Origin of the sequence: Sporomusa malonica, assembly GCF_900176355.1 — a bacterium.
Classification (GTDB): domain Bacteria; phylum Bacillota; class Negativicutes; order Sporomusales; family Sporomusaceae; genus Sporomusa; species Sporomusa malonica.
This window is the reverse complement of record NZ_FWXI01000006.1, coordinates 58811-170115: the sequence shown is the minus strand read 5'-3', so window position 1 is coordinate 170115 and position 111305 is coordinate 58811. Positions and strand designations below refer to the sequence as shown.

General features: G+C 42.4%; 150 protein-coding genes and 1 riboswitch (2 of these 151 running past the window's edge). Of the genes, 139 read left to right on the top strand and 11 right to left on the bottom strand.

The window, feature by feature from the left end:
• The 53 genes from B9A22_RS09105 to B9A22_RS08845 form a co-directional block, all read left to right on the top strand.
• On the top strand, nt 1-1399 hold the 3' portion of the coding sequence (locus B9A22_RS09105) for a chemotaxis protein CheA (protein WP_084575408.1). The gene continues 671 nt to the left of window position 1, outside the view; 1399 of the gene's 2070 nt are visible here — the last part of the coding sequence; the start codon falls outside the window, past its left edge; its stop codon occupies nt 1397-1399.
• 15 nt (nt 1400-1414) lie between these two features.
• Nucleotides 1415-1879, top strand: a complete 465-nt coding sequence (locus B9A22_RS09100; protein ID WP_084575407.1) for a chemotaxis protein CheW — start codon at nt 1415-1417, stop codon at nt 1877-1879.
• 34 nt (nt 1880-1913) lie between these two features.
• Nucleotides 1914-2534, top strand: coding sequence for a chemotaxis protein CheC (locus B9A22_RS09095; RefSeq protein ID WP_084575406.1), 621 nt, complete (start codon nt 1914-1916; stop codon nt 2532-2534).
• Entirely contained in the window at nt 2534-3019 is a 486-nt protein-coding gene (locus B9A22_RS09090; protein WP_084575405.1) for a chemotaxis protein CheD, read from the top strand. Before B9A22_RS09095 ends, B9A22_RS09090 begins: the two co-directional genes overlap by 1 nt.
• Before the next feature lie 16 nt (nt 3020-3035).
• Complete coding sequence (locus tag B9A22_RS09085) at nt 3036-3356, top strand: hypothetical protein (RefSeq protein WP_084575404.1); 321 nt, start codon at nt 3036-3038, stop codon at nt 3354-3356.
• 17 nt (nt 3357-3373) lie between these two features.
• Nucleotides 3374-4135: a FliA/WhiG family RNA polymerase sigma factor gene (locus tag B9A22_RS09080; protein WP_084575403.1), complete on the top strand. Its 762-nt coding sequence runs from the start codon at nt 3374-3376 to the stop codon at nt 4133-4135.
• Between the two features lie 38 nt (nt 4136-4173).
• Entirely contained in the window at nt 4174-5796 is a 1623-nt protein-coding gene (locus B9A22_RS09075; protein WP_084575402.1) for a flagellar assembly protein A, read from the top strand.
• Between the two features lie 48 nt (nt 5797-5844).
• Entirely contained in the window at nt 5845-6195 is a 351-nt protein-coding gene (locus tag B9A22_RS09070; RefSeq protein ID WP_084575401.1) for a hypothetical protein, read from the top strand.
• Nucleotides 6196-6211: 16 nt separating this feature from the next.
• Entirely contained in the window at nt 6212-6772 is a 561-nt protein-coding gene (locus B9A22_RS09065; protein ID WP_084575400.1) for a DUF6115 domain-containing protein, read from the top strand.
• A gap of 189 nt (nt 6773-6961) precedes the next feature.
• Nucleotides 6962-7660, top strand: a complete 699-nt coding sequence (rpsB, locus tag B9A22_RS09060; protein WP_084575399.1) for a 30S ribosomal protein S2 — start codon at nt 6962-6964, stop codon at nt 7658-7660.
• A 74-nt stretch (nt 7661-7734) separates the two neighbouring features.
• A complete protein-coding gene (gene tsf, locus B9A22_RS09055) occupies nt 7735-8382 on the top strand; it encodes a translation elongation factor Ts (protein WP_084575398.1) in 648 nt (215 codons plus the stop codon).
• A 186-nt stretch (nt 8383-8568) separates the two neighbouring features.
• Entirely contained in the window at nt 8569-9297 is a 729-nt protein-coding gene (pyrH, locus tag B9A22_RS09050; protein WP_084575397.1) for a UMP kinase, read from the top strand.
• A complete protein-coding gene (gene frr, locus B9A22_RS09045; protein WP_084575396.1) occupies nt 9294-9854 on the top strand; it encodes a ribosome recycling factor in 561 nt (186 codons plus the stop codon). The genes pyrH and frr overlap by 4 nt, the downstream gene beginning before the upstream one ends.
• Before the next feature lie 4 nt (nt 9855-9858).
• On the top strand, nt 9859-10059 hold the full coding sequence (locus B9A22_RS09040; protein ID WP_084575395.1) for a hypothetical protein: 201 nt from the start codon (nt 9859-9861) through the stop codon (nt 10057-10059).
• A 3-nt stretch (nt 10060-10062) separates the two neighbouring features.
• On the top strand, nt 10063-10233 hold the full coding sequence (locus B9A22_RS09035) for a DUF362 domain-containing protein (protein ID WP_084575394.1): 171 nt from the start codon (nt 10063-10065) through the stop codon (nt 10231-10233).
• A gap of 114 nt (nt 10234-10347) precedes the next feature.
• Nucleotides 10348-11130: an undecaprenyl pyrophosphate synthase gene (locus B9A22_RS09030; RefSeq protein WP_084575393.1), complete on the top strand. Its 783-nt coding sequence runs from the start codon at nt 10348-10350 to the stop codon at nt 11128-11130.
• Nucleotides 11131-11967: a phosphatidate cytidylyltransferase gene (locus tag B9A22_RS09025; protein ID WP_245823910.1), complete on the top strand. Its 837-nt coding sequence runs from the start codon at nt 11131-11133 to the stop codon at nt 11965-11967.
• A gap of 24 nt (nt 11968-11991) precedes the next feature.
• Complete coding sequence (locus tag B9A22_RS09020) at nt 11992-13152, top strand: 1-deoxy-D-xylulose-5-phosphate reductoisomerase (protein ID WP_084575392.1); 1161 nt, start codon at nt 11992-11994, stop codon at nt 13150-13152.
• 26 nt (nt 13153-13178) lie between these two features.
• Complete coding sequence (gene rseP / locus B9A22_RS09015) at nt 13179-14210, top strand: RIP metalloprotease RseP (RefSeq protein WP_084575391.1); 1032 nt, start codon at nt 13179-13181, stop codon at nt 14208-14210.
• Nucleotides 14211-14225: 15 nt separating this feature from the next.
• The gene (gene ispG, locus B9A22_RS09010; protein ID WP_084575390.1) at nt 14226-15293 is read left to right on the top strand and encodes a flavodoxin-dependent (E)-4-hydroxy-3-methylbut-2-enyl-diphosphate synthase; all 1068 of its coding nucleotides are present in this window, start codon (nt 14226-14228) and stop codon (nt 15291-15293) included.
• A 3-nt stretch (nt 15294-15296) separates the two neighbouring features.
• On the top strand, nt 15297-17012 hold the full coding sequence (locus tag B9A22_RS09005; RefSeq protein WP_084575389.1) for a proline--tRNA ligase: 1716 nt from the start codon (nt 15297-15299) through the stop codon (nt 17010-17012).
• Nucleotides 17013-17102: 90 nt separating this feature from the next.
• Nucleotides 17103-17774 (top strand): MgtC/SapB family protein, encoded by a 672-nt coding sequence (locus tag B9A22_RS09000; RefSeq protein WP_084575388.1) that lies wholly within the window; start codon nt 17103-17105, stop codon nt 17772-17774.
• Between the two features lie 35 nt (nt 17775-17809).
• Nucleotides 17810-21490 (top strand): PolC-type DNA polymerase III, encoded by a 3681-nt coding sequence (locus B9A22_RS08995; RefSeq protein ID WP_084575387.1) that lies wholly within the window; start codon nt 17810-17812, stop codon nt 21488-21490.
• 233 nt (nt 21491-21723) lie between these two features.
• The gene (locus tag B9A22_RS08990; RefSeq protein WP_084575386.1) at nt 21724-22182 is read left to right on the top strand and encodes a ribosome maturation factor RimP; all 459 of its coding nucleotides are present in this window, start codon (nt 21724-21726) and stop codon (nt 22180-22182) included.
• A gap of 29 nt (nt 22183-22211) precedes the next feature.
• Nucleotides 22212-23291, top strand: coding sequence for a transcription termination factor NusA (gene nusA / locus B9A22_RS08985; RefSeq protein ID WP_084575385.1), 1080 nt, complete (start codon nt 22212-22214; stop codon nt 23289-23291).
• On the top strand, nt 23288-23551 hold the full coding sequence (rnpM, locus tag B9A22_RS08980) for an RNase P modulator RnpM (protein WP_371360999.1): 264 nt from the start codon (nt 23288-23290) through the stop codon (nt 23549-23551). Before nusA ends, rnpM begins: the two co-directional genes overlap by 4 nt.
• Nucleotides 23548-23853: a L7Ae/L30e/S12e/Gadd45 family ribosomal protein gene (locus B9A22_RS08975; RefSeq protein ID WP_084575384.1), complete on the top strand. Its 306-nt coding sequence runs from the start codon at nt 23548-23550 to the stop codon at nt 23851-23853. The genes rnpM and B9A22_RS08975 overlap by 4 nt, the downstream gene beginning before the upstream one ends.
• 38 nt (nt 23854-23891) lie before the next feature.
• Nucleotides 23892-26471, top strand: coding sequence for a translation initiation factor IF-2 (infB, locus tag B9A22_RS08970; protein WP_084575383.1), 2580 nt, complete (start codon nt 23892-23894; stop codon nt 26469-26471).
• 30 nt (nt 26472-26501) lie between these two features.
• Nucleotides 26502-26858, top strand: a complete 357-nt coding sequence (gene rbfA, locus B9A22_RS08965) for a 30S ribosome-binding factor RbfA (RefSeq protein WP_084575382.1) — start codon at nt 26502-26504, stop codon at nt 26856-26858.
• A gap of 2 nt (nt 26859-26860) precedes the next feature.
• Nucleotides 26861-27829 (top strand): DHH family phosphoesterase, encoded by a 969-nt coding sequence (locus B9A22_RS08960; protein ID WP_084575381.1) that lies wholly within the window; start codon nt 26861-26863, stop codon nt 27827-27829.
• Nucleotides 27826-28710 carry a tRNA pseudouridine(55) synthase TruB gene (gene truB / locus B9A22_RS08955; RefSeq protein ID WP_245823908.1) on the top strand — a complete coding sequence of 295 codons (885 nt, stop codon included), beginning with the start codon at nt 27826-27828 and terminating at the stop codon, nt 28708-28710. The genes B9A22_RS08960 and truB overlap by 4 nt, the downstream gene beginning before the upstream one ends.
• 47 nt (nt 28711-28757) lie before the next feature.
• The gene (locus B9A22_RS08950; RefSeq protein WP_084575380.1) at nt 28758-29684 is read left to right on the top strand and encodes a bifunctional riboflavin kinase/FAD synthetase; all 927 of its coding nucleotides are present in this window, start codon (nt 28758-28760) and stop codon (nt 29682-29684) included.
• A 138-nt stretch (nt 29685-29822) separates the two neighbouring features.
• Nucleotides 29823-30089: a 30S ribosomal protein S15 gene (gene rpsO, locus B9A22_RS08945; RefSeq protein WP_084575379.1), complete on the top strand. Its 267-nt coding sequence runs from the start codon at nt 29823-29825 to the stop codon at nt 30087-30089.
• Between the two features lie 137 nt (nt 30090-30226).
• Nucleotides 30227-32338 (top strand): polyribonucleotide nucleotidyltransferase, encoded by a 2112-nt coding sequence (locus B9A22_RS08940; protein ID WP_084575378.1) that lies wholly within the window; start codon nt 30227-30229, stop codon nt 32336-32338.
• Nucleotides 32339-32448: 110 nt separating this feature from the next.
• Nucleotides 32449-33171 (top strand): polysaccharide deacetylase family protein, encoded by a 723-nt coding sequence (locus tag B9A22_RS08935; protein ID WP_245823906.1) that lies wholly within the window; start codon nt 32449-32451, stop codon nt 33169-33171.
• Nucleotides 33172-33297: 126 nt separating this feature from the next.
• Nucleotides 33298-34533, top strand: a complete 1236-nt coding sequence (locus tag B9A22_RS08930; protein WP_084575377.1) for a glycosyl hydrolase family 18 protein — start codon at nt 33298-33300, stop codon at nt 34531-34533.
• A gap of 25 nt (nt 34534-34558) precedes the next feature.
• The gene (locus B9A22_RS08925; protein ID WP_084575376.1) at nt 34559-35434 is read left to right on the top strand and encodes an N-acetylmuramoyl-L-alanine amidase family protein; all 876 of its coding nucleotides are present in this window, start codon (nt 34559-34561) and stop codon (nt 35432-35434) included.
• Between the two features lie 198 nt (nt 35435-35632).
• Nucleotides 35633-36886: a M16 family metallopeptidase gene (locus tag B9A22_RS08920; RefSeq protein WP_084575375.1), complete on the top strand. Its 1254-nt coding sequence runs from the start codon at nt 35633-35635 to the stop codon at nt 36884-36886.
• 10 nt (nt 36887-36896) lie between these two features.
• Nucleotides 36897-37343, top strand: coding sequence for a dUTP diphosphatase (gene dut, locus B9A22_RS08915; protein WP_139796219.1), 447 nt, complete (start codon nt 36897-36899; stop codon nt 37341-37343).
• Between the two features lie 90 nt (nt 37344-37433).
• Nucleotides 37434-37754: a hypothetical protein gene (locus tag B9A22_RS08910; RefSeq protein ID WP_084575373.1), complete on the top strand. Its 321-nt coding sequence runs from the start codon at nt 37434-37436 to the stop codon at nt 37752-37754.
• Nucleotides 37755-37767: 13 nt separating this feature from the next.
• Nucleotides 37768-38043: a YlmC/YmxH family sporulation protein gene (locus tag B9A22_RS08905; RefSeq protein WP_084575372.1), complete on the top strand. Its 276-nt coding sequence runs from the start codon at nt 37768-37770 to the stop codon at nt 38041-38043.
• A gap of 65 nt (nt 38044-38108) precedes the next feature.
• On the top strand, nt 38109-38774 hold the full coding sequence (locus B9A22_RS08900) for a general stress protein (protein WP_217805913.1): 666 nt from the start codon (nt 38109-38111) through the stop codon (nt 38772-38774).
• A 116-nt stretch (nt 38775-38890) separates the two neighbouring features.
• Nucleotides 38891-39061: riboswitch (Lysine riboswitch) on the top strand.
• A gap of 112 nt (nt 39062-39173) precedes the next feature.
• Nucleotides 39174-39968 carry a 4-hydroxy-tetrahydrodipicolinate reductase gene (gene dapB / locus B9A22_RS08895; protein ID WP_084575371.1) on the top strand — a complete coding sequence of 265 codons (795 nt, stop codon included), beginning with the start codon at nt 39174-39176 and terminating at the stop codon, nt 39966-39968.
• A gap of 52 nt (nt 39969-40020) precedes the next feature.
• Complete coding sequence (locus tag B9A22_RS08890; RefSeq protein ID WP_084575370.1) at nt 40021-41052, top strand: aspartate-semialdehyde dehydrogenase; 1032 nt, start codon at nt 40021-40023, stop codon at nt 41050-41052.
• A 10-nt stretch (nt 41053-41062) separates the two neighbouring features.
• The gene (dapG, locus tag B9A22_RS08885) at nt 41063-42283 is read left to right on the top strand and encodes an aspartate kinase (protein WP_084575369.1); all 1221 of its coding nucleotides are present in this window, start codon (nt 41063-41065) and stop codon (nt 42281-42283) included.
• A gap of 15 nt (nt 42284-42298) precedes the next feature.
• Nucleotides 42299-43180 (top strand): 4-hydroxy-tetrahydrodipicolinate synthase, encoded by an 882-nt coding sequence (dapA, locus tag B9A22_RS08880; protein WP_084575368.1) that lies wholly within the window; start codon nt 42299-42301, stop codon nt 43178-43180.
• Nucleotides 43181-43582: 402 nt separating this feature from the next.
• Complete coding sequence (locus B9A22_RS08875) at nt 43583-45202, top strand: ribonuclease J (RefSeq protein WP_245823920.1); 1620 nt, start codon at nt 43583-43585, stop codon at nt 45200-45202.
• Between the two features lie 145 nt (nt 45203-45347).
• Nucleotides 45348-46139 carry a ClpP family protease gene (locus B9A22_RS08870; RefSeq protein ID WP_084575366.1) on the top strand — a complete coding sequence of 264 codons (792 nt, stop codon included), beginning with the start codon at nt 45348-45350 and terminating at the stop codon, nt 46137-46139.
• On the top strand, nt 46139-46372 hold the full coding sequence (locus B9A22_RS08865; protein ID WP_084575365.1) for a YlzJ-like family protein: 234 nt from the start codon (nt 46139-46141) through the stop codon (nt 46370-46372). Before B9A22_RS08870 ends, B9A22_RS08865 begins: the two co-directional genes overlap by 1 nt.
• A 137-nt stretch (nt 46373-46509) precedes the next feature.
• On the top strand, nt 46510-48618 hold the full coding sequence (locus tag B9A22_RS08860; RefSeq protein WP_084575509.1) for an FtsK/SpoIIIE family DNA translocase: 2109 nt from the start codon (nt 46510-46512) through the stop codon (nt 48616-48618).
• A 58-nt stretch (nt 48619-48676) separates the two neighbouring features.
• Nucleotides 48677-49720, top strand: a complete 1044-nt coding sequence (mnmH, locus tag B9A22_RS08855) for a tRNA 2-selenouridine(34) synthase MnmH (RefSeq protein ID WP_084575364.1) — start codon at nt 48677-48679, stop codon at nt 49718-49720.
• Between the two features lie 5 nt (nt 49721-49725).
• Complete coding sequence (locus B9A22_RS08850) at nt 49726-50475, top strand: helix-turn-helix domain-containing protein (RefSeq protein ID WP_084575363.1); 750 nt, start codon at nt 49726-49728, stop codon at nt 50473-50475.
• Between the two features lie 21 nt (nt 50476-50496).
• Nucleotides 50497-52395, top strand: a complete 1899-nt coding sequence (locus B9A22_RS08845) for a YgiQ family radical SAM protein (RefSeq protein ID WP_084575362.1) — start codon at nt 50497-50499, stop codon at nt 52393-52395.
• Here the strand turns inward: B9A22_RS08845 and B9A22_RS08840 are convergent.
• Nucleotides 52392-52928: a hypothetical protein gene (locus B9A22_RS08840; RefSeq protein WP_176215453.1), complete on the bottom strand. Its 537-nt coding sequence runs from the start codon at nt 52926-52928 to the stop codon at nt 52392-52394. The genes B9A22_RS08845 and B9A22_RS08840 overlap by 4 nt on opposite strands.
• A gap of 76 nt (nt 52929-53004) precedes the next feature.
• Here B9A22_RS08840 and B9A22_RS08835 point away from each other — a divergent pair, with 76 nt between their 5' ends.
• The 15 genes from B9A22_RS08835 (at nt 53005) to B9A22_RS08765 (ending at nt 67278) form a co-directional block, all read left to right on the top strand.
• Complete coding sequence (locus tag B9A22_RS08835; RefSeq protein WP_084575360.1) at nt 53005-54039, top strand: ABC transporter substrate-binding protein; 1035 nt, start codon at nt 53005-53007, stop codon at nt 54037-54039.
• Between the two features lie 18 nt (nt 54040-54057).
• On the top strand, nt 54058-55386 hold the full coding sequence (rimO, locus tag B9A22_RS08830; RefSeq protein ID WP_084575359.1) for a 30S ribosomal protein S12 methylthiotransferase RimO: 1329 nt from the start codon (nt 54058-54060) through the stop codon (nt 55384-55386).
• Between the two features lie 167 nt (nt 55387-55553).
• Nucleotides 55554-56801, top strand: coding sequence for a competence/damage-inducible protein A (locus B9A22_RS08825; protein ID WP_084575358.1), 1248 nt, complete (start codon nt 55554-55556; stop codon nt 56799-56801).
• Between the two features lie 12 nt (nt 56802-56813).
• Nucleotides 56814-58388 (top strand): DEAD/DEAH box helicase, encoded by a 1575-nt coding sequence (locus tag B9A22_RS08820; RefSeq protein WP_245823902.1) that lies wholly within the window; start codon nt 56814-56816, stop codon nt 58386-58388.
• 137 nt (nt 58389-58525) lie between these two features.
• The gene (gene recA, locus B9A22_RS08815; protein WP_084575507.1) at nt 58526-59584 is read left to right on the top strand and encodes a recombinase RecA; all 1059 of its coding nucleotides are present in this window, start codon (nt 58526-58528) and stop codon (nt 59582-59584) included.
• Nucleotides 59584-60033 (top strand): regulatory protein RecX, encoded by a 450-nt coding sequence (locus tag B9A22_RS08810; protein ID WP_084575357.1) that lies wholly within the window; start codon nt 59584-59586, stop codon nt 60031-60033. Before recA ends, B9A22_RS08810 begins: the two co-directional genes overlap by 1 nt.
• Before the next feature lie 169 nt (nt 60034-60202).
• Nucleotides 60203-61747 carry a ribonuclease Y gene (rny, locus tag B9A22_RS08805; RefSeq protein WP_084575356.1) on the top strand — a complete coding sequence of 515 codons (1545 nt, stop codon included), beginning with the start codon at nt 60203-60205 and terminating at the stop codon, nt 61745-61747.
• A gap of 164 nt (nt 61748-61911) precedes the next feature.
• A complete protein-coding gene (locus B9A22_RS08800; RefSeq protein ID WP_084575355.1) occupies nt 61912-62433 on the top strand; it encodes a hypothetical protein in 522 nt (173 codons plus the stop codon).
• A 134-nt stretch (nt 62434-62567) separates the two neighbouring features.
• Nucleotides 62568-62828, top strand: coding sequence for a stage V sporulation protein S (locus B9A22_RS08795; RefSeq protein ID WP_075755210.1), 261 nt, complete (start codon nt 62568-62570; stop codon nt 62826-62828).
• A gap of 113 nt (nt 62829-62941) precedes the next feature.
• Nucleotides 62942-64444, top strand: a complete 1503-nt coding sequence (locus B9A22_RS08790; protein WP_084575354.1) for a leucyl aminopeptidase — start codon at nt 62942-62944, stop codon at nt 64442-64444.
• Nucleotides 64441-65262 carry a PHP domain-containing protein gene (locus B9A22_RS08785; RefSeq protein WP_084575353.1) on the top strand — a complete coding sequence of 274 codons (822 nt, stop codon included), beginning with the start codon at nt 64441-64443 and terminating at the stop codon, nt 65260-65262. The genes B9A22_RS08790 and B9A22_RS08785 overlap by 4 nt, the downstream gene beginning before the upstream one ends.
• A gap of 81 nt (nt 65263-65343) precedes the next feature.
• Complete coding sequence (locus B9A22_RS08780; RefSeq protein ID WP_084575352.1) at nt 65344-66171, top strand: Asp23/Gls24 family envelope stress response protein; 828 nt, start codon at nt 65344-65346, stop codon at nt 66169-66171.
• Between the two features lie 24 nt (nt 66172-66195).
• On the top strand, nt 66196-66540 hold the full coding sequence (locus tag B9A22_RS08775; RefSeq protein WP_084575351.1) for a DUF3870 domain-containing protein: 345 nt from the start codon (nt 66196-66198) through the stop codon (nt 66538-66540).
• A gap of 16 nt (nt 66541-66556) precedes the next feature.
• Nucleotides 66557-66913, top strand: a complete 357-nt coding sequence (locus tag B9A22_RS08770) for a sulfite exporter TauE/SafE family protein (protein WP_084575350.1) — start codon at nt 66557-66559, stop codon at nt 66911-66913.
• The gene (locus B9A22_RS08765) at nt 66910-67278 is read left to right on the top strand and encodes a sulfite exporter TauE/SafE family protein (protein WP_084575349.1); all 369 of its coding nucleotides are present in this window, start codon (nt 66910-66912) and stop codon (nt 67276-67278) included. Before B9A22_RS08770 ends, B9A22_RS08765 begins: the two co-directional genes overlap by 4 nt.
• Before the next feature lie 209 nt (nt 67279-67487).
• Here B9A22_RS08765 and B9A22_RS08760 read toward each other — a convergent pair whose 3' ends face one another.
• The 4 genes from B9A22_RS08760 to B9A22_RS08745 form a co-directional block, all read right to left on the bottom strand.
• The gene (locus tag B9A22_RS08760; protein ID WP_084575348.1) at nt 67488-69176 is read right to left on the bottom strand and encodes a recombinase family protein; all 1689 of its coding nucleotides are present in this window, start codon (nt 69174-69176) and stop codon (nt 67488-67490) included.
• A gap of 85 nt (nt 69177-69261) precedes the next feature.
• Nucleotides 69262-69543 (bottom strand): hypothetical protein, encoded by a 282-nt coding sequence (locus B9A22_RS08755; protein WP_084575347.1) that lies wholly within the window; start codon nt 69541-69543, stop codon nt 69262-69264.
• A gap of 33 nt (nt 69544-69576) precedes the next feature.
• Nucleotides 69577-70563, bottom strand: coding sequence for an exonuclease domain-containing protein (locus B9A22_RS08750; RefSeq protein WP_176215452.1), 987 nt, complete (start codon nt 70561-70563; stop codon nt 69577-69579).
• Nucleotides 70564-70583: 20 nt separating this feature from the next.
• Nucleotides 70584-71078 (bottom strand): hypothetical protein, encoded by a 495-nt coding sequence (locus B9A22_RS08745; protein WP_084575345.1) that lies wholly within the window; start codon nt 71076-71078, stop codon nt 70584-70586.
• Between the two features lie 394 nt (nt 71079-71472).
• Here B9A22_RS08745 and B9A22_RS25355 point away from each other — a divergent pair, with 394 nt between their 5' ends.
• Nucleotides 71473-71646 carry a helix-turn-helix domain-containing protein gene (locus B9A22_RS25355; protein WP_176215451.1) on the top strand — a complete coding sequence of 58 codons (174 nt, stop codon included), beginning with the start codon at nt 71473-71475 and terminating at the stop codon, nt 71644-71646.
• Nucleotides 71647-71721: 75 nt separating this feature from the next.
• Here B9A22_RS25355 and B9A22_RS08735 read toward each other — a convergent pair whose 3' ends face one another.
• From B9A22_RS08735 to B9A22_RS08725, 3 genes are all read right to left on the bottom strand, one after another.
• Nucleotides 71722-71970, bottom strand: a complete 249-nt coding sequence (locus B9A22_RS08735) for a hypothetical protein (RefSeq protein WP_084575343.1) — start codon at nt 71968-71970, stop codon at nt 71722-71724.
• A gap of 21 nt (nt 71971-71991) precedes the next feature.
• A complete protein-coding gene (locus B9A22_RS26555) occupies nt 71992-72282 on the bottom strand; it encodes a type II toxin-antitoxin system RelE family toxin (protein ID WP_084575342.1) in 291 nt (96 codons plus the stop codon).
• Between the two features lie 394 nt (nt 72283-72676).
• The gene (locus tag B9A22_RS08725; RefSeq protein ID WP_084575341.1) at nt 72677-73066 is read right to left on the bottom strand and encodes a helix-turn-helix domain-containing protein; all 390 of its coding nucleotides are present in this window, start codon (nt 73064-73066) and stop codon (nt 72677-72679) included.
• A 194-nt stretch (nt 73067-73260) separates the two neighbouring features.
• On the opposite strand from B9A22_RS08725, the gene B9A22_RS08720 reads away from it, so the two are divergent.
• Genes B9A22_RS08720 through B9A22_RS25350 form a run of 3 tightly spaced genes read left to right on the top strand, consistent with a single transcriptional unit; the run spans nt 73261 to nt 73851 of the window.
• On the top strand, nt 73261-73479 hold the full coding sequence (locus B9A22_RS08720; protein ID WP_084575340.1) for a helix-turn-helix domain-containing protein: 219 nt from the start codon (nt 73261-73263) through the stop codon (nt 73477-73479).
• A 14-nt stretch (nt 73480-73493) separates the two neighbouring features.
• The gene (locus B9A22_RS08715) at nt 73494-73688 is read left to right on the top strand and encodes a hypothetical protein (protein WP_084575339.1); all 195 of its coding nucleotides are present in this window, start codon (nt 73494-73496) and stop codon (nt 73686-73688) included.
• On the top strand, nt 73681-73851 hold the full coding sequence (locus tag B9A22_RS25350) for a hypothetical protein (RefSeq protein ID WP_176215450.1): 171 nt from the start codon (nt 73681-73683) through the stop codon (nt 73849-73851). The genes B9A22_RS08715 and B9A22_RS25350 overlap by 8 nt, the downstream gene beginning before the upstream one ends.
• Before the next feature lie 10 nt (nt 73852-73861).
• Here B9A22_RS25350 and B9A22_RS08710 read toward each other — a convergent pair whose 3' ends face one another.
• Nucleotides 73862-74053: a hypothetical protein gene (locus B9A22_RS08710; protein WP_084575338.1), complete on the bottom strand. Its 192-nt coding sequence runs from the start codon at nt 74051-74053 to the stop codon at nt 73862-73864.
• A gap of 69 nt (nt 74054-74122) precedes the next feature.
• Between B9A22_RS08710 and B9A22_RS08705 the strand changes: the two genes are divergently transcribed.
• Nucleotides 74123-74344, top strand: a complete 222-nt coding sequence (locus B9A22_RS08705) for a hypothetical protein (RefSeq protein WP_084575337.1) — start codon at nt 74123-74125, stop codon at nt 74342-74344.
• On the opposite strand, the gene B9A22_RS25345 is transcribed toward B9A22_RS08705, so the two are convergent.
• Entirely contained in the window at nt 74337-74498 is a 162-nt protein-coding gene (locus tag B9A22_RS25345) for a hypothetical protein (protein WP_176215449.1), read from the bottom strand. The two genes, B9A22_RS08705 and B9A22_RS25345, sit on opposite strands and share 8 nt — an antisense overlap.
• Before the next feature lie 273 nt (nt 74499-74771).
• On the opposite strand from B9A22_RS25345, the gene B9A22_RS26305 reads away from it, so the two are divergent.
• From B9A22_RS26305 to B9A22_RS08420, 64 genes are all read left to right on the top strand, one after another.
• Complete coding sequence (locus tag B9A22_RS26305) at nt 74772-74906, top strand: hypothetical protein (protein ID WP_281252373.1); 135 nt, start codon at nt 74772-74774, stop codon at nt 74904-74906.
• 21 nt (nt 74907-74927) lie between these two features.
• Complete coding sequence (locus tag B9A22_RS08695) at nt 74928-75152, top strand: hypothetical protein (protein WP_084575336.1); 225 nt, start codon at nt 74928-74930, stop codon at nt 75150-75152.
• Nucleotides 75153-75156: 4 nt separating this feature from the next.
• Nucleotides 75157-75312, top strand: a complete 156-nt coding sequence (locus B9A22_RS25340; RefSeq protein ID WP_176215448.1) for a hypothetical protein — start codon at nt 75157-75159, stop codon at nt 75310-75312.
• A 3-nt stretch (nt 75313-75315) separates the two neighbouring features.
• Complete coding sequence (locus B9A22_RS08690) at nt 75316-75573, top strand: hypothetical protein (RefSeq protein WP_084575335.1); 258 nt, start codon at nt 75316-75318, stop codon at nt 75571-75573.
• Nucleotides 75557-75691 (top strand): hypothetical protein, encoded by a 135-nt coding sequence (locus B9A22_RS26300; RefSeq protein ID WP_281252372.1) that lies wholly within the window; start codon nt 75557-75559, stop codon nt 75689-75691. The genes B9A22_RS08690 and B9A22_RS26300 overlap by 17 nt, the downstream gene beginning before the upstream one ends.
• Nucleotides 75692-75782: 91 nt before the next feature.
• Nucleotides 75783-76253: a helix-turn-helix domain-containing protein gene (locus B9A22_RS08685; protein WP_084575334.1), complete on the top strand. Its 471-nt coding sequence runs from the start codon at nt 75783-75785 to the stop codon at nt 76251-76253.
• A gap of 64 nt (nt 76254-76317) precedes the next feature.
• Nucleotides 76318-76632 (top strand): peptidoglycan-binding domain-containing protein, encoded by a 315-nt coding sequence (locus B9A22_RS26295; RefSeq protein WP_084575333.1) that lies wholly within the window; start codon nt 76318-76320, stop codon nt 76630-76632.
• A gap of 12 nt (nt 76633-76644) precedes the next feature.
• Entirely contained in the window at nt 76645-76869 is a 225-nt protein-coding gene (locus tag B9A22_RS08675; protein ID WP_084575332.1) for a hypothetical protein, read from the top strand.
• Between the two features lie 11 nt (nt 76870-76880).
• On the top strand, nt 76881-77072 hold the full coding sequence (locus tag B9A22_RS24960; protein WP_139796211.1) for a DUF6011 domain-containing protein: 192 nt from the start codon (nt 76881-76883) through the stop codon (nt 77070-77072).
• A gap of 13 nt (nt 77073-77085) precedes the next feature.
• On the top strand, nt 77086-77382 hold the full coding sequence (locus B9A22_RS08670; protein WP_084575331.1) for a hypothetical protein: 297 nt from the start codon (nt 77086-77088) through the stop codon (nt 77380-77382).
• 78 nt (nt 77383-77460) lie between these two features.
• Nucleotides 77461-77784 carry a hypothetical protein gene (locus B9A22_RS08665; RefSeq protein WP_084575330.1) on the top strand — a complete coding sequence of 108 codons (324 nt, stop codon included), beginning with the start codon at nt 77461-77463 and terminating at the stop codon, nt 77782-77784.
• A complete protein-coding gene (locus tag B9A22_RS08660) occupies nt 77777-78502 on the top strand; it encodes a DUF2303 family protein (protein ID WP_084575329.1) in 726 nt (241 codons plus the stop codon). The genes B9A22_RS08665 and B9A22_RS08660 overlap by 8 nt, the downstream gene beginning before the upstream one ends.
• 57 nt (nt 78503-78559) lie before the next feature.
• On the top strand, nt 78560-79447 hold the full coding sequence (locus B9A22_RS08655; protein ID WP_217805912.1) for a DUF5131 family protein: 888 nt from the start codon (nt 78560-78562) through the stop codon (nt 79445-79447).
• Nucleotides 79444-79692, top strand: coding sequence for a hypothetical protein (locus B9A22_RS08650; protein ID WP_084575327.1), 249 nt, complete (start codon nt 79444-79446; stop codon nt 79690-79692). Before B9A22_RS08655 ends, B9A22_RS08650 begins: the two co-directional genes overlap by 4 nt.
• A gap of 3 nt (nt 79693-79695) precedes the next feature.
• Entirely contained in the window at nt 79696-82206 is a 2511-nt protein-coding gene (locus tag B9A22_RS08645; RefSeq protein ID WP_176215447.1) for a DNA methyltransferase, read from the top strand.
• Nucleotides 82207-82383: 177 nt separating this feature from the next.
• Complete coding sequence (locus B9A22_RS08640) at nt 82384-84048, top strand: DNA cytosine methyltransferase (RefSeq protein ID WP_084575326.1); 1665 nt, start codon at nt 82384-82386, stop codon at nt 84046-84048.
• A 49-nt stretch (nt 84049-84097) separates the two neighbouring features.
• Nucleotides 84098-85021: a DnaD domain protein gene (locus B9A22_RS08635; protein ID WP_084575325.1), complete on the top strand. Its 924-nt coding sequence runs from the start codon at nt 84098-84100 to the stop codon at nt 85019-85021.
• A gap of 1 nt (nt 85022) precedes the next feature.
• Nucleotides 85023-85379: a hypothetical protein gene (locus B9A22_RS08630; RefSeq protein ID WP_084575324.1), complete on the top strand. Its 357-nt coding sequence runs from the start codon at nt 85023-85025 to the stop codon at nt 85377-85379.
• Nucleotides 85380-85412: 33 nt separating this feature from the next.
• On the top strand, nt 85413-85724 hold the full coding sequence (locus B9A22_RS08625; protein WP_084575323.1) for a DUF7768 domain-containing protein: 312 nt from the start codon (nt 85413-85415) through the stop codon (nt 85722-85724).
• Nucleotides 85721-86113 carry a single-stranded DNA-binding protein gene (locus B9A22_RS08620; RefSeq protein ID WP_084575322.1) on the top strand — a complete coding sequence of 131 codons (393 nt, stop codon included), beginning with the start codon at nt 85721-85723 and terminating at the stop codon, nt 86111-86113. Before B9A22_RS08625 ends, B9A22_RS08620 begins: the two co-directional genes overlap by 4 nt.
• Complete coding sequence (locus B9A22_RS08615) at nt 86094-86528, top strand: hypothetical protein (protein WP_084575321.1); 435 nt, start codon at nt 86094-86096, stop codon at nt 86526-86528. The genes B9A22_RS08620 and B9A22_RS08615 overlap by 20 nt, the downstream gene beginning before the upstream one ends.
• Complete coding sequence (locus B9A22_RS26290; protein WP_281252370.1) at nt 86529-86663, top strand: hypothetical protein; 135 nt, start codon at nt 86529-86531, stop codon at nt 86661-86663. It abuts the gene before it with no gap.
• Nucleotides 86664-87254 carry a hypothetical protein gene (locus tag B9A22_RS08610; protein ID WP_084575320.1) on the top strand — a complete coding sequence of 197 codons (591 nt, stop codon included), beginning with the start codon at nt 86664-86666 and terminating at the stop codon, nt 87252-87254.
• The gene (locus tag B9A22_RS08605; protein WP_217805911.1) at nt 87255-87653 is read left to right on the top strand and encodes a DUF7694 domain-containing protein; all 399 of its coding nucleotides are present in this window, start codon (nt 87255-87257) and stop codon (nt 87651-87653) included.
• 2 nt (nt 87654-87655) lie between these two features.
• Nucleotides 87656-87955: a hypothetical protein gene (locus B9A22_RS08600; protein WP_084575319.1), complete on the top strand. Its 300-nt coding sequence runs from the start codon at nt 87656-87658 to the stop codon at nt 87953-87955.
• Nucleotides 87948-88157 carry a hypothetical protein gene (locus tag B9A22_RS08595; RefSeq protein ID WP_084575318.1) on the top strand — a complete coding sequence of 70 codons (210 nt, stop codon included), beginning with the start codon at nt 87948-87950 and terminating at the stop codon, nt 88155-88157. The genes B9A22_RS08600 and B9A22_RS08595 overlap by 8 nt, the downstream gene beginning before the upstream one ends.
• Before the next feature lie 5 nt (nt 88158-88162).
• Entirely contained in the window at nt 88163-88549 is a 387-nt protein-coding gene (locus B9A22_RS08590) for a hypothetical protein (RefSeq protein WP_084575317.1), read from the top strand.
• A gap of 5 nt (nt 88550-88554) precedes the next feature.
• Nucleotides 88555-88827: a hypothetical protein gene (locus tag B9A22_RS08585; RefSeq protein WP_084575316.1), complete on the top strand. Its 273-nt coding sequence runs from the start codon at nt 88555-88557 to the stop codon at nt 88825-88827.
• 117 nt (nt 88828-88944) lie between these two features.
• Nucleotides 88945-89355, top strand: a complete 411-nt coding sequence (locus B9A22_RS08580; protein ID WP_084575315.1) for a DUF551 domain-containing protein — start codon at nt 88945-88947, stop codon at nt 89353-89355.
• Nucleotides 89348-89755, top strand: coding sequence for a DUF2188 domain-containing protein (locus B9A22_RS08575; RefSeq protein WP_084575314.1), 408 nt, complete (start codon nt 89348-89350; stop codon nt 89753-89755). Before B9A22_RS08580 ends, B9A22_RS08575 begins: the two co-directional genes overlap by 8 nt.
• Entirely contained in the window at nt 89752-90006 is a 255-nt protein-coding gene (locus B9A22_RS08570; protein ID WP_084575313.1) for a hypothetical protein, read from the top strand. Before B9A22_RS08575 ends, B9A22_RS08570 begins: the two co-directional genes overlap by 4 nt.
• The gene (locus B9A22_RS08565) at nt 89996-90223 is read left to right on the top strand and encodes a hypothetical protein (protein WP_084575312.1); all 228 of its coding nucleotides are present in this window, start codon (nt 89996-89998) and stop codon (nt 90221-90223) included. Before B9A22_RS08570 ends, B9A22_RS08565 begins: the two co-directional genes overlap by 11 nt.
• A complete protein-coding gene (locus B9A22_RS08560) occupies nt 90213-90527 on the top strand; it encodes a hypothetical protein (RefSeq protein ID WP_084575311.1) in 315 nt (104 codons plus the stop codon). The genes B9A22_RS08565 and B9A22_RS08560 overlap by 11 nt, the downstream gene beginning before the upstream one ends.
• Nucleotides 90528-90898: 371 nt before the next feature.
• A complete protein-coding gene (locus B9A22_RS08555) occupies nt 90899-91174 on the top strand; it encodes a hypothetical protein (protein WP_084575310.1) in 276 nt (91 codons plus the stop codon).
• Entirely contained in the window at nt 91167-91625 is a 459-nt protein-coding gene (locus tag B9A22_RS08550; protein ID WP_245823900.1) for a hypothetical protein, read from the top strand. Before B9A22_RS08555 ends, B9A22_RS08550 begins: the two co-directional genes overlap by 8 nt.
• Nucleotides 91626-91922 carry a hypothetical protein gene (locus tag B9A22_RS08545; protein ID WP_084575309.1) on the top strand — a complete coding sequence of 99 codons (297 nt, stop codon included), beginning with the start codon at nt 91626-91628 and terminating at the stop codon, nt 91920-91922.
• The gene (locus B9A22_RS08540) at nt 91915-92100 is read left to right on the top strand and encodes a hypothetical protein (RefSeq protein WP_084575308.1); all 186 of its coding nucleotides are present in this window, start codon (nt 91915-91917) and stop codon (nt 92098-92100) included. The genes B9A22_RS08545 and B9A22_RS08540 overlap by 8 nt, the downstream gene beginning before the upstream one ends.
• On the top strand, nt 92093-92584 hold the full coding sequence (locus B9A22_RS08535) for a hypothetical protein (RefSeq protein ID WP_084575307.1): 492 nt from the start codon (nt 92093-92095) through the stop codon (nt 92582-92584). The genes B9A22_RS08540 and B9A22_RS08535 overlap by 8 nt, the downstream gene beginning before the upstream one ends.
• On the top strand, nt 92574-92717 hold the full coding sequence (locus B9A22_RS25335) for a hypothetical protein (RefSeq protein WP_176215446.1): 144 nt from the start codon (nt 92574-92576) through the stop codon (nt 92715-92717). Before B9A22_RS08535 ends, B9A22_RS25335 begins: the two co-directional genes overlap by 11 nt.
• Nucleotides 92718-92719: 2 nt before the next feature.
• Nucleotides 92720-92890, top strand: a complete 171-nt coding sequence (locus B9A22_RS25330) for a hypothetical protein (protein ID WP_176215445.1) — start codon at nt 92720-92722, stop codon at nt 92888-92890.
• Nucleotides 92887-93372 carry an ASCH domain-containing protein gene (locus B9A22_RS08530; RefSeq protein ID WP_084575306.1) on the top strand — a complete coding sequence of 162 codons (486 nt, stop codon included), beginning with the start codon at nt 92887-92889 and terminating at the stop codon, nt 93370-93372. The genes B9A22_RS25330 and B9A22_RS08530 overlap by 4 nt, the downstream gene beginning before the upstream one ends.
• A gap of 600 nt (nt 93373-93972) precedes the next feature.
• Nucleotides 93973-94125 carry a hypothetical protein gene (locus B9A22_RS25325; protein ID WP_176215444.1) on the top strand — a complete coding sequence of 51 codons (153 nt, stop codon included), beginning with the start codon at nt 93973-93975 and terminating at the stop codon, nt 94123-94125.
• Between the two features lie 159 nt (nt 94126-94284).
• On the top strand, nt 94285-94668 hold the full coding sequence (locus B9A22_RS08520) for an ArpU family phage packaging/lysis transcriptional regulator (RefSeq protein WP_176215443.1): 384 nt from the start codon (nt 94285-94287) through the stop codon (nt 94666-94668).
• A gap of 108 nt (nt 94669-94776) precedes the next feature.
• Nucleotides 94777-94971 (top strand): hypothetical protein, encoded by a 195-nt coding sequence (locus tag B9A22_RS08515; protein ID WP_084575303.1) that lies wholly within the window; start codon nt 94777-94779, stop codon nt 94969-94971.
• Nucleotides 94968-95288, top strand: a complete 321-nt coding sequence (locus B9A22_RS08510; protein ID WP_084575302.1) for a hypothetical protein — start codon at nt 94968-94970, stop codon at nt 95286-95288. Before B9A22_RS08515 ends, B9A22_RS08510 begins: the two co-directional genes overlap by 4 nt.
• A 22-nt stretch (nt 95289-95310) precedes the next feature.
• Nucleotides 95311-95694, top strand: a complete 384-nt coding sequence (locus tag B9A22_RS08505; RefSeq protein ID WP_084575301.1) for a hypothetical protein — start codon at nt 95311-95313, stop codon at nt 95692-95694.
• A gap of 16 nt (nt 95695-95710) precedes the next feature.
• The gene (locus tag B9A22_RS08500; protein ID WP_084575300.1) at nt 95711-96145 is read left to right on the top strand and encodes a hypothetical protein; all 435 of its coding nucleotides are present in this window, start codon (nt 95711-95713) and stop codon (nt 96143-96145) included.
• A 39-nt stretch (nt 96146-96184) separates the two neighbouring features.
• Nucleotides 96185-97033, top strand: coding sequence for a terminase small subunit (locus tag B9A22_RS08495; protein WP_084575299.1), 849 nt, complete (start codon nt 96185-96187; stop codon nt 97031-97033).
• Nucleotide 97034: 1 nt separating this feature from the next.
• Nucleotides 97035-97718, top strand: coding sequence for an HNH endonuclease (locus B9A22_RS08490; RefSeq protein ID WP_084575298.1), 684 nt, complete (start codon nt 97035-97037; stop codon nt 97716-97718).
• Between the two features lie 172 nt (nt 97719-97890).
• Nucleotides 97891-98217: a hypothetical protein gene (locus B9A22_RS08485; RefSeq protein WP_084575297.1), complete on the top strand. Its 327-nt coding sequence runs from the start codon at nt 97891-97893 to the stop codon at nt 98215-98217.
• 14 nt (nt 98218-98231) lie between these two features.
• Complete coding sequence (locus tag B9A22_RS08480) at nt 98232-98480, top strand: hypothetical protein (RefSeq protein WP_084575296.1); 249 nt, start codon at nt 98232-98234, stop codon at nt 98478-98480.
• A gap of 83 nt (nt 98481-98563) precedes the next feature.
• Complete coding sequence (locus tag B9A22_RS08475; protein WP_217805910.1) at nt 98564-100360, top strand: terminase large subunit; 1797 nt, start codon at nt 98564-98566, stop codon at nt 100358-100360.
• Nucleotides 100357-100527 carry a hypothetical protein gene (locus tag B9A22_RS25320; RefSeq protein WP_176215442.1) on the top strand — a complete coding sequence of 57 codons (171 nt, stop codon included), beginning with the start codon at nt 100357-100359 and terminating at the stop codon, nt 100525-100527. The genes B9A22_RS08475 and B9A22_RS25320 overlap by 4 nt, the downstream gene beginning before the upstream one ends.
• On the top strand, nt 100528-101784 hold the full coding sequence (locus tag B9A22_RS08470) for a phage portal protein (RefSeq protein WP_084575295.1): 1257 nt from the start codon (nt 100528-100530) through the stop codon (nt 101782-101784).
• Nucleotides 101777-102424, top strand: a complete 648-nt coding sequence (locus B9A22_RS08465; protein WP_217805909.1) for an HK97 family phage prohead protease — start codon at nt 101777-101779, stop codon at nt 102422-102424. The genes B9A22_RS08470 and B9A22_RS08465 overlap by 8 nt, the downstream gene beginning before the upstream one ends.
• Before the next feature lies 1 nt (nt 102425).
• Nucleotides 102426-103703: a phage major capsid protein gene (locus tag B9A22_RS08460; RefSeq protein ID WP_084575293.1), complete on the top strand. Its 1278-nt coding sequence runs from the start codon at nt 102426-102428 to the stop codon at nt 103701-103703.
• Between the two features lie 12 nt (nt 103704-103715).
• Nucleotides 103716-104690, top strand: coding sequence for a hypothetical protein (locus B9A22_RS08455; RefSeq protein WP_084575292.1), 975 nt, complete (start codon nt 103716-103718; stop codon nt 104688-104690).
• Nucleotides 104691-104741: 51 nt separating this feature from the next.
• Complete coding sequence (locus B9A22_RS08450; RefSeq protein ID WP_084575291.1) at nt 104742-105050, top strand: head-tail connector protein; 309 nt, start codon at nt 104742-104744, stop codon at nt 105048-105050.
• Nucleotides 105047-105361, top strand: coding sequence for a phage head closure protein (locus B9A22_RS08445; RefSeq protein WP_084575290.1), 315 nt, complete (start codon nt 105047-105049; stop codon nt 105359-105361). The genes B9A22_RS08450 and B9A22_RS08445 overlap by 4 nt, the downstream gene beginning before the upstream one ends.
• Nucleotides 105361-105834, top strand: coding sequence for an HK97 gp10 family phage protein (locus tag B9A22_RS08440; RefSeq protein WP_084575289.1), 474 nt, complete (start codon nt 105361-105363; stop codon nt 105832-105834). The genes B9A22_RS08445 and B9A22_RS08440 overlap by 1 nt, the downstream gene beginning before the upstream one ends.
• Nucleotides 105831-106235 (top strand): tail completion protein gp17, encoded by a 405-nt coding sequence (gene gp17 / locus B9A22_RS08435; protein WP_084575288.1) that lies wholly within the window; start codon nt 105831-105833, stop codon nt 106233-106235. Before B9A22_RS08440 ends, gp17 begins: the two co-directional genes overlap by 4 nt.
• A gap of 42 nt (nt 106236-106277) precedes the next feature.
• Nucleotides 106278-107033, top strand: coding sequence for a phage tail tube protein (locus tag B9A22_RS08430; protein ID WP_084575287.1), 756 nt, complete (start codon nt 106278-106280; stop codon nt 107031-107033).
• 55 nt (nt 107034-107088) lie between these two features.
• The gene (locus B9A22_RS08425) at nt 107089-107466 is read left to right on the top strand and encodes a hypothetical protein (protein WP_084575286.1); all 378 of its coding nucleotides are present in this window, start codon (nt 107089-107091) and stop codon (nt 107464-107466) included.
• A gap of 122 nt (nt 107467-107588) precedes the next feature.
• Entirely contained in the window at nt 107589-107798 is a 210-nt protein-coding gene (locus B9A22_RS08420) for a hypothetical protein (protein ID WP_084575285.1), read from the top strand.
• A 20-nt stretch (nt 107799-107818) separates the two neighbouring features.
• On the opposite strand, the gene B9A22_RS08415 is transcribed toward B9A22_RS08420, so the two are convergent.
• Complete coding sequence (locus B9A22_RS08415) at nt 107819-108409, bottom strand: hypothetical protein (RefSeq protein ID WP_084575284.1); 591 nt, start codon at nt 108407-108409, stop codon at nt 107819-107821.
• Nucleotides 108410-108520: 111 nt separating this feature from the next.
• On the opposite strand from B9A22_RS08415, the gene B9A22_RS08410 reads away from it, so the two are divergent.
• Together B9A22_RS08410 and B9A22_RS08405 are read left to right on the top strand one after the other, a co-directional pair.
• Entirely contained in the window at nt 108521-111241 is a 2721-nt protein-coding gene (locus B9A22_RS08410; RefSeq protein ID WP_139796207.1) for a tape measure protein, read from the top strand.
• Nucleotides 111242-111244: 3 nt separating this feature from the next.
• Nucleotides 111245-111305, top strand: partial view of a phage distal tail protein gene (locus B9A22_RS08405; protein WP_084575282.1) — the beginning only. It continues 683 nt past the right edge of the window; 61 of the gene's 744 nt are visible here — the first part of the coding sequence; the start codon lies at nt 111245-111247; its stop codon lies beyond the right edge, outside the window.

Sequence of the window (111305 nt, the reverse complement as noted above, 5' to 3'; positions counted from 1 at the left end):
TCAAGTTCTTATTTTGACCGGTGTTGACTCTGAAAAGATTGAGAATACTGTCTTAAGTATTTCGGAAGTAGAGAACGCTACCGTTGTTTCATCAGTAACTCCCGATAATAAGCAAAGATCACTGCAAAATTCTATTTCACAATCAGAAAGCTTGGAAATTAATAAAATTGACAAAAAGACTGCGGGAGATAAACCTGACAAGCCAACTATTAATGAACATGCATCTGTAGCTGATAAAAAACTTAAAAGTGGTCAATCGGTAAGGGTGGATATTGACAAGCTGGATAGTTTACTCAATCTTGTTGGTGAGTTAGTTATTAATAAAACGAGGCTTGAGCAAATAGGTTTAACTCACCGGCTTGCTGAACTTGTCGAGACAATCGAACAAATGGATAGGGTCACTACAGATTTACAAGCAGTTGTCATGAAAGTCCGCATGGTTCCGGTTGGCCAAGTCTTCAACCGCTTTCCACGAATGGTTCGTGATTTGTCACGCGAGTTGAATAAAGAGGTTAACCTTATAATCCAAGGCGAAGAAACTGAGCTTGACCGTACTGTTATTGACGAAATCGGCGATCCATTAGTGCATCTCTTAAGAAATTCTATTGATCATGGTGTTGAGCAACCGGCTGAGCGTCAGGCTAAAGGTAAAAATCCTGTCGGGGAAATTCGCCTAATTGCTCGCCATGAAGGTAATAATGTCATTATAATGGTCGAAGATGATGGTAAAGGCATAAATGCCGATATCATTAAACAAAAAGCACTGGAAAAGGGGCTTATTACTCAAGCTGAAGCAGATAAAATGGAACCGGCAGAGGCCGTCAGGCTTGTATTTCTACCCGGTTTTTCCACTGCTGATGTAGTCACCGATGTCTCTGGGCGTGGCGTAGGCATGGATGCCGTTAAGACTAAGATTGAATCATTAGGCGGCATGGTAGATGTTGAAACGAGAATTAATGAAGGCAGTAAGTTCAAGATTCGACTGCCGTTAACATTAGCTATTATTCAGGCGTTACTCGTAAAAGTTTGTGAAGAGATTTATGCCATCCCGCTAGGGGCAATTGACAGTACAATAAATATCACTCCAGAAGATATAAAAACTATTCAAAACCAAGAAGTTATCCTGCTTAGGGGACAAATCATTCCCATTGTGCGTTTAGCAAATGTCCTTAATGTTCCTAATACATGCACTCATAATCAGGATGAATTGTTTGTCGTAATTGTTCATATGGGTGAACATCGTGCAGGGATAATTGTCGATACACTTATTGGGCAGCAAGAAATCGTAATTAAATCTATGGGCAAATTGTTGGCTGGCATTAAAGTTATTGCTGGTGCTACTATTTTAGGTAACGGTCAAGTAGCGCTTATTCTGGATGTTGGCGCATTAAAGCAATAAGCAGGAGGGAATAAGATGTCTGAGGTAACGTATTCCGGCAATGAAATCCAGTTGGTAGTATTTAAACTGGGGCGCGAAGAGTATGGTGTCAGTATCCTGCAGGTCCAGGAGATTAAGCGAATGACCGAGATTACCCGTGTGCCGCATTCACCTGACTACATAAAAGGTGTAATGAATTTGCGTGGCAGTGTATTGCCAGTTATTGACTTAAAAAAAAGGTTAAATTTACCACAGCAGGATTATACAGATGATACTCGGATAATTATTATTAAGGTTGAGGATATAACTATTGGTATGATTGTTGATGCTGTGTCAGAAGTAACAACAATTGATCAAAATAACATTGAGCCTCCACAAGCGGTAGTAGGTGGTATTGCTGCTGACTATTTGAGTGGTGTAGGTAAAATGGAAGACCGGCTTTTAATCTTGCTTAACGCAGATGCGATAATTGGTATAGGCCAGGAAGTTAAAGCTGGCTAATATTTAGCTACAGATGTTAAAGGGGTGGAGAAATTTGTCTGAAGATATATTGAAACTATCGCCATTGCAGTTAGACGCTTTGAGGGAGATTGGTAATGTTGGAGCCGGCAATGCCGCAACAGCCTTATCCCAACTCATTAATCAAAAAATTGATATGACAGTTCCTGAGGTATCAATTTTACCTTTAGGTGAAGTGCCTGAGGTGGTGGGTGGTCCTGATGCAATGGTAGCAGGCGTCTATCTCAGAGTTTTTGGCCCGGCGCCTGGCAGTATTTTATTCCTCCTTCCCCGTGAAAGTGCCTTTTATCTGGTTGATATGCTAATGGGGCGTACTCAAGGTGAAACTCAGCTTCTTAATTCCATGGATGAATCAGCCTTAATGGAAATTGGTAACATATTAGCAGGCGCTTATTTGAATGCTCTATCCCATTTTACCAAATTAACATTGCTGCCATCTATTCCTGCTTTAGCGATTGATATGGCTGGAGCTATTCTAAGTGTCATTTTGATTCAGATAGGGCAAATGGGTGATCATGCTTTGGTTATAGAGACCGAGTTTACTACTGATAATGACGGTGTAAAGGGGCATTTTTTCCTTATTCCTGACCCCGGTTCCCTCAATACAATTTTGACGGCAATTGGGGTGAAGGAATAATGGCGGAACTAATAAAAGTAGGAATGGCTGATTACAAGGTTGGGCGTAATCCCGATAGTTTAATCAGTTACGGATTAGGATCTTGTGTTGGGATTGCTTTATTTGATCCGATTACAAAGGTCGGAGGTTTGGCTCATATTATGTTGCCGGACAGTACGCAAGCCCGTTCAGCTGATAATCCGGCAAAGTTTGCTGATACTGCTTTACCTTTGATGCTTAGTGAAATCATTAAAATGGGGGCAGTCAGATCGCGGATTACAGCTAAGATTGCCGGCGGTGCACAAATGTTTACGTTTACCAATACTACTGATATTATGCGAGTGGGTGAACGTAATGCTGAGGCAGTACGGTTAATACTTAAAAAGTTGGAGATTAGATTAGTTGCCGAAGATACTGGTGGCAACTATGGACGCACAGTCGAATTGAAACTGGATACAGGGATTTTTCGAGTAAAAACTATTGATAAAGGTGAAAAAGAACTGTAATTTTGGAGGAAGGACTATGACGCTAAAGTTACGGGTCGGCCTATATATGGCGCTTATTGCTGGCATGTTGACCTTATTGGTTGGTGTTATGAGCAGTGTTACACCAACTGTTATTTTATACCGGGCATTAGTATCTGTAGTCCTTTTTGCGATATTAGGATATACATCTGGGCAATTTGCTGAACGTTACCTGCGGGAAAAACTTGATGAAACAGCGCCGGCGGGCAAGCCGATTGATGTTATTAGTCTTGACGAACACGGGGATGAGCTGCCAGCTTCGGAATTTAAGCCCCTGAATCCTGAAAGCTTTGAAAATATAACACTAACTCAAAAGTAGGATGGGGGTAAGCGTTAATGGCAGGTAATGACGCTGAACAGAAGGCTGCTAACACACTCAAGCTTTGGCAAGAATATTGTATTAACCGCAACCTAGAGATTAGGGAAAAGCTTATTGAGAATTATCTGTCATTAGTTAAGCTAGTGGCAGGTCGGATTGCAGTCAGTCTCCCTCAGCATGTAGACAAGGATGATTTAATCAGTAATGGCTTTTTAGGACTTATGGAATCCATTGAGCGTTTTGATCCTAACAGAGGCGTTAAATTTGAGACCTATGCAGTTGTACGTATCAGGGGAGCTATCCTAGATTCGCTTAGAGCCCAGGATTGGGTTCCTGCTACAATTAGGCAGAAAGCCCGGCAGTATGAACAGACCGTAGCCAAGTTAGAACATGGGCTTGGTCGCTCGGTAAGCGATGAAGAAATTGCTATGGCAATGAAAATTTCTCTTAGTGAATTATACACACTTATCAATCATTTGAATACCAGTACACTTATTCCATTAGAGGAGTTTACCAGAACGGAGACTGCTTCACAGCACACGCCAAATCCGTCTCAACACCTTGAAGAAGAAGATGTAAAAGCTATGCTAGCAAAAAGTATAGACAAGCTGCCGGAGAAGGAACGTTTGGTAGTTAGTCTATATTACTATGACGGACTAACACTGAAAGAAATAAGTTTAATTTTAAAATTGTCGGAAGCGCGCATTTCACAACTTCACACTAAGGCCATCTTCCGATTGCGTGGCGCTTTATCAAGATTAAAATCAAGTCTTGTTTGAATTTTAATCATTTAGTGGTATTGAGATGGGGGAGACATATGAGCGATAATGAACGCTTTTTAGAACAGGCTGATGATAAAATTAGTTCCCTTGACGGATATTTTAATATTTCAACAGATGATCAGGGCGTTTATTTAGCTGTCTACCCGCCACAAGGTGCGGGGCACCCTGTAAAAATCCCACAGATCATTGAGAACTTGGCTGGCCGCGGGATTAGCAAAGTGGACAACACTTTGCTTTTACGTGTTGTAAAAGAGGCGTTGGGAACTCCGGTTAAGGTTGCTGAGAAGCCGGCCGAAGTTGAACCAGATATTCAGATTCTGGTCGCACGTGATAGAATGGAAGCTTCGTTACAGGTTGATCTACCGAAGGGTTGCCGTTTACTAACTGTTGATGACATTATGAGCAAGGCGAAAGGTTCTGGTATAGTTTATGGAATTGACCTTGCGGCAATTGAATCGGCAATTGCTCGACCTGGGAGTACAGTCGTTTGTGCAAAAGGGTTAAGGCCTGTCGATGGGGCTAACGCCTATATTACTTATTATATAGATTTGGAGAATAAAGGGCGTCCTGTTGAGTTAGAAGACGGGCGGGTTGACTTTAAAAATCTCAATATGTTCACCACTGTTCAGAAAGATGAGTTGTTGGCAGAAAAGATACCGCCTACACCAGGTACGGCTGGAATTGATATTTTGGGGAATGAAGTTCCAGCTAAGCCAGGCAGAGATATAATGGTACCGATGGGAAAAAATGTATATGCTATTGAAGGTTTAAAGGTACATGCTGCGCAAGCCGGCCAGCTTGTTGCTGTTAATAATAAAATAAACGTAATACCCATTATTGAGATTAAGGGTGATGTTGATTTATCTACCGGTAACATTGAATTTGTTGGCAGCGTACTGATTCAGGGGTCGGTCCAAACCGGGTTTAGTGTTAAAGCCGAAGGTAATGTTGAGATTGCTGGCAATATCAGCGGCGGAATTGTCGAAGGAAAAAATGTTACTGTTCGTATGGGGATTCAAGGCATGCACAGAGGTTATATCAAAGCAACTGAGAATGTAGTCGCAAAATATATTGAAAATGCAACAGTTCATGCCGGCAAGGATGTTATTGTAAGCGATGTTATTCTGCACAGCAAGGTAAATGCTGCCAAACGGGTAATCGTGGAAGAGCGCCGCGGTTTAATCGTAGGCGGCCAGATATCGGCTGGTGAGGAAATCAGGGCAAAAATTATTGGTACTGGTTCAGCAACGAACACTGATATTGAAGTCGGTGTAAATCCTCAATTGCGTGAAGAGTACCAAGAGGTACGCAAAGAAGTGAGAAAACTCGAATTTAATCTTGAGCAAGCGCAGAAGGCGCTAACTATATTAAGAGCTATGGATCAAAATTGTTTGCCGCCAGAGAAGCGCGAGATGCTTCTTAAACTCACTAAAGCCCAATTTCATCTAATTGGTCAAATTGAAACTATGCGCAACCGAATTGCTGAAATTGAACTTGGGCTGGAAGAAATGCGCTATGGGCATATTAAAGTATCTGATATTGTTTATCCAGGAGTTAAATTGGTGGTAGGAACACTGGTAAAGCCAGTCCGGGATTCTATCAAGTTTGCCAGTTTCTACGCTGAAGACGGGGAAATTAAAGCAGGTTCTTATAAGTAGCGATAATCCACCAATCAGCTTAAATTTATGATTGGGCGGTGATGCAAAATGAGCATCAGATCAATTGATATGCAGGTGCTTATTCCAAGAGCCACAGAAGCTCAAAAACATCAGAGCAGTATTACCCAGCAAGGTACGTTGCAACAGCAGCAGTTTGCTGAGCAAATGCAAAAAATAGCAGAAGTAAGACAGCAGCAAGTTCAAGGCTTGGTGAAAGGTCAGGGTGGAAAGGTAGAACGTGATGAAACAAAAGATCAACACAGTAAACAGCGTTCTAATCGCTATCCGCAGCAAAATACTGCCGATGGTCAGGTAGAAATTTCTGATCAAGAGAATTCCGAAAACGCTGCTATCGGTCAGGACCCCGTGCTTGGCCATATTATTGATATAAAAATGTAACTACGAGGTGCTGCTCTTGCTTACCAACGTTATTATTTTCATCCTTGCCGTATTGCTTTTGGTATTTTTCCTGATATACAAAAAGGAAATGATTATGAAGATGTTTGCCTTAAACGTATCTACCCCGGCTAATGAGTTTACCCAGCAAATCGAACGAACTGCTGATTCGGTAGTTAAGCGGCTAGAGGATGAGGCAGAAAAGATTGAGCTCTTATTAGATGAAGCTGAGGCAAAGATTAGCATACTTAGCCGTCAAGTTGAGCATGCCAATCGAATTGTTGAACAATTAATTAATTTAGAAAACAAGTGGGTTGTGGCTGGACAAAATAAGGTCGCCTTACCGGACTCTAATATTAATGATAGGGCGACGGCTTTAGGTCAATATGAAATAGTCAAACCTTTTGATAAACCAGATATAATTGATAGGCCTGTGGTCAAGGAACCGGTGAATACTAATAAAAAACACCAACTTATTATTGCTATGGCCGATCAAGGATATAATGTTACTGAGATTGCTAAAGCTACTGGTATGGGTAAAGGCGAAATTATGCTTCTTCTACAGTTGAATAAAAAATAAAAGGATTGGCATAATAAAAAGTGAAAAATAAGAACTTTTAAGAGAGTTTGACTTGTTATCCAGAGAAAGTTATGCTATACTATTTTTCGGTGTTATCACACACGCAATCCAATTTTGCCACTGTGCCAGAAAAAATGGTGTCGGCAAAAAATGCGGATTGCGGCGGTAATTTAACAGGAGGTGTATATTATGTCAGTTATTTCCATGAAACAGCTTTTGGAAGCTGGTGTGCATTTCGGACATCAAACCAGAAGGTGGAACCCCAAAATGGCCCCGTACATATTTACGGAGCGTAACGGTATCTACATTATTGATCTACAAAAAACAGTTAAAAAGGTGGAGGAAGCGTATAATTTTGTGCGCGACCTAGCTGCCCAAGGGCAAACCATGCTGTTCGTAGGTACCAAAAAGCAGGCTCAGGAAGCCGTGAAAGAAGAAGCGATCAGATGTGACATGTTTTATGTTAATGAAAGATGGCTTGGCGGTATGCTGACCAATTTCCAGACTATTCAAAAACGCATTAACAGATTGCGTGAACTTGAAAATATGGAAGAAAAAGGCATGTTTGAAGTGTTGCCTAAGAAAGAAGTAATTACTTTGCGCCATGAGATGGAAAGGCTGCAGAAGTTTCTCGGTGGCATTAAAAATATGCACAAACTTCCAGGCGCGCTCTTTATTATTGACCCCCGCAAAGAACGCATTGCTGTGGCTGAAGCCCGTAATTTAGGTATTCCTATTGTTGGTATTGTTGATACCAATTGTGATCCTGATGAAATTGACTATGTTATCCCCGGTAACGATGACGCAATTCGCGCTGTCAAGTTACTTACTGCAAAAGTTGCTGACGCTATTTTGGAAGGTCGTCAAGGCGAACAGATGGCAGAATAACCTTATTATGTACAGTTTAAAGGTAAGGGGCTTTTTTGCCCTCTTACCTTTAATGATAGCTAGGAGGATTTTATATGATAACTGCTGGAATGGTTAAAGAATTACGGGAACGTACTGGTGCAGGCATGATGGATTGTAAAAAGGCGCTGAGCGAAACCAACGGAGATATGGAAAAAGCTGTTGACTTTTTACGGGAGAATGGATTGGCTGCTGCAGCAAAAAAAGCTAGCCGCGTAGCTTCTGAAGGACTTGTTGAAGCATATATCCATGGATCAGGACGGATCGGTGTCCTTGTTGAAGTTAACTGTGAAACCGACTTTGTTGCCAAAACTGATGACTTTAAGTCATTAGTAAGAGATATAGCCATGCAAATAGCTGCTGCTAACCCAAGCTATGTTGCTCGCCAAGAAGTACCTGAGGAAATATTGAATCATGAAAGAGAAATACTTCGGGCTCAGGCACTTAATGAAGGTAAACCGGCTCATATCGTTGAGAAAATGATTGAAGGCCGCTTGAAAAAGTTTTATGAAGAAACTTGTCTTTTAGAACAAACTTTCATCAAGGATACGGATAAAACCATAACTCAATTAATTACTGAAAGAGTGGCCAAAATTGGCGAAAACATCTCTGTCCGTCGTTTTACCAGATATCAATTAGGTGAAGGTATTGAGAAAAAAGCCAATGATTTTGCGGCTGAAGTGATGGCAGCTGTTAAAAAATAGGAGAACACTTTGTGTTCTCTTTTTTCTAAAGAAAACACGGCTAGCGCCAAGCCGTTGGCGAAGCGCAAGCCGATGTTGGCCTTATCCAGGAGATAGTTATACTTTCTATCAGGATAAAAAAATATTGTGCCAAATAAAGGATTTATTCACTATTCGTAGAAATATAATTTAGAGGAGGTTCCCGTATTGGTCGCTGGTAAATATAAACGCGTTGTTTTAAAATTAAGTGGTGAGGCCTTGGCTGGGAATAAAGGCTATGGTGTAGATCCTGTTGTGGTTGATTCGATCGCCAAAGAAATTAAAGAGGTTAAAGCCAATAATTTGGATGTAGCTATTGTTGTTGGCGGTGGGAATATTTGGCGCGGCCTTGCCGGCAGTGCTAAAGGAATGGATCGGGCCACTGCAGACTATATGGGCATGCTAGCAACTGTAATGAATGCACTGGCTTTGCAGGATGCGCTTGAGCATTGTGGTGTTGATTCTAGAGTACAGAGCGCTATTAATATGCAACAAGTTGCTGAACCATATATTCGCCGCAGGGCTATACGCCATATGGAAAAGGGACGCGTAGTTATTTTTGCAGCTGGCACGGGAAATCCCTATTTTTCAACTGATACGACAGCCGCGTTAAGAGCAGCTGAAATTGAGGCTGATGTAATCTTAATGGCGAAAAAGAATGCTGACGGAGTCTATGATTCAGATCCCCGTCACAATCCGGATGCCAAAAAATTCAAAGAACTTGAATATATCGAGGTGTTGCAGCGTGGTTTAGGCGTTATGGACTCGACTGCTACCTCGCTGTGTATGGATAATAAAATTCCAATTGTAGTATTTAGTATCGATGAGCCTGGCAATATCTTGCAAGCTGCATTAGGCAAAGATATAGGAACTATCGTTGGGGGAGAAAAAAAATGACAGTCAAGGAAATTTACTCTGGCCATGAAGACAAGATGAGAAAAGCGTTAGAAGTGTTAAAGAAAGAGTACGGTAGCTTGCGTGCAGGAAGGGCAACCCCTTCTCTTTTGGAAAAAGTTTTGGTAGATTACTATGGTACGCCAACTCCTGTCAATCAGGTGGCAAATGTTTCGGTTCCCGAGCCGAGAATGATTGTTATTCAGCCATGGGAAAAAACAATGATTAACGCGATTGACAAGGCTATCCAAAAGTCAGACTTAGGGCTGATGCCAAATAGTGATGGTATTGTCATTAGGTTGTCTATTCCGCAGCTTACGCAAGAGCGGCGCTCAGAAATCGTCAAAGTCATACATAAAAAAGCTGAAGAATCCAGAGTAGCTATCCGCAACCTACGACGTGATGCTAATGATGATATTAAAAAAGTCGAAAAGGATAAGTTAATCTCTGAAGACGAGGCTAAAAAGGCTCAGGATGACATTCAGAAACTTACAGATAAATATGTCAAAGAAGTAGACCAAGTCATGGCTACAAAAGAAAAAGAAATAATGGAAGTGTAACGGATTGGATACAGTTGCGCAACCATTATCTGCGGTAATATGTAAGTTGAAACAAGAGAATATTAACTATACTGTTACAATGACTCAGCCTTCACGCACAATGTTTCAACTGCAAGATACGCTTTATGTTATTAGGCAGCAATCAGACGCCAATGGTATTTATAATTTAACAGTTGCTGCTAAAATGGGAAAGGAGGTGTTTTAAGTAATGGCCTACAAAATTACAGACGACTGTGTTGCATGCGGTTCTTGCGCTGCCACTTGTCCGGTTGAAGCCATCAAAGAAGGTGAGCCTATTTACACCATCACTGATGAATGTGTTGAGTGTGGCGCTTGTGCGGCAGTTTGCCCGACTGGTGCAATTAAAGCTCCGGAATAATTTAAATCCCCCTCGCAAGAGGGGGTTTAAATTTGATATTCGTTGGCTAAATTTACTAGATTTAGGGGATAATTTTGGTAATGAATACAGCTAAAGTTTAGCGGAGGGCTTAGTGTGTGGAAGAAGTGGTTTTCTAAAAAAGATAATCAGGAACAAACAAGCTATAACAATATTGACTCAGCAAGAATTCCTAAGCATGTCGCTATAATTATGGATGGTAACGGCCGATGGGCTCAAAAAAGAGGTTTTCCCCGTACTTTAGGCCACCGAGCTGGTGCTGAAACCTTACGGGAAGTTGTGAAAGCATCTGCTGAAATTGGTATACAGGTATTAACTGCTTATGCATTTTCTACTGAAAATTGGCGGCGGCCGGACGAGGAAGTTAGTTTACTTATGAGTCTGCTGGCTGATTATCTGGATAATGAGATTGCCGAACTTGAGCAGAATAATGTGCAGATTCGGTTTATTGGTAAGATTGATGAACTGGCCCCAACCTTGCAGAAGAAAATTGAAAAAGCTCAGGCGCAAACGGCTCACAATACCGGCTTGATTTTAAATTTAGCCGTAAATTATGGTGGACGGACTGAGATCTTGCGTGCTGTTAAAATAATTTCAGAACAAGTTCTAAATAAAGAACTAGAGCTACAAGATATTAATGAGTCAACTATTGAAGAAAACCTATATACTGTTAACCTGCCAGCGCCAGATTTATTAATCAGGCCAAGCGGAGATTTTCGTATTAGTAATTTTTTGTTATGGCAGATGGCATATACTGAATTTTGGTTTACCGAGATTAACTGGCCAGATTTTAAACCAGAGCATTTAGTACAGGCAATATACGAATTTCAACAGCGGGAACGGCGGTTTGGTGGTATTAAAAATACGAAAAAACGGTAGGTGCCTACATTGCTTGGTATGCGTATCTTAACAGCAGTTATTGGAATACCAGTCGCCATTTACATTATCAATTACGGAACATGGGTATTTGCCACTGCTGTAGCATTGCTTGCGGTGGTTGCATGGCATGAGTTTGCTAAAATGATGTATGCCAAAGATATAAATGTTCAATATGGTATTGGACTACTTAGCATCATTTTAGCCTTAGGTTGTGCATGGCTTGGTAACGAGCAGGAATTGATTATGGTAATTCTCTTGCTTGTTTTACTGATAATGGCAAAAACGGTAATTTCCCATAATAATTTTGGGATTATTGATGCGGCTATTACCCTTTTGGGGACACTATATGTTAGCTTGCCATTTTCCCATTTATTACTTCTTCGATTCACTGAACAACAGCAATACATACCCACCATACTAGGCAATTTATCTGCTGGCGCAGTTTATCTCTGGCTGGCTTTTATCGGAACATGGGCCAGTGATACCATGGCATATTTTGTAGGTTCAATATTTGGGCGCCACAAGTTATGTCCGGCCATCAGTCCTGGGAAAACGTATGAGGGAGCGGCTGGAGGGTTAGTTGGCAGTGTTATTGGTATTACCGCTATGGGGGCACTAGGTGGATTGTCGCTTATACATACTTTAATCCTAGGATTTTTGGTAGGTATCGCCGCTCCAGTAGGTGACCTTGCAGAATCTGCATTAAAGCGATTTACCGGAGTCAAGGATTCTGGTAACGCACTGCCAGGGCATGGGGGAGTGCTCGATCGTTTTGACGCCATTATGTTTGCCGTTCCGGTAGTATATTATTATGTTAAAGCTTTTATTATATCGTAGAATTTTAGACAGGAGAGCCTCTTTATGCAGCAAATCGCCGTTTTAGGAAGTACTGGGTCAATTGGCACACAAGCATTGGATGTTATTGCCGCTAATACGGATAAATACAAAATAACTGTTTTGGCTGCTTACCAAAGCGAACAGTTGCTGGCAGAGCAAATTGAATATTTTAAACCTAAATTTGCTGTGTTAATTGATAAACAAGCGGCTGATCGTATGGCTGCCAGATATCATGGACCGACAAAAATTTTAACTGGTGAGGAAGGGCTTCTGGAAGCTGCGACTTTTCAACAGACAGATACAGTTTTAACATCTCTAGTTGGTTTTGCCGGTCTAAAGCCAACTATTGCTGCCATAAAAGCAGGAAAAAATATTGCTCTGGCAAATAAGGAAACGTTAGTAGCTGCCGGTGAATTCGTCATGGCTTTAGCGAAAGAACATAATGTGAGCATTTACCCTGTCGATAGCGAACATTGTGCTGTTTTTCAATGTTTGCAAGGAGAAAGCAAAAGACAGATTGCTCGTATTATTTTAACTGCTTCTGGTGGGCCATTCCGAGGACGGACAATTGATGAACTAGAGAATGTTACTGTTGAGGATTGTTTACGTCATCCTAACTGGTCTATGGGGCGCAAAATTACTATTGACTCAGCTACACTAGCCAATAAAGGATTGGAAGTCATTGAAGCAAAATGGTTATTTGGCGTGGACTATGAGCAAATTGACGTGTGTGTTCATCCACAGAGTATAATTCATTCTATGGTCGAATTTATTGATGGCAGCGTTATGGCCCAGCTCGGCTTGCCTGATATGCGGTTGCCAATCCAATATGCTTTGTCTTACCCTGAGCGGTTACCAACTAGTTTCCCGCGCCTAGACTTTAAGGCTTTGTCAGCTTTAACATTTGATGTGCCTGACACCGTTAATTTTCCAGCATTAAAATTAGCTTATGATGCTGGGAAAAAGGGAGGAACAATGCCGTGTGTTTTCAATGCTGCCAATGAAGTGGCAGTATACGCCTTTCTGAATAACGAAATTCGCTTTCTTGATATCCCAAAAGTAATAGCTAATACTATGGAAAGTCATACAATCGTTCATAATATAGATCTAGACCAAATATATATAGCAGATACTTGGGCCAGGCGCTGTGCGCTTACGGCTGTAGCTGATTTCAGAAAACGGTAACCAGTACTTGAAAGGTTGGTGAAAAATTGTTCACAGTTATAGCGACTATTTTTGTTTTTGGCCTATTGATTTTGTTTCACGAGCTTGGTCACTTTATTACAGCTAAAAGTGTCGGTATGAGGGTTGATGAGTTTGCTATCGGTTTTGGGCCTAAGCTGATAAGCCGGAAAGTCGGAGAAACAGTCTACTCCATTCGTATTATACCTCTAGGCGGATTCAATAAAATTGCCGGTATGGATCCGGATGAAGAGCAGGATGAACGTTCATTCAGCGCCAAGCCTATCTGGGCTAGGATGCTGGTTATTGTGGCTGGTTCAGCTATGAATTTCGTATTGCCTATTATTTTGCTTTTTATCGTATTTATGAGTGCAGGTATTGATACTCCTTCCAATCAGCCACTAATCGGTACGGTTTTTTCAGAGAAACCGGCCGCTACAGCTGGACTCTTGCCCGGTGACCGGATCACAGCAGTAAATGGGGCATCTATAGATTCTTGGCGTCAATTTGTTAGCGTTGTTCAGACAAATGCCGGATCTAAGCTTGTTATCACTTATTCGCGCGGCACTGAGACAGGAAGAACTGCCACACTTACTCCTGAATATGACGAAAAAGGCAAACGGGGTATAATCGGGGTAACTCCTCAAATTGATAAATATAATCCAGGGATGTTAGAAGCCTCAGTTTTAGCTGCTAAGCAAACTGGTATTGTTGCTCAAAGCATGCTTGTTGGTATTGGGGAAATGATTACCGGCAAGACGGCAGCTGATGTGGCAGGGCCAATTGGTGTAGCGCAAATGGCTGGAGAAGTGGCTCAACTCGGAATCATTCCTTTGTTGCAATTTGCTGCGTTTTTAAGCATTAATTTAGGCTTAATCAATCTTCTGCCAGTTCCGGTATTGGATGGGGGGCATGTCGTAACTCTGGCTGTTGAAGGTTTGAGAGGCAAACCGCTTAACAAGAATCAAATGCAATTTATTCAAATGATTGGTTTTGCTCTGTTAATGCTTCTATTTGTTGTGGCAACCTTTAAAGACATATCACGATTAAAATTGTTTTAAGCTGGTGATTAAAGTATGCAGAGGAAGAAAACATGTCCAATTCGAATTGGTAAAGTTCTTATAGGGGGCACTGCCCCGATATCTGTACAATCTATGACCAATACCCGTACAGAAAATGTTACTGATACTGTAGCGCAGATTAAGAGATTACTTGACGTTGGGTGTGATATAGTTCGGGTTGCAGTACCTGATATGTCGGCCGCCTTGGCGATAGATCAAATAAAAACGGCTGTCGATGTCCCGCTTGTTGCCGATATTCACTTTGATTACCGTCTGGCCCTGGCAGCTATCGAACGAGGTATAGATGCTCTTCGCTTAAATCCAGGTAATATTGGAGATTCCGAGCATGTAGCGGTAGTTGTGAGAGAAGCCAAAAAGCGGCGCATTCCAATTCGTATTGGTGTTAATGCTGGATCGCTCAGCAAGGAGATGCTTGCCAAACATGGCGGGCGTCCTACTGCACAGGCAATGGTGGAAAGTGCACTCAGTCATATAGGTATTTTAGAGAGCCATAACTTTTATGATATTAAAATATCATTGAAGGCACACGATGTGCCACTTACTCTCATGGCCTATCAGCTTATGTCAGAGGTTGTAGACTATCCATTGCACCTTGGGATAACTGAAGCAGGAACAGTGCGGTCTGGTGTAATAAAATCAGCAGTGGGGATAGGGGCGCTCTTAGCGCAGGGAATTGGTGATACTCTTCGGGTGTCTCTTACTGGAGATCCGGTGGAGGAGGTCCGAGTAGCTAATGAAATCCTTAAATCTTTGGGACTAAGGCAATACGGCCCTACTCTGGTATCTTGTCCAACATGTGGCCGCTGTCAAATTAATCTAGTAGATATTGCTGAAACAGTGGAAGACAAGCTTAAGCTTGTGAATAAGCCAATAACTGTTGCCGTAATGGGATGCATTGTAAACGGCCCAGGTGAAGCAAAGGAAGCTGATGTTGGTATTGCCGGCGGCAAAGGTGAAGGCCTACTGTTTAGTAAAGGCGAGATTATCCGAAAAGTACCGGAAAATGAACTTGTAAGTGCGCTGTTTGCTGAAATTGATAAACTTAATAAGGAGGACAATTAATAAATGCGTGTTTCCCAATTATTTGCACCAACTTTAAGAGAAACTCCGGCAGAAGCCGAGGTAATAAGCCATCAACTAATGTTACGGGCAGGCTTTATCCGTAAGGCGGCAGGAGGCATCTATTCATACTTACCTTTGGCTTGGCGTGTATTAAAAAAAATTGAAACAATAGTACGGGAAGAGATGAATGCCAAAGGTGGTCAGGAACTGGCAATGCCGATTATTCAGCCAGCTGAAATGTGGCAGGAAACTGGTCGGTGGAGCGTCTATGGCGATGAGATGTTCCGCCTGAAAGACCGACATAATCGTAATTTCTGCTTGGGACCAACTCATGAAGAAATGATTACCACTCTTGTCCGGGGCGAGGTTCGTTCTTACCGTCAGTTGCCCCTCATGCTGTATCAAGTTCAGAATAAATATAGAGATGAGATTAGGCCGAGGTTTGGCCTTATGCGTGGCCGTGAATTCATAATGAAAGATTTATATTCATTTGATCGCGATGAGGCAGGGCTGGACCGGAGCTATAATAAGATGTATGATGCTTATTCACGGATATTTACCCGCTGTGGCTTGACTTTCCGTGCGGTAGAGGCTGATTCCGGCGCTATTGGCGGCAGTGGTTCACATGAATTCATGGTTCTTGCCGAATCAGGGGAAGCGGCAATTATTTACTGCGGTAGCTGTGATTACGCTGCTAATGTCGAGAAAGCCGAGCTGTATCCGATGACTACTCAAGCTGAAGAAAGCATGCCTATGACAGAAAAAGATACGCCAGGAACTAAGTCAATTGCCGATCTTAGCCAGTTTCTGGGTATCAGCCCCGAAAAAACTATAAAGACTTTGGCTTATCGCACAGATACCGGCACCATTGTTCTGGCTCTTGTTCGCGGAGATCATGAAGTTAATGAGATAAAATTGTTAAACAAGGTTGGTTGCTTACAACTTGATATGGCTAATGAGGAGGCTATATTAAATGTGTTGCAGAGCAGCGCGGGATATATTGGGCCAGTAGGTCTTGGCGATAAAAAAGATATCATTATTGTTGCCGATGGTACTGTTATGAAGATGTACAATGCCGTGTGTGGTGCTAACAAACAAGACAAGCATTATATTAACGTCAATCCTGTCCGTGATTTTAAGCCTTCCATTGTTGCGGATATCCGCCTAATTCAGGAGAACGATCCTTGTCCGCGTTGCGGTGAGCCAGTTAAAACGGCTCGAGGGATTGAGGTTGGTCAGGTATTTAAGCTGTTTACTAAATATAGCACTTCGCTGCAAGCGACTTTTATTGGTGAAGATGGCAAAGAGAAGCCGATGGTTATGGGCTGTTACGGTGTGGGTGTTAGCCGTACAATGGCAGCAGCTGTTGAACAAAATTATGATCAAAATGGTATAATCTGGCCTGTGCCTATCGCTCCTTATCATGCGGTAGTTGTTCCGGTTAATAGCAAAGATGAAGCTCAGATGGCTTTAGCGGAAAAAATATATGGTGAGTTAAATGCTAAAGGCGTGGAAGCCACATTTGATGACCGTAATGAGCGTCCAGGGGTTAAGTTTAAAGACGCAGACCTTATCGGGTATCCACTGAAGATTACGGTTGGTCCTAAAGCTATTAATGAGAATCTAATTGAGGTTAAAGTACGGCGTACAGGCGAGACACTTTATTTTGGCCCAACAGATTATCTGGATGGCATCAAGGAATTGCTTGCTAAACTGTAACTTGACGTAGCTAATTCATACTCTTAAGCGTGATACCTGGTTATCACGCTTTTTACATTAGCGAATAAAAAGAGTAGAAAGGGTGACGGTATGGTTCCAATCAGTGAAGTGGATATTGTTTTGCGGCTGGTTATCTCCTGCATTCTTGGCGGTTTAATTGGAATGGAACGTGAGAGCCTTGAGCGTCCTGCAGGTTTGCGTACTCATATTCTGGTATGCGTGGGTTCGACATTAATGATGATAGTATCTATTTATGGTTTTGCCGGTTATGAATCTGTAAATAAAGATCCAGGTAGAATTGCTGCTCAAGTCGTTAGCGGTATCGGCTTTTTAGGGGCAGGGACTATTCTTAGAGAAGGTCTGACTGTCAAAGGGCTTACTACTGCGGCCAGTTTATGGGTAGTAGCGGGGATCGGTTTAGCTATCGGCTGTGGTCTATTCTTTACTGGTATTGCGGGAACTGCGCTTGTATTTCTGACATTAGTGCTATTTGGTCAGATGGAACGACACCATTGGAGCAATAAATATTGTGACAGAGTTAAGATTGTTGTACGCGATCAACCAGGTCAGCTTGGAAAGGTGGGCATTTTTTTCGGAAAACATGGTATCGGTATTAAAAATATAACCATGCACCATGTTCCAGAAGAAAAAGTAATAAACCTTGAGTTTGTCCTAAAAATACCGTCAAATGCCGATATGATACAGATATTTGCAGAACTGACTGAAATTGACGGGGTGCTTTCCATTGATAAACCATGTTAAAATAGTTGTGACCTGTTATTGATGGGAGAGGTTTAATGCTTAGTTATTGTGTTATACCAGAGAATTGCCAGAGTTTTTTCCAGTTTGTCGATGGGTTGCCAGTTGATTCGGCTGATCGTGAATTACTAATGACGGCTCAAGTAAATAAAGTTGAAATTAATCCTTCTGTTGGGGCTTGGATTATACATATAACTGCTGCCAAACCTATTTCAGAGCAGGTGCTTAACGTTGCTGCAGAGCATTTATGTCAGAAATGTGGCTTGAGTAAAGTTGTATTTAACCAACAGATCAAAGATTTGAAACAATATTTGACGCAAAACTGGCCCCGATTTGTGGAACGAGTTGTTCAAGGCCATCATGCCATTAAACACCTGTTATTGAGTGCTTCTTGGGTCTATGACGAAGAAACATTAACAATAGAGACTGTTGGCGACCTATCAACAGCAATTTTAACAGATCGTGGTATGGAACAGACCATAAAATCGTTTATTATTCAAGACTTTGGCCAAATTTGTGAAGTCAAGTTTACCAGCTCAGCTGTTGAAGCGCCGGTCGAGTGTGATGATGCGTTATTAACGCCTGCATATAAGGAAGCCCTGATTGAAGTGGCTGCACCGCAGCTCAAATCTAAATCTGGTGATAGTCCAATAATATTTGGTCGCAATATAAGAGGCGTCGCCGATTCTGTGCAGCCTATAAACGCTATCCAAGAAGAAGCACGGAATGTTATTCTTACCGGTCAAATCATTAATCACGAATTAAAAGAATTAAAATCAGGTCGGTTTTTATTAACTTTTGATCTTGTTGACTTGACTGATGGCATTAGCGGAAAAGTATTTTTTGATAATAAAGAACAATTTAACAAGACATCTGGACTCATTAAAAACGGTATGCAGGTTACTGTTAAAGGCACGGTTCAGTACGACAAATTTGCTAATGAATTAGTATTATTTGCCGATAGCATGTGCAGGGCGGAGGAAAGAATTGAACGCCAAGATAATGCGCCTATCCGTCGGGTTGAACTTCATGCTCATACTCGTATGAGTGCACTAGATGCTATTGTTTCTGCAAAAAATCTTATTAAGACTGCGGCTAAATGGGGGCACCCGGCTGTTGCTATCACCGACCATGGTGTGGTGCAGGCATTTCCTGAAGCATATGAGGAAGCAAGCAGTGCTGGAATAAAAGTGATTTATGGTATGGAGGGTTATCTATTTGATGACGATATCAACCAATCTCGCCATATTATAATTTTAGCGCAAAACAACATTGGTCTGCGAAACCTGTACCGTCTGGTATCGATATCGCATCTGAGATATCTGCATCGTAAACCGCGCATACCCCGGATAATACTTGATGGTCATCGCGAAGGTTTGATACTAGGTTCGGCCTGCGAGGCTGGCGAATTAATCCATGCTATGATAAATGGAAGCAGTGAAGAGGAATTAAAAAATATTGCTAAGTATTACGACTATCTCGAGATTCAGCCTACCGGAAACAATGAATTCTTATTGCGTAAAGGAAAAGTAGCTGATGAGCAAGGCCTGCGAGATATTAATATTAGAGTTTGCGATATTGGCAAAAAGCTGGGGATACCAGTTGTTGCTACCTGTGATGTGCACTTTTTAAATCCAGAAGATGAAGTATACCGTCGCATTCTTATGGCTGGCCAAGGGTATGATGACGCCGATCGGCAGCCGCCGCTCTTTTTCCGGACAACTGATGAAATGCTGTCTGAGTTTAGCTACCTTGGTCCTGACAAAGCCTATGAAGTTGTAGTAGAGACTCCGCGTCGCATCAATGATCTTATTGAAAACATTAAACCAATCCCCGAAGAATTATATTCACCCCAGATACCTGGAGCAGAAGAAGAAATCAAATTTATGTCTTATCAAAACGCGGAATTGCTATACGGGACGCCATTGCCTGAACTTGTGTCTGAACGTCTTGAGTATGAGCTCAAATCCATCATAAATAACGGGTTTGCTGTGTTATACCTTATCGCTCATAAGCTTGTTAAAAAGTCAATGGATGACGGCTACCTAGTAGGCTCCCGGGGTTCGGTAGGCTCATCCTTTGTTGCTACCATGACAGGTATAACTGAAGTTAATCCACTGCCGCCGCATTGGCGCTGCCCTAACTGCAAATATAGTGAATTTATAAATGATGGCAGTTATGGAGGTGGATTTGATCTGCCTGATAAAGAGTGTCCTAACTGCCAGACTCAAATGGAGAAAAATGGGCATGATATCCCATTTGCCGTATTTATGGGCTTCCACGGTGACAAGGTGCCTGATATTGATCTTAACTTTTCCGGTGATTACCAGCCGGTAGCTCATAAATATACTGAAGAATTATTTGGCCGTGATAATGTATTTAGAGCAGGAACAATTGCTACAATAGCGGAAAAGACAGCGTACGGATTTGTTAAGAACTATTTAAGTGAAAAAGGCTGTGGTGCCCGTAATGCTCATATAAATCGACTGCTTGGTGGCTGCACCGGAGTAAAAAGAACGACTGGGCAACACCCAGGAGGTATCATGGTTATTCCGCGTGATATGGATGTGCATCATTTTACACCGATCCAATATCCAGCAGATGACAAAAACTCTTCAACAATTACGACTCATTTTGATTATCATTCGATTAGCAGTCGACTAGTTAAGCTTGATATTCTAGGGCATGACGATCCGACGGTAATAAAAATGCTTGAAGACTTGACAGGTATTGATGCAAAAAGTATTCCCTTTGACGATGCTGTAACGATGAGCTTATTTTCATCGACAGATGCTCTTGAACTTACACCTGAAGAGCTTAATAGTACGGTTGCCACATTCGGTATACCTGAATTTGGAACTAAGTTTGTAAGACAAATGCTTGAAGATACTAAGCCTAAAACCTTTAGTGAATTGGTACGGATAAGCGGTTTTTCCCATGGTACTGACGTCTGGCTCAATAATGCCCAGGATCTTATTAGAAGTGGCACGGCTAAACTGTCGGAAGCCATCTCCACACGCGATGATATTATGGTTTATCTTATTCATAAAGGCGTTGACTCGCAGTTAGCGTTCAAGGTTATGGAAGGTGTACGTAAAGGTAAAGGCGTTAAGCCCGATGATGTCGAGAAGATCAGAGCCAAAAATGTACCTGAGTGGTATGTTGAATCTTGCCAAAAGATTAAATACATGTTTCCTAAGGCTCACGCTGTAGCTTATGTTATGATGGCTTTTCGTATAGCTTATTGTAAAGTACATCATCCGTTGGCATTTTATGCGGCTTATTTTACCGTTAGGGCTACAGATTTTGATGCTGACTTGATTGTTAAAGGAACCAAAGTGCTTAAGGATGAACTTGTAGCCCTAGAGGAAAAAGGAAATACGCTTTCCACTAAAGAGAAAAGTATTCAAACAGTCTTAGAAATGGCGCACGAGATGTACTTGCGCGGTTTCGTCTTACATCGGGTAGATTTATATAAATCGGATGCCACCAAATTCAAAATTGTTGGTAACGGTCTCTTGCCGCCACTTGGTTCCCTTCAGGGAGTAGGTGTATCAGCTGCGCAGAACATTGTAGCTGCCCGTCAAAGCAAACATTTTTCATCCATTGAAGATGTACGTTCGCGCAGTAGAGTGTCTAAAACGGTTATCGATATTTTAAAGAATCATGGTTGTTTAGAAGGGCTAGATGATACGGATCAAATCATGCTTTTTGCATGACTTTAAGAAATTGACCAAAGCCGGTTGTAAGATTACCATTTTAATGGTATAATAATTGCAGTATAAAAGTATTTGACTTTTCAAGAGTGGGTACCGAGCACCCACTCTTTCATCTTATTTTAGGCGTTAATACTTCTTACCATAATTAGGTATGAGGGGTAAGATATCAGGTAACAATAAAAAGCAAGAGACTGTTACGGCTTAGAACCGTTAATCGGAGGTGTTAATAAGACATGTCGAAAGAAAAAATAGAATCAGTTGTTGAAAAGCTTGTATCAGATATAATTGCTGATAGTGCTCTCGAACTGGTTGATGCTGAATATGTTAAAGAACGCGACTGGTATCTGAGGGTGTTCTTAGACAAAGAAGCGGGGATTGAGATTGATGATTGTCAGTGGGTGAGCGAGCGCCTTGAGGCCAAACTAGATGAGATCAATTTGATTAAAGACCATTATTACCTTGAAGTGTCTTCACCAGGTCTTGACCGTCCACTAAAGAAGGAACGTGACTTTATTCGTCATGCTGGTGATAAAGTAGAAATAAAGACATATGAGCCGATCAATGAACAAAGGTTATTTATAGGCAAACTAATTGGTTTGGCTGATGGCGATGTTCGCATTGAGGTTGACGGGCAAGTCGTGAGTATTCCGCGAGAAAAGACTGCTCAAGTCAGGCTTCATATTGAATTTTAAGCAGTGAAAATTGAATAGGGGGAATTTTAATGAATGCAGAATTTATGCAAGCATTTGAACAGCTAGGAAGAGAAAAGGGTATTGCACCTGAAATACTGTTTGATGCCATTGAGGCTGCTTTGATTTCAGCATATAAACGAAATTTTGGGTCAGCGCAAAATGTACGAGTGTCATTAGAACGGACTACCGGTGAAATACATGTATATGCGCGAAAAAATGTTGTGCAGGATGTCAGTGATACACGTCTTGAATTATCTCTTAGTGAAGCCAAAGCAATTGATCCACGCTATGAACTTGATGATGTAGTCGAACTTGAGGTTACACCGAAGAATTTCGGGCGAATTGCTGCTCAAACGGCTAAGCAGGTTGTTGTGCAGCGAATCCGGGAAGCTGAACGTGGAATGATTTATGAGGAGTTTTCTAATAGGGAAAGCGATATCGTTACAGGTATTGTTCAGCGAATTGAACAGAAGAATGTTTTTATTGACTTGGGCAAGGCTGAAGCTATTTTAGCGCCATCTGAGCAGATTCCAGATGAAACATACAAACATGGCGATCGGTTGAAAAGCTATATAGTTGAGGTTAAGAAAACTACGAAAGGGCCTCAGATACTGGTGTCCCGAACCCATCCAGGTTTGTTAAAGCGCCTGTTTGAATTAGAAGTGCCTGAAATTCACGATGGTGTGGTTGAAATAAAATCAGTAGCGCGTGAGCCTGGTCTAAGATCTAAAATTGCCGTTTATTCTCGTGATGAGACAGTTGATCCGGTAGGTTCATGTGTAGGTCACAAAGGCATGCGGGTACAAACTATAGTGAACGAATTGAAAGGGGAAAAAATTGATATTGTAAAATGGAACGCCGACCCGGCAAAATATATAGCTAATGCGTTAAGTCCGGCGAAGGTAGTTTCAGTTGAAGTTCAGGAAACCGAAAAGATGTCACGGGTAGTTGTGCCTGACTATCAGCTATCGCTGGCTATAGGCAAAGAAGGACAAAATGCCCGTCTTGCTGCTAAACTTACCGGTTGGAAAATTGATATCAAGAGCGAATCTCAGGTTACTCAATCACCAGCCTTTTCACCGAGTGCGGCGCTGGAGGAATTGGTGTGAAGCCGAAAAAAATTCCTCTCAGAATGTGCGTTGGCTGTCAAGAGATGAAATCAAAAAAGGATTTACTGAGAGTTGTTAGAACGCCAGAAGATGAAGTTGTGCTTGATCCTACTGGAAAAAGAGCCGGAAGAGGTGCCTACATGTGCCGCAGTGAGCAGTGTTTGACTAAAGCTTTTAAAGAGAAGCGACTAGAAAGAGCTCTCAAACACCAGATTGCTGAAGATGTCTACAATGCGCTTAGGGTTGGGATTACGGAATGAATGAGCAAAAGCTAATGTCGGTTTTGGGTCTGGCTCAAAAAGCTGGTAAGATAGTGTCAGGCGATTTTGCTGTGCAAGGTGCTATTAAATCAGGTAAAGCCAGAATACTCATTATTGCAACAGATGCATCTAACAGTACAAAAAAAGAATATCAATATCAAGCTGAATACAGGAATATTACTGTTTACTGCGCTTTAACTAAAGAGCAGTTAGGTGGTGCTATAGGTAAAGCATTACGGGCGGCTGTGGTAGTAACCGATGCTGGTTTTGTCACGCCGATTGTACGGGCTCTCGAAGAATAAATAGTACTGTGGGAGAGAAAGAAAATGGGGGTGGATCAATGTCCAAATACAGAGTATATGAATTAGCCAAGGAATATAGTACTACAAGTAAAGTTATCATAGATATTTTAGGACGTCATGAGATCACTGCAAAGAATCATATGAGCAGTGTGGATGAAGATGCAAAGGTGGCTATTGAGCGGACTTTTGCGCGGAAAACGGGAGCACCTGAACAACCCGCAGCTAAAGCCGAACAACGTGAAATGTCGCAGCCAGCTAAAGAAGTACATACTCCTAGTCAACAACCGCAAAATCGGCCGACATATAATAATCAACAGCAACAGCCGCAAAATCGGCCGGCATATAATAATCAACAGCAACAGCCGCAAAATCGGCCGACATATAATAATCAACAGCAACAGCCGCAAAATCGGCCGACATATAATAATCAACAGCAACCACCGCAGAATCGGCCGCCTTATAACAATCAACAGCAACAGCCACAAAATCGGCCGGCATATAATAATCAACAGCAACAGCCGCAAAATCGGCCGGCATATAATAATCAACAGCAACAGCCGCAAAATCGGCCGGCATATAATAATCAACAGCAACCACAAAATCGTCCAAACTACAATAATCAACAGAATCGACCACCACAACGCCCGCAGACTGCTGCTCAGCCTCAGAATCGTCCTGGAGGTGCCGACAACAGACCTCAAGGACAGCAGAATTCGCAGTTCCAAAACAACAATCGTCGACCGCCTAATAATAACACGCGAAATAGTGGCGGTTCAAGCCCGGGAAATAGAAACTCACAGCAGCGTTCTAACCAACATAGGAATCAGCCTAACAGAAATCAGGCTGCGCAGGTCAAGGCTGAGATGCCCAAACCTAAGAGCATTAAAATTGGTGAATCGATTACAGTTAAAGAACTTGCTGGAAAAATGGGTCGTGAAGCAGGCGAAGTAATCAAAAAACTAATGATGCTAGGAACGATGGTTAGTATAAACCAGGAAGTTGATTTTGACACTGCTACCATCTTAGGTGGCGAATTCGGGGTTGCGGTAGAAGCAATTCCGCCAGAAGAAGACCCGACAGAAATTCCTGAAATTGAAGACGATGAGAAAGATTTGGTCTATCGCCCACCGGTTGTTACCGTTATGGGTCATGTTGACCATGGTAAAACGTCGCTCTTAGACTCTATCCGGCAAACTCATGTTACTTCTCAGGAAGCAGGCGGGATAACTCAGCATATTGGCGCTTATCAAGTAATGTGTCAAGGCAAAAAAATTGTCTTTTTAGATACTCCGGGCCACGAGGCTTTTACGGCTATGCGCGCACGTGGTGCACAAGTGACTGATATTGCCATTCTGGTAGTTGCCGCCGATGACGGTGTTATGCCTCAGACTATTGAAGCAATCAACCATGCCAAATCGGCAAAAGTTCCAATTATTGTTGCAATCAATAAAATGGACCGACCAGGAGCAAATCCAGATCGAGTCAAGCAACAATTGGCTGAGCACCAGCTAATACCTGAAGATTGGGGCGGCGATACTATCATGGCTCCCGTGTCAGCCCATCAGAAGACTGGTATCAACGAACTACTCGAGATGATTTTGTTAGTAGCGGAGATGCTTGATCTTAAGGCAAATCCTAACCGCTTAGCTTATGGAACAATTATCGAAGCTAAGCTTGATAAAGGACGGGGTCCAGTATCAACTGTTTTAGTGCAAAAAGGTACGCTTAGAATCGGCGACACAATAATTGCTGGCACGGCTTATGGTAAAGTGCGGGCAATGGTTAATGACCGGGGCGAGAAAATAAAGAAAGCTGAACCGGCTACACCGGTAGAAGTACTTGGTCTAGCTGATGTTCCGCAAGCTGGCGACACTTTAGTAGCTATTGACGAGCGAACAGCCAGGGCTGTAGCCGAGAAACGTGTAGCTAAAAAACGTACAGATGAAATCAAGCAATCGCAGAAGGTTTCACTGGATGATTTATTTAAGCAAATTCAAGAAGGCAGCATAAAAGACCTAAACATTGTAGTTAAAGCTGATGTTCAGGGATCAATCGAGGCCCTTCGCCAGTCGCTCGTAGCCATTAAAAATAAGGAAGTAAGGGTAAACATAGTTCATGCCGGTGTAGGCGCTATTAATGAATCAGACGTTATGCTGGCTGCGGCGTCTAATGCCCTTATTATTGGTTTTAATGTTCGTCCTGACGGCAATGCTCGTAAAGCCGCAGACAATGAAAAAATTGATATTAGAAATTACCGGGTTATTTATGATGCAATTAATGATGTTGAAGCCGCTATTACTGGCATGCTGGCGCCTGAGTTCAAAGAAGTCATTTTGGGGCGTGCTGAAGTACGTCAGGTAATTTCAATTCCTAAGGCAGTTGTTGCCGGTTCATATATTCTTGAAGGAAAAATAACCAGTACCGCCCAAGTGCGACTTATACGAGATAGTATTGTTATACATGAAGGGAAACTTGAGTCATTGCGCCGCTTTAAAGATGATGTTAAAGAAGTTGCACAAGGCTATGAGTGTGGTATAACAGTTGAAAAGTTCCGTGATGTTAAAGAAGGCGACATTATTGAAGCATTTATTATGGAACAAGTCACCCCAAAAGGTTAAAGCATACGTTTAGATACCGGAGGAATTACTATGGGACAACTGAGGGCAGAAAAGGTTCAGGAATTTATCAAGCAGGAAATTAGTAAAATGATTTTGACTGAACTTAAAGATCCTCGTATTGGTTTCGTAACAGTTACCAGAGTGGAAGCTACTGGCGATTTACGCAGTGCTAAGGTGTATGTTAGCCTCATGGGCACCGATGACCAAAAAGCTGAAACCTGGGCCGGACTTACGAAATCGTTAGGTTATATGCGGGCCGAAATTGGTAAACGCATTCGCATGAGATTTGCTCCCGAATTGTCGCTACACCTTGATGAAACACTAGAGTATAGTGCGCGCATTCAGGAACTTATCTTAAAAATTAAGCAGGAAGAAGGCAATCAGTAACAGTGGAAGTTTCTATAGCATACAGTGCCAAGCTGTTAAAGGAAGCTAATAATATTGTACTTACTGCCCATGTTCATCCGGATGGTGATGCCTTAGGATCGCTTCTTGCGCTGAATGCGTACCTGTCGGCCCAAGGAAAACAGGTTAGGATGTTGCTTGATGATGAAATACCGCGAACCTTTAAATTTCTTTCAGATTGGGAAAAAGTCAAGAAACCAGATAGTTCAGAAAGTCAAGCTGATTTGCTGGTAGTGCTTGATTCTAGCGATTTGGAGCGGATCGGTAAAGTCCGGGATGCGGTGAAAGCGCCGATACTTAATCTGGACCATCATATATCTAATCTTAAATTTGCTGACTACTGGTATATAGATAGTCAGGCAGCGGCTACCGGAGAAATAATTGTAAAGCTTTTTAAAGAAGTGGACGCTATTATCACTCCTAGTATGGCCACTGCATTGTTTACTGCAATAGCTACTGACTGCGGATTTTTCCGGTTTGCCAATACTTCGGCAGAAACACTTATATTTGCCTCGGAGCTGGTGGCAGCGGGTGCTAAGCCACATATTATTTCTGAACATCTTGATACAAAGCCGCGGGCTGTTATTGAAGTATTGCCCAAAGTGCTTGAGACACTGGAGATTGTAGACTGTGGTCAAAGCGGGCAAATAGCGACGTTGACATTGAGACAAGAAATATTAGCTAATCTCAGAGATGAAACTGAAGGATTCATTAATTATCCACGCAACATTGAGGGCGTTGAAATCGCCATCATGTTTAAAGAAGCAGATAATAATATACGAGTAAGCTTGCGCTCCAGATCTGCAGATGTTAGCCAGATCGCACTCGCTTTTGGTGGAGGCGGTCATGCACGGGCAGCTGGCTGCACTGTAACAGAACCTCTTAATATAGCTAAGCGGTTGATTATAGAGGCAGCAAAAAAACAGTTAGCTAAAGGGTTTAAGATTGAATGATGCAGAGTGGTATAATTAATGTTCTAAAACCCCCGGGAATGACATCCCATGATGTAGTAGCGTTTATCCGACGTCTGTATAGTATAAAACGTGTCGGACATGCCGGTACGTTGGATCCAGCAGCAGCTGGTATTTTGCCGGTATTTATCGGCAATGCCACTAGACTAGTTGAGTATTTGACCGATGCAGATAAAAGTTATCGGGCTGAACTTACGTTTGGCCTGGAAACAGACACTGGTGACGATACTGGCCAGATTATTAATAGACGTTCGTATAACAAGCCAAGTGCGAGCCAGATAAAAGAAGTGCTGACTTCTTTTATTGGTGCTACCGAGCAAATCCCCCCCATGTATTCAGCTATCAAAGTCGGTGGCAAAAAGTTATATGAACTGGCCCGCGCAGGTCAGACTGTTGAGCGGAAACCACGCAAAATTATGATTGACAATATTGCACTTGTGACAGAGTATGAAACTGGTATTGTCTTTGATGTGACCTGTTCTAAGGGAACATATATTCGTACATTGTGCGCTGATATTGGCTACAAGCTGAATTGCCTGGCGGTAATGAGCTTTTTGGTCAGAACACGGGTGGGTAGCTTCTCTCTAGAACAGTCCTTAACACTCGAAGAAATTCTTGCTAATAAAGAACAGGCTGTTCAAAGTGCGGATAGCGTTCTGACTCATGTTCCTGCTATAGTTTTATCTGAACAAGAATCTCAGGCAGTAAAAAATGGGCGTACTATCTGTTGCGAAAAAAGCGGTGCTGATTTAGTAAAAATCTATGATTATCAGAATAATTTCATTGGAATCGGTCGGGAAATATATCAGGCTGAAGGTCATGCGACACTGACGCCAGTAAAAATCTTAAGTCCGGATCGGTAACGATCCGGATTCTTACATAGGCGGTAATGAGGAGAAACAGAAACAGTATGAAAGTCTTTACCCAGATAGAAAATGTTCGTCAGTATCCGCCCGTCTATATGGCGTTAGGAACTTTTGATGGTATTCATATTGGGCATCAGGCGATCATTAAGCGTACTGCTCAGCAAGCAAGAAGCAAAAACTGTTCTAGCGCTGTGTTTACTTTTAGTAATCATCCTCTCAACGTGATTGATGCTGACCGCTGTCCACCACTCATTATAACTAATCAGGAAAAAGTTGATCTTATTGCAGAATTGGGTGTGGACATGTTATTTAATGTTCCTTTTACTACTGAGCTTTTACGTTTAACGCCTGAAAAATTTCTTCAAAAAATTGTAAATAATATTAATCTTAGGCATGTTGTCGTAGGAGCAAACTTTACTTATGGATACAGAGGTGCCGGAACGCCAGCGTTATTGACAACGGCTGGCTCTAAACACGGTTTCACTGTCGATGTAGTGAACATGGTAGATGTGGAAGGGGTCATTGTAAGCAGCACCACCATTAGGCAACTGGTTGCTGATGGTGCTGTCAAGCCTGCTGCAGATTTGCTTGGGCGGCCAGCAACCATAACTGGGAAAATTATTGAGGGTGATCAGCGAGGGCGAAAGTTAGGGTTTCCTACAGCAAATTTAGCTATTCCTCAGGGGCTCTTAGTTCCTGCTGATGGGGTGTACGCCGTGTATGTCCATAACGAAACAGGTGAAAAGTTGAGTGGTGTTGCTAATATCGGTAATAATCCTACTTTCACAAGGCAAACACGTCGGATAGAAGTGCATATCTTGGATTTCGATCGCTTCATTTATGGACAGCGGTTAAAAATAGAATTTATTGACCGCATTCGAGGCGAGATTGCTTTTACCAGTATTGAACAACTTAAGCAGCAAATGAAGGCTGATATTGAATTTGCCCGGAAAAATTATTTTGTTAGCTAACAAGGTTTACATGGCATAAAGTTTATGGTAAAATATATTACAGTGCTTTAGTCACTCTATTAACCGTAGCGAGGATAATCGAGTCTCCGGCGATGTCTTGGCTAATGGGGATAAGCAAGAAGAAGGAGGTGAACCATCGTGTTGACACCTGAAAACAAACAAAAACTTATTGAAAAATATCGTGTGCACTTAAATGATACCGGATCTCCGGAAGTTCAGATTGCTATTCTTACCGAGCGTATTAATTACCTCACTGAGCATTTGCGAGAGCACAAAAAAGACCATCACTCCCGTCGTGGTCTATTGAAAATGGTTGGTCAACGCAGAGGTCTCTTGAACTATCTGCGTGAAAGTGAGATTGAGCGTTACCGTTCAATTTTGGAAAAACTAAACCTGAGAAAATAAAAAAAAGCGGACTTTCCGCTTTTTTTTTATTTATTTTCCAGGTTAAAGAAAAATAAAAAAGGGAATAATAAGAAAAATGTCGAACAGTTAATCTTTGCTAAAAGAAAAGGGGTTTAATCAGAGGAGGAAAACAAAATATGGACAAATTCCAGATGGAATTAGGTGGCCGGACCTTGATCATTGAATCAGGTAAAATGGCCAAGCAGGCTAGCGGTGCTGTGCTGGTTCGCTACGGCGATACTGCTGTATTGGTAGCTGCAACTCAATCGGCTGAGCCAAGACAAGGGATTGATTTTTTTCCATTAACAGTGGATTATGAAGAACGCTTGTATTCGGTAGGTAAAATTCCTGGAGGATTTATCAAACGGGAAGGACGTCCGAGTGAAGCTGCAATTTTAGCTGGTCGTTTAATTGACCGGCCTATTCGCCCGCTATTTTCCGAGGGCCTGCGTAATGACGTTCATGTGGTAGCCACAGTAATGTCAGTGGATCAGAATAACCCGCCTGATATTGCAGCAATGATTGGTGCATCTTGTGCCCTAGGCGTTTCTGACATTGTTTTTAATGGGCCTATTGGCGGCGTTCGCGTTGGATTACTCAATAACCAGTTTGTTTTGAATCCTACCATAGATCAGCAAGAGAAAAGTGACCTTAACTTAGTAGTGGCAGGAACTAAAGATGCCATTTTGATGGTTGAAGCTGGAGCGAACGAGTTATCTGAAGAGACCATGCTTGAAGCTATTTTATTTGGGCATGCTGCGATTAAGGAAATTGTTGCTTTTCAAGAAGAGATTATTGCAAAAATCGGCAAACCTAAGAAAGAAAAACCTATTTATGAAGTCCCAAGTCAAATTGATGCAGCTATGAGGGACTACATAACCGATAAGTTGAAAATTGCTGTATCTAATTCTGACAAGCTCGAGCGCGAGGAGAACATCAAACAGGTTAAGTCTGAAGCTACAGAGCATTTCTTAGCAATTTATCCTGAGAATGCAAAAGACATTAGTTACATGTTCCAAAAAATTCTCAAAGAAATTGTCCGTAAAATGATTACTGTCGATAAAATCCGTCCAGACGGTCGCAAGATTGACGAAGTACGGCCCATTACCTGTGAGGTAGGTCTTTTGGCGCGTACTCATGGCTCAGGCTTGTTCACCCGTGGTCAGACTCAAGTCTTTACAATTACTACTCTGGGCGCTATCGGGGATGAGCAGATTCTTGATGGTCTTGGTGTTGAGGAATCGAAACGCTACATGCATCATTATAACTTCCCATCATTTAGTGTAGGCGAGACCAGACCGTCACGTGGTCCGGGACGTCGCGAAATCGGCCATGGAGCGTTAGCTGAGCGGGCGCTAGTACCTGTTATCCCCTCAGAGGTTGAATTCCCGTACACTATTCGTTTGGTGTCGGAGGTTATTGAGTCCAACGGTTCAACCTCCATGGGAAGCGTATGCGGCAGTACACTATCACTAATGGATGCAGGAGTACCGATTAAGTCGCCGGTATCTGGCGTTGCTATGGGCTTGGTTAAAGATGGTGAAAATCACACAATCTTGACTGACATCCAAGGCATGGAAGACGCGCTTGGCGATATGGATTTCAAAGTTGCCGGTACTGCTCAAGGCGTGACTGCTATGCAGATGGATATGAAAATATCAGGTATCACCAAAGAGATTTTTGTAGATGCGTTAGCTCAAGCAAAACGCGGCCGAATGCACATATTAGGAAAAATGCTTGAGGCTATTGACGAGCCAAGAAAAGAATTGTCGCCCTTTGCACCACGCATTATTACGATGGAAATTGATCCAGACAAAATCCGTGATGTTATTGGACCAGGTGGTAAGACGATTAAAAAGATTATTGAGGAAACAGGTGTTACCATCGACATTGAGGATGATGGTAAGGTATTTATTGCCGCCGTTGATGTTGAGGCTGGTCAAAAGGCAGTACGCATCATCGAAACTCTAGTGCGTAGTGTGGAAATTGGTGCAGTCTACAGTGGCAAAGTCACTCGTCTAATGAATTTTGGCGCATTTGTCGAAATTCTTCCTGGCAAGGAAGGACTTGTACACATTTCGCAACTAGCACGTGAACGTGTTGCTAAAGTTGAAGACGTTGTTAAAGTAGGCGATGAAATTATGGTCAAAGTCACTGAAATTGACCGTCAAGGCCGCATTAATTTGTCACGTAAGGAATTGCTAAAAGCAGAGCCACGGGAAGCAGCCCTTGAAGGCGCAGAACAATAATAAGTACCTATCGGGACTTGGCATAAGCCAAGTCTTTTTATTTTGCTCATAAATAGCCACCAACACTAATACACTGTACTACATGTAAGTGCGGGCAGGAGTTGATTGATATGCAGTGTAAAATGGTGGTTGTAGGAAAGATTCGCCACTGGTATGTGTATTTTGCTGTTGGTGTTTTTATGACAGTAGCTATGTTATCAGGTATTCTTCAACCATTAATAGCCACTACGAGTCTTCCATCAGTACCGCCACCTCTTTTCCAGGGCAACACGTCTCAGCCTCAAGTCGCTCTGGCTTGCAATGTGTTCTGGGGCGAAGAATATCTCCCCAATATGCTCAAAACACTTGATGAAAATAATGTACATATTACTTTTTTTATTGGTGGAAGCTGGGCTAATAAATATCCAGAAATACTTAAAGATTTAGCCAACAGAGGACACGAACTGGGCAACCATACATATAGCCATCCGCACCCTAATAACTTGAGCAAAGAAAAAAATAAAGAACAGATACTAAAGACAGAAGAGCTTGTAGCAAATGTTACCGGAATTAAAACTAGCTTATACGCGCCGCCTTATGGAGAATACAATAATACAGTACTGATGGCTGCTAAGGACCTGAATTATACTACGATTATGTGGAGCATTGACACAGTGGACTGGAAACGGCCGCCGCCCCAAGTTCTTAAAGATCGAGTACTAAAAAAACTCCATAACGGTGCTATTATCCTAATGCATCCGACTGCGCCGACTGCGCAGGCCCTTCCAGACCTTATCGCTGAAATAAAAAAACGTGGATATACGATAACTACAGTATCTGATATACTTAAATAACAAAAAAAGGCAGGCGAAAGCCTGTTTTTTTTATTGATAAAAGACGATAAATATGATAGCATAGTGTTTACATAATAAAATAATTATGTAATTTACTTGCTTGGCTGCTGGAATGGAGGCTGAACGATGGACAAGCATAAGAATCTAATATCCTGGCTGATAATGATGGTTTTTATGATGACCATCTTGCTGCCAGTGACGACCGCGAATGCTTTTTCAGTATCAGATTTATTGGGACAGACTACTAGTTCTAATGATTCTGGCGGGGCGGCTGACATGAGTAACGGTAAAGGCCTGCTGAATATTTTGCTGGGGCTCTTTATGGGCAAGTTTATGGGAAATGCTTTTAATGATCCAACAGATGAAACAGCCAAAAGTGATCCTGCCAGCGGCTTAATGAATGCTTCACCGAAAGAGTTTATCGGCTTTTATGCTGAATGGTGGGGAACAGATACTTCTTCTTATAACTCTATGGTAAAGAATGCTGATGTAATTAAAACAATTGCTCCATTTTGGGCTACAATGCAGGCTGATGGTACAGTCATAGACCGTGGAGGAAATGATCACGCATCTGTGGTCAAAACTGCCCATCAGAAAAATATAACAGTGCTGCTTTTGGTTAACAACGCCAAAGAAGCTGGCGCTACCTTGCCTGTTCACAATGTATTGTCAAATCCTATGCTTAGGACTAAAGCCATCGACAACTTTGAAGATTATATAAAAAAATACGATCTTGACGGTATCAATGTTGACTTTGAAATGGTGCCTGCCGAAGATCGTGATAATCTGACGGCATTTATGCGCGAGCTTTATGCCCGTCTTAAACCCCAGGGCTATATTGTGTCAATTGATGTTTTTCCAAAGCAGGATGAAAGTAACGATGTGGCAGCTGCATACGACTATGCCGAACTTGCCAAGTATGCTGATAAAATTATGATTATGACATACGACAACCACGGCACGTGGAGCGGTCCAGGACCACTTGCTGATATTCGGTGGGTAGAAAACAATCTAAAATATGCGCTCAAGTTTATTCCTAAAAATAAACTCTATCTTGGTATTGCAGCTTATGGTTATGACTGGTCTGCCCAAGGTACGCATTCTTTAGAGTTTAAGGCGACGATGGATTTGGCTCAGCGATATGGTAAAGCAGCACAATGGGATGACACTTCTAAATCTCCGTATTTTAGCTATACCGCAAATGACGGTACAGCGCATACTGTTTGGTTTGAAAACAGCGAAAGTTTGAAATACAAACTGGCCCTTATCAGCAAGTATGATATTGCTGGTGCCGCCATGTGGAAGCTTGGCGAAGAAGACCCGGCGTACTGGCCGGTATTGCAGGACAAGTTCCACAAGTAAAAAATAATAATACAGGAGGTTTTCTGTGCATAGCAAAAAAATATTGACACTATTAATGCTGTTTGTTTTGGTATTTAATATATTGGGCCCAGTACAAGTAAGTCATGCCGCGTCTTTAGACAGTGTAATTGCAACCTTGGGGGCTTCAAGTGTTCCTTCGACCGATGGTGGTTCCAATGTTTTCAGTAAATTGTTCAGCTTATTGTTCGATAAAATCCTTGGCCCAATATTGAATGTTTTTGGAGGAAATAAATCTACGACTACCTCACCGGACAATCCAGTTAAAGTAACTCCACTTCCACCGCAAACTGGGAACTCAGGGATTACAGATAGTGGTGTACTACGTGGTAAAGTAATCGTTATTGATCCTGGCCATGGTGGCAGCAATCCTGGTGCAGTAGCCAATGGCACCAGAGAGACCGACAATAATTTAGCTGTTAGTTTAAAATTAAGAGACAAGCTTACTAAAGCTGGAGCGAAAGTAGTTATGACTAGAGAAACCGATCGCACAGTTGCGTCTGAAGGCAGCTCTCTTGGGCAGGAGTTGGCTGCAAGGGTTGATATTGCCGAAGCTAACAATGCTGATATATTTGTTAGTGTTCACTCAAACTCTAACCCCAATCCTGAAATTTATGGAGCGATGACCTTTTTCCCAAGCGGTAAGTCATCCAAATTGGCGTTGGAGGTTCAGGACAATATTATCAGAGAAACTGGCGCTGCAGATAAAGGCACTTCCTCGGCTACTTTCTATGTTCTACGGAACACAACAATGCCAAGTATTTTGGTTGAGATGGGATTTGTAAGCAACACTGGTGAAGCCCGCAAGCTGCAGGAGGATAGCTACCGAAATAAAATAGCCCAGGGTATCTTTAACGGGGTAGTTAAATACCTCAACAACTAGCAGATAAAATCTTTTAAACAGAGATAAACGTTAAATCGAATATCTCTGTTTTTTTATTTAGCAACTTTAGGTATAATAAGGAATATACTTATCTGACAAATTGTTTGTTTGAAGCATTAGTAGAGTTGCTGTACTTGCTGTTACTGTTGATAAAATGAATTAAGGTGTCTTATTTTGGGTTAATGAAAAGGAGATTTTATGTATCAAAAATCAGTATTGCCTAACGGAATTCGTGTTGTTTCCGAAACGATTCCGTATGTAAAATCAGTTACTATGGGTATATGGATAGGAACAGGATCAAGGTTTGAAGAAGAATATAATCATGGTATTTCCCATTTCATCGAGCATTTAATGTTTAAAGGAACTGCCCAGCGTTCAGCAAAAGATATTGCAGAGGTAGTAGATGCTGTGGGCGGTCAGCTCAATGCTTTTACAGCTAAAGAATATACTTGTTATTATTTAAAAGTTCTAGATTCCCATGCTGAGTTGGCTTTGGATATTTTGAGTGATATGCTGCTCGCATCGAAGTTTGCGGAAGAAGATATTGAACGGGAGCGGCAGGTTGTAATTGAGGAAGTACATATGTACGAAGACTCACCAGATGAACTGGTGCATGATATTCATCTCGATACTGTTTGGCCTAGTCATCCGCTTGGCCGGAATATTTTGGGCACGACTGATTCGATCGGACGGTTCAATCGTGAGTTAGTCATGGAATATTATCGGAATTTCTATACACCAGAAAATATGGTTATCGCTGCAGCCGGCAATATAACACACGAAGAATTGGTGAAGTTAGCTTCGCGCTATTTTAGTGCGATGACAGGCCAACGACGAATAATGGCAATAACGGCACCACGGCTTACTCCGTCCCAAACAATCATTAGTAAGGATATTGAGCAGGTGCATGTGTGCCTAGGAACGTTGAGTGTACCTCAAGATTCTCCGGAAATATATCCTGTGCATATCATGAACAATGTTTTGGGTGGAGGAATAAGCTCTAGGTTATTCCAATCCATTCGTGAAGAACGTGGTTTGGCTTACTCGGTATATTCCTATCAGAATAATTATAAGGATGCTGGATTACTCACAGTGTACGCGGGTACTCGTCCCAGCAATATTAACCAGGTTTTGGATCTTATTATGGAAAACTTAAAGGACTTGAAAAACAAAGGAATAAGTCAGCAAGAATTGATCAAGTCTAAAGAACAAATAAAAGGTAGTTTATTGCTTGGTTTAGAAAGTTCAAGTAGCCGGATGTCGCGTATAGGCAAGATGGAAGTTTCCTTAGGTAAATTTATCTCCTTAGATCAAGTCGTAAGCAAGATTGATCAAGTGACGCTGACAGATATTAACCAAATGATTGAACGCATGTTTACTACTGAAAACATATGTTTTACTGCCCTTGGTCCTGTTGATGCTGCCGGTATTGATACTAATTTTAAATTTTAACGAAGGAGATATTATGGCTAGAGGTTTTGAAATAATTAGTAAGTATCAAGATTGTGGGATTATCTTGCCTGCTCGTAAGACCGCGTTAAGCGCTGGGTATGATATTGCCGCCGGATATGATGCAACTTTAGATCCTGGGAAGGTTACATTAGTACCTACAGGGCTAAAAGCCTATATGGAAAGTGATGAATATTTGGGTATTCATATCCGCTCCGGGCTGGCTGTCAAGCATAGCCTGAGTTTAATTAACGGACAGGGAATCATTGATGCTGATTATTATAATAATCAGGATAATGAAGGACATATTTTAATTGCAATATTTAATCATGGTGATAAGTCGGTAGTAATAACTAAAGGAACTCGCTTGGCTCAGGGAATTTTTTATAAATATTTAAAAACCGATAATGATTGCTCCGGCAATGAGCGCATGGGTGGCTTAGGCAGTACTGGAAAATAAAACTTCAAGGGATTTTGCCCTTGAAGTTTTTTCATAACTTACTTTAAGCTACCATATACATTGGTAGAAGCAGGTTAAGGGGGGGCTGCCATGTATACATGGGCGACGTTAGTTGTGATTATTCTGGCAGCTATTTGGTCTATTTGGCTTCGTGTCTGTCGCTCCCGTGTAGGGCTGGATAATGTTCCGCCAATAGAGCCTCGGCCATCACCCTTTTCCAATGCTGTGCAGGAATTGGTGGCCACTGCGGGCGGTGTATATCTATCGTTAGTTATGATCGTTTCATTCTTGAAGCTTGAACTGCCTGAGAGAATAACGATAAGTATACTCGCCTTCGATCCTTTAGCAATGACGGCTATTGGAGTAGCGGTTATTCAACCGCTGCTTAGTAAATCATTCGGCAATAAGTAAAGTAGGTGATTGTATGCGGATAAGCGAAATGGCAGGGAAAGAAGTTATTAATTTGGGAGATGGTGCCCGGCTAGGTACAATTGGTGAATGTGAACTAACTTTTGACAGTCAAACTGGTGCGATTAGCGGATTAATACTGCCAAAACCTAAAACAGTGTTTCAATTTTTAAATGACAGGCAAATAACAACAATACCGTGGCAGGCTATTAGACGCATTGGTGATGAAGTTGTCATTGTCGATTTAAATAATGCCTACGACCGTATGTATTCGCGATTTAGCCGGGAATAAAAAATCTTATGCTGGTTAAACCTAACATTAGACGAATATCAGACTAATGTTAGGAGGCTTTATTGATGGCGAACACAAACAATACCAGTGGTGGCAGCCAAGCACCAACTCAGACTACAGGTCAGGCAGGAAACGCCTTGGTCAATAGCTATGCCCAAGCTCAGACTCAATCTGTCAATTCCCAGACGCAGTCTCCAAGCTCCTCTGTTCAAACTCAGTCTGGAGCAATGCAAGGGAGTACTCAAGGTGTTAAAAGTGTAATTGGCGTATTCAATTCTCGTGATAATGCCGAGCGGGCTGTTAATGCACTTAGATCACAAGGGTTTACAACTGAGGAAATTAATATTGTTTCTAAGAACAAAAATAATCGAGCCCAGCAGGGAGAGGAATATTTTGAGGATGATATTACTGACGGTGCCCTAACAGGCGGTACTTTGGGTGGTATTGGAGGTTTGCTTCTAGGTGCTGGTGCCTTGGCTATTCCTGGTGTCGGACCAATCCTTGCCGCAGGACCTATTGCTGCAGCTTTAAGCGGAGCAGTCGCAGGTGGTATTGCCGGCGGTCTTATCGACTGGGGTATTCCGGCAGAAGCAGGCAGGCGTTATGAGCAGCAGGTAGCACAGGGCGGAATTCTTGCTATTATTCGTTCTGATGCTGTTAAGGTTAATCAAGCAGCTCAGGTACTTAGACAAAATGGCGCTAAAGATGTCGAAACTCACGCGTTAAAATAACTGGGGTTTTCTTATGGGGATTTTGTTTGCAAGTATACAGTTTTTTAATATTTATTGACAATACTGGAACCTTTAGTATAAAATGTGTATAAAATGAATAAGCAACATCCTGTACAGGATGAAGTAGAGGTGCGGGCGTCAAGAGTACTTTCAGGGAGAGTGGCATCAATGACCTGAGAGAAAAGGGGCGACCGCCGAAGTAAGCAAGACTGCCAAGTCTTCTTATTGGTCTTACATCAAATAGATTTAAGACTGTCACCATTACTTGGTGGAGCGCTATCTCATCTGGTCAGGGGAAGATATATTTTATTTTCCTATGGTCAGAAAAACGTTGCCATTTGGCAGCCGGTGAGAAACGCGCTCACCGGCTGCTTTTTATTAACAGGAGGTGGATAGCGCTTGATTAGAGTAATGGTTTGTGGAGCCTATGGTAAAATGGGGCGGGAGGTCTTACTAGCAGTTCATAAAGATCAGCAGTTGAGCGTAGTAGGTGCAGTGGACAAAAACTCCGCTTTTGCCGATGTTGGGGATATAATTGGTGCAGGAAAGACTGGCGTAACTGTTGGTAACGATTTAACTACCGTCATCAACGAAACAAAACCCCAAGTCATGGTTGATTTTACTAACCCAGAAGCAGTAATGAATAATATTAGAATTGCAATAAAAAACGGAGTATGTCCAGTAGTAGGCACTACTGGTCTAGGGGAAGCCGAGCTTAATGAAGTTCGCGAGCTTTGCGCAGCTGCAAAGGTTAATGCAATTATTGCACCTAATTTTGCAATAGGTGCTATTCTCATGATGAAACTGGCGCAAGAAGCTGCAAAATACCTGCCACATGTTGAAATTATTGAGATGCACCATGATCAGAAGCTTGACGCTCCTTCCGGTACAGCACTTCGGACTGCTGAGTTAATTTCCAAGGTACGGGGCGATATGCGTCAAGGCCATCCAGATGAGGTAGAAAAACTAACAGGTGCTCGGGGGGGAGATTTAGCGGGAATCAGGTTGCATAGTGTCCGATTGCCAGGTTATGTAGCTCACCAGGAAGTTATTTTTGGCGGTTTAGGTCAAACGCTTACGATTCGCCACGACTCAATATCACGGGAATCATTTATGCCTGGAGTAGTACTGGCCTGTAAAAAAGTATTGACTGTTGATGGACTAATTTATGGTCTTGAACATATAATGGGCTAAAGCTTTGCAAAGTAGCATAAGATAACGTCAAAAGTATGGGGGAGCTGTCTAAATGAAAAAATATAATGTGGCAATTTTGGGGGCAACAGGAGCAGTTGGCCAGGAATTTTTAAAACTAATTGAAGAGCGGGAGTTTCCGTTTAATGAATTAAAGCTTCTAGCGTCTGAGCGGTCAGCCGGCAAAGTGATCGAATTTATGGGCAAGGACTACATAGTTGAAGAAGCAAAACCTGATTCATTCAAGGACGTGCACATTGCCTTGTTTGCTGGTGGGGCAACTAGCAAAACGTTAGCGCCAGAAGCAGTCAAGCGTGGCGCTGTTGTTATCGACAATTCCAGTGCGTTCCGTATGGACCCGGAAGTACCCCTAGTCGTACCTGAGGTGAATCCTGAGGCAATAAAAAATCATAAAGGAATTATTGCTAACCCTAATTGTTCCACAATTATTATGGTTATGGCGCTCAAGCCGATCTATGATGTTGTTAAGATAAAGCGGATTGTTGTTTCAACTTACCAGGCTGTTTCCGGCGCAGGCAAAGAAGCAATTGATGAGTTGACAGATCAGGTTAAGGCAGTTATGGAAAAAAGTCCGGTTGAGGCTAACATACTGCCAGGCGCGAGTTTACCAAAACATTATCAGATAGCCTTTAACCTGTTACCCCAAATTGACGTATTTGTCGAAGATGACTACACCAAAGAAGAAATGAAGATGGTACATGAAACCCATAAAATATTGAATGACTACACTGTTGGTATAACTGCAACAACAGTACGAGTACCAGTATATCGGAGTCATTCTGAATCAGTTAATATTGAGCTTGATGGTCCAATGTCTCCTGAAGAAGCTAAACAGGTACTGGCTAAGTTTCCCGGCGTTATTGTGGAAGATAATCCGGCTGAGATGTTATATCCTATGCCATTGTATACTTCTGACCGTAACGAAGTATCTGTTGGTCGGATTCGCGCAGATAAAACCGTGCCTCACGGGTTAAATATGTGGGTAGTAGGCGATCAAATCAGGAAAGGTGCGGCGCTTAATGCTGTGCAGATTGCCGAGTACATGGTTGAACATAATTTAATTTGAGGTGTAAAAAATGCGAATAATTGTCCAGAAATTCGGGGGAACATCAGTAGCTTCACCCGAAGTGCGGGAACTGGTATTGCGCAAGGTTGAGCGGGCACGTGACCAAGGATTTAGTCCGGTTGTTGTCGTATCGGCAATGGGACGCCAGGGAGCTCCCTACGCGACGGACACGTTAATCGGAATAGCGCGAACGGCATATAAGGGTATTGCAGCTCGTGAGCTCGATCAGATTATGTATTGCGGTGAGATGATTTCAGCTGTGGTTATGGCCGGAACGCTACAGGCCGCAGGTATGGAAGCCGTTATGCTAACAGGAGGGCACGCTGGTATTATTACTGATGCGACATTTAATAATGCTCGGATTTTAAAATGTGATCCTACACGTATAATTAGCCTCTTAAAGCAAGGAAAAGTACCTGTTATATGTGGCTTCCAGGGGATGACAGGCGACGGCGAATTTACCACTCTGGGGCGGGGGGGAAGTGATACTAGTGCTTCAGCCTTAGGCGCATCGCTAAATGCCGAGATGGTAGAGATATATACCGATGTTGACGGAATTATGACAGCAGACCCAAGAATTGTCAATGATGCTAAGATTCTTGATTGTATAAGCTACGGGGAGGTATGTCAATTGGCTCATCAAGGTGCTAAAGTCATTCATCCTCGGGCAGTAGAAATTGCTATGCAGAAAAATATTCCACTTGTAGTAAAATCAACGTTTTCTGACGCGCCTGGTACGCTAATCACTAATATTGCCAAAGAAGATACCGATGGAGCGGCAGTAATCGATAAAGTAGCTACAGGTGTAACTTATTTGACAAATATTGTTCAGATTAAAGTTCATCTTGATGAAACTATGGCGAGTGACGCCAGTTTCAAAGTATTCAAAACACTGGCCGACAGTGATATCAGCGTTGATTTAATTAATGTTCATCCAGGTCAAATCATGTTTACGATTAATGCGGATCACGCTGAAAGGGCAGCAGCTAAACTCAAACGCCAAGGGTATGAAATTGAACTCTTAGAAAACTGCGCTAAAGTATCGGTTGTTGGCGGCGGAATGCGTGAAGTACCTGGAGTTATGGCAAGTTTTATTGAAGCATTGTCATGTAATAAGATTGCTATTCTCCAAACAGTAGACTCTCATACCTCCATTTCGGTGCTTGTGCCACAAAGCGATGTTGGAGCAGCAGTTAAATCACTTCATGAGAAGTTTGGTTTATCAACTTAATAAGGGGAGAGTTTAATGAGGAATTTCGGGCGTGTTTTAACCGCAATGGTAACCCCGTTTAATGATGATTATAGTATTAACTATAGTGAAGCTGCAAAATTGGCACAATACCTTGTAGATAATGGTTCAGATGGCATTGTTGTGGCTGGTAGCACTGGTGAATCGGCAACACTGAGTAACAGTGAGAAGGTTAATCTCTTTAGGGCGGTATTGGAAGCCGTAGGCGATAGAGCTACTGTAATTGCCGGCACAGGTTCAAATGATACCAGAGCCTCGATAGAATTAACCAAAGAAGCTGAAAAGGTCGGTGTGCATGGTGCCATGCTTGTTGGACCTTACTATAATAAACCCCCACAAGAAGGATACTATCAGCATTTTAAGGCTATTGCCGATTCCACAACTTTACCACTTATTGTGTATAATGTTCCGGGTCGCACAGGTTCGAATATTCTGCCGGGAACAATTGCGCGGTTGGCTGAGATTAACAATATTGTAGCTGTGAAAGAGGCAAGTGGTAGCTTGGAGCAAGTTTCTGAGATTATCCGTAATACTCCTAATGATTTTTTAGTGTACAGCGGTGATGATGGGCTGACGCTGCCATTACTGTCCGTGGGAGGGAATGGCGTTATCAGTGTAGCCGCTCATATTGTAGGAAAACGTATGCAGGAGATGATAGCTGCCTTTTATGCCGGCGATATTGCTAAAGCTCAAGCACTACACCTAGAACTCCTGCCTTTCTTTAAAGTTATCTTTATTACAACAAATCCAATACCTATTAAAGATGCAGTTAACCTTATCGGTATAAAAGCCGGTCCAATGAGGCTGCCGTTAGTGTCGCCTACTGTCAGTGAAACCGAGCAGCTCAAAAAAGTAATGCAATCAATAGGGGTGCTATAAAGTAGACTTAGCTTCAGATGGGGTTTTAATCCCACCTGAAGGTTAGTCGCCCAACTTCCAGGGAAGCCTCCTAAACTCCCACTTGTAGAAGAGGGAGTCTTAGAGCGGGTTAGTCATCGGATAAAATTGACTTACCGGTAGCGAAAGCTGCCGGTTTTTTTGTATGTGTAGACAGGATTTGCATATAATATTGCAGAGCGAGATTGCCACTTGTTGTCAGAGGCAGTTAAATAGGTTATAATTATTCACAAGTGGACAGGACGGCCGGTTTTTTATTTATGAGTTTTAATGAACGGGCGGTTACAAACTTAATTTGCTAAATTACATTTATTAATTATTTTGGAGGTGTATGTTTTTTTGGCACGACAACCAAACAAAGTACAAATTATTCCCCTGGGCGGGATGGGGGAAATCGGCAAAAATATGACGGTAATCCGTTATGGTGATGAAATAATAGTAATTGACTCAGGATTAATGTTTCCTGAAGACGATATGTTAGGCATTGACTTAGTTATTCCTGACATCACCTATCTATTGGACAATCGTGATTTAGTAAAAGCTATTGTTTTAACACATGGGCATGAAGATCATATTGGAGCTTTGCCTTATGTATTGAAACAACTTAACGTACCTGTATACGGCACTCGCTTAACGCTTGGAATTTTAGAAGGGCGTTTGAAAGAAAACAATGTTTCTGTTAACAACTTAAATGCTGTTAAGCCCGGAGATCAAATTCAGATAGGTAATTTTAAAATTGGCTTCATTCGCGTAAGTCATAGTATCGCCGATGCAGTAGCATTGTCGGTAAAAACACCTGTGGGTGTCATTGTTCATACTGGGGATTTCAAGCTTGATCAAACTCCAGTCGACGGCAAGGTCACCGATTTTTATCGATTTGCAGAGTTAGGCGATCAAGGGGTGCTTGTACTTTTAGCTGATAGTACAAACGCTGAGAGACCTGGCTATACACAAAGTGAAAAATCGGTCGGCGTAACATTTGATGAAACCTTTCGCAATGCGAGAGAGCGCATTATTATCGCTTCTTTTTCGTCTAACGTTCACCGCATTCAGCAGGCAATCGATACCGCTTGCAAACACCGGCGCAAGGTAGCTATCCTTGGACGCAGTATGGTCAATGTTGTCAATATTGCTTTAGAACTTGGTTACTTGAATGTACCGGAAGACGTTATCATCGATATTGATGAAATTAACAATTATCCATCATCAGGGATTGTTATCTTAACGACCGGTAGTCAAGGTGAGCCAATGTCTGCTTTAACGAGGATGGCAATGTCTGATCATAAGAAGGTTGAGATTATCCCTGGTGATACCGTGATCATTTCAGCTACGCCCATACCAGGGAATGAAAAGCTAGTATCGCGCACTATTGATTTTCTTTTCCGGCAGGGTGCAGAAGTAGTTTATGAATCAACCTCAGGCATCCATGTATCTGGGCATGCCAGCCAGGAAGAGCTTAAGCTTATACACAATCTTATTCGTCCTAAATTCTTTATACCTGTACATGGAGAATACCGCCATTTAATTAAGCATTCTAAACTGGCTCAGTCGTTAGGTATGCCTAAAGAAAATGTTTTTGTTGCTGAAAATGGTCAAGTACTGGAATTTACCCCCGACAAAGGAGCGGTAACCGGAAAGGTGACATCAGGCAATGTCTTAGTTGATGGTCTTGGTGTAGGTGATGTAGGAAACATCGTGCTTAGAGACCGCCGTCAGCTTTCGCAAGATGGAATACTAATTGTTGTTGTAACCATGGACAAACAGCGTGGCCAAGTGGCCGCAGGTCCGGATATTGTGTCCCGTGGCTTTGTCTATGTGCGTGAATCTGAGCAACTGATGGAAGACGCCAGAGAGCGGGTTAAACAGGCATTAGAGAAATGTGAGTTGAATGGTGTTACTGAATGGGCAGCCATTAAGTCCAACGTTCGTGACACATTGGGTAAGTATCTGTACGAGCGTACACGCCGGCGTCCAATGATATTGCCAATAATCATGGAAGTATAGACTAAAGCCTTGTTATATCTGTTGTAGTGCAGATATAACAAGGCTTTTTATTATCCTGAGAAGTTATAACTGTATGAAATTCATGTCAGCGACAATACTATATATGATATAAAAATGATAGCTCATTAGCTGGAGGGATACTCAAATGATAGTGAATGATAATCCGGTAGTTGCTCCTCCGGGCACTAATCCTGAAGAGCCGCAAATAATTCCGTCTCCGACAGAGGCTCCGAAAAAAAGTAGGCAAGCCAAAAAAGCTGGGCCGGCCGAAAACATCCAAGAATTAGGATCGACTGAAGTACCAACAGCTAAAACTAACACACACGTAATGACCATCATTGGACAAATCGAAGGCCATATGGTGCTACCACCTCAGAATAAAACAACAAAGTACGAACATGTAATGCCTCAACTTGTTGCTATTGAACAATCAAATGAAATTGATGGTTTACTGTTGATTCTAAATACTGTAGGTGGAGATGTTGAAGCAGGCTTGGCGATTGCTGAAATGATTGCTAGTATGTCTAAACCAACAGTCTCAATAGTACTGGGCGGCGGCCACAGTATTGGTGCCCCTATCGCTGTTTCAGCAACTGCTTCGTTCATCGTCGAAAGCGCTACTATGACTATTCATCCGATCAGACTTACAGGGTTGGTAATTGGTGCTCCTAGTTCATTTGACTATCTTGAAAAAATGCAGGAACGTGTAAACAAATTTGTAGTAACCCATTCGAACATTACAGAGAAGAAGTGGAAAGAGCTTTTGTTTAAAACCGGAGAGTTATCTCGGGATATTGGTACTTCTGTAGCCGGAAGAGATGCAGTGAAATATGGCCTTATTGATGAAATAGGTGGTGTATCTCAAGCTCTAAATAAATTACAAGAACTAATTGCCGCACATAAAGAACATAAAGAAGGCAAGGGGTTGAAGCAGTAATGATTCTCTGGACGATTGTCCCAGAAGAAACAATTTTTGCTAGTCAAAACCAGCCAGATATTAATTTTAAAGTAATTGATTATTCGGGGCAGAAGATAGTGGTAGAACAGATATCATACAGCGAATTCCGAATTACTCGCTTACTTACTACAAATCCTTTAGACTATCTTGATAACAAACTTCAACCAGGAAAAATTATTAGGTACATGCCGAATATTGAAACGCTCTCTTAACGAGAGCGTTTTTCTTTCGTAAAATAAAGGATTTTTTAACATTATGTAGAACAAAATACTGTTAGAGGTGGTATGTTTTGCCTAAATGGTTGACCCATTTAACTCCCGAATTGCGGCATGAACTTTTTGGTGTAACAATGGTGACTGGGGGGCTGTTAGCATTAATCAGCCTGCTTGGTTTAAACGTTGGACCACTTGGTTTGTTTGTTGCCAAGATGCTTAAGTACACTTTTGGAATTGGCGCAGTGGTCGTACCGCTAGTGCTTTTAATAATTGGACTAAAGTACATCATAGCAAAAAGTTCAATTACTTACTCCGTGAAGTTTTGGGGGTTATTACTTTTATATTTTATGGCTTTATCAATTTATCATCATATAAAGATTCCTATTGGCCATGAGATAATGCCTGAAAGCTTAGTGGCAGGGGGAGGATTTACTGGTGGTTTGCTGCTTTTCTCATTGCGTAAGCTGTTAGGCGTGCATGGATCAATCATTGTTCTATCAGCATTAATGCTTTGTTCGCTATTAATGGCAACAACTTGGTCTTTGGCTGAGACATTGTTAAGCGCCAAAGATAAAGCTGTAGAAAGTTTGGTTTCAGCTAGAGAAGCGATTGCGGCGTCAGCTGAAACAATGTTTGATGAGCCGGAGGGAACAAAAGCTCAACCGATGTTTTATGACCACCAGCGGGATACCAAACCAGAATTCGCCATACATGCCAGAGAAAATGAGATAATTTCTACGAAAACTGACTATGCTCCGGTAGTTGAACAGTCTGAACAGCAAACGCTTGCTATAGTTAGACCCTCAGATATCGGTATTAATCCTGCCTATGGCTTACCGCCGCTGTCGCTATTAAAGAAGCCTAACCGGCCGCGGCTGACCAAGGTGCCCAAAGAAGTTGCTGATAATGCCAGGATTTTAGAGCAGACTTTAGACAGTTTTAGTGTTAGTGCCAAAGTCATAAATACCTGTCAAGGACCGACAGTAACCCGCTATGAGCTTGAACCGGCTCCGGGAGTAAAGGTTAGTAAGATAGTAAATTTATCAGACGATTTGGCCCTTAAGCTGGCTTCATCCGGAGTTCGTATTGAGGCGCCAATTCCTGGTAAAGCTGCCATTGGTATTGAAGTACCAAATAAAGAGCTATCAGGTGTTGCTTTGCGAGAAGTTTTAGAGGCGGACGAATTCCAGCGCTCTTCAGCCGGTCTGACAGTGGCCTTAGGCAAGGATATTGCGGGCCAACCAATCGTTACTGATTTGGCTAAGATGCCGCATTTGTTGGTTGCTGGAGCTACTGGTTCGGGAAAAAGTGTTTGTATTAACACATTAATAACAAGCGTACTATTTAAAGCCCGCCCTGACGAAGTAAAGTTGGTGCTGATTGACCCCAAAATGGTTGAGTTGTCAAATTATAATGGTATACCTCATTTATTAACGCCTGTAGTAACTGATGCAAAAAAGGCAGCATCGGCTTTAAACTGGGCAGTACAGGAAATGGAACGCCGGTATGAAGTTTTTGCAACTGCTGGGGTGCGGGATATCTCGCGGTATAATGAGCTTCACCCTGAAGGGCTGTTGCCCCTAATATTGATCATTATCGATGAGCTTGCCGACCTAATGATGGTAGCCCCTGTTGATGTCGAGGATGCTATTTGCCGCCTGGCCCAAAAAGCAAGGGCGGCTGGCCTTCACTTAGTGTTAGCAACACAACGTCCTTCTGTTGATGTTATTACTGGAACTATAAAGGCGAATGTGCCTTCACGGATTTCCTTTGCTGTTTCGTCACAAGTTGACTCGCGAACGATCTTGGATATGGCTGGAGCTGAGAAACTTTTAGGAAAGGGAGACATGCTATTTTATCCTGTTGGAGCTTCAAAACCGCTCCGGGTGCAGGGGGCTTTTATCGCTGATACTGAAGTTGAAGCTTTAGTAACTTACATTAAAGAGCAAGCCGAGCCTGAATATACTGAGGGTATCACTACTGTAGAAACCGGGAGCATTAGTAAGGAAGAGCCGGCGCATTTTGAGGATGAGCTTTTGGAAGATGCTGTGCGCATGGTGCTTGAAACAGGACAAGCCTCTGTGTCTATGTTGCAACGCAAATTTCGTATTGGGTATACGCGTGCGGCCAGGCTGATTGATACTATGGAAGAAATGAAAATTGTTGGACCTAATATGGGTAGCAAAGCCCGTGAAATTATTATGACTTCAGAACAAGTATATTTAAGATATTTTAAAAAATAAATTTCTTGCAATGCTTATAGCATTTTGTGGCAGGGTAGAATAGTAGTGGTGATTAATATTGAATAGCGTTATCAGAGTAGAAGATGCAGTAACACTTGATAGTCCAATTTTCATAGATATGCGTTCACCGGAGGAGTATGCCGTAGGACACATTCCCGGCGCAGTGAATATTCCTTTATTTAATGACGATGAGCGAGCTAAGGTTGGAACAATCTATAAACAAATGGGTGCCGAAGAAGCTAAACATCTGGGATTGTCTATTGTTTCAACTAAGCTGCCGGACATAGTCGGACAAGCTCGTCAGCTTCATAAATCAGGTCGAAAGGTCGTGGTGTATTGCTGGCGAGGCGGGATGCGTTCTAAATCAATTGTAAATGTGCTTGAGATGATGGGCATTGCAGCTTCGCAGCTTTTAGGCGGATTTAAAGCTTATCGCCAATATGTCTTAGACAGGCTGAAAACTTTTGAAGTTAAGCCAGTTATAGTAGTTCTTTGTGGTTCAACAGGAACGGGAAAAACAATAATCCTAAACCTGCTGGCTCAGCAAAATATTCCTGTAATTGATTTAGAAAAATTAGCTAACCATCGTGGTTCGGTTTTCGGTCAGATAGGTTTAGGTAAGCCATCAACAGCCCAGAATTTTGATGCTAAACTGTTGATGGAACTCGACATATTAAACGATCAGCCCTATATAGTTGTTGAATGCGAAAGTAAACGCATTGGCAATGTATATTTACCAGACTCTTTATTTAATGCGATGAGACAAGGTAAAAAAATACTATTGTCTACTAATATTGAAATAAGAGTAGATAGACTTATTGAGGAATATCTGGATATATACAGTAATAATCAGGAAGCAATAATAGCTAGTATTGAATCATTGCGTAAACGTATTGGTAATAAAAAAACCGACCAATTATTGGTCGATTTTAATGCTGGTAAAATACGTGATGTTGTTAAGATACTGCTTTTAGATTACTATGACCCGATGTATGGTTATGAAAAGGCAGAGACTACTAATTATGACTCGTGGGTGAAAGCTGATGACGTGGAGCAAGCTACAGATGCAATAATCCAATACTTACAACAGTTTGGGAGGTAGTTGTTTTGCAAACAGTAGGGGAAATCTTACGTGCTGAACGTGTTAAAAAAAGCCTATCAATAAAAGATGTGGAAAGTGCTATAAGCATTAGAGCGCTGTATCTTAACGCTATTGAGGAAGGTAACTATAGCGTTATTCCAGGTGAAGTGTATTTGAAAGGTTTCATCCGTAATTACGCTACTTTTTTGGGGCTTAATCCCCAGCAAGTAATGGAGGTATACCGCCAAAACAAAGGTCAGGCGAGTGAGCTTGCGCCAACTGTGAGTCAGTCAGAGACGATTCAGGTGTCTCCGGCATCAAGTGGTGGTGGCTTGAAAAAATGGCTTATTGCAGCGGTTGTGGCAGCTGGGGTGGTGGCTGGATTAGCATGGTGGTCATCAGGAAGCCAAAAACCTGCTCCTGCTCCACCACCATCGGTAACACAACAGCCAGGACCCGCAACTGGGCAGCAGCCTCCTCAATCAGCTCCACCAACTCAGTCAGTAGCACCGGCAAAATCAGCTGCAAAAGTCAGTGTAACTGCTAAATATAATGCTCAGTGCTGGACTCAGATAATGGCGGACGGCAAAGAGATATATGAAGGCATTCCTAAAAGCGGCGAGTCTTTGACCTGGGAGGCAACAAGCAAACTTACTGCTAAATTTGGCAATGCCAATGCTGTTGATTTAGTATATAATGGGAGCCCTGTGGGGAAAATTGGGGGTAGTGGAGAAGTAGTTGTCAAAACATTTACTATAAACGGTATTACACAATAGGAATGAGGTAAATACATCAATATGACTGATTTTTTGCCAATGACCCGGGAGGATATGGCTAAGCGGGGCTGGGAGCGGTTAGACTTTTTGTTTATCAGTGGCGATGCTTATGTTGATCATCCTAGTTTCGGGCCGGCTATTATCTCGCGATTATTGGAAAAATACGGATATAAAGTTGGGATAATTGCCCAACCTGATTGGCGTTCAACTAACGACTTTAAACGCTTAGGAAAGCCACGATTAGGGGTATTAGTTTCAGCAGGTAACTTGGACTCTATGCTGAATAAATATACTGCGGCTAAAAAATATCGTAGTACTGACAATTATTCGCCCGGGGGCCAGTCTGGACTTAGGCCTGAACGGGCGACAATTGTTTATTGCAACCGCATAAGAGAGTTATGGAAGACTATTCCCCTTGTTATTGGCGGCATTGAAGCCAGTCTAAGGCGTTTTGCTCATTATGATTATTGGTCAGATAGTGTCCGGCGCTCCATATTAATTGATAGCCGAGCAGATCTATTGATTTATGGTATGGGTGAAAAGCAGATAAAAGATTTATCTGCTCAGTTATCTGCTGGGATTAGTGTCGACAATATTCGGGATATAGCCGGAACCTGCTATCGCACAGAAACGTTAGAACATCTTTGGGACTACACTGAAACTCCAAGTTATCAGGATGTAGCTAATAGTAAACAAGATTTTGCCGAGGCATTTAAGACTCAATATTTAGAACAAGATCCTATTCGGGGTAAAACCATAGTTCAGAACCATGGCGAACAGTACGTAGTACAAAATCCGCCTGCCATGCCTCTTTCTACGCAGGAGATGGATGAGATATATGATCTACCGTATCAACGTACCTATCATCCTTCATATATACAGGCTGGTGGCATTCCGGCCATTCAGGAAGTAAAGTTTGGCATTGTGAGTCATCGTGGCTGTTACGGCAGCTGCTCTTTTTGTGCTTTATATGCACATCAAGGCAGGATAATACAAAGCCGGAGCAAAGAATCAATATTGCAGGAAGCCAATCAACTTGTTAAATTGCCTGATTTTAAAGGATACATACATGATGTGGGTGGACCTACAGCTAACTTTCGTCAGCCGGCTTGTGAACATCAAGCAGAGAGAGGAACATGCCGAGGCAAGCAGTGTTTATTTCCGAGCGCGTGCAAAAGTTTAAATACTAACCATAGTGAATATTTAGAATTACTTAGGGCAATTCGAAAAATTCCGGGCATTAAAAAAGTCTTTGTTCGGTCAGGGTTACGCTACGACTATTTGCTGGCTGCTAACGACAGGGAGTTTTTGCGGGAATTATGTGAACACCATGTCAGTGGTCAGCTAAAAGTAGCACCCGAACACGTTTCACCTAAGGTTACTAAATTAATGGGTAAGGCTGGTAAAGATACATATCTAAAATTTAAAAAAGCCTACGAGCAAACTAATAAGGATTTGGGAAAAGAACAATACTTGGTACCATACTTTATGTCCAGTCATCCTGGTGCTGGTCTGAAAGAAGCCGTTGAGTTGGCTGAATTCTTGCGCGATACCGGATATAACCCAGAGCAAGTGCAGGATTTTATCCCAAGTCCTGGCAGTTTGTCAACTTGTATGTATTATACAGGTATAAATCCACTTACAGGGGAAAAGGTATATGTTGCCAAAAGTCCGCATGACAAGCGGCTGCAGCGGGCTTTACTGCAATACCGTGATCCAAAAAACTATGAGCTGGTTCACGAAGCGCTCATAAGCGCAGGTCGTCCAGATTTAATCGGGTATGAACCACGTTGTCTAATCCGGCCGCGGCAGAACAAACAATATGACACCAGTAGCGGCCCTGCTGAAAAGTCAGGAAAACAGCGCCGTTTAACTCCCGCAAGAGGCAAACCAGTAAAAAAGCAGACTAGAAGATCCTAGTCTGCTTTACTTATAAGTCCAAAGGCGCGGCGGCAGTCGTCAGATAAAAGGTACATAGCAATTAGTCCGTGTGGGACTATTGTTATGACGCCCATTGTCATGTTATAGCCAAACATAACGATGAAGCCAATAATTACAAAAACCAGAGAAAGAACCAATTCAAATAAGCGAGCCCAGCGCTTGAGTTTTAACAAACCAACGGCAGGGATGGCATACAGGAGTACTGCAACTACTGAATTTATAGTTGCCGATGGATTATTTTGCACTAATCCATCGTAAACGCCGAAAACGTATCCGATTGCGACAAGCAACAAAAAACCGACAATAAAAAGCAAGCGAAAAGTTAAATCAGGATGAAGAAAAGACCACCATGAGGGTTTTTCTATCATAGTCAACAACTCCTTTCTAGTATTTAATTTTACCATATTACTAAGCTTTTTTGAATAAGTTAGTTTTCTGACAGTTATACTACAGCCGGCAATACCAATATTTATTCCAGCGTTTTGCTGTATTATAAGGATTTGGACTTGCATAAAATAAGAATAAAGGGTATAGTATATATGTTTGCCTTAACTATTTATTTCAGACGACTAAATGCGGAGGTAACTTATGAAACGTTATCTACCATTATTTTTAATATCGTTTTTCTTAATAATATTAGCGCTTACGGGAACCACATACCTTGCAGGCTATGCCGGCAAGGAAAATAGAAATAGTTTGACAACAATTATGGTCTATACTACGCTGCCTATTGAACAGGTATCTGCGTTAGCTCAGGAATACGAAAGGGTAGCGAAAGTCAGGGTAAATATTGCACCTTTTAATGAGAAGGAATTGCTCAATAAGTTAGTAGAAGAATCATCAAAACCGCAAGCTGACCTGATTCTTGCTAACCGCAAAACACTAAAACAAGCCAGAAGTAACGCGCTTCTAATACCCTATCAATCTGAATACACGGACATAATACCAAGTAGATTTCAAGATAATGATGGCTACTGGACTGGTGTTTGGTATGATCCTATAATTTTTGCCTCGAACCAAGATTACCTAAAAAAGGCACTAAAAAAGCCAACAAAGTGGTCTGATTTGCCTTTAGATTCCAAGGTGAAATTTGGTATGACTGACTTTCTCGCAGCCGATGCTGCGGCTAATCTTTTATACACGTTGGTCGCGGCTAATGGCGAGGAGCAGACATTTAGCTTTCTTAAGAAGCTTCACCCGCAAATTGTGCAATATGCAAAATTTTTAGCAACCCCAGCGAGAATGGCTAGTATGGGTGAAGTTGATATTGCAATTGCTGTTCACAGCGAGGCCATGAGGTACGCGAAGGATGGCTTTCCGGTAGAAATAATTTACCCTGAAGACGGTACAGCTTACCTGCTGACTGGCGTGGGCTTGGTACGAGGGGCGGCTTATGCTTCCGAAGCAAAACAGTTTATTGATTGGTTGACTCAGGAGGGGGCACATTTTGCTATGGAGCATCATAAGTTCTATTTTGTGCCGACAAACCCAGAAACCCGCCTGCATAGGGAGTATGCCACTAAAAATATACAGCTAATTGATCATCATGATATGTATTTGCCTGAACAGCAGCGCAAACTATTAGATAAGTGGGTTCAGGCAGTGCGCCTGGGGATACAATAAGGGAGGAAGCCATAATTAATGCTAAAAGCAGGATTTGTCAGTTTAGGATGTGCCAAAAACCTTGTGGATACAGAGGTAATGTTAGGTATTTTGGCAGATAATGATATACAGATTACAGACGACCCGCATGCTGCGGATATTTTAATTGTTAATACCTGCGGTTTTATTGACTCTGCTAAGGAAGAATCAATCGCTACTATTATTCAGATGGCTGATTTTAAACGGGATGGCAAGTGCCGCGGTGTTATTGTAGCAGGTTGCTTAGGGCAGCGTTATCAGCAAGATTTGTTAGACGAGCTGCCGGAAGTATCAGCAATTGTTGGTACTGGTGCATGGCCTCGTATTATGGAAGCAGTTGATGCCGTTCTTGCTGGCGAACGTGTTTTGCTTATTGGTGAAACAGATATCATTTATGACGAAACCATGCGGCGTATCACCACTACTCCATCTTACAGCGCCTATGTAAAGATCGCTGAAGGTTGCAGTAACTGCTGTTCGTATTGTGTAATTCCTCTGGTGCGCGGCAGCTATCGGAGTCGTCCCGTGGAATCAATTGTAAGCGAGGTAAAAAAACTTGCCGAGCAGGGAGTAAAGGAAATAAACCTAATTGCTCAAGATACTACTAGTTACGGGCGTGACCGTTATGGCAAGCCACAATTAGCGTTATTGCTTAAGGAGCTTGTAAAAATTGAAGGTATTGTCTGGATTAGGCTGCTATACTGTTATCCTAAATACTTCAATGATGAGCTTATTGAGCTTATTGCCAACGAGCCAAAGATTTGCAAATACATTGACTTACCACTCCAGCATGCTCATGACGAAATACTGTCGGCTATGAACCGCCGTGATACACGCATAGAGATTGAAAGGTTATTAGGTAAAATTCGTGCCGCTATTCCAGGAGTCGTTATCCGTACCTCTTTCATTGTCGGATTTCCAGGTGAGACAGAGAGCCATTTTGAGTCACTCAAGCAATTTGTGCTTGAGCAAAAATTTGAACGGGTAGGGGTATTTATCTACTCCCAGGAAGAGGATACTCCTGCCGGGAACCTAGAGCAGCAAATACCTGATAGTGTTAAAGATGAACGTTATCATGAATTGATGGCACTGCAGTGCCAGATTTCGGAAGATTTAAATCGCGACATGGAAGGCAAGATGCTGGATGTGTTAATTGAAGGTTATAACCCTGAGCAGCCTGATGTAGCGTTCGGTAGGTCGTACCGGGAAGCGCCTGATGTTGATGGGCGTATTTATGTAGAGGGTGCGGCCAGCTTGCCATTGGGAGAGCTAGTGCCAGCAGAAATTGTACAGGGATTTACTTATGACTTATTGGCTGAAAGAAAGTGATACTGGCCGCATAATAATATAATGCAGGCTTAAAATAGTAGAGACTGCCAAGCTCTGCTATTTTTTGTTAAATAGTTAGTACTAAAAGTTAATTTTTTCGACAAAATCTATTAATTGAAAGGAATTGCTGATTATGCCGCGAATGCATAATGTTAGGAGGGAATGCGATGATTGTAGAATTAGTGAGTACCGGCACTGAACTACTTTTAGGTCAAATTGTAAATACTAATGCACCATTTTTAGCTGCCCAGTTAAATGAACTGGGTTTCAGCGTACTATATCAGACTACTGTTGGCGATAACCGAGAGCGGATGAAAAATGTCTTAAGAACAGCTTTAGCGCGGGCCGACATTGTCATAACAAGCGGGGGGTTAGGCCCTACGCAAGGTGATATTACTAAAGAAGTAACGGCTTCACTGCTAAACAAATCAATGTATTTTCATGAGCCCAGTGCAGAGCGGATACAACGTTATTTTGCTGAACGACGCATATGTATGTCAGATAATAATCTACGGCAGGCCATGATGCCTGAAGGTGCCAAGATTATTGACAATACATGTGGTACAGCGCCAGGAGTAATTGTTGAAGATCAAACATCAGGAAAAATAATCATCAATTTGCCAGGACCTCCGCATGAGTTATCAGCAATGTTTGAAACCTCTATTATGCCATATCTTAAGAATCAATTTGGCATTCAAGGTGCTATTGTATCTAGAGTACTACGTACATATGGCTTGGGAGAGTCGGCTTTAGAAGAAAAAATTAAAAAATATATCCTATCCCAATCGAATCCTACCCTTGCCTTATTAGCTAGGAATGGTGAAATACATGTCCGCATTACCGCAAGAGCAGCTAGCGAAATTGACGCGTTGCAACTGATTACAGAGCTTGAGGGCCAAATTCGTCCGCTAATAAATGAATATATCTTTGGTATTGACGATGAAACCCTGGAGAAGTCTGTGAGCAAGTTGCTCTTGGAGAAAGAGTTGACAATAGCGTTAGCGGAATCTTGTACAGGTGGCCTTGTAACCAGCCGCATTACAGATGTTCCAGGCAGTTCTCGTTATTTAATAGGATCAGTGATCTGCTACAGTAATGAGGTTAAAGTAGCCCATGTTGGCGTTTCGGCGGAAATAATTGCTAGTAACGGTGCTGTAAGTCAAGAGACTGCTGAGAGCATGGCCAAAGGTATTAAAGAAAAATATTGTACCAGTATTGGTATTGGCATTACTGGGATAGCCGGTCCGGATGGAGCAACTGCCGACAAGCCGGTAGGACTTGTCTACATTGCTATTGAGGGTCCAGCAGGAAGAGTCTGTTATCAACATTATTTTAACGGGAATCGCACTGACGTAAAGCACAGGACGGCTTTAGCCGCCCTTAATCACTTACGTCATTATTTGCGTACTATATAGGGGGTTTTTGTATTGAAAGACGCGGTAACTTTATTTGGTGACATATCTTTAAGTAAGAAAACGACAGCAGCAATCACTGAAATGGGGTTTGAAGAACCATCACCCATTCAAAGCCAAACTATTCCGCTGGTATTAGCTGGGAACGATGTTCTAGGTCAGGCTCAAACCGGTACCGGTAAAACAGCGGCATTTGGCATACCTATTATGGAACGGATATCGGAAGCTAAACATATACAGGCGCTTGTACTTACGCCGACTCGGGAACTGGCTATTCAGGTATCTGAGGAATTAGCTAAAATCGGGAAATTCAAACGCATAAAAACACTGCCAATTTATGGTGGGCAAGCAATCGAAAGGCAAATTAGAACACTTAAATTAGGTGTGCAGGTAGTAGTTGGGACTCCTGGCCGTCTACTTGATCATATTCGTAGAAATACCATCAAGCTCGATAATGTTAAGTTATTAGTACTTGATGAAGCTGATGAAATGCTGGACATGGGTTTTGTTGACGATATTGAAACCATTCTTCAACACGTTCCTTCCGAGCGCCAAACACTGCTGTTTTCTGCTACGATGCCCTCGGAAATAATGGCACTAGCGAATAAATATATGAGAGACCGGGTAACGGTAACTATCAGTAAAGAACAGCTTACGGTGCCGCTTATTGATCAGATATATTATGAAACTCGCGATAAACTTGATGGGTTATGCAGGGTGCTTGACTCAGAAACAGTTGGCCGAGTTATTATCTTTTGCCGTACTAAGAAAGGTGTTGACGATTTAGTTGCCTCTTTATCAGCAAGAGGCTATATGTCAGACGGATTGCACGGCGACCTAAGTCAGGCTCAGCGTGATAGAGTTATGAAAAAATTTCGGGATGGCAAGTTAGATATACTTATTGCCACTGATGTTGCCGCCAGAGGACTAGATATTGAACATATTACTCATGTTATAAACTATGATATTCCCCAAGATCCTGAGTCATATGTCCACCGGATTGGCCGCACAGGACGTGCTGGTAAAAAAGGTGTAGCTATGACTTTTATTCAGCCGCGTGAATATAGGCAGCTAAAGCTTATTGAGAAAGAAGTCAAGACTCGCATACTACGGCGTCAGCTTCCATCACCGGCCGATATTCTTGAGCGGCAGACTGAAGTTATTAAAAATCAGCTTACGCAGACGATGACCAGAGGCGGTTTTGATGCATACAGCAGTATTGTAGCTGATTTGGCGACAGATTATGATCCGATTGATCTTGCTGCGGCGGCATTAAAATTATTTCAAGAGGGTTATAAAGAGCAGGAAGTCGTTGAAAAAGCGCAGTTTGGTAACACTGGAGCCGAACCAGGTATGGTACGGTTATTTATCAATGCGGGACGGGCTCAGAGAATTCAGCCACAAGATATTGTTCGAACTATTGCGGAAGAAGCAGACATTCAGGGCAGTATTATTGGAGTAATAAACATTTATGATAAGTTCACTTTTGTTGAAGTTCCTGAAAGTGTTGCAGAACGAGTGATGTCAGTCATGAATAAGAATACGATAAAGGGACATCGCATCAATATTGAACCGGCTAAAGGACGTTAAATAGTATGCAACTATAAGGCTCCAACGATGATGTTATTATTGACAAAACGAACAAATGTTTGTAAAATGGTGGTATAGTTATCGGGGGAGGTCTAAAATACATGGATAAGACAAAAGACTTTGAAAAGAACCGAGAGATGGATAAATTTAAAGCACTTGAGAACGCTATGCGCCAAATAGAGAAAGATTTTGGCAAAGGCGCGATTATGAAGCTTGGCGAAGCTGCCGCAAAAATGAATATTGAGGTTATTCCTACAGGTTCATTACCGATAGATATTGCGCTTGGAGTTGGCGGAGTGCCACGCGGGCGGGTTGTTGAGATATTCGGGCCAGAATCATCGGGTAAAACTACTGTATCTTTACACATTATAGCTGAGGCACAAAAATTGGACGGAATTGCTGCGTTCATTGATGCTGAACATGCTCTTGACCCGCTTTATGCCAAAAAGCTTGGTGTTGATATTGAGAATCTTTTAATTTCTCAGCCTGATAATGGTGAACAGGCCCTTGAGATTGCGGAGGCATTGGTGCGGAGTGCAGCTGTTGATATTATTGTTATTGACTCGGTAGCTGCCTTAGTCCCCAAAAACGAAATTGATGGTGATATGGGGGATTCTCATGTCGGGTTACATGCCCGCTTAATGTCCCAAGCATTGCGTAAATTGACAGGTATTATTAGTAAATCGCGAACTACTGTCATTTTTATCAACCAAATTCGTGAAAAAGTCGGTGTTATGTTTGGTAATCCGGAGACGACTACCGGGGGGCGTGCTCTGAAATTTTATTCATCAATTCGTTTAGATGTTCGCAAATCCGAGACTTTAAAGCAAGGTAATGAAGTTGTTGGTAGCCGTACCAAAGTTAAGGTTGTTAAAAATAAAGTGGCTCCGCCATTTAAACAGGCAGAGTTTGACATAATGTATGGTGAGGGTATTTCTCGTGAAGGTAGTTTAATTGATATTGGCGCTAGCCTTGATATTATAAACAAAAGTGGAGCATGGTTTTCTTATAATGACCAGCGTCTCGGACAAGGCAGAGAAAACGTTAAAGAGTTTTTAAAAGCAAACCGCCAAATGGCCGACGAGATAGACCGTAAAATTCGCGAAACGCTCTTAGCTGGCGATGCCAAACTTGATAACGTACTGCGTGATGACGGAGTAGCTGGTGAGGATGATGATGAGGCTTTTGAAGCCTGATGAATATGATTATAGCTGAAGCTGCTGTTCGGCTTTTAAAGTTCAGAGCTTATAGTCAATATGAGCTTAAACAAAAGCTTTTAAAACAAAACTACGATGAGCTAGCGGTAAATCAAGCTATTGAATATGTTACTGAGCGCGGCTATCTGAATGATGCCGCGCTTTGTAATATGCTGCTAGCAAAGTATGCGGAGATAAATAAATATAGCTCGAAAGAGTCTTTTATAAGGTTAAGACGCAGAGGTCTGCCTGCTGCTTTGATTAAGGCGAAGCTAGCGGACTGGGATGAGGAATTTGAGTATCACGCAGCTCTCAAATTAGCATTAAAACATTTTAGTGGGGATGAGAGTCAAGATATGGGTAAAGTGGTACGCCGTTTGTATGCCAAAGGGTTTAGGTCTGCAACTGTTAGTAAAGTTTTAGAGCGCCTTAGGGACATGGCGCCTTGACACCCCTTTGAAAAACAATTACAATAAAATTATCCAATCGTGAACCCATGTTAAATCGAATTAGGTAAACTTTTAGGAGAGCTTGAGTGCTGTAAAGCAATTGAAAAGCTACTTTTAAATGCCGAGTAAAACTCGGCTTTACCCTTAATACCAGTATTTTGATAAGGAGGTGGAACTTATAGTAGAGATTATTATTACCGCAATTTTAGTCGGACTGTTGAGTGCGGGTGGAGGCTATTGGGTACGTAAGAATATAGCTGAAGCCAAAATCGCTTCTGCTGAGAATGCAGCCAGAAAAATTTTAGAAGATGCTGAGAAAAGTGGCGAATCCAAAAAGAAAGAAGCATTGGTAGAAGCCAAAGAAGAAATCCACAAACAGAGAAGCGAACTTGAACGGGAGATTAAAGAACGCCGTACAGAACTTCAACGCTTAGAACGGCGCTTGGTGCAAAAAGAGGAAAACCTTGACCGAAAAATCGATTCTCTCGAAAAGAAAGAAGAGATTCTTAGCCGCAAAGAAGCTGAGTTGGATAAAAGTCAAGAAAGAATTAATGAACTTTATGCCAAGCAACAAACCGAACTCGAAAGACTGTCAGGTTTGACATCAGAAGATGCCCGCTGCTTACTGCTTGCTAATGTTGAAGAAGAAATTAAACATGAGACAGCAATGCTTATCAAAGATTTAGAGCAACAGGCTAAAGAAGACGCGGATAAGAAAGCCAGAGAAATTATATCGTTAGCTATTCAGCGTTGTGCCGCTGATCATGTTGCAGAAACAACTGTATCTGTGGTTGCTTTGCCTAATGACGAGATGAAGGGTCGGATTATTGGACGGGAAGGCCGCAATATCCGTACACTGGAGACACTTACCGGTATCGATCTGATTATTGATGATACACCTGAGGCAGTTATTTTATCTGGATTTGATCCTGTCCGGCGGGAAGTTGCCAGAATTGCGTTGGAAAAACTTATCGTTGACGGTCGAATTCATCCTGCTCGTATCGAAGAAATGGTTGAAAAGGCACAAAAGGAAGTTGAACAGAAAATTAAGGAAGCAGGCGAACAGGCTACATTTGAAACTGGAGTTCATGGCCTGCATCCAGAACTGATAAAACTTCTCGGACGATTAAAGTTCCGTACTAGCTATGGTCAAAATGTACTCAAGCATTCAATCGAAGTAGCACACTTAGCTGGAGTTATGGCTGCTGAACTTGGTGTAGACGTAATGTTAGCCAAGCGTGCTGGTTTACTTCACGATATTGGAAAGGCTGTAGATCATGAAGTCGAAGGCCCTCATGTAACAATTGGCGCTGACTTGGCCAAGAAATACCGTGAATCGGCTGAGGTTATTAATGCTATTGCTGCTCACCATGGTGATGAAGAGCCTAAGACGATTCAAGCAGTGCTCGTAGCAGCTGCTGATGCAGTATCTGCCGCTCGGCCAGGGGCTCGCAGGGAGACTCTAGAAAGCTATCTTAAGCGATTAACACGATTGGAAGAAATTGCTGAATCATTTGATGGCGTAGAGAAATCTTTTGCGATTCAGGCGGGTCGCGAAATTCGTATTATGGTTAAGCCAGATAAGATTGACGACCTAACAGCCGTTCGTTTGGTGCGGGATATTGTAAAGAAGATTGAAGGCGAACTCGAATATCCTGGTCAGATTAAAGTTACAGTTATTCGCGAAACACGCGCTGTTGATTATGCCAAATAGAAATTAACAAGCTATCTAAAACGGCTCTACCTTTTAAGGTAAAAGCCGTTTTTTAGTTTTTTTCCAATAATTTAAAAGAGGATTTATATCTCTTCTAGAGAATATTTAATCTGAAACTTTGCAGTGATTATATATTTTTACAAACATATTGGACGGTGAAAATAATGTCTGAGCTTTGCCAGAATGACCAACAAGTTTCTGATGGGGCAAACCTGCTTATATCCATGTTAGTGCGTTATCCTGAAATTGGTACAATCAATTTTGATCCTGAGGCAAATTCACTTGCACTTACATTTATGATTTCCGGTATACCTACTGCTAAGGAATTTGAAGTTGCTAAGCAGCTTATTATTAATAGTATTGCAGCCTATCAATTGCTTGAAGGCGTAACCAATGGTCGCATTGATGTTGACCTTAGTTCATATGAGCAAGTGGCTATGTTAACTATTCGCCGGGACGTACATACCATGTCGCGCGGTGAGATTGGCCTTACGATTAAACTGCTGAGAGATAGATTTGCCGATCGGTTAGTTGCTGATCGTAATGACGCTATGTTGGAAGAAGACCTCCTTTTCCAAGAAGAAGTAATCGAAGATATGCTTGAGAATATGCGCAGAAAAGATCATGACGATCATAGTCTTATTGGGATTCGTGAGGACGGGCGTGTTTTTGTGTTTAATAAATAATGAATGGGAACGTGTATTTGTTGTAATAATTAGATTTTTTTGGATATACAAAAAGGAATTTTTTCCCGTACAACGAATATATCTAATTCATAGGACTAATAACGTTTTTTTAATCAAAGGAGGGCACATAAAACATGGATGTCTTGAAAGTATCAGCAAAATCTAATCCCAATTCTGTAGCAGGGGCCTTGGCCGGAGTGCTTAGAGAACGTGGCGGTGCCGAGATTCAGGCAATCGGCGCAGGGGCACTCAACCAGGCTGTAAAAGCAGTTGCAATCGCCAGAGGGTTTGTAGCGCCGCATGGTGTTGACCTAATTTGCATCCCTGCCTTCACTGATATTCTTATTGATGGTGAAGAACGGACTGCTATCAAATTAATTGTTGAACCTCGTTAATAATAGAATCGACTCAAAACCTGTTCGTACTGAACAGGTTTTACTGTTTTAGTAAAGCATTTTATGGCATAATATAATAATGCTTAGAAGATATCAATTCGAGGAGTGGAAAAATGAATATCGAAATAATTAACGGGTCGGTAATCGAATTTTTGTGTGACACTGTAATCGTTAACCTGTTTGAAGGCGTTTTGGTTCCTGACGGTGCGACCGGAGCGGTAGACAAAGCGTTAAATGGTCATATAAGCGAAATCATTCGTGATATGCCCGGATGTGGTAAATATGGAGAAACAACAATTGTACATACATTTGGAGCTCTTGGTGCCAAACGTATTATCCTTCTTGGATTAGGGAAAAAGAGTGAATTTTCACTGGACAAAGCCCGTGCACTTATGGCTGTTGCAATGCGGACAGCCCGAAAAGTGCGTTCTAAAACGGTAGCGACCATTGTACATGGTGCCGGTAGCGCTGGGCTAGATGATAGTCAAGCAGCTCAAGCTATTGTCGAGGGTGCGATAATGGGATTGTATCAGTTTAGATACTATAAATCAGCCAAAGATGAAGTGCCTAATATTGAAGATCTCTTAATAATCGAAAGCGACTCTATAAAGCTTGATGCGATCAATAAGGGTGCTGAGCGTGGCAGAATAGTTGCGGAAAGCGTCAATTATGCTCGTAACTTGATAAATCATCCAGCCCATTATATGACCCCAGCTAAGATGGCTTGGTATGCTGGGGAGATAGCAAAACAGTATGGTTTAGAGATAAACGTGCTGGAAAAAGAAGATTTGGAGCAAAATGGTATGGGTGCTCTCTTGGCGGTAGCCCAAGGTAGTGTTGAACCACCAAAACTCATTGTTTTAAAATATCTGGGAAATCCAACGAGCCAAGAAACTATAGCCTATGTTGGAAAAGGGATTACTTTTGATAGTGGCGGTATATCAATAAAGCCTAGTCAGAATATGGACGAAATGAAGCGAGATATGGCTGGCGGCGGCGCTGTATTAGGGGCAATGATGGCTATTGGACAACTAAAACCTAAGGTTAATATTTTAGCACTAGTGCCATGTACTGAGAACATGCCATCAGGGAGTGCTTTGAGGCCAGGGGATATCATTACTTCCATGAGTGGTAAAACAATTGAGGTATTAAATACCGATGCCGAAGGCCGTTTAATTTTGGCTGATGCTGTCACCTATGCCAAAAGGCTTGGTGCGTCTAAAATTATTGATTTGGCAACATTAACAGGAGCATGCGTCGTTGGCTTGGGCACTGTTTATTCTGGTGTTATTACCAACAACCGTGAATGGTGTCACACAGTTATTAGCGCCGCTCAACAAGCTAATGAGAAAATGTGGGAACTTCCCAACGATGAAGAATATCTTGAACAAATAAAAAGCTCAATAGCAGATCTCAAAAATAGTGGTGGCCGCCCAGCGGGCACGATCACTGCTGGATTGTTTATCGGACAATTTGCCGAAAAAACTCCATGGGTTCATGTTGATATTGCCGGGACATCAGATGCTGATAAAGAGAAGGGATACAATCATAAAGGCGGCACAGGTGCAGGAGTCCGGACGTTAATCCAGCTCGCTACTAATCTTGGTACATTATGATTGCCGATCTACACATTCATACCACTGCATCAGATGGTCGACTATCGCCGCTGGAGGTTTTCCGTCAGGCTCAAGATGCTGGCTTAAGCTATATCGCTATTACTGATCATGATACTGTTGCGGCACACCTAGAGTTACGAAAGGCCGGATGTATTAACAATGCAGTGTCCAAGCTGTCAGTTATTCCAGGAATAGAGTTTAGCACCGATTTGCCGCGGCACGAAGTTCATATTTTAGGCTATTTTATGGATATTGATAATTGTAAACTCAGAGATCAATTAGAAATTATCCTCCAGGACCGATTGCGTCGTTCTCAGACAATGGTTGAGAAGCTTAATCGATTAGGTTATTCAATTGATTACAAAAGAGTGCTGGAGTTTGCCGGTCAGGCTATGGCTATAGGGCGTCCACATGTGGCTAAAGTGCTTGTAGAAAATGGCTATTTTAAAACCGTATCAGAGGCTTTTGATTTGATTTTAGCTAAGAATGGGCCAGCCTATGTTCCACACTATAAATTAACTCCAGAACAAGCTATTAAACTGATAGAACAGGCTGGAGGCATTGCGGTATTGGCTCACCCTGGGCTAATTGGTGATGATAATGTAGTTTTAAATTTGATTAAAGCAGGTATGCATGGGCTGGAGGTTTATCATCCGGAACATGATCAGGCGATGACTAGCAGGTATTTAGCTATTGCCAGTAAATATAATTTAAAAATAACAGGTGGCTCTGACTTTCATGCTATTCCCGGCCGGTACCCTGAGAAACTCGGTGTATTTACTATTTCAGCCGATCTGGTTGATACTTTGTCAATGTAAAAATTACTTTTACTTGACAACACCTGCAAAGGTGTTTATTTTTATGTTATACTCTATTATACTTTTACCAGGAGGCTGCCTATGGACACCTTTGCTTTGGTAGGTCCAAGCGGAACAGGCAAAAGCCATCGGGCGTTAATTGTAGCGCACGAACACAACGTTGATACGATTATTGACGACGGCTTACTAATTAAGGATAGCAAAATTATTGCTGGTCACTCAGCAAAAAAAGAGCCAAGCAAGATTCGAGCTGTCAAACGTGCCATCTTTATGGAACCTGACCATGCTGCTGAAGTCAGAGATGCTATTGTTAGGGTAATGCCTGAACGTATCTTAATATTAGGTACTTCAAATAATATGGTTGATAAAATTGTTGATGTTCTCAATTTACCGCCGATCAGCAAAATAATCCGGATTGAGGATATTGCGACAAAAAACGAAATTTTCAAGGCTAGAGAGAGTAGGTTAAAAGAAGGCAAACATATTATTCCTGTCCCGACAATTGAACTCAAACCTCATTTTTCTGGTTATCTAATTGACCCGCTTGATATTTTTTTTAAAAAGCCTCGCTCTAAGCAGCGGCGTAAACTCGGTGAAAAATCTATTGTCCGGCCAACATTTAGTTATTATGGAAAGCTTCTTATCTCAGACGCTGCCATTGCGGTAATTGTGGACTACGTTGCTACAAGTGATGATGCTATTACTAAGACAGGCCAAATTAATATAAAAAATTCAAATGACAGGGAAAAGGGAATCTCTATATCCCTCGATGTAACAATAAAATACGGCCAATCTATTTGGAGTGTAGTACATGACGCACAATTACGTGTAAAACAAATTGTTGAATATATGACAGGCATGGTGGTTAGAGAAGTAAATATCGCAGTTAAGCGTTTAAGTATTGAATAATAAAAATATAAGGGCGGGAAACGCATGGAAAAAATTCACGGTAAACATATTTTGTTTTCAGGTTATGCTAAGTTGCCTACTGGGATTACTGCCAGCGAAATTTATAAAGTAATTGGCGTAGTTCTTCTCATTGATGAAGATACAGGGAATATCATTGAAGCTGACTGCACGCTAGCAACAGCTGTGGCCCGAAATCATGTATCCTCAATTTTAGTTGGTAGATTGATTACAAATCCTGAAAATTTAGTTAGGATAGTAGATACAACTTATCATGGAAGCGCCAAAAAGGCTATTATTACAGCCATTCGCATAATATACGATAAATATCGTAGCTATAAAGAGGGCTTGGCCCCCAGCGCGATTGATTGATAAGGGGTTTTTTTGTATGTCTGAGCGGTTAAAGTTTTCGGGAGCCGGATTTGTTGTTGGTATTCTAAGTGGTCTCTTAGGTGTTGGTGGCGGTATTTTTCTCGTGCCAATTATGGTGACATACTTTAATATTACTCAGCACATCGCTCAAGCGACCTCGATGGCGGTAGTTATCCCTACTGCATTAGTTAGTAGCGCAATATACGGTTTTCATGGAAACGTTGATGTTGATTTGTCCTTAAATCTGATTGTTGGAAGCATTTGCGGCGCCAGCTTAGGGGCTCGGGTTATGAAGAAAATTCCCGCCATCCGCTTAAAGCAGTTGTTTGGCATATTGCTTATAGTAGTCGGTCTGAAGATGGTGCTGGCATGAATACTATACTTGTTGTTTTTATCATGGGACTTAGTACTGGTATTTTAAGTGGGCTGTTAGGTATCGGCGGTGGTGTGGTGTTGGTACCCATGCTGGTTTTTGTATTAGGAATACTACAGCACACTGCTCAAGGGATATCCATGCTTGTCATAATACCTACAGCCATTGTGAGCATTTGGCACTTCCATAAAGATAAGCTTATTAATTATCAGGCAGCGCTTTATATGGCTGCAGGTGCCGTTACCGGAGCGCTCATCAGCGCTAATTTGGCTCAATATTTGCCAGCAAGCGACCTTAAACGGATTTTCGGCATATTTGTTATTTATTCTGGATATAGAATGATTCTAGGAACGCGTAAAAAATAGTTGCAAAAACAGGGATGAGGATGTCCCTGTTTTTTATTTAACCCAAATAAATGTTGTGATAGTGGACAAAACTTGGTTATAATATAGGCGATAACAAGGAAGGAGTTTCAAACTATGCAGGAACAGGAAAAATATTATTACATAGAAACCTTTGGGTGTCCGATGTATTAAGTTTACATGATAAATAAACCCAGTAAAATAGCCACTCTTTAGGGAGTGGCTATTACGCTTTTATAGATGAATTTGTGTACTTGCCCATTTCTAAGCTGTATTTGTGTTACTCGGCCATCCATAACGGTAATTTCCGAGATAACTTCTTGAACGCATTTTTGAGCTAATTCTCTATCAATGAACGGGAGGGCTTCACGGAGGTTTTCTGCCGAGAATAATCCTTGGTATAAAATGAATTGCCTAGTTAGATCAATATTATTCACGGTAGGTTTATTAGTCATGGAAGCCAGACTTGTAATTTGTTTATCTATCTGGTTTAGTCGCTGAACAAAATTTGACCGTTTAACCAGGTATTCACCCTTAGTCATTGTATCCATGTCGTCGGCAAAATAGTAAGCATCGTCTAATCTCGAAATGGCTTGCTCGGTTCTATGCTTTTGCTGCTTTAATTCAGCTAGCTTATCATCTTCAACTTGAGTAGTTGTTGTTGCGGCTGTTTCTGCTATTGCAGACAATACTTCCGCATGTGCGGTTTGCGAAACATCAATATACATAATATCTTCATGATTAAACGCCAAAAGAAGCTCTCTGTCGATGTTTTTGCGTTTTTGTGAGGCAATCATGTAGGCGCGGATATAACCCAGCACAAACGGCTCTATTTGCAGCCCTGGCATTGCTTTATTAGTGCATGACCGGGACTGCAGACTTTGGGCACACCGGTAGTAAGTAGGTAGGTAATCATATTTATGCGGCCTGGTTGCTAAATTACAAAGATACGGTCTATCGCAATACCCGCATTTGATAAGCCCCGATAACACGTGTATGTGCTTTTTAAAGCGATTGCTGCGCTGTCCTTTAAAGTTGTCGTCCAGCATCAGCTGCACTCGCTCGTATTGCTCGCTGGCTATGAAGGTGGGCACTGCGTTTTCTACTGTAATAACCTCATCATCAGGCTTATACGTTCCCCGGCCGCCAACGCGGTAATTCCAGCGCAACGTGCCGGTATAGATAGGATTGCGCAAAATGTCATTTACGCCTTTAGGATACCAATCCCCGCCACGTTTCGTTTGCTTGCAGTTCTCCTTGAGCCATATGGCTACTTTTGCGGACGAACCAAACTCTTCATACTTATCAAATACCTGTTGGACTAATGTTGCTTCTGCCTGGTTAATTACGACTTGCTTATTCTCATTGTCCCAGTCATAACCTAGGGGGACTCTGGCACCATTCCATTTGCCTTTCTGAGCCCGATCCAGCATGATACTGAAAACTCTTTCTCCTGTAAGTTTCCGCTCTAGCTCAGCAAATACCAGCGTAATTTTTAACATAGCTTCGCCCATAGCTGTTGAAGTATCAAACTGTTCCATTTTTGAGATGAAGGTTACGTTGTAATCCTTTAGTTCTTCCCACATTTCCGTAAAATCTTTGAGGTTGCGGCTAATGCGGTCTAACTTCCAAACAAGTAGGTGAGTAAACTCGCCGGCGCGGATCCGTGTCATCATTTCCTGGAATTTTGGCCTGTCTGTGTTTTTGGCACTGTAACCGGCATCCTCAAATATCTCAAAGTCGGTAACGTTGAGAAGGTAACGACAGTAATTTTCAAGTTCTTGGCGCTGAAAAGGCAGGGAGTCGCGGTCAATTTGGTGATGAGTGGATACCCTGATGTAAATAGCTACTTTTTTATGTACTTCGATTATGGATGGTTGTTTTTTACGTATGTTTTTCATAGCACGGTCTCCTGATTAATTTAAAACTAATACCAGTAATTACCGAAATTACGGTAAATCCATTAACAATACATTGTCATTAGTCTCATATATTATTGATTTCTTTTGCGTTAAAATCGGTCTTTTGCATATCTTTTAAGTAGAAGCCATTAATACAATGCAATTGTTCGGTATCTTGAAATTTTATAACCAATGTCTGTGAAGCTGTATGACCAACAATCGAACACGCCAAATCTTTGTCTGAATAATATCCTTTATAAGCAAATCGGTTACTAGCAATATTTTTCTTAGAGAAATCGAAGATTGATATAAATTTATTATATTCGCCTTCTGACTGAAACTCAGTAAATGTTTCTGGGATAATCATAAAATAAATCCTCCAATAACGTTAAATTCTTTCTTAGGTTTTCATTCCGGATACTAGACGCAGAATGCCAGCTATAAATTCATCCTTTTGGATCTTGCCAGATAATAATTTGTCAGTATGATCATTTATAACATTGTAAATTATATCGTCCATATTTATGTTTATTTTTATTGTGCAGGCAGTGCTTTCTATATTTTCTGCCGATTTTTGTTGTAGTTTTGACATATCGAAAACCTTCAAATCCTGAGCCAGTTTATACATATGTTTGCACGGAAGTCGCCGTATCGAAAAATCACGGCAAGTACAAGATTCTAAAGTAACGTTATATCCATTGATCACTGCAATCTTGCTTTCGGTATTAATTGATTCTAATGAAACTTTGGATGCACTCTTCTGACGCTTTACTTGATCTTCAGTAGTGTGTATCTCAAATCCTTGCTCATCCCAGAAGTCGCGGTCATATTTAAAGGTCTCTACGTCAGACTGCATATCTAAGTAATTAAAGCAATCACAAATCTGTTTTATGTTTAAGTAGCCGCAGGCACTCATAACTATGTTAGCGCATACTAAAGCATCTGATTTCGAGTTATGGTGATCTAAGTCAAGCCCGAGTGAGCCCGCTACCGTTGAAAGCTGATGGTTTTTTAGCTCTGGCCAAGCTCTTCTAGATAACTCAACAGTACATAAAGATTTAAATGATGGAAGTTTTAGGCTATAAGCGGCGGCAGCATTATGCAATACATTAACATCAAAGGGTGCATTATGTGCAACTATTACTTGATTATCTATGCAAGATTTTATATCTTCCCATATCAAGTCAAAAGTAGGAGCATCTTTAACTAATTCAGGCGTGATGCCGTGTATCTTTATGTGTCGATAATCAAAAGAAAGGTTTGGTGGCTGAATTAGCCATTGTTTCTGCTCCGTAATAACACCATCTTTTACTACTATTAATCCGAGTGAGCAAGCACTTGCAGGATCACGATTTGCTGTTTCAAAATCAATTGCGACGAAATTCATGTAAACGCCTCCCGGACACATTAAGTATTCTTGTTTTTACCATAAAATACTTTTCCTTTTTTTAAATGCCTACCATACATACAACCTTTTGCTAGTTTAGTGTCAGGCTGAACACATTTTAAATTATCTGAGCATTGAACATAGCGTGAGCAACACCCGAAAAACTCAGAAACTCCCAAAAAAAATGCTTTATCGTAAATCTCTAGAATTAATGACTGTAAATTAAATATGTCATTGGTAGAACTGATTAGTATTCTTGTCCACGGAGCTTCAGATTTAAGTTGGCTTGTTATTAGAGCTGGATAATCATCTAGGAAAAAATTATAAGGCTCTGCAAGCAGTATATATGTCGCTTTTTTTCCACATTTAATCCTTAATGAGCCAAAATCATAAAATGAAACCAGTGAGTAAGATGTTAAATCTGAAATTTTAATTTCTATTGGTAATTCTCTATTGGTGCTTATAATTTTAGTAATCATTTCATATATGCTTAATGTTGTTAACTCAGGATTCATACTTTTCTATTACCTCCCATCTGTCCGGCTAATCCGTATATTGGATCAACATAAAAAATAAAAACACAGCCTCCAAATCAGTGCTGTGTTTTTTGCTGCGTATTTGTAGTAGTAAATAATAAGGCTCAATATTATTTAACTTTAAGGTGGCGCCACTTTATCTAGGTTTCGACACTGTTATGTTACAATAAACTGTAAACAAATGTCGATCAATATCGCAATTTAATAAATACAACAATAATACGTCGCAGTGTATACAATTTCAAATGCAGGAGAAACCTCAAGTGTTAGCCAATATTACTCTACTTTTGGACTGACTCTTGTAGCAAGCGAGTCAGCCGCCTCTGGGCTGTTCCACCGGAGGGCGGTATTCATACTAAGAGTCGCAATACTATTGAAACAAACAGGAAAATCACAACGCTGGCTTGCAAGAGATACGGGTATAGCTTTGCCAACAATCAACGCCTTAGTGCGCGGAACAAAAACAATGTTGACAATTGATCAAGAGGAAAAACTAGCAAAATCCCTAGGGGTCAGGCCGGAAGAATTGTACAACCAAGGGAGGTAACCATGTGACATGTTTACAGAAAGTCTTGTGCTGAGTTTGGTTGGACGTTTCTGTCCGATTCGCAAAAAATGTTGTTTACTTGGCAATCTTTAGCCCTTTGATTTCCGCCTCTTGATGAGTTGTCCTAGTAGCCAACACATCAAGCATGTTTGCGTGATGATCGAGTTTTGATTCTATTTGTTCGGTTTTACGGTATGTTTTTTCAACTAAATCTAGCAGGGCCTGGTCAGCCTGCTTAAGACTTTTAATTTCACTTAATATTTCCGTTTGTCCGTATTCTAAATTAGACAGTTTTTCAAGCACGATTTTTTTGAAAATCTTCATTAGTAATAGTTATCACCTCGCTTATATATTTTTATATACTTCGCCACGAGGCAGTACGTGCGATACCGAAACGAGTCTAATTTCGTTATCAATGGTATAAATTACGCGGAATTTCCCTACGCGCAGGCGGAAATGTCCTGGTATACCAGTTAGGGGCTTGATGTCTAGTGTAGGCGCCTTGGGATCTTCGGCTAGCCATTCCACATGATCAATAATTCGTTTTATGGTAGGCTTATCTAGTCGTTGCAAGTAGTTTAATGCTTGCTTAGACCAAGATATATTATATGCCGAACAATCGCTTGAGTTCGGCATGAGACACGCATTCTCCGTTTTTAATTTGTTCTGTTCCTTTGTTAATGGCAGCTATATCCTCGTTTGAATAGAATTCGTCGTTTTTGACCAATACGCCTAATCTTCTAGGTCTAGGTGTGTTGGTTCCGTGGGAAGTGCGTGTGTGTTTTCTCGGGGTAGGTTTCATTGGTTGCACCTCACTTTATACATTTTTAATTATTTTTGTGTTTTTGACAAATGTGTTACTTTTTTAGGTAGTTTTTATTTTATGATTATATGTAGAATTATTGGGATTCGATTGGGGGAGTTTACGTGGCAAGTAAGAAAGACAATACCGCAATAAAGGAAAGTCCGGACGATATTGCCAAGGATAGAGAATATGCACGTTTACTAGCAAGATTATGGATTCAAGATATTACTTATCAGAATCAGAAGAAGGAAGGGACTTTACTATTAAATCAAGAGCTTGGCGATGCTCAATAGATAACTTTTGATACTTTTCGTAAAAAAATAAAAAACTTTCTCTCTGTTCGTTTGATGTCATGTTTTTTATACTATTGCGAGTCACTTTTTCTTTTTCGGTTAAATCATCTAAATTGTCCATTTCTTCTAACACAAGTGGTAGCCATTCGGCTACCTCTTTTTTATTGTCGATAGATTCAGGCGCAGTTACCCCAAGGGCTTTATATATTTTTTTAATAGTGCGTTGTGTTGGGCTTTTCCCCTTGCTCAATATTCCGTTGATAGTTGATTGAGAAACACCATTCTTCCCTAATGCGTATTGAGAAATATTGTTATCTTCCATATATTTTTTAAGCCAAACCGCAAAGTCATCCAGCTCAATCGCCCCGCTTTCAATATATCCCTAAAGAGATTGTAGCACAAGAAAATATTTTTTAAAATATAGTCCTTAAGGACTTGACAGTATAGTCCCAAAAGACTATATTATGTATAAGGGTTGCATTAACGGCCAAGTAACTTCAACGGAGGTGAATTTAAATGAATTTAAAAAATATCAGAGAAGCTAAAAATCTTTCTCAATATCGTCTCGCAAAGATTTCCGGAGTTTCTCAAGGCTTGTTATCATCATACGAGCTAAAGAAGAAAAAGCCAGGATTGGACAATCTTATAAAACTAGCCACAGCCCTAGATGTAACCATAGCCGAACTAATAGACGGCTCAGACCAACAAGCGGCAACACTGCCGAAAACAGGGTGAGGGAGGTGAGATGCTTGAAAACTAAACAACGCATAGCGCTTCTTGAAAAAGAAGTGGCTGAACTGAAAGGACTAGTTTCGGTTCAGCCGATTGAAGTAACAATTGAACCTCAAATAACCGCATTGCGTTCATTGAACGAAAAAGATTTAATCAATTTGATTAGATCCGCGCACAACGTGCGCACTAAGGGGAGGGATAAACATGGATGAAGCAACAAGAAAAACCGTTGATGCATTTATTAACGAGTTTGCAAAATTGAACTTAGAAGTGGTTAAAACTGTTCAAAGCAAACTACCGTTGGTTGACCCAATTTTATTAAAGGAGTTAAGAGAGAACGCCCAGATGTTATTAAATTTACGCTCTACATTTTAAAGCAGCTTACTTATTTCTTATCTGATAAATCTTTAATGTTTTGATAAATCAAGTTGAAAATTTTATTTATTTCGGTAACCATGCACTGATTACTCTCTGATAAAGAAGTGACAGATTCGTTATCAATTGGTGGTCTTGCAATGCTTCCGCTTTGTATTAAAGCAACTACAATATCGCGGGTTATTTCTGATGGTGTTGCCATTTATTAACTCCTTTTATCCTGGGCGCAACTACAGTATACCTTACACCGGGCTAGATAGGGGGTGAAACTTTGAAAATTAAGAAGTGCCTCATTATCGAGGGCAGATTAATAAACTATGATAATGATATTTGGATTGGCACTAAAGAAGGGATTTGCACTCCAGGGTATTTTATTGACGATGCTGCAGAAGAAATTGGGCTCAAAGGAGACAAATTTGTACGTCTTACCCTTGAAGAGATTGATGAAGAGAACAGTCGAAGTGGAGTCATAAAGAACTATTCTTCTAAATAGCTTTTAGTCCCACCGGTAAAAGTACAATCAGAGCCTGTACAGCCGCCTGCATCGCGGCAACCAAAACCAATAATTTTTTGTACGCAGAGATAAAAATACTGAATTTAAGATACCAATTCTTAGCGGTTTCGTAAGTACATATGGCTACCGCCACGTTGCCGACAATCGTTACACTTACACCTTTCCCTCATAAAGCAATTGCTGTTTTCGGCAACAATGCGTCTCTGTAAGTAATCGCAGTAAGCATCTAGATTGATTTTTCCATGGCTCTTCTCAAATTGATCTATGTAACGCATTATAAGTTGCTTGGTTTCGCGGTTTAGAGACCGTCCGTTTTTAAAAGCGATATATTCAAGCTTTAGCTTTGAATCTTCATCTATCCGTAGTGGTACGCGCGGCAGGTCAGACGGCACAGTAGGACCTCCTTATGACCGATTTGCTTGAATATACCAATCACGCAAAAGTGGTGCAAAAGTGGCGTCAAAGTAGCGCCAAAGTGGCGTCACCAATTGACGGACGTAAACTTACTAATGCAAATCCGAACAGCAGTCAATCCAAATAAAATTCTGTGAGGTGCTTATCGATGCCAAAACTGAAACAGGCTCCCGCGAAGCCGCTAACAGAGTACGAGAAGCAAAAAATCTATTTGGCAAAGCTTGGGTTAACCCATGATGATGTTCCGCGTGAGTGGGCAAAGCTTATGGAAAAGATGCAATCAGCAGTAGCGGCAACAATAGAGGCTGATAAATATCGAGAATCTGAACTCAATAAAGCGTCCGAACCAGCTACTAAGAAAAAGGCGGGGTGACAACTTGGCAAAGCGTCTTAAAACTTGTGCAACCTGTCATGACAAAATCAAAGCAGGTACTGAATGCAAGATGTTTGATGAAGTAACGCAAAAGGCGGTTGATGTGCATGACCGGCCGACGTGTAAGCGGCCATACCTTAAAGTACAGAAGGGGGCATAGATCATGAAAGTTGAGCAAGTTTCCTGTGTCTTATCCATGGTGACTAACCAACTAGTTGATATGGGAGCATTGCACATCTCTGCAAATGATGAGAGAGCAGTAAAAGTTCAATTCCGTGATAAAGAGTTTAAGGATATTCCAGGCGATATCGTAGTAAGTCGCCGACAATGTGAGCAATACCCATACCAATTAAGCAAGTTCATTATGGGTGTTGAGTTTTTCTGTATAACTAGCGAGGTACCAAATGAAACCATCGACTGACCGCCACCAGATTCAAAGCATTCGCTGGCGCAATGATATTGATAACGAACCAGTAGAGTGGAGTCCTGCCAGGCTGTTGATATTGATAGTCCTATTAATTGTCGCGCTGGCAGTATAAAAAAAATAGCCTACCGGGGTCGGCAGGCGATGAGGGGAGAGTAAGTATCCCGATTACAGTTTCATTGTACCGTGAAAGGGGGTGAAACACCATGCAGAGAGAGGGCAAAACCATATACCAAAGTGCTAGATTTAATACCGATTTAACCGGCGAACGAGCAGCCGAGCTACTACATATCAGCGTAGAATCTCTCCGGGCTTATGAACGATCAGCGACGATACCACCATCAGAAGCAGTTTTGCGGATGATCGAAGTCTATAACACGCCTTGGCTAGCTTACCAACATCTTAAGACTAATGACCCAGTGGGGCGGGAATACCTCCCTGACATCGAGCTAAGAGACTTGCCGTCAAGCGTTTTAGTACTACAAAAAGAAATGGCTGACACTCATTCGGTCAGCCAGGATATGATTGCAGTCGCGTGTGATGGGAGAGTGGACAAGCGCGAAGAAAAGAGTTGGTTTGCAGTTAGAAAAGAATTAACTGAGCTGATCGGCGGGGCGCTATCAGTACTATTTGCTCCTATAAAAGAAAAAACTGCCCATGTGAGAGCAGTTAAGTAAAATATAACGTTACTGCTATTGTACCATGCCTGTGCTTTAGCAGTCAAATAGGAGGGCATGACAATTGAAAAAGTTATTCGTGTTTGCCTTAATAGCGGTGTTTGCCGCGACTATATCCTCAGTTGATGCTGATGCAAGAGGAAAACGAGGCGGGAAATGGAGTAGATACATAGCTCCTTTTACTGCAATATCATCAGTACCGGATACAGAAGTGCAAGCTATCCAGAAGAAACTGGCATCTCTTGGCTTCGATTGCGGGGCGGTTGATGGACTGTATGGCCCTGCAACCATGGACGCTGTTCGTAAGTTCCAAGCAGATAAAGGTCTTGTTGTTGATGGGCTTATTGGTCCTGCAACTATGCAAGCACTTGGATTATAGGAGGGGATTAAAATGGAAACTGCTTTTGATCCTAAAAAGCATGCTCAGCTCATGGCAGAGAATGAAGAGTACCGCAAAGGGTACCAGCATGCCGCTAATTGTATCAGTAGGGTGGCCTCTGTTACTCCGGAAGACCTCAGAAAAATGGCGTTCATCTTTCTTGACTTCGCTCAACTTAATGCAGCTGGCATGGCCTACTGCTATTGGGAGCTTGGAAATACACAGGCTGCGGCATAAATTACTCTGTTATGGCACGTTGTAAAATTTGCGGACGTCTGCTCAAAGATGATGAATCAGTTCAGCGCGGGTACGGTCCAATATGTCAGCACAAACGAGTGATAGGCCAGTATCAGACAGAGCTTAGATTTAATCCGGCAATAGACCGGCAATTGAATATGAAAGAGCAGCACGAGGCTGTTAAACGGTTATTAAAAGATTGAGAGGTGATACCCATTGTATACAGGTGTACTTGAAAAAGATGCTACTCAAAAGCAGATTGGTGATGCCAAGAAAACAGTACAAGTAGTCATAGAAGTTAATGACCATAAATATGTTGAAAGTTTTGATGGGACTAATGGATTGGTTGTGATGGTTGATACTGAAACTGCTAGCCAGGGTAGAGTGTTTGCTGGTGCTCGTTCAATGTTTTTTATTATCGATGCTCTACTTGATGACATGCCGGATGATGTTGTTGTGGCACTTCTTGCTAAGCGAATAGCCAATTCGAAGCCCGGTGACAAATTTTTTTAAGCATTTCCAATGGCAGACTATCCCATTATATGTTATGCGTACCAATTTAATTATATACATGAGGGGGAGAAAAATTTTATGTCAGAAGTAAATCTGAGCCTATCGACCCTGGGCGGGGGAGCTATGGAAGAGCAGTTTCAACAGCTCATACCTGCTCTGTTGTCTCAACTCAAGCACGGCCAAAAGGCGTCCATATCTATCGGCATCGACTTTAAGCGGGTAGATAACACTGACACCATGATTACCACGTCTTATCGGTTAACACCTAAATTCCCTGCGATCAGCAAGGCAAGTATTTGTCAGGTAACCGGTGACAACAGGTTAAAAACCGATGCACCGATTGAAAAGCCTAAGTTAGTAAATCTATTTAATGGAACAGAGGGAGGAAGTAAAAATGAATAACCAAGAACAGCAGATCAACATTACCCCATTGGGTGATACCATTAACATTCGGCATGGTCAAGCCATCCCAATATACCAGTACGATGGTTTCCAGTACACTGCCAATTCTACTGACAGCCTAATTACTCTCGTAAAAAGCAAAGGTGTCCAGGAAAACTGCGTTATTGCTTACGATGAAAAAGGATTTAAAGCTATCTTAAATGATAAGATAATGGATCGCGATCAGGACCGTATAACATATAACTTCAAAAATTCCCTGCAATACAAAGAATGGGAGCGCATCCTGACCAATGGCGTTACTTTCGACCAAAAGAATTTTATTGACTTCCTGCGCCGCCGTGAAGTGGGGGAGATCGTAGATCCTGAGTCCCTTATTGCAGCTATCCAAAACTTTAAATATGTAACTAATATCGCCGGTGACTTCACTTATGACAATAATAATAATTATACCTTTGCAATCAAAGTCGGCGACGCAGAGGGAACCGTCCATCTTCCTCAAATGATCTACGCGAATATCGAAGTCTACAATGAATCTGGGTTTGTCCAATGCATGGAAATTGAACTGGAAGTACGTAGACCAAAGGGTGATGGCGAAAAACCATCATTTGCACTAACCTGCCCGAAGTTACCGCGATACCTCAAAAGTGCAGTTGAATATGAAATAGAAAAAGTAAAAATCGAACTGAAAGATTACCTAATCGTAGCCGGTAATATCTAAAAGATTATGGGCGCTGGCTTTGGCGCTGGCGCTCTATCTTTATTTGGGGGCGGGATGATGTCTAAAAGTAAAATTGAATGGACAGATAAGGTTTGGAATCCGGTTACTGGCTGCAGTAAGATAAGCCCTGGTTGTGACAATTGTTATGCCGAGCGTATGAGCAAACGATTTGCTGAAACATGGGGATTATCGGCGGATAACTATTTTGATGTTAAGTTTCATCCTGATAGATTACTAGATCCAATAAAGTGGAGAAAGCCAAGTAAAATTTTTGTCTGCAGTATGGCCGATTTATTTCACGACAAAGTATTGTTTAAACAGATTGCTGATGTGTTCAAAATCATGGCTGATTGCCCGCAACATACATTCTTACTACTGACCAAGCGACCCGATTCGATGAAAGACTTCTTTGATTACGTAAAGCCAGTTGGTAGAGATTGGCCTTTGCCTAATGTGTGGTTAGGCGTAACAGCCGAGAACCAGGAACAGGCAGATAAGCGGATACCGATACTTTTGCAGATACCGGCTGCTGTAAGGTTTGTGAGTGTGGAGCCGATGTTGGGGCCAGTTGACCTACAATACTATTTTGACGACTATGCTATGAATGAGTTAATACACAGAAGCGTAACACTCGACTGGGTAATCTGTGGCGGCGAGAGTGGACCAAAAGCTCGGCCTATGCATCCTGAATGGGCTCGGAGTTTGCGAGATCAATGCCAGTCTGCGGGTGTTCCTTATTTCTTTAAACAATGGGGTGAGTGGCGCCCGCTTGAAGGTACGGGCGCATGTCATCCTACTCCGGTAAAATTTTGGTTTGACGAATGGGGAAAGTGGACTGATGGTATCAGTGGAATGGGGCAACACGTAGTAAGAATAGGTAAAAAGGCTGCCGGCAGCCTTTTGGATGGCCAGGAATGGAAGCAGTTTCCGGGGGAAGCCGTATGAGTCAAATAGGTGTATCTGTCAACGACATACATTCTGATCTTCGTTGTATTATTCTCCGGCTGCGCGGAGCAAACTGCGAATTATCTGAATTGGACAAAGACCGTATTGAACAAATCATCTGGAGAACTATTGGAGATATCGGTGGTGATACCATGAGCCGGGAACGATTTGAACAGCTGTATATGGCCGGGGTAAGAGGTAAACAATCGGTAGTTAAATATAAGCAAAAGAAAAGGGCGGGATGAGCTATGGCGCCTATTGCTTACCATGATTTTTTATTAAGCAAAATTGCTTTGGCTACAGATGCTGGATTTGAAATATCGCCAGATGAAGTTAATCCGATTGCCAAGCCACATCAACGGGATTCAATTGTATGGGCCATTAAGGGCGGGAAACGAGCATTGTTTCAGTCGTTCGGGTTGGGCAAGTCTCTGCAGCAACTGGAATGGTGCAGACTGGTTATAAAGCATAAAGGCGGGAAGGCTTTAATTGTTTTGCCGCTGGGAGTCAAACAAGAATTCACCAGGGATGCAGTTGAACTGCTTGGTATGGAAAAACCGGAATACTGCCGCAACATGGCCGAAGTATATGCGGCAGCCAGTAGTATCATCATCACCAACTATGAGCGTGTTAGAGACGGCGATATAGATCCGACATACTTTATAGCTGCTAGTCTGGATGAAGCCTCTTGCCTTCGTGGCTATGGAAGTAAAACCTATCAGACATTCCTTGATAAGTTTCAAGGGGTACCTTACAAGTTAGTTTGTACGGCGACACCATCTCCCAACCGGTATAAAGAGCTTATCCATTACGCTGGGTACCTGGAAATCATGGACACCGGCCAGGCTCTGACGCGATTCTTCCAGCGTGATAGCACTAAAGCCAATAACCTCACCTTATATCCACACAAAGAGAATGAATTCTGGTTATGGCTATCAAGTTGGGCATTATTTATTACTAAACCGTCTGATCTTGGCTATGATGATACCGGATATGAATTACCACCAATACAAATCAATTACCATATTGTAGAAGTCAATCAGGATGATGCCGGCTGTGATAAAGATGGACAAGTCAAACTGATCCGCGATGCAGCTCTCTCCCTGGCTGATGCGGCACGAGAAAAGCGCGACAGTATTACGGACCGGGTTGCCAAAATGAAAGAGATTGTTGATGCTAATCCGGATGATAGCTTTATCCTGTGGCATGACCTAGAGTCAGAACGACATGCAATCAAGCAGGCTATGCCTGACGTTGTCGATATCTACGGCAGTCAGGACTATGATGTCAGAGAACAGCGCGTAATTGATTTTTCTAACGGCAAAATAAAGAAATTCGCCACTAAGAAAGAATTGAGCGGCCAGGGTTGCAACTTCCAAAAGCACTGCCATAGAGCTATCTACCTTGGTATTGATTATGAAGCAAACGACTTTTTGCAATCGATTCATCGCATATATCGCTTTCTTCAGACTGAGCAAGTCATCATTGATATTATCTACACTGAGTCGGAGCAACAGATTCTTAAGGTGCTACTTGAAAAATGGAAGCAACATAATTACATGACTGAAAAAATGACCGGAATTATCAAGAAGTATGGGCTTCACAGCACTTCGCTGGCAGATAAAATGGCCAGGAGTATGGGGGTTGAGCGAGTGGAAGTTAAAGGCAAGAATTATACCATTGTTAACAACGATTGCATTATAGAGACTGCACAGATGCCGGAAAACAGCATTGACCTGATCGTAACATCAATCCCTTTTAGCAACCATTATGAGTACACGCCGAGCTATAACGACTTCGGCCATAACCAGGATACCGAACGATTCTTTGAGCAGATGGACTTTCTAGCACCAAACCTTCACCGGATACTAAAACCCGGCCGGGTGTATGCCTGCCATGTAAAAGACCGGGTACTTTTCGGAAATGCCACTGGTACCGGAATGCCGACCATGGAGCCCTTTCACATGCTGACAACCGCACATTACATGAAACACGGCTTTCAATACTTCGGCATGATAACGGTAGTTACTGATGTTGTTCGAGAAAATAACCAGACCTATCGGTTAGGGTGGTCAGAGCAATGCAAAGACGGTACCAAGATGGGCGTAGGCTGCCCTGAATATATTCTTTTGTTCCGTAAGCTGCCGACTGATACCAGCCATGCCTATGCAGATACTCCGGTTCGTAAAACCAAGCAAGAGTACACCCGGGCGCAATGGCAGATCGATGCACACGGTTACTGGCGGTCCAGCGGTAACAGGCTGCTTACTAAAACCGAGTTAGCAACCATACCGGTAGAGAACTTACAAGCCGTATATCGGAAATACTCAAGGGAAAACGTCTACGACTATGCTGAGCACGTAAAGTTAGCCAAGCAACTGGACGAAAACGGCAAGCTGCCGGCGTCCTTTATGGTAGTTGCTCCAGGATCCTGGACAGATGAAGTGTGGGATGATATTAACCGGATGCGGACGCTCAACACTTCCCAAAGCCAGAAACGCAAGCAAATGCATGTATGTCCTTTACAGTTTGATATTGTCGAACGGCTTATAAACAGGTATAGCAATCCCGGTGATGTGGTGTTTGACCCGTTCGGCGGACTAATGACGGTGCCGCTGACAGCTGTAAAGATGGGGCGGCAAGGATATGGCATAGAGCTTAACACGGATTATTTCCGTGATGGACTTGGGTACCTGAAAACAGCGGAAGCGCAACGAGAGGCGCCGACACTATTTGATTTTATTGAGGAAGGTGCATAACCATGTGCCAAGATTATAAAGCCGGCAAGTGTGAAGGCGAAGAGTGCCCATATGATAAATTACAGCGATGCTGCAAGGACTGTCAATCAAACGATGCGTGCAAGATGGCATGTGAATGTGTAATGCTGATTGGGGCGGGGGATTCGGCTCTATCTATGGTGTGAGTGGGGTGATAAGGTGAGGCCAAAGATAATATCTTTATTTCGAGAAATTATAGTTGATAACTTCGCTGGCGGTGGTGGCGCAAGTACTGGAATTAGTTTAGCTATAGGCCGGAGCGTTGACGTAGCCGTCAATCATGATCTTGCGGCAATAGCAATGCACAAGGTTAACCATCCAGATACAGAACACTATTGCGAGTCAGTTTGGGATATTGATCCACTACAGGTAACAGGCGGCCGGCCTGTTGCACTTTGCTGGTTTAGCCCAGACTGTAAACATTTTTCAAAGGCCAAGGGAGGCAAGCCGGTTGAAAAACATATAAGAGGCCTTGCATGGGTAGCGGTAAGGTGGGCGGCTGTAGTAAAGCCCCGGGTAATCATGTTGGAAAACGTGGAAGAGTTTAAGACATGGGGACCACTCATGAAAGATGGCATGCCGGATCCTGATAAAAAGGGAAAGACTTTTCAAGCATTCATTAACGCATTAAAGCGGCAGGGATATCATGTTGACTGGCGAGAGTTAAAGGCTTGTGATTATGGAGCTCCGACAATACGTAAAAGGTTTTTCCTTGTTGCAAGACGCGATGATAGTCCGATTGTATGGCCAAAGCCTACTCACGGAGACCCGAACAGCGTGGAAGTAAAATCCGGCAAACTGAAGCCGTGGCGTACAGCGGCAGAGATAATTGATTGGTCGTTACCGTGCCCGTCCATATTTGAGCGGAAAAGGCCGCTTGCTGAAAACACTATGCGGAGGATTGCCCGAGGGATTCAGAAGTTTGTTATCGATAATTCAGAACCGTTTATTATCAAGGTAAACCATCACGGGGCAGATTTTCGCGGACAGAAAACCAATGAACCATTACAGACCATTACGGCAAAGAATGGCTGGGGAATTGTAACACCTTTTGTAGCACAGATAGGCCAAACTGGTTTTAGTGGTGATCGTAAGCAATACCCGGTAGAGCAACCATTGACCACGGTAACAACCAAGGCAGAGCATTTGCTCGTAGCACCTACCCTAATACAGTATCATGGCGAACAATCGGGCGCAGAAGTAAGAGGCCAAGAGTTACAAAAGCCTTTAATGGTTGTCGATGCTTCACCGAGATATGCACTTGTAGCAAGTTTCCTAGCAAAACATTACGGCGGTAATTACACTGGACCAGGAGCGAGTCTAGATGAACCGTTACCAACAGTGACAGCCGTAGACCATAACGCACTGGTTACAAGTCACTTGGTCAAGATGAAAGGCACTAACATTGGTCAAGAGATTACTGAACCAATCCAAACAATTACTGCTGGTGGGCTACACTTTGGCGAAGTCAGAGCGTTTTTATTAAAGTACTACGGTGCTGGAACTGGTCAGAATCTGACAGAGCCGCTACATACTGTGACTAGCAAAGATACTTTTGGCCTGATAACTATTCACGGCCAGGATTATCAAATAGTAGATATCGGCATGAGGATGCTTGAACCACATGAGTTGTTTGCTGCACAAGGGTTTCCGGCAGAGTACATTATTGACCGTGATTGTAATGGTAAGTATTATCCTAAGTCGGCACAGGTTGCGAGATGCGGTAATGCAGTACCACCTCCATTCGCGGAACATCTTGTTAGGGCGAATTTACCGGAGATTTGTGAAGGTGCGTGGGAGACAAGTCACGCAATGTCACGCTAATGTCACGCCAGATAATTATAAAGAAAGATGCCTGTAGGGCGGTGAGTTCATGAAATGGTTTCGCTTATACTCAGAAATTAAAGATGATCCCAAAATGTTGGCACTCACAGACCATCAATTTAGGATTTGGATAAACCTGTTGGCGATGGCGTCAGATATGCCGCCTGACAGTCGGGGTACTATCCCCAGGTTCCCATTTCGGGGGCTGGCAACATCATTACATACGACAGAAGATCAATTAAAAGAAGCATTAGACCTATTTGCGTCAGAGGAGTTTAATCTAATTCAGCGGCAAGATGATGGGTCTATTTTTGTAACCAAATTCCTTGATCGTCAATATGAAAAAGCGTCTGATACCCCAGATGCCACACGCGAACGCAAAAGAAAACAACGGTCACGCGAACAAAATAACCCTGTCACATCAAGTCACGCCGATGTCACGCCAAGTCACGCCCTATATACAGATACAGATACAGATACAGAGAATATAAAAGATGATGATGATAATAGCGCGGGCGCACGCGAGGTTTTTAGTTTGTACCAAAACGAAGTTGGCATAGTGAGCAGTACAGTAGCCCAGTTTATAGCCGATGCTGTAGATACATATTCTCCCGAATGGGTTAAGGCCGCTATCTGTGAGGCAGTAAAACATAATGCTCGGAACTGGTCGTATATTGATGCTTGCTTAAAAAACTGGAAAGTACACGGCTTTGGAGTAAGAAAGCCGGACAAGCAGTCAACTAAGCAATCGGCAGACTCGGTAAATATTGGACCACCTAACGCTGATCAGGCATGGCTTGAGGTATCTAGCCAAATTGAAGAGTCAAAGCGTGACCCTACCAAGCGCCTAAAGTGGTCTCATAACAAAATTGATAATGCAGTCAAACTAGTTAGCTTGCGCGTTCTACTGGGACAATTCAGCATAGAGGACAAGAAAGATCAGTTTATAAAAGCCTATCAAGGTGGTGGATAGAATGGAAGTCCAAGTCAACCTTCCGGAAAACGTGGATGCTGTAGAGTTAAAGCGATATGTGGCGGCAGTTTATAGCTATGCAAGGCAACTCTTTCCCCATGTCAGCAATGAGCTTATCCAGCGCAACTATAATGAGTTTGCGTATCTGTATGAATCGCATATGACTTGCGCGGCATGTATGTCAATTGAGTTGTGTCCAGAGCTTTTAGACACTGGCGGCTATACCTCGGTAGGTGAGTTTGATCCGGCAGGCAATTTGCGAATAGGGATGGCAGCATGTCAACGCAACAGGGATGGCGTTAAACCAAAGGTCTGGAAGAAACGTTTTTCGGTAGTGTCGGGCGAGAAAGCCGGATAAGAATCTTTAAAAAAATATGGGGCGGGTAGAACTATGAAACCAGTATATATAGCACATCCATTGCGCGGCAATGTCGATAAGAATATCGAAAGCATCACGGCCATATGCGAAGAAATTCATGAACAAGGTGAGGTCATACCGTTTAGCCCAATCCATGCATTTGGCTTTGTCAATCCTGTTGGTGACCAGACATTAGTCATGAAATATTGTCTGATGTTGTTATTAAAAGCTGAAGAACTTTGGGTATACGGAGATTGGCAACAGTCCGAAGGGTGCTGCATTGAGGTTGGGTATGCAAGGAGCGCTGGTATTCCAATCAAATTTATGGGCGGGATGATGTCATGAACAAAGTAATTCTAGTTGGCCGCTTGGCTCAAGATCCGGAAGTAAGGTATACCCAAAGTGGTAAGGCAGTAGCCTCCTTCACGCTGGCTGTTAATCGCTTCGGTGGGCAGGGTCAAAACAGCGCGGACTTTATACCTATTGTTGCGTGGGAAAAACTGGCTGAAGTATGCGGCAATAACTTAACTAAGGGGCAGCGGGTACTCATCGAGGGGCGCTTACAAATTCGGTCATACGAGGCAAACGATGGTCAAAAGCGTAGAATTGCGGAAGTAGTAGCTCAGACCGTTGAATTCCTTGAAAAGAAACAACAGCCTAGTGGCGATAATGAGAATATTGACGTTAATTCATTTGGCAAAGATGTATTCCCTGATGAGGAAATTCCGTTTTGAAAGTCTAAAAACGTCGGCAGTTCGTCGACTCAAACCGGCAGTAACCGCCGGAAACGGGCGGCGGCTAAAGCACGGCAACGAAGTAAGAAACGTTAGAGAAGGGGCGGGGGAAATGGCAGTAAAAACAAGGGTAACGGCTCGTAAGTCTGAGGGTGTTAAATGTGTTGAGGTTGGTGCTGGCGCCGGAATAGTTATAGATCCATCCACCGTTGAAAGAGCGGGGCAGAGCAAGCATGGCAGCTACAAGATTATAAAGCCGAGCAGTGAAGAGTTTGCGCTCATGTGGAATTCAATGCCTAACGCTGATCGGTTACACGATGTAAAATGCCCGTTAAAAAATAAGAAGCCCGGGTATGACTTTGAAAACCTATCAGGACAGCCAAGTCGGCGCAAGAAACTTAAGGAGGTTGGGTAAATGTGCATTATGCCAGGTATCAGTTGTATTTATAAGGCGGCGGGCGGGGAGTGTACTGGCAAGCCTCAACCTATCACGGTACCATGTCTTGGTGTGGTTTGCGATAACGTGAAGCAGCAAAAGGTGGCGGGATAGATGGATCGAGCACAAGAAGCAAAAGTAATACGCGAAGAATGGTTTGCAGACCATATAGCATCATTGGCACAGCATGGTGATTTGCAAGCATTGAACTGGAAACGTCCAAGTTCAATAATGTATGCTTGCCGATATATCTTTGATGGTTCAAAAATGTACATATCTGGTGATATTGGAACGGCTGTATTTGCGCTTACTTGGAAGGCTAATGTTCATTCCTTCAACGACACTTGCAGAAGTTACTTTCACTCAAAATTAAGCGCCCACCGTGGAGAAAAGTATTCTTTCTGCTCGGAAGCTGCCGTTAAACGATTGCGCGAATGGGTTAAAGACTTGAAGGGTGATGGTCGAAAATATGACCATTTAAAAATGCAAGGACTATTCGAAGAGGCGCGACAATGTTCAAGTAAATCTGAATGGGATTATATTCTAAATAATCATGATGACTTTATCAGCGAGTTAGACCAGGACTATAACGAATGGGCAAGGTCGGCTGGCAATGTAATCCCAATTGAGGTACATGCTTATCTTATTGGGTTACAGATGGCCTCGGAGCAGTTGAAAAATCATGATGAAAGGGTGGCGGGGTAGGTGAGTCCTTTTAAAACAGCGTTAATTAATCGGGCTATACAGCAAGAAAGCGATAAATATCCTGTTACTTTACAACGAGTGCCGAAAGAAACTTGGCCAATAAATAGGCCGAGAGGTTTAAAAGAGGTTTGGCGGTCACGAAACTTTTTGGTGCTGGTTTATGATGCTAATGCCGGAATTGAACGGTTAAGTGTGCAGCTTACTCAACTTATCCATGATGATAGATGGCAAGATGGTATTACCTGGGATGAATTACAACAACTAAAGCATGAGTGCGGGCGGGGCGATAAGTTTGCAGTAGAAATTTATCCGGCAGATAGTGATTTGGTAAACGTAGCAAACATGCGGCATTTATGGATATTGCCTGAACCGCCAGAGTATGCATGGAGGTCGGTGTAACTATGTTCGATATTTGCAATAAGCCAGAAGTAAGTGCCAATGATTACGACTGCGAAGAGTGTCTGCGGTGCGATGATAGCGGCAAAGCTCATTGTTGCATGAATGATTGTGGAGACAACTTTTGTGAGAAAGCATGTGCAAAAGTCTGTAAGTTCAAAGAAATGGAACAATGGGACTCTGAGAAGTTGTTTGAAAGTCTGCAAAACTGGATCCTTTCGCATAGTGAGTCGATGCCGTTTAGTTTTGATATTTTGCAGAGTAGGTTTGTGCCAAGTAAGAAGGAGGTTGACATGAATGGCTAAGATCAAGATTTACAAAGTGTGCTCAGATAGCAATTGGTGCGCATTTAAGACCATAGATTCCGCTGTTGCTTTGATTGCCGCAGAAATAGAGGCTGAAGCCGAAGATATGAAGATAGGTGAAGAAACACGGGGTTATTACATTGCGGTTACTGAAATGACTGAGGAAGAGTACGATAACCTTCCGGATTTTAATGGATTCTAACCACCATGATTTCACCTCAAAAAGAATGCGATTACTGCGAACAATATAGCACCCATGGCGGTAAGTGCTATGGTAACCGGAAAAGCTACACAATTCCCTGTCTCGGATTTAAGAAGGATCCTCGCGGCCGTATTGAATTCGCTAGTGGCAGTCGGTTTAAAATCAAAATTAATGAGCCAATACCTGAACTGGGTAAGTGGTCAGATGATTATACTCTACAGGGCAAAGAAACTCCGATCAAAATTACCAAGGTAACACCTTTAAAGTGGATAACAGAACGAATGATTGCTATTGAATGCCGCATTGAGTTTTATTATTACGACAATAGTGAGTATGGCGATCAGGGTGAAAAGCAGATGGCTCAAGTTATACCGATTAGGAGGGATATCTAGATTTTATGGATATAAAAGAAAAATCTTTTATTGAACGGTCATATAACATTACAGCAAACAGAACTGTTGGAATGGCAAGAGTTAAATTTTTAAACAAGAAAGGCACATTTCGGAAAACGCCTCAGTGTGAGGCATGTAAATTTAAGGGCATGGCAGTTGTTGCTCTTGGCGGTTACCGAGAAATAACATGTGACCGGGATATGACTACTTGGCGCAGGTTAAGTGGTAGTACGGATAAATCTTGCAAATTTGCGCAGGTACAGGAGGAACAACTTTGAGCATGTGGGCCACGTGTATAACTTGCAAAAAGTGCGGCCATGAGTTTGAAACCACGAATTACCTCAGAAACAGTGTGTGTCCAAAGTGTGGGTATGAGAATTAGGGAGGTACCAGCGGTGAGCGTGATTGATGATTATAATAGTTTGCTAAAATTGGGCATTAATGAGGTTTTACGCCTGGCTAAACTCGGCGCTGCAAGGCAGTGGGTGAGTGTGGGGACAGCACTGCCGGAGAACAAAGTTGGTAAATACGGAATTACTGAGCCCACTATTGTCCTATGTACGGATGGCAAAGAGTGGTATAAGGCGTACTATGTCAAAAATTACGAAATCAATATTGAGGATATGGGCTATGATGGCGATACTGACATTGATGAAAACGGTGAGGAATACTGGCCAGAAGGCTGGTATGAGTGTTCCAGTGAGAATGAGGATACTGACTGGGCTTTAGGTGCAAAGATAACCCACTGGCAGCCTCTACCACCGCTGCCGGAGGTTAACACACAGGAGGTAATTAACAATGAATAACGGCGATTGGACGTTTAATAACCATGAGGATGGCAATTGGTGCAATGACCATTTTAGCACCAAAGAAGAGGCGATTGCTGCCGGCATAGAGTATGCAAAGGATGAAAGATGGGAACGGTTGTATGTTGGCCAAGTGCAGGAAATACCAGTAGACTCTCCAATTGATGCTGATTCGGTTATTGAAAAAGCCGCAGAAAAAATTGATGATGATTATGGTGGAGATCATGACACTGGAGATAGATTCATGAACAGTTTAGAGTGCGGCGATAGTGAACGCTTGCAAGAGTTGCTTGACGAGGCGTTTTATAAATGGGTAGCGGAGCGCGAAATTAAATGCCCATGCTTGACTATTGAGAAGTGCGAACGAGTACCGCTGCCGGGGACGGAGGGTGTGGAATGAAGAAAGTTCATTTGTGCTTATCTGTTCGTGGTGCTTTAAATCAGACAAAAGCCGAAATGAAACGAATGGCTCCAAGTATCACGGTAGATGGTAAACCGTTAAGAACAGCCGATGAAGTAAGGAATTTTCTCATGGATGAGTTAGCACAAGGGCATGAAATGTTACCATTTGGCGAGTGTGATAATTTTGACTGGAAAACGGGATGCAAAGGGCATGAGGTTTCAGAGACGGAGGCCGATCATGGCGTTTAAAGGTTTGGTTAATATCGTAAAAAGAAAAAAGATTCTGCATTGTGGCATTAAACATAGTCTTGGCGGTGTTGTAAAGATTGCTAGTGCCTGCAACAATACCTGGACTATAGATGATGTGACATATGAAGCTGATTATTCGGAAGTAACATGCAAACGGTGCATTAGGATTTTGGAACAAGCCGATGAAGATGGGAAGGTGAATCGGTGTGGACGCTAAACTTACACCGGAGCAGTCGATAGAGATATTGCGGGATAACACAATTGATTTTTCCCCGAGGTTGCCAGGTATTAAGCCGATATCGATACAACGGGCAAACGAAATTGCTTCCCTGCTCGAATCCCAGTCCCAGGAGGCGGAGTTAGGGAGGGCTGCAGAAAAAGGATACTGTGAAATAATACCTTTTGCACCGTGCAAGGGCAACATTAATTCTAAAGAATGTCACGAAGTCGCTGAAGGGACTCGCGGTTGTGTATTGCAATACTACTGCCGTGAGCTTGCAGCAAGGGCGGGGCATAGATGAAAACTATAGAAAACTGCCGTGTAATCAGACGTGGTAAATGGTTAATGATTGGAACTCCTAAAGTCGAACTGCCAGATAAATGCGAAGGATATTGCACTCAAGAAAGCGACTAACCTTTCTCCAAGTGCCAGCGGTGCAAATATCTGCAGAACTGGGAGAGCTCCGAGAGGGGCGGGGAAAGTAATGTCTAATAATCGCGGCAGAAAAGGACAGCCAAGATGTAGTAATTGCGCTGAATATCTATCAGCGGTCAAAGTAAGTTACTACAGGCGTGGAAAATGTCAATTACGAGCTGACCGAGGGCAGTACAGTGCTGTATGTCATTCTACGGCGGCATGTTCAGAATGGAGAAAGAAGGAGGAGGGGGATAAGTGATTGATTTAAGCAGGTTTGAAATCATAGAAGCCCTTGGAAAAACCGATACAGTGCAATCAGGATCAAAGGTTAAATACACCGGCGCTAGTGATGAGCAAGTAAGATGGGGCGGCAACGATGATCCGCGTGGATTGCTTACAGAGGGAGAAACTTACGAAATTGAATTAATTGAACCTCATACATGGCATACGAAATATTACCTTAAGGAGTTTCCGGGTAAGAAATTCAATTCTGTGAGCTTTATGCCAAAGGAGGATGGCAATAATGAGTAACTTCGCCAAACAACTTGCCCGACTGCGTGAAGCGGCAAACAACCGGCGGAGAGGCATACAACAAGATACAGCCTATGTAGACAGACGGGACTTGCAGGAATTAATTTACCATTTTGACAGAATTGACGCCGAAATAAGGGCGTTGTTACCTAAAAACAGATCAGAAGCAATATTGCTGATTGCCCAAGAGCGGAAACGTCAGATAGAACAAGAAGGATGGACACCGGAGCATGATCAGCAACATACAGCTGGAGAATTAGCGCTTGCTGCCATGATGTATACTTACCCATCGCAATATGGACGCGATGAAGAAACGGTTAAAAATGTATGGCCTTGGCAACGTGAACTATGGAAGCCGTCACCAGATAATCGCATTAAAGAACTAACTAAAGCCGGTGCGCTTATAGCGGCTGAAATCGACAGGCTGCAGCGGAAGGGGGCTGGGGAGTAAGTGCTTAATGCTCGAGAATACCTAGATAAGATAAATCAAATTTGCAAGGATAATGAACCTAAAGGGTGCAGTGAATGTGCACTATCTAAATTTGGATGCGGTATTCCTAAAGAAGATGATGATTTTGATAAAGTAATTGCGTTTGTTGAGCGTTATGAAGAAAACCGTTATCCATTCGGCTATTGCCTGAAATGCAAATATGAATTTAATTCAGAGCTAATCAATGAATATGAAATTAAATATTGCCTGAAATGCGGTGAAAAATTGGATGCAAAGGAGGCTGGCGCGGATGCCTAAATGCGTTGACCATCACAAATGCGAAGAAATGCCTCAGTCTGACTCCTGGGAGATATACAGGGTAGAAAACGAGAATGAAGGAAGGTTTGTGTTTCGGATTGGCAACCTTATTGCTATCCTTATCGATTATTGTCCGTATTGCGGTGAGCGGTTAGAAGGAGTGAGCGCGGGTGAGTGAGTGTAAGCATAAATTTGACCCTCTTCAAAATGGATGGTGGCAATGCATTAAGTGCGAAAAAAAGCTGCTACCGATGGGTGTAATTGATTATTATGCCGAGCGAATTGCCAATACCGTGCAAGACCGCGACAGCCTTCAGGCGCAAATCAGAGTGTTGTGCGGGATACTGAATAGATTGGTTAAATCACTTAGCCCGATTGAAAAACATGCAAAATCCTCTATGGATGCGTGCAGATGCAATGGAAGTCATCAAGAATTTATTCGTGAAGATAGGGAAGATTGGCAAGTATATCAAAAAGCAAAAGAGATCGCAAATCAATCCGCAAGTAATGCCCTCTCCACCACGCCAGATGCCGGGGAGCGGGTGCGGTTATTAATTAAAGCACTCACGGATATATCCGAAGAAAGCGACGATCTAGGGGCCAGAGAGTGCGCCAGTAAGGCGCTGGACAAGTACCGGGGAGGTGCCACCGATGCCGACTGAGCAAAAATGCGGTAATTGCCAGCATTACGGTATCGACACAGAAGAATGCGCTTTGTCTGAAGAATGGGTATTGCCTACCTCGTGGTGCTTACAACATCGTATGGACTGGGACAAGGAGCGGGGAGGTAAGTAAATATGATGGGGTGTAAATGTGCAATAGCGTACGATCCTGACACTAATCGGTACCAATGCTCTGTTTCTGGTGATGACTGTATGTATCTGATACCTAATTCCAGACGGTGTGCCGAAGATTACGGAGAAGGGCCGGACGCTGATCTGCTTGGAGATGGGGAGGACAAGCCATGAAAGCCATAACAATCCTGCAGCCGTGGGCAAGCCTAATTGCCTGCGGCGTTAAGCAGATAGAGACACGGGGATGGGCGACTAAGTATAGGGGCGAGATTGCGATTCATGCGGGGGTAGGTAAACAATTTATGCAATTGGCAAAAGCTGAGCCCCTGTCCTCCGCGCTGAAAGCAAATGGATTTAAATATCTATCGTACATTGATATTGACAAAAAGAAATATTTCTTGCCTTTTGGCGCTATGATTGCCATAGCTGAGATAGTTGACTGCGCTAAGATGGTTGGTTGCACACTTGATAATGTTAATAATGGTCATAAGCTAATCAGCGTAACGCTTGAAAACGGTCATGTTGTCAGTGGTAACGAACTTGAATTTGGCGATTATACTCTCGGCCGCTACGCCTGGATACTAGCCAACGTGCGCCGAATCGAGCCGATACCAGCTAAGGGCATGCAGCGTATTTGGGAGTGGAATGGACCATGAACATCCTGCCGATCAATAAAGAATCTAAACGTCGGCAGAAATGGGCTGAGAAACAGAGGAGGGACAAAGGTGGAAGCGCTAATAATTGTCCTTGTAGTAATGGTATTTGGGCTAATGGCGCTATCGGGATGGCTGCTGGATCAGTTAAAGCAGCAAAAAGGTAATAGATAAAGGGCAGCTAGTCTGTCATAAGGGGTGAGGGTATGGAATTGTATTGGGTGTTAATACTTTGTAGTGTAGCAGCTGGGGTGGGACTACTAACTGGTTGCGTGTGCAGGGTAGCCGGTAAAACAGATCAGCGGGAGGAGTTAAAAGAAAAGCAAATACCTAAAGATATTAAAGTTAATGTAACAGTTGCCACGGATCAATTTAATAAGGCGATAAAAGACGTAATAGAAGCTATCGGACGTTTGTACATGCAGATGCCTAAAAAGAAAAAGAAGTTTCGGTGGGTTAACTATTATAAAGCGAAAGCTATGAGTTTAACGGGGGAGGGGAACCATTTGAAGAAATCTAGCGAGTGTCAATGCTTAACCTGTGCTAACAGTGATAAGAACGAAGTAACCAGGAGTTGCTCAAAAGGCTTGCAGTTTTGTTCCTATGCAGCTTGCGCTAGTTGTAGATGGATATTCGCCAACTGCCGTAGCTATGATGAGTATACCAGCTGCCAAAGGTTTATACCCAAAACCAGCAAGTCAAGGCGAACATGTGGAGAATGTGGATACTCAGACAGTAGTGCTAAATGCCGGATAGGTAAAAAAGCGGGGTAATTAGAAAGGGCGACAACTTTAGTCGCCCTGTTTCCATGTTTAATTATGGGGAGGGGTAAGGAGCATGAATTGTATTAGAGAAGCAGAGAACTACCTACGGTATTACCGAGAATTGCATCAGAGTATTGGACATGCTAACCGAATGATTAGTAAGCTAAAAAGGCAAGGTGCTCCTAATGTTATATCAGCGGTGAATGTAGACGTTACTGGTATTCATGCATCTAAGCCTGTGAACACTCTTAATCAAATGTACCAACTGCAGAAGTGGCAGGAGATGAAAGATCGAACCCAAACAGAGATTGATAAGATTGAAGAAGAATTAAATGGTATCTGTCAAACTCAAGGTTGTGAAATGTATAGGGATGTGTTGTTTATGTGGTATGTTGAACGAAAGGACAAAGATGATATTGCTGTAGCTATTGGATACAGTGAAACTTCTAGGAGTTCGATTTATGACATAAGGAACAAGGCTATAAGGAAATTCTCGGTAGCTCTTTTTGGCATCGAAGCTTTAAAGGCAATATAAAGAACAAAATGGAAACACTTTTTTGACTTTAACTGTGTTAATATGATATCAGGTTATAGGCCGCTCCGAGTGAGCGGCTTTTGTTATTGCCCTAAGGAGGCTGGTAGCATGGAAAAAAACAGTTGTGATTACTATAAAGCTGTTAACCAAGACGATAGAATCAACTGCCCGAACTGCCAGAACTGGGGCGGGGCAAAGTGCGAGATAGAGGATAAAGTAAAAAGAAATGATAAAACTGAAATGGTACATGAGCCATTCCGAAATATTGGCCGGTCAAGCCGTGTTACACGGGTGTTTAAATGATACCGAAGAATGTAAGAGTAAAAAATCCTAAACTACTCAAGCAACTAAAAAAAGAAGTTGGCTGCTGCGAAAAATGCGGTAGCCATTTTAATTTGGAGTCAGCGCATCTTATCTCAAAAGGAGCCAACGGTCCTGATATAAGGGAGAACGTTGCTATACTCTGTGGGCCTGCTCGATACGGGGCGGGGTGTCATGGTGCTGAGCATAGAGGGAAGATATCGAAGTATGAGTTATTTGAGATTGTCGCTAAGCGTGAAGGAATAACGCCGGAAGAGTGTCGGACGAGAGTAAGGAGGGCAATGGGATATGAAGTATGAACAGCGGGGGGAAATGAGCTAAATGGCTGATATACTCGAAATCGTCATACCTGAAAACGCGGGATTACAAGATTACCGATACTTATTATCGTTGACTGAGAATGAAATAACAAAACTAACGCCAATTATAAGCCGTTATAAGGTAGCAAGAGGTAACGCCAAAGCTACTTATGATGATGCTTTGTCAACGGCAAAGGTATTGGCTATGAGTACTCATGGGTTAAAAGCCAATCATCAAACGATGATAAATGCCGTGGCTAATAGTGATGTAGGTGTTAAGGCGCTGAAGCAAGCCTGGTTAGATGCCAAAGCTTTGGAAATTAAGGCAATAGACCGGATAGAGCAAATTAAAGGTATGAGGGACACATTAAAAGCTATGCTGAAAGCGGAGCATGCGAGCTATTGAACGGGAGTGATTTATAATGGCCGGAGTGAACAGACCATACATTAACTGCATTTACAATCTCATTGGTGATTGTGAGCATAAAGATAATCGCAAGAAATTCCTCGGATTAATTAAGTATAAGCCAAAGTGTAAGCCGGATGGATGTAAGTTACAGGTTAAGCATATTGACCTTGAAAGACCGCCAAAAGTCAGGTCAGCGTTTATTAATCATAGACAGTGCTCGTATGCTAGTGCCGGTAAGTCCTCTGCGTCTACACCACAATCAGCACAGCCAGACGATACACTTCTTTATATGGCAACTGGTGCAGCGATTGCCAGTTCGATATCTGACGACAGTTATGGTGGTGGTTCGTCAGGTGGTGGCGGCAGCTCGCGCAGTTGGGAATCGGACTATAATAGTTCCGCGGATTATAGTAGTAATTCTGATTGTGGTAGTTTTAGTTCTGATTAATGATTAGTAACGTCATTCCGGAGGTGGTGAACTTTGTAAATGCCAAGACAACGCAGTCCGCAAAGGGACAAAGCTTTTGAAATATGGAAAAATAGCGGAGGTAAGAAACAGCCTAAAGATATAGCTAGTGAGCTTGGTGTGTCAGATGTTCAGGTTCGCAAGTGGAAAAGTGAAGACAAATGGGACGGTGAAAAGAAAGGTAACGTTACTAAAAAAAAGATAAAGAGCGTACCAAAAAAGAAAAGTAACGTTACTAAACCGAAACCCAGCATTGTACCTAATCAAATGAGTGTAGGAGTAACGGCGGTGTTCAGTGCTCCTGACAATGTTGAGCTTACAGAAAAAGAGGATCTCTTCTGTAAGTTTTTTGTTGTTAATATGAATGCAACTCAAGCGGCTATCAAGGCGGGTTATTCGCCAAACAGCGCAAGAGGTATAGGTTATGAGAATTTGACAAAACAACACATTCGGGCAGAAGTAGAGAGGCTGAAGGCTATTCGCAATCAAGCAATCATGTTATCTGAGGACGATATAGTTGAACGGCAGATGCGGATTGCCTTTGCTGATATGACGGACTTCCTTAGGTTTGGCAGTAGAGAAGTGCTTAAATATGACAAAGAAGGCAACGAATTTACGGAATATGTTAATTATATCGACTTAAATAGATCGACTGACGTTGATGGTGGATTGATTAGCGAAATAAAGCAGGGAGTTAGTGGTATTAGTTTTAAGCTGGAAAGCAGGGACAAAGCTATGAAATGGCTGTCTGATTACTTTGAGATTAACCCTGAACATAAACATCGCAAATGGTATGACAGCGAGAAGCTCAAGCTGAGCAAGGAAGAGTTGACCCACAGGAAAGAGACTGATTCATTGAGGTATTTCTAACATGGCTAAGTATGCAATCATTAAGTCATTTTATGCTTCAACACGCTGGATTAAATTCAGAGCTATGATCATAGCTGAGCGCGGAATGAAGTGTGAGAAGTGTCTTAAGCTTATAACAACAGATAAGGACGCAGAGCTTGACCATATCATTGAGCTAACGCCCGACAATGTACATGATGTTAGTATATCGCTTAATCCTGACAACGTCAGGTTATTGCACCATGACTGTCACGATGCAAGGCATAATCGTTTTGGTAATGTCAAGGGTAAGCAGGTTTATATTGTCTACGGTTGTCCTGGCAGTGGTAAAACAACATACGTCAACCGGAATAGAGAGCGTACAGACATTATTGTCTGTATGGATAATTTGTTTAATGCTATTACTGGATTGCCTTTGCATGATAAGCCTGACCAATTGCTAAGTAATGTCAGGGCCATACACACTGCGTTGCTAGACCAGGTTAAGACAAGGTATGGTAAGTGGTCTACTGCTTGGGTTGTTGGTGGGTATGCTGATAAGTATAAGAGGGAGAAGCTTGCTGAAGAGTTAGGGGCTGAGCTTATCTATTGTGAGTGCAGTAAGGAAGAAGCTATGGCAAGGATTGAAATGGATGATAGACGACGCAATATGATTGCGGAGTATCGAAAGTATGTTGATGAGTGGTTTGGGAGGTATACTTGTTAAATTGTTTTAAAATAAGAAACAATTAGCATCCCCCCCACCTCAAAACGAGGTGGCCTGATACTGGACCGGGGAGGGACCCTTTCTTTCACACACGACTAAAATTTTGGAAATCAGTTCAGGTTTTTTGAAAAATCTCAAACTCGTTTTAGGTCCTTGGAAATGAGGTGATATCTTGTCAAAAGCCGCACAATACCAGACTGAATTAGATAAATGGCAGAAACTATTTGCCGAGACTACGCCGGCCACGCAGGAAGCAGTTTCTGGCCTGATCGAAAAAGTAGCTTATGTGCATTCACTGTGCTGGGAGATAGAGCAGTCAATTAATTCAGCAGGAGCCATAAAAAAGCATCCTCAGCGTCCTGAATTGCAGAAGATTAACCCTCAAGTGAAGGAATACGCCCGGCTGTCTGAGAGTTATGCCGGGATTATTAATAAGCTCAATGCCTTGCGGGTTAAGAATACCATTGAAGAAGATGATGAGCTTGACGAATATGAATAAGCGGTGGTGATTTTGTGGTAAACCGAAAGACTTGGCGAGAGTTTCGTGAGTCAGGATTGCTTTGGTGGATAAACATGATACTCCATACATTTGGATGGGCTATAGTCATCGAAGTCGATGTTGATGGCGAAATAACTGAAGCTTATCCGGCCAGGGTAAAGTTTCGAGGCTTTTCAGAGCAAAACAATTCTGATGGGTATACCGCAGTGTCAAAATATATGAAAGATAATGCGGATATATTGGAAGTTGAAAGCAATGGCTGAGGCGTGGGTTATATGCTCAATATGCAAAAGCTATGATATGGAAATTAACATGTTTAAGTGTAAAGATTGCGGCAGGGTAATCTGTGACAGCTGCCACTTCAGCACCGGACAATGTTGCGAATGCTTTAATGGTGAAAGCGTGTTGGTATAAACCCATGAACACCGATAACAGCTGGCCCCACTCCTGGCTATTAGAATACATCCATAAATGCATGGATGGTGAAATTTTAGTTGGTCGCGAGCTTATTCAGCAACTGGAGATATTGTCAGACCACTTTGAAGACCCGGATATAAAAATTGACTTCAGCGATGCTCATAAGCGAATTAAATTTATAGAGGAAAAATGCAAGCACTCAGAGGCTCCTTTCGCAGGGAAGCCTTTTTTGTTGGCCTTATTCCAAAAAGCCTTTATCGAAGCAATTTATATTTTTAAAATATACGATGCTGAAATAGGGAAATGGATAAGGAAATATCAGGAAGTATTGTTTCTGGTCGCAAGGAAGAACGGAAAAACCCCACTTATTGCCGCATTGTGCCTGGCAGAATTCTTCTGCGGCGACATGGGAACTAAGATCCTGTGTTCCAGCAACGACTATGACCAGGCGGATCTTGCATTCCAAGCGATCGATGCCATGAGGGAGCAGAGCACGGCACTGGAGAAAGTCACGCGCAAAAATATAAAGGGTATTTACTTCGGTAATCCTCGCAAGCCGAAGAAAAAAGGTAAATTCAGTTACGCTAATAAGGGGAATATCCGCAAAATATCGGCGAAGACTGGTGCTAAGGAAGGTAAGAATATCCGGGTTGGCATGTCGGACGAAATCCATGAAATGAAAGATGATTCGGCGGTAATGCCGATCAGGCAGGCGCTGTCAACACAGGATGATCCACTATATTTCGAGCTTACTACCGAAGGGTTCGTAAATGATGGGTATCTTGATAAACGAATCAAGGAAGCCCGTCAGGTATTAGCCGGTGAACTCGAAAGGCCGCGTTGGTTAATATGGCTGTATACTCAGGACTCAGAGACTGAAATATGGCAGGATGAAAAGAATTGGGTAAAGTCGAATCCCGGCCTTGGCATTATTAAAAAATGGAGTTTTCTCCGTGGTATGTTGGACGAAGCCCGCACCAATACGGAAACGCGAGTTTTTGTTATGTCCAAGGATTTTAACTTTAAACAAAACAATGCGGCTGCCTGGCTTATGATTGATGATATCACCAATACCGAAGTGTTTAACTTGGATGAGTTCAAAGGATGTTACGCTATTGGTGCTGTCGATTTGTCTAAATCCGGCGACTTAGCCAGTGCACGGATAATTATGATGAGAAAAGGCAGCAGTAAAAAGTACACTCACCAGAAATATTTTATCCCCGAATCAAAGCTGGCCGACCTTGAAAAGGAAGATGTCGAGAAGTTCAAGGAGTGGGTGCGCCGGGATTTAATCGTCGTATCTCCTGGTAATGAAAACGACTTTAGTCTGATAACACAGTGGTTTGTTGGGTTATACAAAAATTATAATATCCGGGTGTTTAAGACTGGCTATGATAAATGGTCAGCAGTTTATTGGGTAAAAGAAATGGAAAGCTATGGCTTTGATTGTGTCCGGATCGATCAAACGTGGGGCAGCATGTCCGAACCAATGAAGCTTGTTGGTATTGACCTAAAAAGTAAACTGATAAACTATAATGACAATCCGGTGGATAGGTTTTGTCTTGAAAACACAGCTATACTGATGAATTCAAAGGCAGACATCATGCCGGTTAAGATTGAGGGCAAGGACAATAAAAAAATTGACGGTGCCGTAACGATGATTATAGGCTATCGTGTGTACATCGATAACCGGGCAGACTTTTTGCGGCTGGTTGAAGGGCGGTGATTTATATTAAAAAAGTAATTAATTACATTGATGATGCACTGTTGCTGGCGGGTATAGCATTTATATCTGGCGGCATTTTTATGTTGTCGGTGCCATGTGGTTTTATCTCAGTGGGAATTGGCTGTCTTGCCATGGGTTATCTAGTCGCAAAACGGCGAGGTGTTTAAATGTTATTAAGTAGTTTCGTCAACAGAAAAGAGAATAGGCAGTTAATCTATGCTAAGATGCTGGATGGATCCTTTCCGGTATTTAGCCAGTTCGGCAATAACATCTACGCCAGTGACATTGTGCAAAACTGCATTGATTGCATTGCTACAGAGATATCCAAGCTACAGCCGAGGCATATACGGACCGACAGTAATGGGATTCAGACTACGCCTAAGAGCAGTTTAAACAGGCTGTTTAGGTTTTCCCCTAATCCGATTATGACCACCAAGGATTTCTTGGAAAAGGTCATCTGGCAGTTGTATTTTAACTATAACGCTTTTATTTACCCAATGTATGATACTGTTACAGACCAGCGCGGTACTACCAGGGACTATACCGCATTTTATCCCTTAAATCCTACCCGGGTTGAGTTTTTGCAAGATGAGTCAAACGCTCTTTTCATCAAGATGTACTTTTCCGGCGGCAATGATTTTACGCTGCCATATGACAGTGTAATTCACCTGAGAAAAAAGTACAGCGTTAACGATATCATGGGCGGCGGTGCCAACGGGCAGCCGGATAATGGTCCTTTGCTCAAAGTATTGCAAATCAATGACACGATTACTGATGGTCTTGGTAAAGCGATTAAATCAAGTTTATCTATCCGCGGTGTTTTAAAAATCGCGACAATGATGGACGATGAGAAGCAAAAGGCCGAGAGGACGCGCTTTGAAGCGGCAATAAATTCGAGTGAGAGCGGCATATTGCCTATGGACTTAAAAGGCGAGTATGTCCCACTTAATATTGATCCAAAAGTCGTTGACAAAGACACTATGGAGTTTGTTCAAAATAAGATTTTGAACTGGTACGGGGTATCACTCAAGATCATATCAGGTACCTTCAATGATGAAGAGTACCAAGCTTTTTACGAGAAGGTATTGGAGCCTATTATTGTCAGTCTTGGACAGGCGTTCTCCAAAACAATGTTTTCGAAGCGAGAACTTGAAGTAGGAAATGAAATTGTGTTTTATCAGCGAGACATGATGTATTTGAGCACGCCAAATAAACTAAAGCTACTTGAAGTGGCTGGCGCTCAGGGCCTTTTAACGGACGATCAGAAACTTGCTATCTTGGGGTATTCGCCACTTGCTGATGGAACCGGATCACGGCGAACAATTTCACTTAACTACATTTCTGTCGATATTGCCGATGTGTACCAGCTTAAAAAAGCAGGAAGTAAAGACAATACTCAAGGGGGAGGTAATACAGGTGCCTAAAAATCTACCAAACAAAGACGATGTTGTAATTCGCAGTTTCGGCATGCCTGACATTCGGGCTGCCAGTGAAGATGGTGTAGTCGAAGGCCATGCCGCGGTATATGAGCAAAAAACTAATATTGGAAATTGGTTTTATGAAGTCATTGAACGCGGTGCTTTTGATAACTGTGACTTTGATGATGTGTTGTTTACGGCAAATCATGAGCTATGGGATATCCCACTGGCTAGGAGCAGACGAAACAGCAGTAATTCGACTCTACAGTTAACTCTCGACAATCAAGGGTTATTCATCAAAGCAAACCTAGATATCGAAAACAACTCTGAAGCGAAAAGCCTGTATTCCGCGATAAAACGCGAAGACATTACAGGCATGAGCTTCATTTTTTATGTCTCAGAGGAAAGATGGGAAGAACTTGACACCGATATGCCAACTAGGCATATTACTAAAGTCAAAAAAGTACGCGAAGTTAGTGCCGTGAATTTCCCGGCATATGCTGGCGCTACTATAAATGCTCGTAATGACAAACTGGCATTGGACAATGCCAAACTAGCGTTGGACAATGCTAGGTCATCGTTGGAGAACGAAAAAAACGAGCGAGAAGCCCTTAAGTTGAAATTGAAAATTTTAGGAGGAATATAACATGAAAGACAAACTGTTAAAACTGATTAAAACTAAGGAAGAAGCCAGAACCGCCTTGGTTGCAAAGGTCGACACATCTGAGGATATTGGTGAATTACGCAGCCTAAATACTCAGCTAACTGGCTTGAATGCCGAAATCACAGAACTTCGCGGTATGATTGATGCGCTTCCTGGTGAAGATCCGCCGGCAGTAGAACCGAACGCTGAAGAGCGACGCAGCGCCGGCAGCCCGGTTGGGAAAACTCAAATTCTTGCCACTTATGGCGTAGGCGGCGGTGAATCCGAAGACAAAGAAGAACGTGCCGCGCTTCAGCAAAAATATGAAAAGCGCGGTGCTGACCTGAAGGCTAAGAGAGCAGTAACTTTTGACCTTAGCGAACTGCCAGAATTTCGGGCCGTATCTATTGGCGGCGGAACATTGGTTGTACCTAAGAAGTACAGCAATACCTTAAACGAAACGTTTAATGAAGTGTCGTCCCTTATTGACGTGGTTAATGCTATCCCGCTTGATGGTGGCGAGTCCTACGAGAAAGGTTTTGTCGTTGGCTATGGTGAAGGCGACTACACCACGGAAACCGGTGACTATGATGACTCTGACCCGGTATTTGACTATGTATCGATCGGTAAAGCAAAAATTACTGCTTATACCGAAATGTCCGATGAGTCCATGAAACTGCCGAACATCAACTATCAATCTTTGGTGGCCAGAAATGTGACTATTGCTATCAGAAAGAAAATTGCAAGACAAATCATTGCCGGTGCCGGTGGATCAAATGCGATCACCGGTATTTTTAATGCCCCTACCAAAGCTATCCCTACTGCAACAGATATCATTATCGCTGATATTGACGCAGATACTCTTGACAAAATCGTATTCGGGTATGGTGGCGATGAGGATGTTGAAGTTGGCCAGTACTTGATTTTAAACAAGGCCGACCTTGCAGCTTTTGCGTCGATTCGCGGGAATGATGGTAAGAAGCTTTACACCATCAATCTAAACGGTAATGTCGGCACTATTTCCTCCGATGGAAGCTATGCTGTTAAGTTTGTTGTAAACAGCATCTGCCCGGCTGTAACAGCCTCAGGCACTGCCTCCGGCACATACTGCATGGCTTATGGTTCTCCGGCCATCTATGAAATGCCTATCTTCAGTCAATTGACTGTTGAAGAATCCCGTGATTACAAATTCCGGTCCGGGCAGATTGCCTTCCGTGGTTCGGTATGGGTTGGCGGTAATGTTGCAGCCTATAAAGGATTTACCCGAATTAAAAAGGCATAAGGAGGGATTGAATTGAGAATTTATCCTCACAATCCTACTGATCAAAAACTAAAAACTGATGTAAGGGGCGTGGTCGTTGACCGCGCCTTTATGGCTCACTTTCAAGTGCCTGCCACAAAAGCCGTGGCTGCCAGCACAACAGGCGTACATGCTGCCGTAGCTTGTACAACCCCGGCTATTGCCGCTACTTGCGTTGTAAAAGCCGCGTCTGCTGAAACCGACATATTAACAACTACTATCCCGGCGTCGATCGGCGCGGCAGGTAATGCTTTAAGTATTAACCTGACGACTGCTGGCAATGACACGCTGGCCGTAACGAAAGATGATGAAACCGGCGTTATTACCATTGCACTAGCGAACTCTACAGCATCTAAAAATACAGCAACCTTAACGCAAGCTGCAATTCGTGCACTGACAACTGTCGGCGGCGTATCTGTCGCAGCTGTCACGTGTGCGGCAGGAGGTAACTGGAATACCGCTGCTGTTGCAACCGGTGAGACTGCGGCTGTTGCTTTTACTGGTGGTCAAACAGCAGCATCACAAGTGGTTACAACTGCAATTACTAACCCGGCGGTACCGAGAAACATCACTGCAACTGCTGGGGGCGGAACCGCGGGCGATATTAAAGCTATTCAAGTTGTTGTTGCTGGCACTAATTATCTTGACCAAGCAATCACCGAAACGCTACCGGCATTTACTGCTGATACTCCTGGTTCTGTAGTTGGCTCAAAAGCGTTTAAGACTGTGACGTCTATCACGATCCCGGCACATGACGGCACAGGGGCAACTACGGCAATTGGTTGGGGTGATAAGCTCGGTTTGCCGTATAAACTGACGCATAATACTGTATTAGCTGCTTATCTTGATAATGCGCTGGAAAGCACTGCCGCAACTGTTGCTGTATCTGCGACGGCAATTGAAAGCAATACCATTGACTTGAACTCTGCACTTGATAGCAAGATCGTGGACGCATACTTGTTGGTGTAAGAATGAGGCGGCGGCTGATAACCGTCGCCGTTATTTTAGGCGGTGATAAAGGTGGCAATTTTAACAGATCAAGAAGCCGCTGACTTATTGAATTATGAATCTGCTGAAGAAATGCCAGGTAAAGTAACTAGCATATTCCTGCCGGCCGTTAACGAATATTTAAAATCAGCCACTGGCAAAGATTGGGGAACAACAACTGAAACATATACTGCTATTGATCCGGTGGCTAAAATGGCGGCAGGTATTTTACTGGCTAGATGGTTTGAAGGAACTGAAGAAGTTGGTAAGGCTACGGGGCTTGGTATTACCGGATTGATTGCTCAATTGGGTGCCAAGTACCAGCAGGAGTTGCAGGCATGAGTGTAGCGGCTAAGAATAAGAAAATAATCCTACAGGAGCCAATTAAAGTTGAAGATGACAAAGGTGGCAGGGCAGTTACGGGATATAACAGTTATACTGTTTGGGCAGAGTTTTGGAAACCAAAAGTTGTAACTGCAGATTCCACGGGTACGATGCTCAGTGAATTAACTCGTAATATTATTATTTGGCGGCGAAGCGACATAAGAAAAGGTTGGCGGGTGTTGTATGGCTCAAAGATATTTTCGGTCGAGCATGTTTATGACTGGGAGAAAAACGAGACTATGCTTGTATGTAAGGAAGTTGTCAGGTAATGGCCAGAAGTTTTTACGTTAATTTTAAGGTTCCAGAACTAAAGGAAGCGTTAAGCAACATAGGAAAATATGACGTCAAAACTGCAGTTGAGATTGAACAAGCAGTGTCAGAATCAACAAAAGCTATTGGCAAAGGCGCGCGCAGTAGAGTTCCTGTACGTAGTGGTAACTTAAAGAAAAAAATCAGGACTAGCTTTAATGTGAAAAAAGTAGAAGGAACGATTGCTGCAAAGTCATCATATGCGCATTTGCCTGAGTTTGGCGCGGGAACAGCAACGGTAAAACCAGGACCTGGCAAAAAAGCATTGACGATTGGTGGCATGAGTTATGGCCCGTTAATGCCGGGACAAAAACACTTTGCGGCTAGTGCTAAGATCCCAGCGCGAAAAAAACAACCTTATATGCAACCTTCTTATGAAGCGGAAGTACCTACTCTTATCCGAAGAGTTACTCAGGCGGTGAAAAAACAATGATAAGGCGCAGAAACCCAATAAGAGAATTGCAAGCCGCTGTATTCACTATTTTGAGCGAAAACCAAGAATATCATGTTTATGATGGCGTGCCGGATGATGCTGTGTTGCCTTATGATCTTATTAGTGATTACAAATATGAAGTTGTACCAGACAAAACTACGGATATTGTAATAATAAGATTAGAAATAGAAGCTTGGTCTGGTTATGACGGCAAAGATGAAGTTAATAAGATGATTGCCGATGCGACACAAGTATTAACTGCTTGGCCGATAGACCTTTCTGATGATGGGTTTAAGGTTATAGATCAAGATGTTAAAAGCGGAGAAGGTAACAGGCACGGAGATTATTATTACGGCATACTTACGTTAGAAGTAACAATCCAAAACACCGGCCCACCATAAGGCCTATTTTTTATGCCTAAATAAATTATTAGGAGGATTAAAATGCCAGAATTTAAACTGAAAAATTTTGATTTGCAGTTATGTGCTGTAACGCTGCCGGATAACCCTGATACATCTTCGGCAACGGTAGGTAAAGACTATTTGCTATATGTAAATGGCGGTACAGCATCAATACCTGTATGGAAAATAGTTGGTGGACAGCGTAGTTCGAACTTAAACCGTTCTGCTGACAGTGTTGATTTATCCCATAAAACATCCGGCGGATGGAAAACAACCAAGCAAGGCTTAAAAGGCTGGGGCATTGATTTGGATGCTATTATATTGCTTGAGGAAACCGGATACGAAGAAGGTGTGGCGATAATTGAAGCAGGTTATATGCAAGGAAAAGATATAAATATAAAACTTGTGTATCCTAATGGTCTTTATCGAACTGGCTGGACTCAAGTTACTGACTTCCCAGAAGAAGCCCCGCATGACGGCGAAGCATCGCTTAGTGGTACCCTTGAAGGTGTTGGAGCTCTATCCAACTTACTGCCTGATCTCACGCCCATTACTGCAACTATGAGCCTGGCAGCGGCTGCAGATAAAGTATTTACTATCTTGCCAGCAACAACGACTGTTTCCAGTGTTAAAAACGGTTCTACTGCTATCACAGTAACAACTGACTACACATATTCGACTGGTACTCTGACCCTTTTAAGCGGGTACTTGGACGGCTTAACGGCTGGTGCATACACGTTTACTGTTACTACCGGCGACGGGGCCACATTGACTGTTACTGTGACGATTACAGCTTAATTTAAGGCCGTGAGTGGGGGCTTAAACTCACTCAATAATTTTTGTGGGGGAAGTTATGAAAGAAAAAATACCGTTTGACCTATTCGGCACACCTGAAGAATTATGCTTTGACATTGGCGATACGGCGACACTTGAAAAGATGCTGAGAATGCCAATTCAGCAAATCTGGGCCACCCAGTACGCTGGCTATGACTTTGTTTTTGCTGCGTTGCCGCTCTGCCTGAAAAAGCTAAATCCTCATTTATATCGAGACAAGGTGCGTAAATATATGACCGAAGATTACGGCAGAACAATTGACGATATTGCAATACCTCTTATCCATGCTATAGGCATTAGTGGTGCCCTTGGTAAAGAAGGTGTTGACCGGGCGATGGAAAAGTATTATCCCGAACTTTTTAAGCCTACTGAGGACGTAGAAGTAAAAAACGAGTAGGAGACAACGAAAAAAACGTTGTCTCCTCTTTTCATGACTGGCTTAAATGGGCCGAGCCAATCGCGTATGGTCCTTTAAATTTACTGCCCGAGCAATTCGAACGGTTGCAGGTAACTGAGTTTTTGCAGTTATGGGATGGCTATGTTTGGCGACAAGAGCGCGATGAAAACCTGCTTGCATATTTTACAGCTTGCCAGATGTCGGTACATACCAAAAAGCCTGTAAAGTTCGGTGACTTGTTAAAGCCTTTAAGGCAGAAAAAAACCGTTAAACGAGACAAAAAACAAGAAGAAGCGCATTTACGAGAAACGTTCAAAGAACAGTTAAAGTAAAAACCACTCTAGCTGAGCGGCTATTCGCATTGTTTAATCATTACCGACGTATCAATCGTTAATTCATCCAACGCCTTACCTAAAGCCTCTCTATATGCATTATCAAACGACGGTGCCCCCATATAAATTGCCGTACTTGATCCATCTTTAACGATTTGTTTGCTGGTAAGATATTTACCTGTTGCTACATCTAATAATCGAACATCGCATGTAACAGTGGTTCTGAATGACATTGAAAACAGACCAGCGCTAACCCGTGGAGCATCATTGCTGATAATTATAAACAAAGCGTAGTCGCAATTTAATCCTTTGGCGATTTTTTGTATGTCTTCTCTGTTTACAGGTTTTGAAAAATATTGATTTACAATCATTCGATTATCTTCTTTATATGTTCTTAGCTCCATACTTGTAGTGTCAAATGGCAATACATTAAAAGTATTTTTAGGGAAGAAACTCATTGTTTTTTCTGGAACTGTTTTTCTAACCGTTTCGTTATTGACGAAAGTAATAGGCGCCTCCATAAAAATACCTATGGTTGGTTTGTCGCTGGCGGTTGCACTAGCATAAAAAGCTACCAATAAAACAAGTAGCAATAATATTATTTTTCGCATGTAGCACCATCCTTTTTCTACCATTCTATATAGTTTGTCTGAATTTATCAATAAATATTGTGTTGAAAACGGTCAATTTATTGGCTGTTTTTTTTATTTGCGGGTTAGGAGGTGAATAAAATAGCAACAATCGCTGAATTAATGGTAAAAATAGGCGCTAATTCAAGTCAATTCCGCAAGGAGATTGCAGCAAGTCAGCGCCAACTAAGACGAGCATTTGGCTCAGAAGGTATGGCGGCAAGCCAAGCGACGGTAGACGCTACTGGTGCTGCTATGGGTGCTATATCTATAGCCATGGGGGCTGTTGGTGTAAAGGCTGTTAAAATGGCTGCTGATATGGAACAGAACCGCATTGCTTTCGAAACCATGCTAGGTTCTGCGCAAGCAGCTAATGATTTTTTACAGAAACTGCAAGTGTACGCAGAGAAAACACCATTTACTTTTGATGGTCTTGTAACTGGCTCTAAGCGCATGCTGGCAATGGGTTTTACTGTTCAGGAAATATTGCCGTCATTAACCGCTTTTGGTGATGCTGTTGCCGCTGTTGGCGGAAGTACTGAAGTGCTGGACAGAGTAACATTAGCGTTTGCACAAATGAAGGCTAAGCAACGAGTAAGTGCAGAAGAGATGAATCAATTGGCAGAAGCCGGTATCCCGGCATGGGAAATGTTAGCCAAGGCAATTGGAACAGATGTGGCGACCGCAATGGATATGGCTGAAAAGAAAGCCATAAATGGCAACACCGCTATTGCTGGAATGATTGCTCAAATGAGCACTAAATACGGCGGCATGATGCAAAAACAAAGCCAAACCATAACCGGCATAATGTCAAATATCCAAGACAAAGCCAGCGCCACAATGCGAAAAGTTGGTGAAGATATTGTTACGGCATTTGACTTAAAAGGCGTAACAACTAACGCACTAGCAACACTTGAAGAATTTAGCACAAAAGCTAAGTCTATGGGCATTGGCGGGGCAATGGTTGACATGGTTCCTGCTAGTGTGGAGATTGCTATTTCTGGTGTAACTGGCGCACTGATAGCTAGAATGATCCCTGCAATGTACAGTGCAGCTATTGCCAGTACAGCACTTGGTATTTCAATGGGGCCGTTAATGGCTATCGGTGCAGCGTTAGGTATAACATTGGTAACAGTAGCCTATCAGTCATCAAAATCAACAGCGGAAACCCACGCATTAGCCGATGCTATGTTTACCGGGGCAGGCAGTATGGTTGCCGTAAATAGCAATGCTGGTGAACTATCATATGAATTAATTAATGTTGGCAACTCTGCTATTTACGCAGCAAAGGGAATGGCTGAATTAAAAAAGATGGAGTACGCGGTTAATAGCCTTGCTGACTTTCGGCGGTCGGAAGATAGCAATAAATTGCCTGCGTGGAATACAACTGTTACTTCGCCGACAATGCCTGAAATACCATCGGGTGGCGGTGCTGGTGGGGGCAGTGCTAGTGACGCAATGGATGAACTCAAAGAAAAAGCCAAATCAACTACTGAATCCATTGAACGCGAGTGGGTGCAACTCACCAAATCCGAACTAGAACAAACCGATATCTGGCGCGACGAACAACTTGCCACACTCGAAGAATCCAAGGTAGCCAACGAAAACTATTCTCGCGATGTTACCCGTGTTAACGAAATGTACGCTCAAAAACGCATTGAAATAGCCCGCAATGAAGCGTCCGGAATAGCGGCTGCCATGGAGGAAATCAACAATGTTCGTCAAGGCGTAGCTAATTATAGTCGTGGTTCAAGCGTCCTGCAAGATATTGAGAATGAGCGCCAGGCCAGAATTAAGGCAATCAATGATACTACCATGGCGCAGGTTGAAAAAAACACATTAATTGACCAAGTTAACCAGCAAATGTGGGCTAAATACGAGCAATACGAACTATCGGCTAACTCTTTACATGATACACTGCAGGAGATTCGTTATTCTGGTGACTTAGCTCAATTGCAAGCATTCTTGACTGAAGATACTGCAATGCGACTAAATAATTACGAAGCCCAACAGACTATGATGGACACCTACCAGCAAGCGTATCTGCAGGCAAATGCAACGACTTCGCAATTGACGGCTGACATGTACAGTACTGCTCTGACCGGATTAGGAACTGCCTTTTCTGACATTATTACAGGCGCCCAAAGTGCCAGTGATGCGTTTAAGTCTCTTGGTAAGTCAATGCTTAAGGTTGTGGCTGACTTTGTTGCAAAATGGATTGCCGGTAGAATTATGATGGCACTGTTTGGTGAAGCAGCCATGGGAGAGCAAGTATTAGCCAGTGCTCTAGCAGGTAAAGCAGTAGCTTTAGCATGGGCTCCAGCAGCGGCAATGGTTTCGCTGGCTTCATTTGGTGCAAACTCTGCGCCCGCAATGGCGGGTATTGGTGCCACTGTAGGTCTATCTATGGGGTTGGCTGGAATAACAGGTTTTGCCACTGGCGGCCCAATATCCGGCCCAGGCACAGGCACATCAGACAGCATATTAATGTGGGGATCAGACGGCGAGTATATGGTTAACGCGGCTGCCACAAAGTCAATCGGAGTCGACAACCTAAACTACATGAATCAAACTGGTCAAATTCCGGGTTTCGCCGCTGGCGGCCTAGTAACCGGCCCGTCGTTATCCAGCCTATCAAGTAGGTATCAATCTGCCGGCGGGCTTAGTGACCGCATACTTAAAAAAATCGGCCTATCAAATCAACAACCGGCAACCGTCACGCAAAACAATTATGGTGGGATACATACCGAAGTTGACCTAAACGACGTAATGACCGGCCTTGGTAAAATCGTAACGTCAGCCATGAGGGGGTAACATATGAAAATCGTAAAAAACAATAAAACATTCTTACTCCCCGAACTGGCCAGCGTTGACGGTC

Coding starts and splice junctions, on each gene's coding strand:
- B9A22_RS09100 (WP_084575407.1), top strand. CDS start 1,415: ATGTCTGAGGTAACGTATTCCGGCAATGAAATCCAGTTGGTAGTATTT.
- B9A22_RS09090 (WP_084575405.1), top strand. CDS start 2,534: ATGGCGGAACTAATAAAAGTAGGAATGGCTGATTACAAGGTTGGGCGT.
- B9A22_RS09085 (WP_084575404.1), top strand. CDS start 3,036: ATGACGCTAAAGTTACGGGTCGGCCTATATATGGCGCTTATTGCTGGC.
- B9A22_RS09080 (WP_084575403.1), top strand. CDS start 3,374: ATGGCAGGTAATGACGCTGAACAGAAGGCTGCTAACACACTCAAGCTT.
- B9A22_RS09075 (WP_084575402.1), top strand. CDS start 4,174: ATGAGCGATAATGAACGCTTTTTAGAACAGGCTGATGATAAAATTAGT.
- B9A22_RS09070 (WP_084575401.1), top strand. CDS start 5,845: ATGAGCATCAGATCAATTGATATGCAGGTGCTTATTCCAAGAGCCACA.
- rpsB (WP_084575399.1), top strand. CDS start 6,962: ATGTCAGTTATTTCCATGAAACAGCTTTTGGAAGCTGGTGTGCATTTC.
- tsf (WP_084575398.1), top strand. CDS start 7,735: ATGATAACTGCTGGAATGGTTAAAGAATTACGGGAACGTACTGGTGCA.
- frr (WP_084575396.1), top strand. CDS start 9,294: ATGACAGTCAAGGAAATTTACTCTGGCCATGAAGACAAGATGAGAAAA.
- B9A22_RS09035 (WP_084575394.1), top strand. CDS start 10,063: ATGGCCTACAAAATTACAGACGACTGTGTTGCATGCGGTTCTTGCGCT.
- B9A22_RS09020 (WP_084575392.1), top strand. CDS start 11,992: ATGCAGCAAATCGCCGTTTTAGGAAGTACTGGGTCAATTGGCACACAA.
- ispG (WP_084575390.1), top strand. CDS start 14,226: ATGCAGAGGAAGAAAACATGTCCAATTCGAATTGGTAAAGTTCTTATA.
- B9A22_RS09005 (WP_084575389.1), top strand. CDS start 15,297: ATGCGTGTTTCCCAATTATTTGCACCAACTTTAAGAGAAACTCCGGCA.
- B9A22_RS09000 (WP_084575388.1), top strand. CDS start 17,103: ATGGTTCCAATCAGTGAAGTGGATATTGTTTTGCGGCTGGTTATCTCC.
- B9A22_RS08995 (WP_084575387.1), top strand. CDS start 17,810: ATGCTTAGTTATTGTGTTATACCAGAGAATTGCCAGAGTTTTTTCCAG.
- B9A22_RS08990 (WP_084575386.1), top strand. CDS start 21,724: ATGTCGAAAGAAAAAATAGAATCAGTTGTTGAAAAGCTTGTATCAGAT.
- nusA (WP_084575385.1), top strand. CDS start 22,212: ATGAATGCAGAATTTATGCAAGCATTTGAACAGCTAGGAAGAGAAAAG.
- B9A22_RS08975 (WP_084575384.1), top strand. CDS start 23,548: ATGAATGAGCAAAAGCTAATGTCGGTTTTGGGTCTGGCTCAAAAAGCT.
- infB (WP_084575383.1), top strand. CDS start 23,892: ATGTCCAAATACAGAGTATATGAATTAGCCAAGGAATATAGTACTACA.
- rbfA (WP_084575382.1), top strand. CDS start 26,502: ATGGGACAACTGAGGGCAGAAAAGGTTCAGGAATTTATCAAGCAGGAA.
- truB (WP_245823908.1), top strand. CDS start 27,826: ATGATGCAGAGTGGTATAATTAATGTTCTAAAACCCCCGGGAATGACA.
- B9A22_RS08950 (WP_084575380.1), top strand. CDS start 28,758: ATGAAAGTCTTTACCCAGATAGAAAATGTTCGTCAGTATCCGCCCGTC.
- B9A22_RS08940 (WP_084575378.1), top strand. CDS start 30,227: ATGGACAAATTCCAGATGGAATTAGGTGGCCGGACCTTGATCATTGAA.
- B9A22_RS08935 (WP_245823906.1), top strand. CDS start 32,449: ATGCAGTGTAAAATGGTGGTTGTAGGAAAGATTCGCCACTGGTATGTG.
- B9A22_RS08930 (WP_084575377.1), top strand. CDS start 33,298: ATGGACAAGCATAAGAATCTAATATCCTGGCTGATAATGATGGTTTTT.
- B9A22_RS08920 (WP_084575375.1), top strand. CDS start 35,633: ATGTATCAAAAATCAGTATTGCCTAACGGAATTCGTGTTGTTTCCGAA.
- B9A22_RS08910 (WP_084575373.1), top strand. CDS start 37,434: ATGTATACATGGGCGACGTTAGTTGTGATTATTCTGGCAGCTATTTGG.
- B9A22_RS08905 (WP_084575372.1), top strand. CDS start 37,768: ATGCGGATAAGCGAAATGGCAGGGAAAGAAGTTATTAATTTGGGAGAT.
- B9A22_RS08900 (WP_217805913.1), top strand. CDS start 38,109: ATGGCGAACACAAACAATACCAGTGGTGGCAGCCAAGCACCAACTCAG.
- B9A22_RS08890 (WP_084575370.1), top strand. CDS start 40,021: ATGAAAAAATATAATGTGGCAATTTTGGGGGCAACAGGAGCAGTTGGC.
- dapG (WP_084575369.1), top strand. CDS start 41,063: ATGCGAATAATTGTCCAGAAATTCGGGGGAACATCAGTAGCTTCACCC.
- dapA (WP_084575368.1), top strand. CDS start 42,299: ATGAGGAATTTCGGGCGTGTTTTAACCGCAATGGTAACCCCGTTTAAT.
- B9A22_RS08875 (WP_245823920.1), top strand. CDS start 43,583: ATGGGGGAAATCGGCAAAAATATGACGGTAATCCGTTATGGTGATGAA.
- B9A22_RS08870 (WP_084575366.1), top strand. CDS start 45,348: ATGATAGTGAATGATAATCCGGTAGTTGCTCCTCCGGGCACTAATCCT.
- B9A22_RS08865 (WP_084575365.1), top strand. CDS start 46,139: ATGATTCTCTGGACGATTGTCCCAGAAGAAACAATTTTTGCTAGTCAA.
- B9A22_RS08860 (WP_084575509.1), top strand. CDS start 46,510: ATGGTGACTGGGGGGCTGTTAGCATTAATCAGCCTGCTTGGTTTAAAC.
- B9A22_RS08845 (WP_084575362.1), top strand. CDS start 50,497: ATGACTGATTTTTTGCCAATGACCCGGGAGGATATGGCTAAGCGGGGC.
- B9A22_RS08840 (WP_176215453.1), bottom strand. CDS start 52,928: ATGCAAGTCCAAATCCTTATAATACAGCAAAACGCTGGAATAAATATT.
- B9A22_RS08835 (WP_084575360.1), top strand. CDS start 53,005: ATGAAACGTTATCTACCATTATTTTTAATATCGTTTTTCTTAATAATA.
- rimO (WP_084575359.1), top strand. CDS start 54,058: ATGCTAAAAGCAGGATTTGTCAGTTTAGGATGTGCCAAAAACCTTGTG.
- B9A22_RS08825 (WP_084575358.1), top strand. CDS start 55,554: ATGATTGTAGAATTAGTGAGTACCGGCACTGAACTACTTTTAGGTCAA.
- recA (WP_084575507.1), top strand. CDS start 58,526: ATGGATAAATTTAAAGCACTTGAGAACGCTATGCGCCAAATAGAGAAA.
- B9A22_RS08810 (WP_084575357.1), top strand. CDS start 59,584: ATGAATATGATTATAGCTGAAGCTGCTGTTCGGCTTTTAAAGTTCAGA.
- B9A22_RS08800 (WP_084575355.1), top strand. CDS start 61,912: ATGTCTGAGCTTTGCCAGAATGACCAACAAGTTTCTGATGGGGCAAAC.
- B9A22_RS08795 (WP_075755210.1), top strand. CDS start 62,568: ATGGATGTCTTGAAAGTATCAGCAAAATCTAATCCCAATTCTGTAGCA.
- B9A22_RS08790 (WP_084575354.1), top strand. CDS start 62,942: ATGAATATCGAAATAATTAACGGGTCGGTAATCGAATTTTTGTGTGAC.
- B9A22_RS08785 (WP_084575353.1), top strand. CDS start 64,441: ATGATTGCCGATCTACACATTCATACCACTGCATCAGATGGTCGACTA.
- B9A22_RS08780 (WP_084575352.1), top strand. CDS start 65,344: ATGGACACCTTTGCTTTGGTAGGTCCAAGCGGAACAGGCAAAAGCCAT.
- B9A22_RS08775 (WP_084575351.1), top strand. CDS start 66,196: ATGGAAAAAATTCACGGTAAACATATTTTGTTTTCAGGTTATGCTAAG.
- B9A22_RS08770 (WP_084575350.1), top strand. CDS start 66,557: ATGTCTGAGCGGTTAAAGTTTTCGGGAGCCGGATTTGTTGTTGGTATT.
- B9A22_RS08765 (WP_084575349.1), top strand. CDS start 66,910: ATGAATACTATACTTGTTGTTTTTATCATGGGACTTAGTACTGGTATT.
- B9A22_RS08760 (WP_084575348.1), bottom strand. CDS start 69,176: ATGAAAAACATACGTAAAAAACAACCATCCATAATCGAAGTACATAAA.
- B9A22_RS08755 (WP_084575347.1), bottom strand. CDS start 69,543: ATGATTATCCCAGAAACATTTACTGAGTTTCAGTCAGAAGGCGAATAT.
- B9A22_RS08750 (WP_176215452.1), bottom strand. CDS start 70,563: ATGAATTTCGTCGCAATTGATTTTGAAACAGCAAATCGTGATCCTGCA.
- B9A22_RS08745 (WP_084575345.1), bottom strand. CDS start 71,078: ATGAATCCTGAGTTAACAACATTAAGCATATATGAAATGATTACTAAA.
- B9A22_RS08735 (WP_084575343.1), bottom strand. CDS start 71,970: ATGAAGATTTTCAAAAAAATCGTGCTTGAAAAACTGTCTAATTTAGAA.
- B9A22_RS26555 (WP_084575342.1), bottom strand. CDS start 72,282: ATGCCGAACTCAAGCGATTGTTCGGCATATAATATATCTTGGTCTAAG.
- B9A22_RS08725 (WP_084575341.1), bottom strand. CDS start 73,066: ATGGAAGATAACAATATTTCTCAATACGCATTAGGGAAGAATGGTGTT.
- B9A22_RS08720 (WP_084575340.1), top strand. CDS start 73,261: ATGAATTTAAAAAATATCAGAGAAGCTAAAAATCTTTCTCAATATCGT.
- B9A22_RS25350 (WP_176215450.1), top strand. CDS start 73,681: ATGGATGAAGCAACAAGAAAAACCGTTGATGCATTTATTAACGAGTTT.
- B9A22_RS08710 (WP_084575338.1), bottom strand. CDS start 74,053: ATGGCAACACCATCAGAAATAACCCGCGATATTGTAGTTGCTTTAATA.
- B9A22_RS26305 (WP_281252373.1), top strand. CDS start 74,772: ATGACCGATTTGCTTGAATATACCAATCACGCAAAAGTGGTGCAAAAG.
- B9A22_RS08695 (WP_084575336.1), top strand. CDS start 74,928: ATGCCAAAACTGAAACAGGCTCCCGCGAAGCCGCTAACAGAGTACGAG.
- B9A22_RS08690 (WP_084575335.1), top strand. CDS start 75,316: ATGAAAGTTGAGCAAGTTTCCTGTGTCTTATCCATGGTGACTAACCAA.
- B9A22_RS26300 (WP_281252372.1), top strand. CDS start 75,557: ATGAAACCATCGACTGACCGCCACCAGATTCAAAGCATTCGCTGGCGC.
- B9A22_RS08685 (WP_084575334.1), top strand. CDS start 75,783: ATGCAGAGAGAGGGCAAAACCATATACCAAAGTGCTAGATTTAATACC.
- B9A22_RS08675 (WP_084575332.1), top strand. CDS start 76,645: ATGGAAACTGCTTTTGATCCTAAAAAGCATGCTCAGCTCATGGCAGAG.
- B9A22_RS24960 (WP_139796211.1), top strand. CDS start 76,881: ATGGCACGTTGTAAAATTTGCGGACGTCTGCTCAAAGATGATGAATCA.
- B9A22_RS08665 (WP_084575330.1), top strand. CDS start 77,461: ATGTCAGAAGTAAATCTGAGCCTATCGACCCTGGGCGGGGGAGCTATG.
- B9A22_RS08660 (WP_084575329.1), top strand. CDS start 77,777: ATGAATAACCAAGAACAGCAGATCAACATTACCCCATTGGGTGATACC.
- B9A22_RS08655 (WP_217805912.1), top strand. CDS start 78,560: ATGTCTAAAAGTAAAATTGAATGGACAGATAAGGTTTGGAATCCGGTT.
- B9A22_RS08650 (WP_084575327.1), top strand. CDS start 79,444: ATGAGTCAAATAGGTGTATCTGTCAACGACATACATTCTGATCTTCGT.
- B9A22_RS08645 (WP_176215447.1), top strand. CDS start 79,696: ATGGCGCCTATTGCTTACCATGATTTTTTATTAAGCAAAATTGCTTTG.
- B9A22_RS08635 (WP_084575325.1), top strand. CDS start 84,098: ATGAAATGGTTTCGCTTATACTCAGAAATTAAAGATGATCCCAAAATG.
- B9A22_RS08630 (WP_084575324.1), top strand. CDS start 85,023: ATGGAAGTCCAAGTCAACCTTCCGGAAAACGTGGATGCTGTAGAGTTA.
- B9A22_RS08625 (WP_084575323.1), top strand. CDS start 85,413: ATGAAACCAGTATATATAGCACATCCATTGCGCGGCAATGTCGATAAG.
- B9A22_RS08620 (WP_084575322.1), top strand. CDS start 85,721: ATGAACAAAGTAATTCTAGTTGGCCGCTTGGCTCAAGATCCGGAAGTA.
- B9A22_RS08615 (WP_084575321.1), top strand. CDS start 86,094: ATGAGGAAATTCCGTTTTGAAAGTCTAAAAACGTCGGCAGTTCGTCGA.
- B9A22_RS26290 (WP_281252370.1), top strand. CDS start 86,529: ATGTGCATTATGCCAGGTATCAGTTGTATTTATAAGGCGGCGGGCGGG.
- B9A22_RS08610 (WP_084575320.1), top strand. CDS start 86,664: ATGGATCGAGCACAAGAAGCAAAAGTAATACGCGAAGAATGGTTTGCA.
- B9A22_RS08600 (WP_084575319.1), top strand. CDS start 87,656: ATGTTCGATATTTGCAATAAGCCAGAAGTAAGTGCCAATGATTACGAC.
- B9A22_RS08595 (WP_084575318.1), top strand. CDS start 87,948: ATGGCTAAGATCAAGATTTACAAAGTGTGCTCAGATAGCAATTGGTGC.
- B9A22_RS08590 (WP_084575317.1), top strand. CDS start 88,163: ATGATTTCACCTCAAAAAGAATGCGATTACTGCGAACAATATAGCACC.
- B9A22_RS08585 (WP_084575316.1), top strand. CDS start 88,555: ATGGATATAAAAGAAAAATCTTTTATTGAACGGTCATATAACATTACA.
- B9A22_RS08575 (WP_084575314.1), top strand. CDS start 89,348: ATGAATAACGGCGATTGGACGTTTAATAACCATGAGGATGGCAATTGG.
- B9A22_RS08570 (WP_084575313.1), top strand. CDS start 89,752: ATGAAGAAAGTTCATTTGTGCTTATCTGTTCGTGGTGCTTTAAATCAG.
- B9A22_RS08565 (WP_084575312.1), top strand. CDS start 89,996: ATGGCGTTTAAAGGTTTGGTTAATATCGTAAAAAGAAAAAAGATTCTG.
- B9A22_RS08550 (WP_245823900.1), top strand. CDS start 91,167: ATGAGTAACTTCGCCAAACAACTTGCCCGACTGCGTGAAGCGGCAAAC.
- B9A22_RS08540 (WP_084575308.1), top strand. CDS start 91,915: ATGCCTAAATGCGTTGACCATCACAAATGCGAAGAAATGCCTCAGTCT.
- B9A22_RS25335 (WP_176215446.1), top strand. CDS start 92,574: ATGCCGACTGAGCAAAAATGCGGTAATTGCCAGCATTACGGTATCGAC.
- B9A22_RS25330 (WP_176215445.1), top strand. CDS start 92,720: ATGATGGGGTGTAAATGTGCAATAGCGTACGATCCTGACACTAATCGG.
- B9A22_RS08530 (WP_084575306.1), top strand. CDS start 92,887: ATGAAAGCCATAACAATCCTGCAGCCGTGGGCAAGCCTAATTGCCTGC.
- B9A22_RS25325 (WP_176215444.1), top strand. CDS start 93,973: ATGCAGCTTGCGCTAGTTGTAGATGGATATTCGCCAACTGCCGTAGCT.
- B9A22_RS08520 (WP_176215443.1), top strand. CDS start 94,285: ATGATTAGTAAGCTAAAAAGGCAAGGTGCTCCTAATGTTATATCAGCG.
- B9A22_RS08515 (WP_084575303.1), top strand. CDS start 94,777: ATGGAAAAAAACAGTTGTGATTACTATAAAGCTGTTAACCAAGACGAT.
- B9A22_RS08510 (WP_084575302.1), top strand. CDS start 94,968: ATGATACCGAAGAATGTAAGAGTAAAAAATCCTAAACTACTCAAGCAA.
- B9A22_RS08505 (WP_084575301.1), top strand. CDS start 95,311: ATGGCTGATATACTCGAAATCGTCATACCTGAAAACGCGGGATTACAA.
- B9A22_RS08500 (WP_084575300.1), top strand. CDS start 95,711: ATGGCCGGAGTGAACAGACCATACATTAACTGCATTTACAATCTCATT.
- B9A22_RS08495 (WP_084575299.1), top strand. CDS start 96,185: ATGCCAAGACAACGCAGTCCGCAAAGGGACAAAGCTTTTGAAATATGG.
- B9A22_RS08490 (WP_084575298.1), top strand. CDS start 97,035: ATGGCTAAGTATGCAATCATTAAGTCATTTTATGCTTCAACACGCTGG.
- B9A22_RS08470 (WP_084575295.1), top strand. CDS start 100,528: ATGTTATTAAGTAGTTTCGTCAACAGAAAAGAGAATAGGCAGTTAATC.
- B9A22_RS08460 (WP_084575293.1), top strand. CDS start 102,426: ATGAAAGACAAACTGTTAAAACTGATTAAAACTAAGGAAGAAGCCAGA.
- B9A22_RS08445 (WP_084575290.1), top strand. CDS start 105,047: ATGAGTGTAGCGGCTAAGAATAAGAAAATAATCCTACAGGAGCCAATT.
- B9A22_RS08440 (WP_084575289.1), top strand. CDS start 105,361: ATGGCCAGAAGTTTTTACGTTAATTTTAAGGTTCCAGAACTAAAGGAA.
- gp17 (WP_084575288.1), top strand. CDS start 105,831: ATGATAAGGCGCAGAAACCCAATAAGAGAATTGCAAGCCGCTGTATTC.
- B9A22_RS08430 (WP_084575287.1), top strand. CDS start 106,278: ATGCCAGAATTTAAACTGAAAAATTTTGATTTGCAGTTATGTGCTGTA.
- B9A22_RS08425 (WP_084575286.1), top strand. CDS start 107,089: ATGAAAGAAAAAATACCGTTTGACCTATTCGGCACACCTGAAGAATTA.
- B9A22_RS08415 (WP_084575284.1), bottom strand. CDS start 108,409: ATGCGAAAAATAATATTATTGCTACTTGTTTTATTGGTAGCTTTTTAT.